This window comes from Colwellia sp. MB02u-14, from assembly GCF_014076915.1.
Taxonomy (GTDB): Bacteria; Pseudomonadota; Gammaproteobacteria; order Enterobacterales; family Alteromonadaceae; genus Colwellia_A.
In genome coordinates, this window is sequence record NZ_JACGUX010000080.1 from 173015 (window position 1) to 288357 (window position 115343).

At 37.9% G+C, this 115343-nt stretch carries 90 protein-coding genes and 2 pseudogenes (1 of these 92 cut by a window edge); 63 read left to right on the top strand and 29 right to left on the bottom strand.

What is annotated here, in order from left to right; all coding sequences use genetic code 11:
• Positions 1–22: 22 nt before the first annotated feature.
• On the bottom strand, positions 23–1108 hold the full coding sequence (locus tag H4J52_RS13690; protein WP_182224936.1) for a FecR family protein: 1086 nt from the start codon (positions 1106–1108) through the stop codon (positions 23–25).
• Positions 1101–1670 (bottom strand): RNA polymerase sigma factor, encoded by a 570-nt coding sequence (locus H4J52_RS13695; RefSeq protein WP_182224938.1) that lies wholly within the window; start codon positions 1668–1670, stop codon positions 1101–1103. Before H4J52_RS13695 ends, H4J52_RS13690 begins: the two co-directional genes overlap by 8 nt.
• A 465-nt stretch (positions 1671–2135) precedes the next feature.
• Here H4J52_RS13695 and H4J52_RS13700 point away from each other — a divergent pair, with 465 nt between their 5' ends.
• From H4J52_RS13700 to H4J52_RS13710, 3 genes are all read left to right on the top strand, one after another.
• Complete coding sequence (locus H4J52_RS13700) at positions 2136–5417, top strand: TonB-dependent receptor (RefSeq protein ID WP_404851857.1); 3282 nt, start codon at positions 2136–2138, stop codon at positions 5415–5417.
• Positions 5418–5546: 129 nt separating this feature from the next.
• A complete protein-coding gene (locus H4J52_RS13705) occupies positions 5547–7100 on the top strand; it encodes a tryptophan halogenase family protein (RefSeq protein ID WP_182224940.1) in 1554 nt (517 codons plus the stop codon).
• A gap of 27 nt (positions 7101–7127) precedes the next feature.
• Positions 7128–7844, top strand: coding sequence for a SapC family protein (locus H4J52_RS13710; protein ID WP_182181320.1), 717 nt, complete (start codon positions 7128–7130; stop codon positions 7842–7844).
• A 214-nt stretch (positions 7845–8058) separates the two neighbouring features.
• On the opposite strand, the gene H4J52_RS13715 is transcribed toward H4J52_RS13710, so the two are convergent.
• Entirely contained in the window at positions 8059–8601 is a 543-nt protein-coding gene (locus tag H4J52_RS13715; protein WP_259366730.1) for a gluconokinase, read from the bottom strand.
• A gap of 248 nt (positions 8602–8849) precedes the next feature.
• On the opposite strand from H4J52_RS13715, the gene H4J52_RS13720 reads away from it, so the two are divergent.
• The 3 genes from H4J52_RS13720 (at position 8850) to H4J52_RS13730 (ending at position 12645) form a co-directional block, all read left to right on the top strand.
• Positions 8850–10226, top strand: coding sequence for a GntP family permease (locus H4J52_RS13720; protein ID WP_182223774.1), 1377 nt, complete (start codon positions 8850–8852; stop codon positions 10224–10226).
• Between the two features lie 74 nt (positions 10227–10300).
• A complete protein-coding gene (locus H4J52_RS13725) occupies positions 10301–11356 on the top strand; it encodes a LacI family DNA-binding transcriptional regulator (RefSeq protein ID WP_182181318.1) in 1056 nt (351 codons plus the stop codon).
• 71 nt (positions 11357–11427) lie between these two features.
• Positions 11428–12645, top strand: coding sequence for an SMP-30/gluconolactonase/LRE family protein (locus H4J52_RS13730; RefSeq protein ID WP_182224941.1), 1218 nt, complete (start codon positions 11428–11430; stop codon positions 12643–12645).
• 16 nt (positions 12646–12661) lie between these two features.
• On the opposite strand, the gene H4J52_RS13735 is transcribed toward H4J52_RS13730, so the two are convergent.
• Positions 12662–13480, bottom strand: a complete 819-nt coding sequence (locus tag H4J52_RS13735) for an AraC family transcriptional regulator (RefSeq protein WP_182181316.1) — start codon at positions 13478–13480, stop codon at positions 12662–12664.
• A gap of 431 nt (positions 13481–13911) precedes the next feature.
• On the opposite strand from H4J52_RS13735, the gene H4J52_RS13740 reads away from it, so the two are divergent.
• The 11 genes from H4J52_RS13740 to H4J52_RS13790 all read left to right on the top strand — a co-directional run bounded on the left by H4J52_RS13740 (position 13912) and on the right by H4J52_RS13790 (position 29704).
• Positions 13912–17022 (top strand): TonB-dependent receptor, encoded by a 3111-nt coding sequence (locus H4J52_RS13740; protein WP_259366731.1) that lies wholly within the window; start codon positions 13912–13914, stop codon positions 17020–17022.
• Positions 17023–17229: 207 nt separating this feature from the next.
• A complete protein-coding gene (locus H4J52_RS13745) occupies positions 17230–17955 on the top strand; it encodes a SapC family protein (protein ID WP_182181443.1) in 726 nt (241 codons plus the stop codon).
• Between the two features lie 42 nt (positions 17956–17997).
• The gene (locus tag H4J52_RS13750; RefSeq protein ID WP_259366733.1) at positions 17998–19065 is read left to right on the top strand and encodes a cupin-like domain-containing protein; all 1068 of its coding nucleotides are present in this window, start codon (positions 17998–18000) and stop codon (positions 19063–19065) included.
• Between the two features lie 75 nt (positions 19066–19140).
• Positions 19141–20628, top strand: a complete 1488-nt coding sequence (locus tag H4J52_RS13755; protein ID WP_182224943.1) for a tryptophan halogenase family protein — start codon at positions 19141–19143, stop codon at positions 20626–20628.
• A 74-nt stretch (positions 20629–20702) separates the two neighbouring features.
• Positions 20703–22232, top strand: a complete 1530-nt coding sequence (locus tag H4J52_RS13760) for a tryptophan halogenase family protein (RefSeq protein ID WP_182181314.1) — start codon at positions 20703–20705, stop codon at positions 22230–22232.
• A 504-nt stretch (positions 22233–22736) separates the two neighbouring features.
• On the top strand, positions 22737–23963 hold the full coding sequence (locus tag H4J52_RS13765; RefSeq protein WP_259366734.1) for a Gfo/Idh/MocA family protein: 1227 nt from the start codon (positions 22737–22739) through the stop codon (positions 23961–23963).
• Positions 23964–23985: 22 nt separating this feature from the next.
• On the top strand, positions 23986–25074 hold the full coding sequence (locus tag H4J52_RS13770) for a sugar phosphate isomerase/epimerase (protein WP_182224979.1): 1089 nt from the start codon (positions 23986–23988) through the stop codon (positions 25072–25074).
• Positions 25064–26308 (top strand): sugar MFS transporter, encoded by a 1245-nt coding sequence (locus H4J52_RS13775; protein ID WP_220460654.1) that lies wholly within the window; start codon positions 25064–25066, stop codon positions 26306–26308. Before H4J52_RS13770 ends, H4J52_RS13775 begins: the two co-directional genes overlap by 11 nt.
• Before the next feature lie 37 nt (positions 26309–26345).
• Positions 26346–26993, top strand: coding sequence for a gluconate 2-dehydrogenase subunit 3 family protein (locus H4J52_RS13780; protein ID WP_182181313.1), 648 nt, complete (start codon positions 26346–26348; stop codon positions 26991–26993).
• 40 nt (positions 26994–27033) lie between these two features.
• Positions 27034–28758, top strand: a complete 1725-nt coding sequence (locus H4J52_RS13785) for a GMC oxidoreductase (RefSeq protein WP_182181312.1) — start codon at positions 27034–27036, stop codon at positions 28756–28758.
• 46 nt (positions 28759–28804) lie between these two features.
• Complete coding sequence (locus tag H4J52_RS13790) at positions 28805–29704, top strand: sugar phosphate isomerase/epimerase (protein WP_259366735.1); 900 nt, start codon at positions 28805–28807, stop codon at positions 29702–29704.
• 1058 nt (positions 29705–30762) lie between these two features.
• Here the strand turns inward: H4J52_RS13790 and H4J52_RS13795 are convergent.
• Together H4J52_RS13795 and H4J52_RS13800 are read right to left on the bottom strand one after the other, a co-directional pair.
• On the bottom strand, positions 30763–31554 hold the full coding sequence (locus H4J52_RS13795; protein WP_182181311.1) for a slipin family protein: 792 nt from the start codon (positions 31552–31554) through the stop codon (positions 30763–30765).
• Positions 31538–32935, bottom strand: coding sequence for a nodulation protein NfeD (locus tag H4J52_RS13800; RefSeq protein ID WP_182181310.1), 1398 nt, complete (start codon positions 32933–32935; stop codon positions 31538–31540). The genes H4J52_RS13795 and H4J52_RS13800 overlap by 17 nt, the downstream gene beginning before the upstream one ends.
• Before the next feature lie 327 nt (positions 32936–33262).
• Here H4J52_RS13800 and H4J52_RS13805 point away from each other — a divergent pair.
• From H4J52_RS13805 to ppsA, 8 genes and pseudogenes are all read left to right on the top strand, one after another.
• Positions 33263–33700 (top strand): annotated as a pseudogene (locus tag H4J52_RS13805) (Na/Pi symporter); the annotation flags it as partial.
• Positions 33701–33852: 152 nt separating this feature from the next.
• Positions 33853–34014, top strand: a complete 162-nt coding sequence (locus tag H4J52_RS13810; RefSeq protein ID WP_182181308.1) for a hypothetical protein — start codon at positions 33853–33855, stop codon at positions 34012–34014.
• A gap of 257 nt (positions 34015–34271) precedes the next feature.
• Entirely contained in the window at positions 34272–36017 is a 1746-nt protein-coding gene (gene acsA, locus H4J52_RS13815) for an acetate--CoA ligase (protein ID WP_182181307.1), read from the top strand.
• Entirely contained in the window at positions 36014–37027 is a 1014-nt protein-coding gene (gene pdhA / locus H4J52_RS13820) for a pyruvate dehydrogenase (acetyl-transferring) E1 component subunit alpha (protein WP_182224945.1), read from the top strand. Before acsA ends, pdhA begins: the two co-directional genes overlap by 4 nt.
• Complete coding sequence (locus tag H4J52_RS13825; protein WP_182181305.1) at positions 37024–38007, top strand: alpha-ketoacid dehydrogenase subunit beta; 984 nt, start codon at positions 37024–37026, stop codon at positions 38005–38007. The genes pdhA and H4J52_RS13825 overlap by 4 nt, the downstream gene beginning before the upstream one ends.
• Positions 38007–39275 carry a dihydrolipoamide acetyltransferase family protein gene (locus H4J52_RS13830; protein ID WP_259366736.1) on the top strand — a complete coding sequence of 423 codons (1269 nt, stop codon included), beginning with the start codon at positions 38007–38009 and terminating at the stop codon, positions 39273–39275. The genes H4J52_RS13825 and H4J52_RS13830 overlap by 1 nt, the downstream gene beginning before the upstream one ends.
• On the top strand, positions 39272–39544 hold the full coding sequence (locus H4J52_RS13835; RefSeq protein WP_182181304.1) for an acyl carrier protein: 273 nt from the start codon (positions 39272–39274) through the stop codon (positions 39542–39544). The genes H4J52_RS13830 and H4J52_RS13835 overlap by 4 nt, the downstream gene beginning before the upstream one ends.
• Positions 39545–39587: 43 nt before the next feature.
• Positions 39588–42038 carry a phosphoenolpyruvate synthase gene (gene ppsA, locus H4J52_RS13840; protein WP_182181303.1) on the top strand — a complete coding sequence of 817 codons (2451 nt, stop codon included), beginning with the start codon at positions 39588–39590 and terminating at the stop codon, positions 42036–42038.
• Here ppsA and H4J52_RS13845 read toward each other — a convergent pair.
• The 3 genes from H4J52_RS13845 to fdhF are packed head-to-tail and all read right to left on the bottom strand — an operon-like array spanning position 42021 to position 45964.
• A complete protein-coding gene (locus H4J52_RS13845; protein ID WP_182223770.1) occupies positions 42021–42860 on the bottom strand; it encodes an FAD-binding oxidoreductase in 840 nt (279 codons plus the stop codon). The genes ppsA and H4J52_RS13845 overlap by 18 nt on opposite strands.
• Positions 42853–43872, bottom strand: a complete 1020-nt coding sequence (locus H4J52_RS13850) for a 4Fe-4S dicluster domain-containing protein (protein WP_182224947.1) — start codon at positions 43870–43872, stop codon at positions 42853–42855. The genes H4J52_RS13845 and H4J52_RS13850 overlap by 8 nt, the downstream gene beginning before the upstream one ends.
• Before the next feature lies 1 nt (position 43873).
• The gene (gene fdhF, locus H4J52_RS13855; RefSeq protein ID WP_182224948.1) at positions 43874–45964 is read right to left on the bottom strand and encodes a formate dehydrogenase subunit alpha; all 2091 of its coding nucleotides are present in this window, start codon (positions 45962–45964) and stop codon (positions 43874–43876) included.
• Positions 45965–46138: 174 nt separating this feature from the next.
• Here fdhF and H4J52_RS13860 point away from each other — a divergent pair, with 174 nt between their 5' ends.
• Together H4J52_RS13860 and H4J52_RS13865 are read left to right on the top strand one after the other, a co-directional pair.
• On the top strand, positions 46139–46972 hold the full coding sequence (locus H4J52_RS13860; RefSeq protein WP_182181299.1) for a formate/nitrite transporter family protein: 834 nt from the start codon (positions 46139–46141) through the stop codon (positions 46970–46972).
• Positions 46973–47321: 349 nt separating this feature from the next.
• Entirely contained in the window at positions 47322–47669 is a 348-nt protein-coding gene (locus H4J52_RS13865; protein WP_182181298.1) for a hypothetical protein, read from the top strand.
• Positions 47670–47762: 93 nt separating this feature from the next.
• Here the strand turns inward: H4J52_RS13865 and H4J52_RS13870 are convergent, their stop codons facing one another.
• The 3 genes from H4J52_RS13870 to H4J52_RS19695 all read right to left on the bottom strand — a co-directional run bounded on the left by H4J52_RS13870 (position 47763) and on the right by H4J52_RS19695 (position 49099).
• Positions 47763–48098: a DUF5335 family protein gene (locus H4J52_RS13870; RefSeq protein ID WP_182181297.1), complete on the bottom strand. Its 336-nt coding sequence runs from the start codon at positions 48096–48098 to the stop codon at positions 47763–47765.
• 37 nt (positions 48099–48135) lie between these two features.
• Complete coding sequence (locus H4J52_RS20060; RefSeq protein ID WP_259367859.1) at positions 48136–48258, bottom strand: hypothetical protein; 123 nt, start codon at positions 48256–48258, stop codon at positions 48136–48138.
• Between the two features lie 289 nt (positions 48259–48547).
• Complete coding sequence (locus tag H4J52_RS19695) at positions 48548–49099, bottom strand: helix-hairpin-helix domain-containing protein (protein ID WP_259366738.1); 552 nt, start codon at positions 49097–49099, stop codon at positions 48548–48550.
• Positions 49100–49239: 140 nt separating this feature from the next.
• On the opposite strand from H4J52_RS19695, the gene H4J52_RS13880 reads away from it, so the two are divergent.
• The 5 genes from H4J52_RS13880 (at position 49240) to H4J52_RS13900 (ending at position 55472) form a co-directional block, all read left to right on the top strand.
• Positions 49240–49875 (top strand): HPP family protein, encoded by a 636-nt coding sequence (locus H4J52_RS13880; RefSeq protein ID WP_182224950.1) that lies wholly within the window; start codon positions 49240–49242, stop codon positions 49873–49875.
• Between the two features lie 102 nt (positions 49876–49977).
• Positions 49978–51219 carry a glutaredoxin domain-containing protein gene (locus tag H4J52_RS13885; RefSeq protein WP_182181295.1) on the top strand — a complete coding sequence of 414 codons (1242 nt, stop codon included), beginning with the start codon at positions 49978–49980 and terminating at the stop codon, positions 51217–51219.
• A gap of 206 nt (positions 51220–51425) precedes the next feature.
• Positions 51426–51881 (top strand): cytochrome C, encoded by a 456-nt coding sequence (locus tag H4J52_RS13890; protein WP_182181294.1) that lies wholly within the window; start codon positions 51426–51428, stop codon positions 51879–51881.
• Positions 51882–51924: 43 nt separating this feature from the next.
• Positions 51925–52362 carry a universal stress protein gene (locus H4J52_RS13895; protein ID WP_182181293.1) on the top strand — a complete coding sequence of 146 codons (438 nt, stop codon included), beginning with the start codon at positions 51925–51927 and terminating at the stop codon, positions 52360–52362.
• A gap of 395 nt (positions 52363–52757) precedes the next feature.
• Entirely contained in the window at positions 52758–55472 is a 2715-nt protein-coding gene (locus H4J52_RS13900; protein ID WP_182181292.1) for an HAD-IC family P-type ATPase, read from the top strand.
• Positions 55473–55533: 61 nt separating this feature from the next.
• On the opposite strand, the gene H4J52_RS13905 is transcribed toward H4J52_RS13900, so the two are convergent.
• The 3 genes from H4J52_RS13905 to H4J52_RS13915 all read right to left on the bottom strand — a co-directional run bounded on the left by H4J52_RS13905 (position 55534) and on the right by H4J52_RS13915 (position 56975).
• Complete coding sequence (locus tag H4J52_RS13905; RefSeq protein WP_220461096.1) at positions 55534–56106, bottom strand: DUF6363 domain-containing protein; 573 nt, start codon at positions 56104–56106, stop codon at positions 55534–55536.
• Positions 56107–56160: 54 nt separating this feature from the next.
• Entirely contained in the window at positions 56161–56415 is a 255-nt protein-coding gene (locus H4J52_RS13910) for a hypothetical protein (protein ID WP_182181290.1), read from the bottom strand.
• 239 nt (positions 56416–56654) lie between these two features.
• Entirely contained in the window at positions 56655–56975 is a 321-nt protein-coding gene (locus tag H4J52_RS13915) for a hypothetical protein (RefSeq protein WP_182181289.1), read from the bottom strand.
• Positions 56976–57155: 180 nt separating this feature from the next.
• On the opposite strand from H4J52_RS13915, the gene H4J52_RS13920 reads away from it, so the two are divergent.
• The 7 genes and pseudogenes from H4J52_RS13920 (at position 57156) to H4J52_RS13950 (ending at position 70243) form a co-directional block, all read left to right on the top strand.
• The gene (locus tag H4J52_RS13920) at positions 57156–57359 is read left to right on the top strand and encodes a hypothetical protein (protein ID WP_182224954.1); all 204 of its coding nucleotides are present in this window, start codon (positions 57156–57158) and stop codon (positions 57357–57359) included.
• 262 nt (positions 57360–57621) lie between these two features.
• Positions 57622–58359 (top strand): helix-turn-helix domain-containing protein, encoded by a 738-nt coding sequence (locus H4J52_RS13925; protein ID WP_182224956.1) that lies wholly within the window; start codon positions 57622–57624, stop codon positions 58357–58359.
• A gap of 254 nt (positions 58360–58613) precedes the next feature.
• Positions 58614–59870, top strand: coding sequence for a diguanylate cyclase (locus H4J52_RS13930; protein ID WP_182181286.1), 1257 nt, complete (start codon positions 58614–58616; stop codon positions 59868–59870).
• Positions 59871–60136: 266 nt separating this feature from the next.
• Positions 60137–61132: a universal stress protein gene (locus H4J52_RS13935; protein ID WP_182224958.1), complete on the top strand. Its 996-nt coding sequence runs from the start codon at positions 60137–60139 to the stop codon at positions 61130–61132.
• The gene (locus tag H4J52_RS13940; RefSeq protein WP_182224959.1) at positions 61129–69645 is read left to right on the top strand and encodes a GH36-type glycosyl hydrolase domain-containing protein; all 8517 of its coding nucleotides are present in this window, start codon (positions 61129–61131) and stop codon (positions 69643–69645) included. Before H4J52_RS13935 ends, H4J52_RS13940 begins: the two co-directional genes overlap by 4 nt.
• A gap of 227 nt (positions 69646–69872) precedes the next feature.
• A pseudogene (locus tag H4J52_RS13945) lies at positions 69873–70064 on the top strand (hypothetical protein); the annotation flags it as partial.
• Positions 70061–70243: a hypothetical protein gene (locus H4J52_RS13950; RefSeq protein ID WP_182181282.1), complete on the top strand. Its 183-nt coding sequence runs from the start codon at positions 70061–70063 to the stop codon at positions 70241–70243. The pseudogene H4J52_RS13945 and the gene H4J52_RS13950, both read left to right, overlap by 4 nt.
• A gap of 133 nt (positions 70244–70376) precedes the next feature.
• On the opposite strand, the gene H4J52_RS13955 is transcribed toward H4J52_RS13950, so the two are convergent.
• The 3 genes from H4J52_RS13955 to H4J52_RS13965 form a co-directional block, all read right to left on the bottom strand.
• Positions 70377–71297, bottom strand: coding sequence for a universal stress protein (locus H4J52_RS13955; RefSeq protein WP_182181281.1), 921 nt, complete (start codon positions 71295–71297; stop codon positions 70377–70379).
• Between the two features lie 224 nt (positions 71298–71521).
• Positions 71522–75100: a CheR family methyltransferase gene (locus H4J52_RS13960; RefSeq protein WP_182224960.1), complete on the bottom strand. Its 3579-nt coding sequence runs from the start codon at positions 75098–75100 to the stop codon at positions 71522–71524.
• 102 nt (positions 75101–75202) lie between these two features.
• On the bottom strand, positions 75203–75868 hold the full coding sequence (locus tag H4J52_RS13965; protein WP_182224961.1) for a response regulator transcription factor: 666 nt from the start codon (positions 75866–75868) through the stop codon (positions 75203–75205).
• A 380-nt stretch (positions 75869–76248) separates the two neighbouring features.
• Here H4J52_RS13965 and lon point away from each other — a divergent pair, with 380 nt between their 5' ends.
• Both lon and H4J52_RS13975 read left to right on the top strand, forming a co-directional pair.
• The gene (gene lon / locus H4J52_RS13970; RefSeq protein ID WP_182181278.1) at positions 76249–78705 is read left to right on the top strand and encodes an endopeptidase La; all 2457 of its coding nucleotides are present in this window, start codon (positions 76249–76251) and stop codon (positions 78703–78705) included.
• A gap of 30 nt (positions 78706–78735) precedes the next feature.
• Positions 78736–79647 carry a cation diffusion facilitator family transporter gene (locus H4J52_RS13975; RefSeq protein WP_182181277.1) on the top strand — a complete coding sequence of 304 codons (912 nt, stop codon included), beginning with the start codon at positions 78736–78738 and terminating at the stop codon, positions 79645–79647.
• Positions 79648–80030: 383 nt separating this feature from the next.
• On the opposite strand, the gene H4J52_RS13980 is transcribed toward H4J52_RS13975, so the two are convergent.
• Complete coding sequence (locus H4J52_RS13980) at positions 80031–80498, bottom strand: Hsp20/alpha crystallin family protein (RefSeq protein ID WP_182181276.1); 468 nt, start codon at positions 80496–80498, stop codon at positions 80031–80033.
• Positions 80499–81500: 1002 nt separating this feature from the next.
• Here H4J52_RS13980 and H4J52_RS13985 point away from each other — a divergent pair.
• The 8 genes from H4J52_RS13985 (at position 81501) to H4J52_RS14020 (ending at position 87176) form a co-directional block, all read left to right on the top strand.
• Positions 81501–82706 (top strand): efflux RND transporter periplasmic adaptor subunit, encoded by a 1206-nt coding sequence (locus H4J52_RS13985; RefSeq protein WP_182181275.1) that lies wholly within the window; start codon positions 81501–81503, stop codon positions 82704–82706.
• On the top strand, positions 82693–83934 hold the full coding sequence (locus H4J52_RS13990; protein WP_182181274.1) for an ABC transporter permease: 1242 nt from the start codon (positions 82693–82695) through the stop codon (positions 83932–83934). The genes H4J52_RS13985 and H4J52_RS13990 overlap by 14 nt, the downstream gene beginning before the upstream one ends.
• The gene (locus H4J52_RS13995) at positions 83927–84673 is read left to right on the top strand and encodes an ABC transporter ATP-binding protein (RefSeq protein WP_182181273.1); all 747 of its coding nucleotides are present in this window, start codon (positions 83927–83929) and stop codon (positions 84671–84673) included. The genes H4J52_RS13990 and H4J52_RS13995 overlap by 8 nt, the downstream gene beginning before the upstream one ends.
• A 66-nt stretch (positions 84674–84739) precedes the next feature.
• A complete protein-coding gene (locus tag H4J52_RS14000; protein WP_182181272.1) occupies positions 84740–84994 on the top strand; it encodes a hypothetical protein in 255 nt (84 codons plus the stop codon).
• Positions 84995–85173: 179 nt separating this feature from the next.
• Positions 85174–85344 (top strand): tetratricopeptide repeat protein, encoded by a 171-nt coding sequence (locus H4J52_RS14005; RefSeq protein ID WP_182181271.1) that lies wholly within the window; start codon positions 85174–85176, stop codon positions 85342–85344.
• 496 nt (positions 85345–85840) lie between these two features.
• Positions 85841–85963 (top strand): potassium channel family protein, encoded by a 123-nt coding sequence (locus tag H4J52_RS20540; protein ID WP_182181270.1) that lies wholly within the window; start codon positions 85841–85843, stop codon positions 85961–85963.
• A complete protein-coding gene (locus tag H4J52_RS14015; protein WP_182181269.1) occupies positions 85960–86103 on the top strand; it encodes a hypothetical protein in 144 nt (47 codons plus the stop codon). The genes H4J52_RS20540 and H4J52_RS14015 overlap by 4 nt, the downstream gene beginning before the upstream one ends.
• 59 nt (positions 86104–86162) lie before the next feature.
• Entirely contained in the window at positions 86163–87176 is a 1014-nt protein-coding gene (locus H4J52_RS14020) for a phospholipase A (RefSeq protein ID WP_259366652.1), read from the top strand.
• A 108-nt stretch (positions 87177–87284) separates the two neighbouring features.
• On the opposite strand, the gene H4J52_RS14025 is transcribed toward H4J52_RS14020, so the two are convergent.
• Entirely contained in the window at positions 87285–87713 is a 429-nt protein-coding gene (locus H4J52_RS14025) for an organic hydroperoxide resistance protein (RefSeq protein WP_182181435.1), read from the bottom strand.
• Between the two features lie 111 nt (positions 87714–87824).
• Here H4J52_RS14025 and H4J52_RS14030 point away from each other — a divergent pair, with 111 nt between their 5' ends.
• A complete protein-coding gene (locus H4J52_RS14030) occupies positions 87825–88265 on the top strand; it encodes a MarR family winged helix-turn-helix transcriptional regulator (protein ID WP_182181268.1) in 441 nt (146 codons plus the stop codon).
• Between the two features lie 240 nt (positions 88266–88505).
• Entirely contained in the window at positions 88506–90779 is a 2274-nt protein-coding gene (locus H4J52_RS14035) for an ABC transporter substrate-binding protein (protein WP_182224962.1), read from the top strand.
• Positions 90780–90849: 70 nt separating this feature from the next.
• On the opposite strand, the gene H4J52_RS14040 is transcribed toward H4J52_RS14035, so the two are convergent.
• On the bottom strand, positions 90850–91485 hold the full coding sequence (locus tag H4J52_RS14040) for an HPP family protein (protein ID WP_182181266.1): 636 nt from the start codon (positions 91483–91485) through the stop codon (positions 90850–90852).
• A gap of 133 nt (positions 91486–91618) precedes the next feature.
• A complete protein-coding gene (locus H4J52_RS14045) occupies positions 91619–92005 on the bottom strand; it encodes a hypothetical protein (protein WP_182181265.1) in 387 nt (128 codons plus the stop codon).
• Positions 92006–92185: 180 nt separating this feature from the next.
• Here H4J52_RS14045 and H4J52_RS14050 point away from each other — a divergent pair, with 180 nt between their 5' ends.
• Together H4J52_RS14050 and H4J52_RS14055 are read left to right on the top strand one after the other, a co-directional pair.
• Positions 92186–92323 carry a LysR family transcriptional regulator gene (locus tag H4J52_RS14050; RefSeq protein WP_182224963.1) on the top strand — a complete coding sequence of 46 codons (138 nt, stop codon included), beginning with the start codon at positions 92186–92188 and terminating at the stop codon, positions 92321–92323.
• A gap of 36 nt (positions 92324–92359) precedes the next feature.
• A complete protein-coding gene (locus tag H4J52_RS14055) occupies positions 92360–93073 on the top strand; it encodes a LysR substrate-binding domain-containing protein (RefSeq protein WP_220461097.1) in 714 nt (237 codons plus the stop codon).
• 55 nt (positions 93074–93128) lie between these two features.
• On the opposite strand, the gene H4J52_RS14060 is transcribed toward H4J52_RS14055, so the two are convergent.
• Positions 93129–94079 carry a LysR family transcriptional regulator gene (locus tag H4J52_RS14060; protein ID WP_182181262.1) on the bottom strand — a complete coding sequence of 317 codons (951 nt, stop codon included), beginning with the start codon at positions 94077–94079 and terminating at the stop codon, positions 93129–93131.
• A gap of 155 nt (positions 94080–94234) precedes the next feature.
• Between H4J52_RS14060 and purE the strand changes: the two genes are divergently transcribed.
• From purE to H4J52_RS14085, 5 genes are all read left to right on the top strand, one after another.
• A complete protein-coding gene (gene purE / locus H4J52_RS14065; RefSeq protein WP_182181261.1) occupies positions 94235–94714 on the top strand; it encodes a 5-(carboxyamino)imidazole ribonucleotide mutase in 480 nt (159 codons plus the stop codon).
• Positions 94714–95817 (top strand): 5-(carboxyamino)imidazole ribonucleotide synthase, encoded by a 1104-nt coding sequence (locus tag H4J52_RS14070; RefSeq protein ID WP_182181260.1) that lies wholly within the window; start codon positions 94714–94716, stop codon positions 95815–95817. Before purE ends, H4J52_RS14070 begins: the two co-directional genes overlap by 1 nt.
• Positions 95818–95912: 95 nt before the next feature.
• Positions 95913–97565: a SulP family inorganic anion transporter gene (locus tag H4J52_RS14075; RefSeq protein WP_220460093.1), complete on the top strand. Its 1653-nt coding sequence runs from the start codon at positions 95913–95915 to the stop codon at positions 97563–97565.
• A gap of 241 nt (positions 97566–97806) precedes the next feature.
• The gene (locus H4J52_RS14080) at positions 97807–98250 is read left to right on the top strand and encodes a SirB2 family protein (protein WP_182181259.1); all 444 of its coding nucleotides are present in this window, start codon (positions 97807–97809) and stop codon (positions 98248–98250) included.
• Positions 98251–98382: 132 nt separating this feature from the next.
• Positions 98383–98856: a phosphate-starvation-inducible PsiE family protein gene (locus H4J52_RS14085; RefSeq protein ID WP_310649666.1), complete on the top strand. Its 474-nt coding sequence runs from the start codon at positions 98383–98385 to the stop codon at positions 98854–98856.
• 179 nt (positions 98857–99035) lie between these two features.
• Here H4J52_RS14085 and yghU read toward each other — a convergent pair whose 3' ends face one another.
• Positions 99036–99911, bottom strand: coding sequence for a glutathione-dependent disulfide-bond oxidoreductase (gene yghU / locus H4J52_RS14090; protein WP_182223433.1), 876 nt, complete (start codon positions 99909–99911; stop codon positions 99036–99038).
• A 367-nt stretch (positions 99912–100278) separates the two neighbouring features.
• Between yghU and H4J52_RS14095 the strand changes: the two genes are divergently transcribed.
• Positions 100279–104646, top strand: coding sequence for a PAS domain S-box protein (locus H4J52_RS14095; protein ID WP_182224964.1), 4368 nt, complete (start codon positions 100279–100281; stop codon positions 104644–104646).
• 158 nt (positions 104647–104804) lie between these two features.
• On the opposite strand, the gene H4J52_RS14100 is transcribed toward H4J52_RS14095, so the two are convergent.
• Together H4J52_RS14100 and H4J52_RS14105 are read right to left on the bottom strand one after the other, a co-directional pair.
• Positions 104805–106025 (bottom strand): response regulator, encoded by a 1221-nt coding sequence (locus H4J52_RS14100; protein ID WP_182224965.1) that lies wholly within the window; start codon positions 106023–106025, stop codon positions 104805–104807.
• A gap of 503 nt (positions 106026–106528) precedes the next feature.
• Positions 106529–106699 carry a hypothetical protein gene (locus tag H4J52_RS14105; protein ID WP_182181236.1) on the bottom strand — a complete coding sequence of 57 codons (171 nt, stop codon included), beginning with the start codon at positions 106697–106699 and terminating at the stop codon, positions 106529–106531.
• 207 nt (positions 106700–106906) lie between these two features.
• On the opposite strand from H4J52_RS14105, the gene H4J52_RS14110 reads away from it, so the two are divergent.
• The 3 genes from H4J52_RS14110 (at position 106907) to H4J52_RS14120 (ending at position 109386) form a co-directional block, all read left to right on the top strand.
• A complete protein-coding gene (locus H4J52_RS14110; RefSeq protein WP_259366699.1) occupies positions 106907–108109 on the top strand; it encodes a GNAT family N-acetyltransferase in 1203 nt (400 codons plus the stop codon).
• Positions 108102–108704 carry a DUF938 domain-containing protein gene (locus H4J52_RS14115; protein ID WP_182181235.1) on the top strand — a complete coding sequence of 201 codons (603 nt, stop codon included), beginning with the start codon at positions 108102–108104 and terminating at the stop codon, positions 108702–108704. Before H4J52_RS14110 ends, H4J52_RS14115 begins: the two co-directional genes overlap by 8 nt.
• 70 nt (positions 108705–108774) lie before the next feature.
• Complete coding sequence (locus H4J52_RS14120) at positions 108775–109386, top strand: alpha-ketoglutarate-dependent dioxygenase AlkB (protein ID WP_182181234.1); 612 nt, start codon at positions 108775–108777, stop codon at positions 109384–109386.
• Positions 109387–109629: 243 nt separating this feature from the next.
• Here the strand turns inward: H4J52_RS14120 and H4J52_RS14125 are convergent, their stop codons facing one another.
• Positions 109630–111450, bottom strand: coding sequence for an alpha/beta hydrolase (locus H4J52_RS14125; protein WP_182224967.1), 1821 nt, complete (start codon positions 111448–111450; stop codon positions 109630–109632).
• Positions 111451–111584: 134 nt separating this feature from the next.
• On the opposite strand from H4J52_RS14125, the gene H4J52_RS14130 reads away from it, so the two are divergent.
• The gene (locus H4J52_RS14130) at positions 111585–113618 is read left to right on the top strand and encodes a winged helix-turn-helix domain-containing protein (RefSeq protein ID WP_182224969.1); all 2034 of its coding nucleotides are present in this window, start codon (positions 111585–111587) and stop codon (positions 113616–113618) included.
• Here the strand turns inward: H4J52_RS14130 and H4J52_RS14135 are convergent.
• Positions 113615–114172, bottom strand: a complete 558-nt coding sequence (locus tag H4J52_RS14135; RefSeq protein ID WP_182181231.1) for a class GN sortase — start codon at positions 114170–114172, stop codon at positions 113615–113617. The genes H4J52_RS14130 and H4J52_RS14135 overlap by 4 nt on opposite strands.
• Positions 114156–115343 carry the 3' portion of a marine proteobacterial sortase target protein gene (locus tag H4J52_RS14140; protein ID WP_182224971.1) on the bottom strand. 999 nt of this gene lie beyond the right edge of the window, so the window shows 1188 of its 2187 coding nt (coding positions 1000–2187); its start codon lies beyond the right edge, outside the window; the stop codon is at positions 114156–114158. The genes H4J52_RS14135 and H4J52_RS14140 overlap by 17 nt, the downstream gene beginning before the upstream one ends.

The window sequence follows — 115343 nt, forward strand, 5'->3', positions numbered from 1 at the left end:
TCTAAAATTAGTGATGAAAATATTAGCCCGCATATTTTAAAATAATTTTATTAGGTGCAACTTTTTGATAGCTGATATTAAAGTTTCTACTGAGCACATCAAGTAGGCCTGTGACATCACCGGTTTTAAACAGTCCAGCTACTTGTATCTTTTGAAGACTTTCATCGTCGGCCAATTCAAACTTTATATCGGTATAACGACTGATCTCTGCCATTGCTTGGGCAAGAGACTCACCACGGAATATCAAGTTACCCTGACGCCAACTTAAGCTAGCAGCGATTTCAATAGGACCTACTTTTGTTATTTTTTCTTGAATTTTTCCTGAAGTGTCTAAATCTACTTTTTCACCTTTAGAAATGGCCATAGAATTTTGTGGCAATCTTTTTGCCATTTGTTCTATTTCATCGCTAGCTTTGTTGTCTTTTTGAGCAACCAATACTTTACCGTCGGTTACAATAAGTTCGACTAAATCACTTCGTACTTCAACATTAAAAGCAGTACCAACTGCTTGAATTATTTTACCACCTGCAATGACGCTTAATGGACGCGATGTATCATGTGCCACTTTAATGTGAATTTCTCCGCGTTGTAACTCTATTATTCGAGAGTTTTGAGTGTATTTAACTTGAACAAAGCTATTGGTGTTAAGGACTATTTTAGTGTTGTCAGGTAAGTTAATGGTATTGCTTTCACCCACATTAGTTTGATAGCTGGCTTGCATTGCTATTATAGAAGATGTGCTTTGATCAAACGGAAGATAGTTGCTACCACTTTGATAGAGTATAAATGCGAGTGCAACGATAAATGACGCAGCAAGAGAGGTAACGGTAAGCCTTGTTTTATGTTGCTTAACATCTGTTTGAGGAAAAAGTTCAGATAAACGACCTAAATCATCCATTTTGTCCCACATTTGAGCCACTTCAAATAAAACTTCAACATTCAAAGTATCAATAGATAACCATGTCGAAAGTTGCTTTTTCTCTACATCTGTTAAGTTGCGGTCTAACTTCGCGATCCAATCACTTGCTTCATTTAAACGAAGTTCTTCTGTTAGCTCTGCTGATTTTTGTTCTGTCGATTTTTGATTGATTTGATGAATATTACTCATGAGTGCCTCCTGCAATATTAGGAGACAAGCTAGAAGAGGGAGAATTTACTTGTTTATTAATATTGCGCATAAAAAGCGTACTACGCTTCATGCCTGTTGATATATGTTTTTCCACGGTACTTTCACTAAGGTTTAATTGAGCAGCGATCTCGCGCTGCGAATATCCATAAACTTTCTTTAACACAAAAACTTTGCGGCATTGTGTCGGTAATTGTCTTACGGCTTCACAAAAATACGAAAATTCATTGCTCGTTAATGTATTTTCATACATTTCATCAGAATCACTTGATAATAAATACTCCAAAGTCTGAATATCATCAACACGGTCAACAAGTTTAACATTGGCTTGTTTTAGATAATCTAGTGCTAAGTTTCGTGCTGTTCTATACATAAAAGACTTAGGTGAAGTAATATGTTCTTTATTTTCAATTTGGCAGATACGGACATAAGTTTCTTGAACAATATCTTCAATTTCATCAGGGGGAACAATTCGAGATACCACACGAGAAATACTTTTTCTCGAGGCTAAATATATTTTATAAAATAAAGTATCGTTCGACATTGGGTTCACTTTTACTTATTGTTTTAATTTTTTTATCATCTTGTTATCTAAAAGCTCGATATATAGCGATTAAATTACCCGCGTTACAGTTAAGACGATTAACTTAAATAAATCCGCCATATAATTATTAATAATAATTATGGATAAATATCTTACGCTTAAATGACCTCTCAACAAAGTCATTATGGTAGATAATGTAGGACACAAGTATAATTAATTTTTTATGCATTATGCTTCATAATCTTTTATTGAATCTGCTTCATAGGTTGTAATTCATCGTAGAGTTGAATATGGTCGATCTGGCGGAAAAATAAAATATAAATAATAACTCAAAAGCTATCTGATGATTCCTTGTTGTATTCACTTTAATTTCATAAAGTTAACTTGAATTTATTTAGATTTATCCTTCGTTTTTTGCCAATAAAATTAACAATAAAAATTATAACAAGGCTTAATTTAAAAGTAATGATGAGTTTTTTTTTAAAAAAAATATTAAATCGTATTTATAAATTTTTATGGAAGAAAAAAAGTGATTTGTCATCTTTTTTTTATGTATGGCGAAAAGTTGTGCATCTCGAATCTAGAAATATTCAAATACACTTCTTCTGTATTATTATGCTTTTTAGTTTACCTAGCTGGGTTTATGCAAAAGATGAATTAGAAAAAATCGCTTTCAATATTCCTCGACAAAGAGCCGATTTATCGCTAATAAATTTTGCAGAACAGGCAGATATAACGTTACTTTTTCCATTAAATAAAATTGAAAATAAACAAACAAACCGAGTATCAGGTAATTACTCTGTGATGGATGCACTCAATAAATTACTCAAAGATACCGGTCTTACAACAGATATTAGCGAGAGTGGCCAGTTATCTATATTAATTGATCCTAGCTTTGAGAGAAAAACTTACCTATCACAAAATAACGAAAATAAAGTTACTAACAAGACATTAACTGCTTTAAGTCCTATTTCAACGACGCCCTTAATGGTCGAGATAGAAATAATAGAGGTGAGTGGTCTCCGGGATGCGTTAGGTCGTGCTATGGATGAAAAACATGAAGCATTAGGAGTGGTTGACTCCATTTCTGCCCAAAATATTGGTAAATTCCCTGATACCAATTTAGCTGAATCACTACAGCGTATTACAGGGGTATCAATTGACCGTTCAAGTGGTGAAGGGCAGTTAATTACGGTACGTGGTTTCGGTCCGCAATTTAATACTGTTTTGGTTAATGGTCGTCAAATGGCGTCAGAAACCCAAAGCCGTGCCTTTAGTTTTGATACGATAGCCTCTGATTTAGTCAAAAGTTTAGATGTATATAAAACCTCTACCGCTATTATGCAATCAGGTGGTATTGGCGCAACCGTTAATGTTAGCACTGCACGTCCATTTGCTATTAATGGCTTTAAAATGTCAGGAAGTGTTAAAGGTATTTACGACGAAAATAGTGAAAAAACCACACCAGAAATTTCAGGCTTGATCAGTAATACGTTTGATGATGATACTTATGGTGTTTTATTCGCTATATCATATCAAGAGCGTGAAACACGTTTAAACCAAGCTCAAATGGATGGTTGGCTCGAAAATGTGGGAGTGCCTAATCCACAAACTGAAAGTGGCACTGCGTATAGTGGTAATATTTTCTCTCCGCGTAACTATGATCATAAAGTTACCAGAGAAGAACGTACACGTACCAATGCTAATTTAGTCTTACAATATGCGCCTAAGGACAACTTAATTATTACGGCTGATGTATTGTATTCTGACTTTGATGTTAAAACGGATACTACCTCATATGGTCATTGGTTTACCTCACCAAATATTGAAGGTTTTGGCAGCGATACCACTGCAACAGTTGATGCTAATGGTACCGTAATCGATTTATACCAAGAAGTTGGTTTAGCTACCGATATGCACGCTAAGAAATTTGACCGTTTAACTGAGTCGAGCTCTTTGGGATTAAACTTTGATTGGGATGTTAGAGAAAATCTTAATATGAAATTTGACCTTAGTAATTCTCGTGCAGAACGCGACGCAAACAAGGGCCGTGGTAATCAATTATCACTTATTGGTTATGCCAACCGCGTACGCTTTCAAATTGATGACAATATTCTGCCATATGCTAGTGATTTTTCAAGTGCAAACGAAAATATTTATAGCGGTCAACAAGAGTTAGACGGTAAGGCCTATGATCCAAGCGTTACACCTGCGGGAGTATCTGACTACCTAGACTCTGCGAATAGCCGAGCTCATGTCATGTTACGTCGAGGTTGGGCGGTTGAAGACCGTATTGACCAAATTAGATGGAACAGTACATGGATTGATGATAGTGATACAGGCCTATCGGCGATTAAATTTGGTGCTATGTATTCATCTGAAACCAAGAGTCTTGACCGTTGGGATAATGAAGGTGCAGGTATTCACTGTGTTTTTTGTGGTTACTCCGACGCACCTGATATCGACGTATTTTCTCAATATGTATTTAATGCAGGCAGTGACTTTTTAAGTGATGTTAGCGGAAGTGGTCGTATGCCTACTTCATGGTTAGCACATGATGGCGAAGCTAATTTTTCTTACCTAGAGCAATATTCAGCGGTTAATGGAAACCAAATTAGTTTTGATGCCGAAAAACGAAATAAATCATTTGAAATTACGGAACAAACCCTTTCACTTTATGTTGAACTTGACTTTGAAGGAGAACTCGCCGAAATGCCTTTATCAGTTACCGCAGGCTTTAGGTATGAATCAACTAACGTTGATGTTGATGGTACTGATGAATCGGTTACTGAACTAGTTATACTTGATAAAACTGAAATGTTAGCGACATACGGTACTGCAGAATCAATTACAAAAAGCTCAGATTACGATGTCATATTACCAAACTTGAGCGTTAAGTTAGAAATTAACGATGATTTAGTCGCTCGTTTTGCCTCGTCTCAAACAATCACTCGTCCAACGTTAGAAAGTATGTCTCCTGTTACCGTTATTGGCACTACTCGCCAAGGGGGTAACTTAACATCGAGTTCAGGTAATCCAGAATTAGAGCCATTTACTTCTGATAATATCGACTTTTCTTTAGAATGGTATTACGCCGATACGAGTTATATATCAGCGGGTTATTTCAGAAAATATGTTACAAACTTTATTATTAACTCAACAGAAGACATCATATTTTCAACTGAAAATGGTAGCTTATTAACGGATCCTTCAACAGGTAGTAATGTTGATTATCCTGACACTGAAGATGAAACGGCAGTTTTCACAAATACGTTACTTAATAACAGTGAGTCAGCGACTGTTGATGGCTGGGAAGTTGCCCTACAACATACATTTGGTGATACGGGTTTTGGTTTTATAGCTAATACAACATTAGTTAATAGTGATGCTGAACTTCATCCTGCTGATATTACTGAAGTATTTGCATTAACAGGCTTAAGTGACTCATATAACCTTGTTGCATTTTACGAAAATAACCGTTTTCAGGCGCGTATTGCCTATAACTGGCGCGACACTTTTGTTCAATCATTAACTCAGTCAAATGGTGATGGGGTCACAATTGTTGAAGACTATGCGCAAGTTGACGCGAGTGGGAGTTATGATATTTCTGAAAACATTACCGTTTTCTTTGAAGGGATTAACTTAACTGAAGAATACGTTCATAAACGTGGTCGTTTCGCTAATCAATTATTATTGATTGAAGATAGTGGACGTCGATTTGCCTTTGGTGTACGTGGTAATTATTAACCCTGAATAGTGTAAAGTACAAAAGTATGCATATTTTTTCTCGAGGTAAAGCCGCTTATAACTTGTTTTTTATGAAAGTATATTATTTCACATCATCGATTCTAATTTCTTATTGTAGGCAAATTTAATATGAGTAACCCAATAAAAACCGTCGTTATTGTCGGTGGTGGTATTGCCGGGTGGTTAACTGCAGGTAGATTAGCAGCAAAGCATAAAGGACAATCTGTAAATGGTTTAAATGTGGTTTTGGTTGAATCTCCTCATATTCCTATAGTGGGTGTGGGTGAAGGTACTTGGCCGACGATGAGAAGTACGTTATTAGCATTGGGTATTAGTGAAACTGATTTTATTCGTGAATGTGATGCAAGTTTCAAACAAGGCGCTAAATTTGCCAAGTGGGTTGATGGCAAAGACGATGACTTTTATTATCATCCACTTGTGATACCCCAAGGCTTTGGTAAAGGTGATATAGCCGGACATTGGTTAGCTAAACAACACAATGCTGACACATCGTCTTTTTCCAATGATGTCTGTTATCAAGAAGCATTGTGCGAACAAGGCTTGGCCCCTAAAACCATTAGAACACCTGAATATGCTGATGTTGCCAATTATGCTTACCATTTAGACTCTGGAAAATTTGCGCTGTTTTTACAGAAACATTGCACCAACACTTTAGGGGTAAAGTATGTTTTAGATGATGTAACTTCTATTAATACACTGGAAAACGGTGATATAGCATCCGTTTTAACGTCAGAGCATGGTGAAGTAGCAGGTGATTTGTTTGTTGATTGTACTGGTTTTTCATCATTGTTATTAGGTAAGCATTACCAAGTTCCCTTTAAAAGTTGTAGTGACGTTTTGTTTATTGATACTGCACTAGCAGTTCATGTGCCTTATGAAAATGAGAATGATGAGATCGCTTCACATACCTTATCAACTGGGCAAGAAGCAGGGTGGATATGGGATATAGGACTGCAACATCGCCGAGGTGTTGGTTATGTTTATTCAAGTAAGCATTCTAGCGAAGAACAAGCGAAAGCAGTACTTGCTCGTTATGTAGGTGATACGTTTGATTCATTAACTGTGCGTAAAATTCCTATTGTTAGTGGTTATCGAGAAAAATTTTGGCAAAATAATTGTGTTGCTGTTGGTCTGTCAGCTGGATTTTTGGAGCCTTTAGAGGCGTCAGCTTTGGTCTTGGTCGAATTGTCAGCACAAATGATCAGTGAACAATTACCACAATCACGTGACATTATGGATATTGTCGCTAAACGTTTTAATGAAACGTTTCTTTATCGATGGGAAAAAATCATCGACTTTCTTAAGTTACATTACATTTTAAGTAAAAGAACGGACAATACTTTCTGGACGGATAATCGTGATCCTAAATCTATTCCTGAAAGTTTAAAAGAAGCGATGGCCCTTTGGCAATATAGAGCACCCGCTGATCACGACTTTACCAGCCGGAATGAAGTTTTTCCTGCGGCAAGTTATCAGTATATTTTATATGGCATGGGTTTTAAAAGCGACTATAGCCAACATGTTTATGCCCTCGATGATATTAGCTTTGCTCAGTACCATTTTGCGCAAAATAAAAAACTTATTGATAAAGCTGTTTCCTCATTACCGAAAAACCGTGAATTGATTAATAAAGTTATTGAATTTGGTTTTAACCGAATTTAATAAAATGAGTATAAAGAGAAATAATAAATGGCTAATTTAGTCGCAGTAGATAATAAAAATCATATAAACACTAAAGTTAATCTCAAAAAAGTTGAACAATACGGTGCTAATTTGCATCTTATTCCCGTTGTTTTATCAGAATTTATACATTTAGCAGTGCAATACCCCATTGTCATAACCAAAAATGGTAATACAGGGCAGTTTGTTTTTTCTACGATGTTAGGGTTTGAAAAAAATGAAAACTTGTTTTGGAAAAATGAACAGTGGCAAGGCCTATATGTTCCGCTACAAATAAGGAGACAACCTTTTTTTGTTGAAGCGAAGGGTGGGAATAAAAATAACGAACTCGCTGTTTGTTTGAATACGAATAGTCCTGCACTATTAGATAATATAGGGGAAGGGTTGTTTGATGAGAAAGGTAATGAATCGAAATACTTTCAAGAAGTAAAAGCAAGCCTAGCGCAATTACTGATGGGTGAAAAAGAAAATAAGATATTATTGGATCAGCTGACGTCAATGGCATTAATTCAGTCAATGTCATTAGAAATAAGCTTTGTTAATAAAGGTACTCTTCAATTAACGGGTTTATATACCATTGACCAAGAGAAATTAGCTTCACTGAATAATGAACAGGTATGCTCTCTACATAAGACTGGCTTATTGCCAGCGATATATACAATGATCACATCATTAGGGCAAATTCAGGCGCTAATTAATTTAAAAAACAAGCGTCTAACTAAATAACTACGGGAATATGAAATATCAATAATAACAAAATCAGAAAGCAATAATAAATAAGCCGATGGCAATGGTTAAAATACCTAGGGTATTTAACAAGCTAAGGACTTTGAAAGAAAATCTGTTACAGGCTCATCATGAATCATATTTATACTCTATTGAATGTCACAATAGTGTCTTACCATCCACTCATTTTAGCCTAAAATCAAGAATAGCAGTATCACAGAATAAAACGAATAGACTTTAATAGTAAGCTCTTAACTGGTTTTTCTGCATTTAATATCAGCACTGGCAAGTTTTCTTCAGTTTCAGCATTGATAGGCTCCATCGACGTGATTTGGCTACTTAGCAATTGTGACGACATAAAATGCTCTTTCCTACTCTCTAACCGTTGCTCAATTAAAGATTGATCTGCATTAAGTAAAATTGCTACACCATGAAGGTATGAGTCAAATATTGATTTTCTGTGCTGTTTTTTTAATCCTGAATAGGCCAACACACAACTTTTATTTTGAGATTCAAAAAGGTTTAGCTGTTTACCAATACGTTTTATCCAAGGCTCTCTTTGCTTATCAGTTAAGGGGATACCTTGCGACATTTGTTTAATGGCGTCTTCATTATGAAAAGAGTCAGCATCTAAGAAGGTAATATCAAAATGACTAGCTATTTCCTGGGCTAGGGTTGTTTTTCCGCATCCAGACACGCCCATAACGACTACCAAGATAGGTGTTTTTTTATTTTTTATCTCATTACTTGTTAACAATATTAGTCTCTTTATTTATCTAATTACAGCGTAACCATGCGTAATTTACTATTGAATAGTGAAAATCTCTAGGTTTAATCGTGTTGTTGATGGAAGTGGTAGTTGCAATAGAACACATTGTTACATAGGATGGTTGCGCTAACAATTATCATTGTTAATATTCGAAAACAATGATGACAGGTTCTTTATACAAATTATCAAGAGAAATTAGCAATCGAAATTTTTATAACAGTATCATAAGGGATCTTATGCAAGATATTATACAAAGCCCAAGTCCATTATTTTTACTATCTGTCGCCGCACTTTCAATCGCAGCGCTACTCTTACTGATCATAAAATTTCGAATTCATGCCTTCATATCACTGATTTTTATAAGTTTCTGTACCGCTGTCATTGCCGGTATTCCCAGTGAAGACGTTGTGCCAACATTAATGAGTGGCTTTGGCGGCACCCTTGCATCAGTTGCCTTATTGGTTGGGCTTGGTGCCATGATAGGGAAACTATTAGAAGTCTCAGGTGGTGCTCAGGTATTAGCAGATAAATTGATAGGGAGGTTTGGTGTAAAAAAAGCCCCGCTGGCTCTTGGTGTAGCCTCATTGATATTTGGATTCCCAATATTTTTCGATGCGGGTTTAATTGTAATGATGCCCATAATTTTCAGTGTAGCTAAACGATTTGGTGGTTCTTTACTTATCTATGCGCTGCCTGCAGCGGGCGCATTTGCTGTAATGCACGCTTTTGTACCACCTCACCCTGGACCTGTTGCCGCCGCTGCTTTTCTTGGCGCGGATATCGGTCTTTTGTTAGTGGTGGGATTACTGGTAGCGGTGCCAACATGGTATCTGGGTTCTTATTTGTTTGGTGTATACTCTGGCAAAAAATTTAATATTTCACTGTCGAATCTACTTCATTCCACAGAGTCGAACTTGCAACCGAATAAGCTTCCTAGATTTTCAACAGTAATGTCACTACTTATATTACCTATGCTGCTTATATTTCTCGATACCGGCCTTAACACTTTAACAGCTGCTGGTATCATAGATGGGGCTAACCCATTCACTAGGGTTTTGAGAATGATGGGGAAAACCCCCATTGCGTTACTTATAACGCTGTTAGTTTGCCTTTTTGTTTTTTCAAAAGACTACGGAATGAAAAAATTAGATAGCCTATGCAGTGAATCACTTGCACCCATATGTGGTGTTATTTTGATTACCGGTGCCGGAGGGATGTATGGAGGAGTATTACGTTCCAGTGGAATTGGCGATGCCCTTGCTGGATTGCTTACGGATACAGGTATGCCAGTTATTGTGGCTGCGTTTGTTATTGCTACTTGTCTTAGAGTTGCCCAAGGCTCAGCTACTGTAGCCCTGACTACTACCGCTGCAGTCATATCCCCTATGGTGGCCTCGACAGTAGGTCTGTCGTCTCTTGACCTTTGTTTCATTGTTATCGCTATCGCGGGAGGTGCAACTGTATTATCTCATTTCAACGATTCCGGGTTTTGGCTGGTGAGTCGCTTACTTGGAATGGATGAGAAAACCACGTTAAGAACATGGACTGTTATGGAAACACTATTGGGGAGTATTGCCTTTTTAATTGTCTTGGTTTTAAGTTTGGTTTTTTAGTATTAGACACCATAAAAGTCATAACAACTTATTAGCGCCAATGCGGTATTGAATAAAAAAATTTAAGGTTTTGTATGTCTATTTCTACAGATAAATCAAGAAGTTCTAAGAGAATAACGTTAAAAGACGTTGCTAAAAAAGCTGGGGTAAGCGCTATTACGGTTTCTAGAGTAGTAAATGACTATGTTGGAGTACGTGTAAATGTTCGTGAAAAAGTAGAAGCCGCAATTAACGCACTTGGCTACATTCCTAACCGTTCAGCCAGTATTTTAGCTTCATCACGTTCAAAATTAATTGGTGTTTTAATTCCTTCATTATCTAATGTGGTATTTAATGATGTATTACGTGGAATTTACGACATTACGGGCCCCGCAAATTATCAGGTGTTATTAGCAGACACCCATTATTCACCCATAGAAGAAGAAAGATCAATTCGTACTCTGCTTGGACAATCTCCTGAGGGCTTAATCGTCACAGGCGGTGAACAAACCGACGCCGCTAAAGCCATGTTAAAAGCCTCTGGTGTGCCAGTAGTTCAGATTATGGATAAGGTTAAATCGCCAATAGATATTAATGTTGGCTTTTCTCATTTTGAAGCAGGTGCAGCCGTTGCAAAAATGTTACTTGCAAAGTCATATCAAAAAATTGGTTTTATTGGTGCCAGAATGGATCCCAGAACCTGTGACCGTTTGGCGGGGTTTAAATCAGTACTTGCTGCGGCCGAATCTTTAGATTTAAAACGCGTGATAACTAATCCACAACCCTCTTCTGTTGCCATGGGAACGGTTTTATTTAGAGAATTGATGGCGGCCACTAATGGAGACTGTGATGCCGTTTTTTGTTGTAACGATGACTTAGCCTTGGGAGCATTGCATGAATGTAAAAAAATGCATATTAACGTACCCAGTAAATTTGGAGTGTGTGGGTTTAACGACATTGAAATGGCAACATATGCTGAACCTTCATTATCGAGCGTGAGTGTTAACCGATACAAAATGGGTAAGCAAGCCATGGAACTGATATTCGCGCGTTTAAATAACTCAGAAATTAGTGACAATGTACAGATAAACACACAGCAAAGTTATGTAAATACGGGGTTTGAATTGTTTATGCGTAATTCAACCCGATAGTGATGAATTACGCATAAATAATCTTTTAAAAAAAAGTAAATAAAACTAAGTAATTTAACCAAGGTATTCTTATGAGTTTTAAACGAACTAAACCCAAAAAAATCAAACTCGTTAGCGCTTTATTTATTAGTTTATTAGTTGTTTCTTGTGCTGATGACAATGGAATTGAGGTAGTTGTTCAAGCAACAAATAACAGCATATCAAACGCTGTTATCAACTCTGTTTCTGACGCTAACGCACGCTATTGCTCTGCAGGTTCTGATAATGTTCAGCTGGACTTAGCCAGTATAAAGCTAGTTCGTGAACAGAACATTCCATTGATGTATCAAGGTTATAACAATATAGAAGGTCCTGTTTGGTATAAAGGGGCATTGTATTATTCCAATATGGGTTCACATCAACCCGATGAAAATGACTTTATATTAAGCAATCAAACAACCATTTGGCGTTGGGTGCCGGGAAGTAAGCCACAAGTTTGGATGAAAGATAGTGAGGCGGGTACCAATGGCTTAGCATTAGACAGTAAAGGTAATTTAATCGTCACTCGTCAGCTTGATGGCTCACTTTCGTCTATTGATTGGCATAGCAAAAAAATTACTCCCATGGTAAGTACATACCAAAATAAACGCTTTAATTCTCCTAATGATTTAACTATTGGATACGACGATACCGTATATTTCACGGATCCAAATTGGAATACACCCTCAAATATTAATTTGGAAAGTGTCCAAGGGGGTGGTAAAGAAGGCTCAACTGCTCCTGGGCAAAGAATTTATCGAGTGACAACAAATAGTATTGAAAATGCTAGCGTTAAAGCAACTAATGTCACTACTTTGGTACCAGCTTTGAGTGATAAACCTAATGGAATTATATTAACCCTTGATCAGCAAAAATTAATCGTTGGTGGCTTGCAAGGTTTATGGGTGTTTGATTTACATTTGGGCGAGGTTGCTAATCCTAAAAAATTGCTAGATACCCCAATAGATGGATTAGGTAAAGACTGTAGCGGCAATATTTATGTGACTACCACGCGAAAAATTCCAGAAAGAAAAGATGGGCAAGTGGTCGTTATATTAGACAAAAAACAAAAGGAAGTGGGTATGTTAAAAGTACCCGGTATTCATATTGTTACTAATATTGCTTTTGGTGGGGATGACCGAAAAACACTCTTCGTGACAGGGCTAACCGCACCAATGGACGAGAATGAGCGCCGTCAATGTGGTGATAAGCCTTGTTTAAAAGCCGGTATTTATACCACTAAACTTAATGTACAAGGCTTTCCTTTTTAACTGTTTTAAAAGAACATTAAATATCAGTATGTTTATACCTTTGGGGATTGTCGTTCGACGTTAATTCAGCAGTCCCTGTTGTGTTGATACTTACCGTTTCATTCGAACAATGCTCTTGGCGAAATGCTGAAGGGCTTTGTTCGAATAACTTTTGAAACTGACGACTAAAATAACTGTGATCGCCAAAGCCCGTATTATTAGCAATAGTGGCAATAGCAATATTGGTTTCTATGAGTAAGCGTCGCGCATTTTCTAAGCGTACTTCATTAATGAATTGTTTAGGTGTTTTACCTAGAAATTTTTTGAAACGACGTTCTAATGCGCTAATAGATAAATGTGTTATATCAGCGAGTTCTTCCAAACAGATATGTTGCATATAGTTTTTTCGCACATAAGCAACAGGTGTCTTTAAGGCATCCATTCCAGCCAATGCAGATGACGTTTTTTCTAAATGTCGTGTAATTCCATAAGAACCAATGGGTTTGCCTTCCTCATTAAATAAAGGTCTTTTAGAAGTAGTGAACCAAGCAATGTCGCCTGATTTTGTATGATTCATTTCTAAACGGTTATTAACAACTTCGCCATTCATCACTTTTTGATCGTCAACATTATACTGTTTAGCCATGTGTGCTGGAGAAAAGTCAAAATCTCTTAACCCGATTATTTGAACAAGTGACGTGACGCCAATATGCTCCAAGAAGAATTTATTTGCATAAACAAAACAATTTTGTTCATCTTTTACCCAAAAAAGAACATCAGGCATTAGATCAAACATTTCAATGATTTGTTTAACACTAAATTTGTTAATAAAATTATCTACACAAGCTCTCGACATCGTCATCTTATTTATATTTCATACCTACATAATTATAGTGTATGGACAGAGTGAAAAAATTACAACGCCGATTTTGTTGTATAAAAAACTGATTTACTCTTAACACGTTCTTAAAAAAAATCTTTATAGCAAATAATCACCTTGTATGAATCTTTATACAATAAAGTTTATCGTGCAAAGTGTGCTGTTTTTAAGCGTAACCATATTTATTTGATTGGAAGTCAATTCTAAATTTTGAATTGACTAGCGGAAAAATAAATTTCATTCGTCTGTATAAATAGGAGAAGGATTTCTGGGGGGGGAAAGAAAACCAGGGGGAATAAGAAACAAAGTATCACAAGAAAACAGAAAGGTTTAGATCTAGACGAATTTAACAGCAGTTTCGTATGCACTATACCTTCATAATAAAAACTATAATAGGCAACATAAACATGATGAACAAAAATTATAAAACCTTTAATAAATCATTACTCGCCAAAACCATCAGTGTAATGCTTGGTACTTCAGTAATGGTGCCAGTGTTAGCAGAAGAAACTAAGAAAGAAGAAGAAAAAGTTGAAGTTATTCAAGTCACTGGTATGCGAGGCAGTTTATCTCAATCAATGAATGTTAAGCGTCAATCAACGGGTGTTGTTGATGCTATTTCTGCTGTAGATATGGGGCAATTTCCTGATACCAATCTTGCAGAATCTTTGCAACGTATTACGGGTGTATCAATTAACCGAGTTAACGGTGAAGGTTCAGAAGTTACCGTACGTGGCTTTGGTGGTAACTTTAATTTAGTGACCTTAAATGGCCGTCAAATGCCAGCAGCAAACGTAGGTACAATTACGGGTAACCCACAAGATAAAGGCGCAGCAGGTACGAGTCGCTCATTTGATTTTTCAAATCTTGCCTCTGAAGGCGTAAGTGGAATTGAAGTCTATAAAACAGGACGTGCTGCAGGTTCTTCTGGTGGCATTGGTGCAACAATCAACATTAATACTGTTAAACCACTTGAGCAAAGCGAAAATTCAGCTTCTATTGGCGTTAAAGGCGTTAAAGATGAAAGTGGCGATGGTATCACGCCTGAAATAAGTGGTGTAACAACTTGGGTAAATGATGACTCAACTTTTGGTGTTTCATTATTTGGCTCATTCCAAGAACGTGACTCGGGTAGTCGACACATGAGTACTGAAGTGTACGAATTACGTACATATAATGGTGCAGAAGATTTAAACTCTTTAACCATTCCTGGCGCTACCGTGGTAAATGAACCCACTATTGGTCAAATTCTAGCGATACCTAGTAATATTGGCTTAGGAACTAACCAAGATAATCGTGAACGTACTAATGCGATGCTAACATTGCAATATCAACCCATCGACGAACTTAGATTTACGTTTGATGCAACATATGCAAAAAATGAAAAAGAATCTACATCACTTATCGATGGTATTTGGTTTGCACGTCAATTCAGCTCTGTTGAATTTGATGGTAACCCAGTAGTGTCTACGCCTGTTAAATTTTCTGAAACGGGTGGCGCAAATAACCAAGTTATCGGTAAAGATTTTTTCTTTCAAAATTTAGCATTAGCGACAAAAGATGAATTAAAATCTTTTGGCTTTAATGCGGCTTATGAAGTAAATGATGACTTAACCTTAAATTTCGATGTCGCATCCTCAGAAGCAACAAGTGGTGGTGCTGGTCCTTTAGGGCTAAACTCTGTGCGCTTTAATATGGCAGGTGCAACCGCTGGTTTTCAAACAGTTGACTTTACTCAGCCAATTCCTGCAGCGAGTATCTTAGTTGAAGATTCGTTAAAAGGTGGCAACGGTAATGGGATTTTTGATAAAGCTGATATTGGCTCTCAAGTTACACAAACCGATATGTCTAATCAAGTTTCAAATGTTGACCAATTCCGTTTTGAAGGTCAATGGTCTGGTGACGAGGTTACTGTTGATTTTGGTGTTGGCTATATTTCAACAGAAATGAAACAAACCCGCCAAGCGTCAACTGACGCTTTAGGTGATTGGGGCGTAACAGCTCCGGGTGATATCCCAGAGGGTTTATTTGATCAAAGCTGTACCGCTTGTGCATTTGAAGACCATGATATTTCTGGTGTTGACGGTGCCGATGCACTTTCACCTGGTGGTACAACAATACCACTCGGTAGTGTTTCATTTAGTGGTGACCCAGTAGCACTTCTAAATGCAGTTGGTCCTGCTTACGGTGTATCTTTAGCGGGTCGCTCTATTAATACCGATGATGATAATACGGTTGAAGAAGACATTTTATCGGTATATGTTCAAGCGAATATGGATTATGACGTTGCTGACATGACATTAAACATTGTTGCAGGTTTACGTTATGAGCAAACAGATGTTACTTCATCGTCGAATCAATTTTTACCGACACAAATAATTTGGGAAGCGGATAACGATTTTCTACCGGTATTAGGTACAACAGTAGAAACTATCCGAGACGATAATGACTACTCTAACTTTTTACCGAGTATCGATTTTACGCTTAATGTAAATGATGACATTAAGGCACGTGCTTCATTTAGTAAAACATTGGCTCGACCTTCTTATGATCAACTGTTTCAGTCTACGTCAATATCACCTCAACCACGCATAACAGCATTGGGTGGTGTAGCAACAGGCAAATCAGGTAATGCACAATTAGATCCACTTGAATCAACAAACATTGATTTATCTTTAGAGTGGTATTACAGCGATTCAAGCCTAATTTCTGTCGGTTACTATAGAAAAGACGTTGAAAACTTTGTGGGTATCGCGCAAAGTCAAAAAACATTATTTGGTTTACTCGATGCGACTTCAGGTGCCGCTGGAACAACTTCCGGTGACGCGATAGCGGCATTGAACGCAGGTGGTTATGATGTTAACGAAGTTAACCTGTTTACCATGTCGGCTGTTTTGCAAAATCCTGCAGACTTTCCAAATGGCGCTGCAGATTTTCAAGACCCTGTTGCAAATCCAAACTTTGAGGGTGAAGTTTTTGCCGCTTATGATGTATTTGCACAAGCTGGTGATCCAGAATTACAATTCCAAGTAACAGGTCCTGTGAACGATAAAAGTGCCGTGATTGATGGTTTTGAATTTGCATGGCAGCATTTCTTTGGTGAAACTGGCTTTGGTTATCAATTAAACTACACGACTGTAAATGGTGATATTGGTTATGATAATGGTGGTTCTATCAATGTTGATCAATTTGCATTGGAAGGTTTAAGTGATACAGCTAACGCCGTATTAATTTACGAGATGGACGGCTTTTCAGCACGTATTGCCTATAACTGGCGAGATGAGTTTTTAAGTACGACTAACCGTGGTAAAGGTCCACGTAACCCGGTATACCTTGCTGAAGCTGAGCAAATTGATATTAACGTGAGTTATAGCCCACTTGAAGACTTAACGTTAAGTTTAGATGTGATTAACTTAACTGAAGAAGGTCTGCGTAAGTATGGTCGTAGTAAAAACAATATTTTCTTTGTTCAAGAAGCAGATAGACGTTTTGTGTTAAGTGCTAATTACAAATTTTAGACTTTGAATAAATTTTTCAGTTTAATCAATTAGCTGAAGATATTTATTTGATACCATTCCTCATATTGTACGATAGAAAATTATTTATGAGGATTGGTATTACCTAAGAGTGAAACATGATATTAATGTTTCATTCTTTTTTTAAGGTCATTGTTCCTGGTAATTTATGGGGATATGACGCAACTTTATAATAAAGCGAAGTATGCGATGAGCAATGCAATAGTCTTAAATAATGTCGATCATAAAGATATTAAGGTTGATACACGACCTGAATCTAACTTAAATGTAAATCGTTCGTTGATATACGCTACTGAAATAGGCGAATTACATAAAGAATTTCCCTTGGTTTTTCACAGGGATTCTGAAACAGGACTCACACAGTTACACGCGATATTGGGTTTGGAAAGAGATGAAAACTTGTTTGTGGGTGAAAGTGGTTGGACAACTCGATTTGTACCCGCATTACTCGCAAGAGGCCCATTTAGTTTAGGTTATAAAAAAGCGATTAAAGAAAATAACGGGCAACAAGATCCTGTTATTTGCATTGATATGGAAGATACTCGGGTAAATACCGAGCAGGGTGAGAATGTTTTTCTTCAATTTGGCGGCGAAGCACCTTATCTAAACTATGTAAAAAAAGCACTGCAAACTATTGATAGTGGAATGCAATTTGATAAAACACTTTATACGCTAGTTAAGTCAATGGACTTGTTAGAACCGGTATCTATTAACATTAAACTCAGTAATATAGAAGAAGTGAATTTCACTGATTATTATACGGTTAACCAAGATAAACTCGCAAAACTCGATGGCGCTAATCTCGCTGAGTTGAACCAATATGGCGTACTCAGTTTGTTGTATTTTGTATTGTCGTCGATGGGGAATTTCCAAACATTGATAGCGCTAAAGAATGCAAAATCTGCAATGTATTAATCCTTTGTTGAAACTGTATCTTCTAACTAACGAAGGACGTGCATGATGACAATTACCAATCAACGTAAAACTGATACTAAAATTGTTGTAAAGGTTCTCGAAGGGATCACACCTCAAACGATCCCATATGATGAACTCTTTTCGTATAACCAGCCTATTATTTTAAAAGGGTTAGTTAAAGACTGGCCGTTAGTGAAAGCTGGACAAGCATCTGCTGAACAATCCGTTAATACAGTAATGGCTCAACTTGAGCAGCATTACAACAAACGTCCATTACTTGTTTATAAAGCTCCCGCTGAAAATAAAGCCCGTTTTGGTTACAATAAAAGCTGTACTGGCTTTAACTTCTCTAGTAACCGAAGCACCATTACCGACGTTTTTGATGCTATACGAAGCCAACTGAATCAAGAAGAACATGATTATTTCTACATTAATTCACTCAGATTCGATGAAGGGTTCCCAGACCTTAATCAAACGAATAAATTAGACTTTGATCATGCCGAATTTAAAAATAATCAGCCGGTTTCAAAAATCTGGTTAGGCACAGAGTCTGTTGCCGCCGCACATTTTGATCAACCAAAAAATATTGCCTGTTGTGTCGCGGGTAAAAGGCGTTTCACTTTATTCCCACCTGATCAAGTCAATAATCTATACCCGGGACCGTTAAGTCCCACCCCAGGAGGTCAAGTCGTTACGTTAGCTGATCTCCGTAACCCAGATTTTAGCCGCTTTCCCCGCTTAAAAGAGGCGCTTGATAATGCCTATGTTGCAGATCTTGAACCGGGTGATGGTTTATATTACCCCAGTATGTGGTGGCATGAAGTAGAAGCTTTTGATCGTTTTAATGTCATGGTGAATTATTGGTGGATGGAAGCAGAACCTTATTTAGGCAGCCCAATGGACGCATTAATGCATGCCATGATGAGCGTTAGAGATCGCCCTACAAAAGATAAAAAAGCATGGAAAGCATTATTCGATTACTACATTTTTGGTGATAGCGAAAATGTACGCGCACATTTACCACCCGAAAGTTATGGCGCATTAGCCAAAATTGACGAAAATCAAGCGAGACAACTGGGTGCAATGTTGAGAAACAACCTCAACCGTTAATATAAAAAAAACATAATATTTACACAAAACTAAAATTACATTAGCGCTGATGCTTAAGCTAAGAGACAAAATATAATGACCGATTCAAAAACTAAAGTAGTTATCGCAGGTGGTGGAACCTCTGGTTGGCTTAGCGCATATAGCTTAGTATCTCGCCTTGGCAATGTATTAGATATTACCCTAGTAGAATCTGATCAAATTGGCACTATCGGTGTAGGTGAAGCGACAATCCCAACTATACAAGCTTATCATCACTTGATCGGTATCGATGAGCAAGAATTTATGTCGGCGACACAAGCAACGTTCAAATTAGGTATTCAGTTTGAAGATTGGGGCAAGAAAAAAGACAGTTACTTTCACTCTTTCGGTGAAATTGGTCAGCGCTCTTGGATGGCAGAATTTCATGAGTTTTGGATGGAAGCTAAAGCACAAGGTTTTGGTGGAAGCCTCGAAGATTATTGTCTTGAACTAAAAGCAGCCAAAGCGAATAAGTTTGCCAAACAAGTAGGCAAAAAAACTGTTAATTATGCTTATCATTTCAATGCTACCGCATATGCTACCTTCTTACGGAGCAAAAGTGAAACGGCAGGTGTTAAGCGCGAAGAAGGTTTTATAGAACAAGTAATAAAAGATGAAACAGGCAATATTACCTCATTAACTTTAGGTGATGGAAAAGAGATCACGGGGGATTTTTTCATTGATTGCACAGGGTTCAAAGCGCTACTCATTGGAGCAAGTCTTGACGTTGGTTATCAAGATTGGAGTCATTATTTAGCGGCAGATAGTGCGATTGCCGTGCAAACAAAAGCAGTAGAAGAGCCAAGACCTTATACTCAAGCTATGGCTCACTCCGCTGGCTGGCAATGGCGAATTCCCCTGCAAAATCGTGTCGGTAACGGTATTGTTTATAGCAGCAAGTTTTTATCTGATGACGAAGCCCGCAGTACATTGATGGGAAATCTAACCGGAGAACCTATTACCGAACCCAGACAATTGCGTTTTACTACGGGGCGACGCGAAAAAGCTTGGCATAAAAACTGTGTTGCTGTTGGTTTATCGAGCGGCTTTTTAGAACCCTTAGAGTCAACCAGTATTCACCTTGTTACGACCGCCTTACTCCGACTCATGAAAATGTTCCCCTTTGGCGGAAATACAGCGTTACTCGCGGAACAATATAATCGTGAGGTCAAATTAGAAGCTGAAACCATTCGTGATTTTATCATCCTTCATTATCATTTAACCGCTCGTGACGACAGCCCGTTTTGGGAGCATTATCGAACCATGGAAATTCCTGAATCGTTGGCGCATCGAATGGCACTCTTTAAAGAAAATGGTTATGCATGGCTTGATGATGTTGGCTTATTTAGGGTGGATTCTTGGGTGCAAGTAATGATGGGGCAAGGCATTATGCCTGAGCAGCATCATAAAGGCAGCTGTGTTCTGCCTACTGAAGGCTTAAAAGAGCAAATGACAGCACTACGAAATAGGGTTGCAAACGCGGTTGCACAATTACCACAACATTCAGATTTTATTAAAAAATACTGTCCCGCTAAAAGTAACTAATTGAGCAAAAGTAGATGTTACTTAGCGGTGCATAAATGATTAATAACTGAATTCAATGGATATTAGAAGATAAAATGAAAACGAAAATTGTGATTGTTGGTGGTGGTACAGCAGGTTGGTTAACGGCAGGTATTATTGCTGCTCGTCATTATATAAAAGATTCACCAATGCAAAATACCAAGGTTACCCTTGTGGAATCGCCAGATGTTAAAAATTTAGGCGTTGGTGAAGGCACTTGGCCAACCATGAGAGATACTCTTCGTCAAATTGGTATTTCCGAGCGGGAGTTTCTCTCTTGTTGTGACGCGAGTTTTAAACAAGCGTCTAAATTTGTTGGTTGGTCTCAGGGGAAAAGTGAGCATTATTATCATCCTTTTACGGCACCTTCAGGTTACGGCGGCGTTAGCATGGCGGATCATTGGTCAGCGTCATCTAAAGATATAGATTTTGAACGTTGGGTTTGTGCACAAGGGGCTATTTGTGACAAAAACCTTGCGCCTAAACTTCCACAAATGCCTGAATATGCTTTTAGTTTGAATTATGGTTATCACCTTAATGCGGGTAAGTTTGTTAAAATGCTTCACCAACATTGTATTGATAATCTAGGTGTTAACTATATACAAGGGCATGTTGAGCAGGTTGTTCCAGCAGAAAATGACGATATAGCTTCACTTATATTAACGAGTGGTGAACAAATATTGGGTGATTTGTTCATCGACTGCAGTGGCTTTGCTGCTATTTTAATTGGCAAACATTACCAAATCCCTTTTAAGTCACAGCAACATATTTTGTTTAATGACACGGCATTAGCGGTTCAAGTAGAGTATGTTGATAATCAAACGCCTATCGATTCATGTACCGTTGCAACCGCTCAAAACAGTGGTTGGATTTGGGATATTTCGCTACAAAATAGGCGAGGAATAGGGCATGTTTTTTCGAGCGATTTTACAACTTCAGAAAAAGCCGAAGAGGCGTTACAAAGCTATGTGAAAAACGATCCCTTGCTTAATTCACAAAATATCACACCTCGAAAAATTAAGTTTACGCCAGGTCATAGAGAAAAATTCTGGCATAATAACTGTGTAGCTATTGGTGTTTCAGCTGGTTTTGTCGAACCTTTAGAAGCTACTGCTTTGGTATTAATTGAAAAATCAGCAGAGTGGATCAGTCAGCAACTTCCACGAGATGGTAGTGCTATGCAAGTTTTGGCGAAAAGGTTTAATCATTTAACCTTGCAAAGATGGCAAGAAATCATCGATTTTCTTAAGTTACATTACCTACTTTCGAAACGAACAGATAGTGCATATTGGCAAGCACATCAACAAGTAGAGTCAATTCCCGAAAGTTTACAGGAATCATTGCAATTATGGCGTTCACAAGCGCCAGGGCTTTATGAAAGTAATCAACGGTTTGAACTTTTTTCGTCGGCCAGTAAACAATATGTCTTGTATGGTATGGGCTTTAATACAATGACGCAGACATTAGATCAGAAAGAAGTTTCGTTAATAAAACGTCTACGAAATGAAACGCGTAATACGACTGAGCAATTGTTCAATGCCTTACCAACGAACAGGGAGTTTCTAACTAAAATAGGGCAAAAATAAATAAAGTTATGTATGAATAGACGCTCGTTTATTCATATAATCACGGGCTAATATAGCTATATTAGCCCGTTTTCTCTGCAGACCTGAGCGATTTTACATGATTTTTTCTCAGTCTTTTAGCTTTTCAAAGATAATATAAAAACCGGTTCCCCCAAAAAACACCCCAAAGTACCGACGAAGAGAAAATAGATACTTTTAATTTGTGGATCTGATGGACGCGTAAACCTTTTATTGGGGTCTGATCAACTTTTGCATAAACACTAAAATTCTGAATATACCCCATCGAAAGAAAGTAATTGATTGTCTTATCTCTTTTCCAACAAATAATAATCACCATAAAAAAAACGCCGATTTTGTTGCATAAAAAACCGATTTATTCTTAACACAATATTGGGAAATGTAATTATAGTAAATCAACAGTTACAGCAGGCCCTTATGTTTTAGGGATGAGTAAAATAATGAAATTGCATTGCTATAACGTCTATTTAAAAAGAGTTAATTATCATGCGTAAAATTAGAATGGGTATGGTTGGCGGCGGAAAAGGCGCTTTTATTGGTGCTATTCATCGCATAGCCGCACAGTTAGATAATCAGATTGAGCTCGTCTGTGGCGCGTTTAGTTCTAATCCAACTAATGCTATTTCATCGGGTAAGTCGCTATATTTAGACGAAGATAGATGCTACCGCTCTTACCAAGAAATGTTTGAGAAAGAAGCAAAGCTTAGTGTTGATAAACGTATGGACATGGTGTCTATAGTTACCCCGAATCATCTTCATTTCCCTGTGGCTAAAATGGCGCTTGAATACGGTTTTCATGTGATGTCTGATAAACCGGCAACAGTTGACTTAGCCCAAACGTTGGCGTTGAAAAAAATTATTGAACAAACGGGTTTGTTGTACGGATTAACACATACCTACACGGGTTACCCGATGATAAAAGAAGCGAAAGCGCGAATTGAACATGGGCAACTAGGAAAAATTAAAAAGGTTGTTGTTGAATATCCACAAGGGTGGTTAGCACATAAAAAAGATGAAGGCAGTAAACAAGCTACATGGCGCTTAGATCCTACTAAATCAGGTATTAGTTGCTGCATGGGCGACATTGGCGTGCACGCCGCAAACCTTGCAGAATACGTGACAGGCCTTGCGATCACAGAAGTTTGTGCTGATTTATCGAGTAGTGTTACCGGACGAGTACTTGATGATGACGGCACTGTATTACTGCGTTTTAATTCAGGTGCACAAGGTGTTTTATTGGCGAGCCAAATTTCAGTGGGTGAAGAGAACAGCCTTAAATTACGTATATACGGTGAAACCGCCAGTATTGAATGGTCACAACTTGAACCCAACAGTGTTTGGATGAAGTTTACAGATAAACCGAGTCAGTTGATCCGTGCCGGCGTCGGAGAAATGGATACTATTACACAAGCAAACTTGAGAACGCCAGCAGGTCACCCAGAAGGTTATCTAGAAGCTTTCGCTAATATTTATACGCAGTTCTCATATCAAATACGCAGTAGGTTATTTCCTAGTAGTGATAATACAAATACTAACGACCTAGTCAGCATTAATGAGACAGCAATGAATGATGTACCAGGCATAGAGTCTGCCATAAGAGGTATGGCATTTATAGAAAATGTTGTGGCTGCGAGCCAATCTGACTTGAAATGGCACCCATTTTTAGTAGTACCACAAAACATCACTATTTCAAACAAACTCAAAAAGTTATAAGGAGAATTTCATGGTAAATGCAATGCAAAAAATTAAAGGCCCTGCGATTTTTCTAGCACAATTTATTGGCGATGAAGCTCCATTTAATGACTTGCCGTCATTATGTCAATGGGCTGCGAGTTTAGGATATAAAGGAATTCAATTACCCACAGACCCTAAACTTATCGACTTATCCAAAGCGGCAATAAGCCAAAGCTATTGTGATGAAATAACGGCGATAGTTGCTGCAGCCGGCTTAGTGATCACTGAGCTTTCAACACACCTTCAAGGTCAACTTGTCGCCGTTCATCCGGCTTATGATAAAATGTTCGATGGCTTTGCTCCTAAAGCGTTACGAAACAATCCTTTAGCGAGAACTGAATGGGCGATAGAACAACTAAAGTGTGCGGCTAAAGCGAGTGAAAGACTCGGTTTAAAAGCTCATGCTACTTTTTCAGGTGCATTGCTGTGGCATACTTTTTATCCATGGCCACAAAGACCTCCCGGTTTAGTTGAGTTAGGTTTTGAAGAATTAGCTCATCGTTGGTTGCCTATTCTTGAGGCATTTGATGAAGCGGGTGTAGATGTCTGTTATGAATTACATCCGGGAGAAGATTTACACGATGGCGCAAGCTTCGAACGTTTTCTTGAAGCGGTCAACCATCACCCAAGGGCTAATATATTATATGACCCGAGTCACTTTGTTTTACAACAATTAGATTACCTTGCTTTTATCGATATATATCATGAGCGCATAAAAGCTTTTCATGTCAAAGATGCTGAGTTTAATCCTTCAGGTCGCAGTGGTGTTTATGGTGGTTATCAATCGTGGCAAGACAGACCGGGGCGTTTTCGATCATTAGGTGATGGCCAAATTAACTTTAAAGCTATTTTTAGCAAGCTGACTCAATATGGTTTTAGTGGTTGGGCAGTGCTTGAATGGGAGTGTTGTATCAAACATCCTGAAGATGGTGCCAAAGAAGGGGCAGTATTTATAGCTGAACATATTATTAATCCTACCGAAAAAGCCTTTGATGATTTTGCAGCAGTAACCACAGACACTAAAGTTAATAAAAGCCTTTTAGGTCTTTTACCCGATGAATTTTGTAAGGATCAAAACAATGACCGTTAGTAAAACAATCACCGAAAAAGATTCATCACGGATATTTATCATCTGTTGTTTGGCTTTACTCGTTACTTCAATGACCTTTGCAATTCGAGCCGGTATTTTAAGTCAGCTTGGCACTGAGTTTGCGCTTAACGACGGACAGCTCGGCTGGGTAAACGCCATGGCATTTCTTGGTTTTCCTGTCGCTATGATGATAGGAGGCGCATTATACAATACCCTTGGTGCGAAAAGGCTATTATTGATTGCCTTCATATGTCACTTAGTCGGACTACTATTAACGATATCTGCTGAAGGTTTTTGGGGCTTACTCATTTCTACTTTCTTTATTGGTTTTGCTAATGGAGCAGTAGAAGCAGGGTGTAACCCACTCATCGCAGAAACTTACCCTAAAAACAAAACGACAATGTTGAATAAATTTCATGTTTGGTTCCCTGGTGGAATTGTCGTTGGTGCGCTAATTTCAAAAGCAATGACCGATGCAGGTTTAGGCTGGCAATTACAAATATCGGTCATGTTAATTCCAACAATTTTATATGGCGTGATGACCTTAAAACAACACTTCCCTGAGATTGAACGCATCAAAGGATCCACCCGTGACAATGTAAAAGCATTATTTTCTCCATTATTCATTTTTATGGCGATTTGTATGACGCTAACAACTACCGCGGAATTAGGCACACAACAATGGATCGAAAGAATTTTGGGCGCGTCTGGTGCATCGCCAATGCTAATCATGGCATTAATTACTGGATTAATGGCCGTTGGTCGCTATTTTGCTGGCCCCGTTATACATCGTCTTAACCCTGTCGGCGTACTTCTTTTTTCTGCGATTGTCGCCACATGTGGAATATATGCAATGAGTATTGCTACGGGTTCTTCAGTCTATATTGCCGCTATTTTATTTGCCATAGGCGTCATGTACTTTTGGCCAACCATGGTTGGGTTTGTTGCCGAAAACATACCAGAAAGTGGTGCTTTGGGTATGTCGATGATAGGTGCTGCAGGGATGTTTGCCTTAAGTTTATGGAATCCTGTTATTGGCCACTGGATAGACAGTGCACGTGAGAAAGCTAATGCTTCCGTTATTGCAGGCATTGACCCTGATCTTGCTGCAGGTCAGAGTGTACTTGCAAATCTAGCGGTATTTCCCGCAATACTCATTATCGCTTTTACACTTTTGTACTTTTATATGAATAAAAAAAAGTCACCGACTGAAGTGACTACTGAACGTAGTTAAAGACAAAATTAAAGCATCAATTAAGGGGGAGTTTGTTATGAAAAATGATAATGCATCGACAACTGCATCAGCGTCAATAAGAACGAATGAAAAATCTAGACGACATTTTCTGAAAGGTTTTACCACTATGTTGGGCGGTGTTGCCGTTGGTTCGCTGGTAACAGGAAATGCTATTTCTGTTGCGATGGCCTATGTGCCAAGCAATGACAATATGCTCACTGACGGTAAAATCTTTAATAAAAATCAATTGGTATTACTTAAGCAAATTTGTTCAATTGTTATTCCTAAAACCGATACATTAGGCGCAGCAGAAGTTGATACCCATGGTTTTATTGATAATCAACTTTATCATTGTCACACCAAAGAAGACCAAAATACGGTGCTAGCACTATTAACACTGATTGATAGTCGTGCTAAACAGCAGGGATCAAATTCATTTATCAAGCTGACTGCAAAGCAACAGTTTCAACTGTTGACTGAACTTGATTTAGGAGAGCACAGTTTTGATCAAATTCAGCGTGCAGATTTTAAGTTGTTGAAACAATATATTTGTTTTGGATATTACACCTCTGAAGTTGGAGCCACACAAGAGTTACGTTATGACCCCGTTCCGGGCGGATTTAAAGGTTCAATACCGTATAAAAAGTCTGATCCAACTTGGGCAACGCGTGGTTTATTTAATTAAGTAATCGACATAACAACTTCTTTGGTATGAGAAAATAAAAATGAAAGAACAAGTATATATAAATAAAAGCAGTGAAGTTTATGATGCGATTGTTATTGGCTCAGGAATTTCAGGTGGCTGGGCAGCAAAAGAGTTTTGTGAACGTGGTTATAAAACGCTGATGATAGAGCGTGGCGGTGTTGTTGAACATCGCAAAGACTATTCGGGGGAAAATACGCCATTGTGGAAACAAGAACATCGTGGGAAAGTGGAAAATATTTTAGTCGACCAGCAACATAATATCCAAAAGCAATGTTACGCTTTTGGTAATGCGACCAAGCAACTTTTCGGCAATGATCGAGACTTACCTTATACTACTAAACCTGGTACTGAATTCTCTTGGATACGCGGGAATATGCTCGGTGGAAAATCGTTATTATGGCACCGACAAACCTATCGTTTAGGTGAATATGATTTTAATGCTAACAAGCTCGATGGATATGGTAATGACTGGCCAATTCGCACTAAAGATATTGAAAAATGGTATTCACATGTTGAGATACATGCAGGTATAAGTGGATCTAAAGAAAACTTACCTAATTTACCCGACAGCGAATTTTTGCCACCTTTTGAAATGATGGCACCAGAGAAGGCAATAAAAGCAAAATTTGCTGAGTTATATCCCGAACGACCTTTAATTATGGGACGAACGGCTCATTTAACAAAACCTTCAAAATTACATATATCACAAGGGCGCGTTCAATGTCAGGCGCGTAATGAATGCCATGCAGGTTGTTCTTATGGTGCTTATTTCTCTACCCAAAGCTCAACATTACCTGCTGCAGCAAAAACAGGTAATTTACACATCGCGCCTAACAGCGTAGTACATAGTCTTATTTATGATGAAAAAACTAATCGTGTAAAAGGTGTACGCGTAATTGATAACAATGATTTAAGTGAACGCGAATATTTTGCTAAAGTCATTTTTGTTTGTGCATCTACTATTGGCTCAACACAAATCTTGATGAACTCTACCTCGAAAAAGTTTCCTAATGGTATTGCTAATAGCTCGGGTGTGCTTGGCCATTATTTAATGGATCACAATTATAATTCGGTCGCTTCTGGTGATATTGATGGTTTTGAAAACGAGTATTATTCAGGCCGAAGACCTTCAGGCCTTATGATGCCTAATTTCTATTATAAGCCAGATCCAAAACGTGGCTTCTTAAGAGGTTATGCGCTAGGAGCTAGTGCCTACCGAGAGGGATGGGATTCACAACAACATCAAGATGGTTTAGGTGTTGAATATAAAAATAAAATAAAACAAGCGGGTAAATGGCGTTTTGGTCTATATGCACAAGGTGAAATGTTACCAAGATTTGAAAATCAAATGCGTCTGCATCCAACATTAAAAGATAAATGGGGTATTCCTCAAATCGAGTTCGATGTTCGTTATACAGAAAACGAACAGTTAATGATGGAGGATGCAGCAGAACAATCTATTAAGATGTTAAAAGCTGCCGGATTGAAGAATGTATCTGGCAGGTCTACACACCGTCCTCCAGGTATCGCAATTCATGAGTTAGGTACCGCGCGAATGGGACGTGACCCAAAGACATCGATTTTGAATGGTTTTAATCAAAGTCATGATATACCTAATTTATTTGTGACTGATGGTGCGAGTTTTTGTTCTTCAGCCGTTCAAAACCCTAGTTTAACCTTTATGGCATTAACCGCGAGAGCGGTTGATTATGCCGTTAAAGAAGTAGCCGCTAAACGCATATAGCATTTATCACTGAATTTAAAAAGTATTCAAGCCAATAGGAAGAAGAATGAAACGATTAACATTAATAACATGGGTAACTATGGTGTGCATTTTCAGCATGTCGTGTACTTCTCACGTTAATAAAGATAACCCTACACAACAATATAAAAACAAGTTAATTCCTAAACTGAGTGTGCAGTTATGGTCAGTAAAAAATGAGCTTAAAAACGACTTTGAAGGTACGTTAACTAAATTAGCCGCAATGGGGTTTGACGGTGTTGAATTTGCGGGAGATTTTGGACCTTATAAAGATAATGCTAAAGGACTTAAAAGCTTTTTAGATAATTTAGGATTAGAAGTCAGTGCTGCACATGCTAATTTTAACGTCTATGAAGATAATGTTTTTGAACAAACCGTGGCTTATTATAAAGCTTTAGGCATTGATACGTTAATCATTCCCTGGGATGAGAGAGCGTGGAATTCAGATGAAGTGGATAACTTTATCACTGACGTAAACCTATTATATACTAAGCTGACAGCGGAAGGCTTTCGTTTTGGTTTTCATAATCACGACCAAGAATTTAATGCCTATAAAGGCTCAACATTCTGGGATCACATTGCCATATCAACCCCTAAAGATTTTGTGTTACAAATGGATGTTGGTTGGGTGACACTCGCTGAAAAAGACCCTGTAGAATATATCAATCGTTATCCTAATCGTACATTGACCACTCATATCAAAGCAAAATTACCAAAAGACATAGCTGCTAAAATGGCAATTAATGGCAAACGACAGATTGTTGGGGATGATGTCACTGATTGGGATAGCGTATTAAAAGCAGATATAATGGTTGGTGGTACAAAGTGGTTTGTTATAGAGCAAGAAGAATATCCAGATGGTTTAACACCACTACAAGCGGTTAAATTATCAAAGCAAGGCTTGGATAAAGCGATTAGGAACTTGTAATCAGTGAAACGAGGTCAGTATATAATCTGGTCACCTATTTAGGGGGGGTCATATGACCTAATTTAATTTCAGGCGATCTTCGTAACTCCTTCAAGCTTATATCTGGACTTAAAGGCATCATTTTGTTTGTAAGGATCAGAATGTATTTAAATTACAGTATCACATACCATATTTTGCCTTTAAATTATAAAAATAGATATTAAAGCTCTAGTTTGATTTTTATTTTTTTAAAGGAAATGCGCTATTATTTGTTTAAAATATTTATTTGGAGGATATATGAGCCAAGAGATCATAATAAAACTAAGGCACTGAGCAGAAGAAACGACCTCCACTTGAGAAATGTTTGTATTATTATGCCAAATGAAGAGAAAATAGACTTGCGCCAATTTATGATTTTGTATCTACAGCCCGATACTTAGATACATTCTTGGATAGCTATTTAGCACGGCCTTTACTGAAAACAGCAGAAAATAATAATGAGTTAGCGCTGGGTTTTAATACCCCATATGGTCAATATATTGGGTATGACTTCATTGAATTTGCACAATGATTGGGTTTAAACGTTAAGTTAGCTGTAAAATTTATCTCAGAAGCAGTTAAGAATAAAGCTATTGTAATTGAGACTATTAACAGTAGCTTTATGACTGAGGCTTACAAGAGAGAGATCATTCGTTGTTTTAATCAAAGACTGAGTTGTCTTCAAGTTCAATACTTTAACCCTATCTAGCAATATAGGCTTTTTTTATGTATTCATCTTAATTACGATTTTGGTTGCTAATTCAGATGTAAGCTATTGATCTCAAATGACTGGTACTGCAACTATTTTTAAAGCAACAGAGTAGTATTTTACTGGTACGTTGTTGTATATATATTATTTACACCGTTTAGGTGATAATTCTTGAGGGGCTGGTGACTTAGATCGTGGGGATTCAATTCCCCCTAACGCACCACTAAACTTGTACAAATAGACATTTAAAGGCTGATTCGTGATAAATCGGATTTTTTGTTTGGTTGCTAATTATTCCTAATCGTTTTGCGATCTTTCTAAGATTGATCTTTTAATAGTTTTCAGTGTTTTTACCTTTTATATTTTTTTCTAATAAGCCATTTATCAACTCCATTGGCAAAGGAAAAAGAATGGTGGAATTTTTTTCGCCTGCAATTTCGGTTAACGTTTGTAAATAGCGCAACATAATAGCATTTGGTTGTTCTGATAGTTTACTGGCTGCTTCTGTTAACTTTCCTGATGCTTCCAGTTCTCCTAAGGCATGAATCACTTTTGCACGACGTGTTCGTTCTGCTTCCGCTTGTTGGGCAATTGCTCGGATCATGCTTTCATTTAAATCAACGTGTTTAATTTCAACATTTGAAACTTTAATGCCCCAACCATCAGTTCTCTCATCTAGAATGGTTTGAATGTCGGTATTCAACATATCTCTATTAGCGAGCATTTCATCGAGTTCATGTTGCCCTAAAACAGATCTTAGCGTGGTTTGTGCTAGTTGTGAGGTTGCTTGCAAAAAGTCTTCAACATTAATAATAGCTTTTTGTGGATCTATCACTCGAAAATAAATAACGGCATTGACCTTTACCGAAACATTATCACGACTAATTACATCTTGGCTGGGAACATCCATAACTACGGTACGTAAGTCCACCTTCACCATTTGCTGAATTAAAGGAATAACAATAATGAAGCCAGGACCTTTTACTTTATAAAAGCGGCCAAGTAAAAAAATAACGCCGCGTTCATACTCTCTTAAAATTCGAAAGGCGCTTAGCAGTATGGCGATAAATAAAAATATTATCGACGTTGAAAATATCTCAATATTATTAAGTATGGGAGGCATTAGTTTGCTCCTTATCGGTAACTAATGTGGCAGTTGAGGCTAGATTTAGTTTTAACCCCTTGATAGATAGGACTTTAACTTTTTGACCTTTTTTTACTGGCTGTAAAGAATAAGCAGCCCAACGCTCACCATTGAATATAACGTAGCCGTTTTCAGTGAAGTCTTCATCAACAGCTACCCAAGCATTAATGAATTCTTCTTGGCCACTAACGACTTTATTTTTTCTTGCCCGCCAAATAAAACCTAAAGCGAAAACAATAAAAAATGTAGAGGTAAATGCAATTCCATATATTAGTGGCAATGACACTTTGAAATGGTCTAGATCGGTATTAAATAAAAAGATTGAACCTATAACAAAAGCAGCAACACCGCCTATGCCAAAAACACCAAAGCTGGGCACTAAAGACTCTGCGATCAATAATACTATGCCTAAAATAACTAAACCCGCGCCAACATAATTTACTGGTAGTAATTGAAAAGCATATAGAGCGACAAATAATGAAATGCCACCAATCACTCCAGCAACACCTATACCAGGGCTGTAAAACTCTAGCATTAAGCCGTAAATACCTATTAGCATTAGAATATAGGCAATATTAGGATCGGTAATGGTGGCAAGAAATTGGCTACGCCAATCGGGCCTTTTGGTGGTTAGGTTTACATTAGTGAGATCTAATTGAATAACTTGTTGGTTTATTGATACTTCCTTACCGTTTAGTTGCTCCATTAGCGCTTGTGGCGTTTCGGCGATTATATCAATAACCTTGGTTTTTAACGCTTCACTTGCCGTTAAAGTGGCGGCATCGCTTACCGATTTTTCTGCCCACTCGGCATTGCGATTACGTAATTGAGCTAAGGAACGAATATAGGCAATAGCATCATTAAGCACTTTTTTTTCCATAGAAGTAGTCTTATTTTTTTCAGATTTACCTTTGGGCTCTGACACTATGGGCGAAGCAATATTTACCGGAGTTGCTGCGCCAAGCGTAGTCGCCGAAGCCATTGCTGCAATGTGGCAAGCATAAAGGATATAAGTGCCAGCGCTTGCTGCGCGAGCTCCTTGCGGATATACCAAGCAAGCTATTGGCACGGTTGAACCGAGTATACTTTTATTAATGTCACGTAAACTGGCACTTAAACCGCCGGGAGTATCTAAAGTAATTAATATCAGTGGCGTATTAGTATTAGCGTTAGCTAGAGATATTTCCCTAACTAGATAATCACTTATCGCCGGTCCTATAGCACCTTTTATGTTAAGTAAGGGCACTTCGGTATAACTAGCTTGCTTTGCCATTTGTGTGGGGATACTTTGCATTGACTGTGCGTTTAGGGTCAAAAATGCACAACTCAGTAATAAAAGCATATCAGCCAATCTGTACATGACAAGTCCTCATATTTTTATTCCTATCGTTAGGACAATATGATCAGTGTAGTTAGATCATCTGAATCTACTAAATGTCTAATGTTGTAATTATCTTAAATTAAAGGAAAAATCGTTTTTACCTGACATAAGTCAGGGGCAAGGTTAAAGATAAACTTTTAAATGCAGTGAGAACGGTATTAATGAAGGGGCTTATATTAATCATTTAACCATCTTATTTCAGGTGCTTGGTGGGCTTGGTATTTTTTTATTAGGCATGATTGTGATGACTGGAACATTACACGAACTTGCAGGAGGCATTATTTGTAATTCACTAAAAAACTCACTAAAAGCCCATTTTCTGCTGCTTTGACAGGCGTTACTTGTACAGCGATATTGCAGTCATCAAGTGCGTTAACGGTAGCTGCTGTTGGTTTTGTTGGTGCTGGCTTAATGACGTTTTCACCGTCATTAGGTATTATTTTTGGTGCCAATGCAGGAACCACTATTACAGATTGGTTAGTGGTTCTATTAGGCTTTAAATTAAAGCTAGGTACCGTTATTTTACCGGTTGTTTTTATTGGCGCTATTCTTAAATTGTTCGTTAAAGAGCGCATTGCCTCCATCGGCTTTGCATTAGCAGGATTGGGTTTGATTTTTGTTGGCATAAGCATGATGCAAGAGCGAATGAGTGGCTTAGAGCACATTATTATCCCTGATCAATTCCCTGCTGATACATTGATTGGGCGATTGAAACTGATGCTTATGTCGATTTTATTCATTTAGACAAAGCAAATAATCCTCAGTGGCAACAGCTAGTAGCAGCTATTGATATTTTAGATCATTTACAGCGTTTGCATGAGTGCTTTGATGAGGAAGAGTATTGTGCTTTTGCCGTAAAAGATAATGACGATTTAGTGGTATATGTAAAGCAATTTATGACCATTGTTAGACATATTACTGACAATATAGATCAACAACATTGGCATCAAAATGCTCAACTAGCGAGTAAAGCTTACGAAAAATTATTGGCCCAATTAAACCCGCTGAGAAATAACGCAATGAGTAATATTACCACAGGCAATGTCACTGTGTCGTAAGCAAAAAAAGAGGTAGAAGCAATACGCTGGCTTAAGCGAGTCAGTTATCATGTTTGTCGAATAACCCATCACTTAAACCTATTTCATTGCGCTAATAAAGGTTAAGCGGTGAAGGTTTTAGAAGGCATTAATAACTAACTGATTTAGATCATTGAAAAGCATAGGAGGAATTTGTACAAATACTATACCTAAGTTTATATCTAACTTGTTTGAGAAGTATATGGGCTGTTCATTAAACAAAACTGCAAATATAAAGTATGCATAAAAAAATAATTAATAAATATACTAGTGATAATCAAGTAAGTAATTTACCTGATTATCAACAATGCTATCAACACTTTAATTGGCCTAGTATAACGCCGCAACTCAATATTGCGTATCAAGCTGTTGATAGCCATTTAAACACCCCAAATGAAAACAAAATAGCCTTGCGTTGGCTTGGTAAGCAAAATCAATGTGTTGATTTTACCTATCGCGATTTAGCTGAACAAACCAGCCGTTTTGCTAGTGTGTTAAATACACTTGGCCTTGAACCGTGCAGTCGCGTTTTCAGCTTAGCAGGTCGATTACCTTTATTATATATTGCAGCCTTAGGTACCTTAAAAGCCGGTTGTGTTTTCACTCCCTTATTTTCAGATTTTGGTCCTGAACCTATTCGTTCTCGCATGGAAATAGGTGAAGCCAATGTCCTCGTTACCACCATGAGTTTGTATCGAAAAAAAGTCGCTAAATGGTGGCAAGAATTGCCTCACTTAAAGGCTATTTTATTAATTGACGGAGTAGGTGTCCTTGATGATGGTTGCTATGCGGTAACTAAATTAATGGAAAATGCCAACGCGGGTTTACCTTGTGTAAAAACATCGCCAGATGATATGGCTTTATTGCACTTTACCAGCGGTACTACAGGGAAACCTAAAGGGGTTGTTCATGTTCATCATGCCGTCGTGGCACATAAATCTTCTGCTTATTATGCGCTTGATATACATGCAACCGACATTTATTGGTGTACGGCTGATCCGGGTTGGGTCACCGGTACTACTTACGGCATTATTGCGCCTTTATGTCTTGGTGCCACCATGATTGTTGATGAGGCTGAATTTGACGTAGAGCGTTGGTATCAAATACTTGAGCAACAGCAAGTCAATGTTTGGTATAGCGCGCCAACCGCTATTCGACTGTTAATGAAAGCAGGTTGTGAGATACGAGCGCAATATGATTTATCACACCTGCGTTTTATCGCTAGTGTCGGTGAGCCACTTAATCCTGAAGCTGTTGTGTGGAGTGAACGTGTTCTCGGTTTGCCTTTTCATGATAATTGGTGGCAAACAGAAACGGGAGCAATAATGATTGCCAACTATGCCAGCATGCCAATTAAACCCGGCGCTATGGGCTTGCCATTACCTGGTATTGAGGCAGGAATTGTTAAGCGAACTAATAAAGAAAGTGAGCAAGTGACTCTCGAAGTACTCAGTGAAGCAAATCAAATTGGCGAATTAGCATTAAAACAAGGCTGGCCATCAATGTTTCGTGGCTATCTACACCAAAATGAAAAATACCAACATTGTTTCACACAAGGCTGGTATCTCAGCGGTGATTTAGCTTATAGAGATGAACAAGGTTACTACTGGTTTGTAGGCCGCGCAGACGATTTAATTAAATCATCGGGTCACTTAATAGGTCCTTTTGAAGTAGAAAGTGCCTTGATGGAACATGAAGATGTGATTGAGGTAGGCGTTATTGGCATACCGGATGACATCGCTGGAGAGGTTGTTAAGGCTTACGTTACCTTAAAATCAGGCGTAATCCCAAGTGAGCAATTACAAAAGCAGCTTAAAGGCTTTGCCCGTAAAAAACTTGGCGCAGCGGTTGCCCCAAAAGAAATAGTATTTCGACAAAACTTACCCAAAACTCGCAGCGGCAAAATAATGCGTCGTTTACTTAAAGCACGAGAACTGGGCTTGCCACTAGGCGACATATCAACTTTAGAGAGTGATGAGCAATGAAGCATAAATTACACCTTGATCGAACGTATTTACTTGCGCAGCTCAAAAAAATGTTACGCATTCGACACTTTGAAGAAAAATGTGCCGAGCTTTATGCGCAAGAAAAAATCCGTGGTTTTTTGCATTTATACATTGGTGAAGAAGCCATTGCGGTTGGTGTAATGTCAACCCTTTGCGCTAAAGATAATATTGTTGCCACTTATCGAGAGCATGGTCATGCATTGGCGCGTGGCTTATCAATGAAGTCTATTTTAGCCGAAATGTATGGTCGTACTAATGGCTGTAGCCGAGGGCGCGGCGGCTCTATGCACCTATTTGATAAAAGCCAGCATTTTTACGGTGGTAATGCCATTGTTGGTGGTGGTTTACCTTTAGCAGTAGGCCTGGCTATGGCAAATAAAAAACAAGAGCAACAAGCGCTAACCGTGTGTTTTTTTGGTGAAGGTGCTGTTGCTGAAGGGGAGTTTCATGAGGCAATGAACCTAGCCGTGTTATGGCAATTACCTGTGCTATTCATTTGTGAAAATAATCGCTATGCCATGGGAACAGCGTTGGCACTGTCTGAATCTGAAACCAATATTGCTAAAAAAGCCAGTAGCTATGGAATGACCGCAGTGCAGGTTGATGGCATGAATGTTGTTGATGTTGAAGCGGCAAGTAGCAAAGCGGTTGATCAAATCAGAGAAACTAATAAGCCGTATTTTTTAGAGTGTCAAAGTTATCGATTTCGTGGACATTCAAGCTTTGATGGACAGTTATACCGAGATAAGGCTGAAGTGAAGTTATGGCAAGAACAAGGTCCGGTGATCCGTTTAATTACTTGGTTAAAAGATAATAACCGTCTAGAAGATAAAGAAATTAGCAGCATTGAAGCTGAAATAAAGGATGAAATACAAGCAGCGATTACGTTTGCAGAACAAGGCGAATGGGAGCCGATATCGGATCTAACTAAAGATGTTTATAGCCCAGCTGTATCATCGACTAATACAAGCCAAGGAGAGCAATCATGAGCGAGCAAGTGTTGACTTATCGCGAAGCTTTGCGAGCGGGTATTGAGCAGGCGCTTATTGATGATGACCGCGTATTTTTGATGGGTGAAGATGTCGGTTGTTATGGCGGCTGTTATGGTGTTAGTAAAGGATTACTTGAACGATATGGTGAGCATAAAATTATTGATACACCTTTATGTGAATCGGGTTTTGTTGGTGTAGGCGTAGGCGCTGCATTGGGTGGCATGCGCCCAATTATTGAAGTGATGACGGTTAATTTTAGCTTATTGGCGATGGATCAAATTGTTAATAGTGCAGCAACACTGCGCCATATGTCAGGAGGACAGGTAAATGTGCCATTGGTTATTCGCATGGCATGTGGCGCAGGTCTACAACTTGCCGCACAACACTCCCATAGTTGGGAAAATTTTTATGCGCATATTCCTGGTTTAAAAGTGTTAAGTCCGGCAACGCATACTGATGCAAAGCATATGTTAATTCAAGCATTAGCGGATCCCGATCCTGTGGTGATTTTTGAGCATGTCATGTTGTTAAATACGCGTGGAGACGTTTTAGAAAACAGTGAAGTAAGCATGGAAAAAGCGTTAGTTCGACAGCAAGGAACCGATGTTAGTTTGATCACCTATGGAGGCAGTTTACATAAAGCATTATCTGCAGCTAAACAACTTAAAAAATTAAATATTAGCGCTGAAGTGTTAGACCTACGCTGTTTACGGCCTCTTGATACAAAGGCTATTGTTGCCAGTGTCACCAAAACACATCGTGCGATTATCATTGATGAAGCTTGGCTTACGGGCAGTTTGGCAGGAGAGATTAGTGCAATTATTATGGAACAAGCTTTTTGGCATTTAGATGCACCAGTTAAACGGCTTTGTACGGTAGAAGTTCCTATTCCTTATCCTAGCCACCTTGAGCAAGCAGCATTACCTCAAGTTGAACAAATCGTGACAGCGGCTCAAAATATTATGGTAGCGCGATAATGACATCGACACCAAGTGATAAAGTTAAAAGCAGCGTGGCAGAGCTTGAAGATATAACAATGCCTTCACTGGGCGCTGATATGACCGAAGGTACGTTAACTCAGTGGTTAGTCAAAGAAGGCGATAAAGTTAATAGTGGTGACATTATTGCCGTACTAGAAACACAAAAGGGAGCTATCGACATGGAGGTGTATTCTAGCGGTACTATCACAGAAATATTAGTTGAACCTGTTATAGAAGTACCTGTTGGTACTATATTGGCACGCATTGCGTTAGCAGAACCATCGAATAAAATAGTTAAGTCAGTAGTACCTGCAGTGGACAAAGTAAATGAAACATCTGTTCCGGTTGTTGAAACGTCTCCCGTTAATAAGCAAGTTAACGTACTTGATGTCAAAATCAGTGATGTTAAAGCATCGCCTATTGCTCGACGTTTGGCAAAAGAGCAACAGATAAATTTAACTGGCATTATAGGAAACGGTCCGCAAGGGGCTATTTTGTTAAATGACCTAACGCCTTTATTAACAGATAAAAAACAGCTAAACAGTAAGAAACTTAAGTTTGCGGGTACTACAGAACAAAATATGCGCAATGCTATCGCAGTAGCAATGACTAAATCAAAACAGGAAATCCCACACTTTTATTTAAGCGTAGAAGTCGATATCACGAGTGCGCAACAATGGTTACAACAACAAAATCAAACAAGCCCACCAGAAGACCATGTGATCTTACTGGCATTATTATTAAAAGCGTTGGCGAACTCCTTGGTTAAATATCCCAAGCTCAACGGTTTCTACCAAAAGGACATATCTCAAAGTGATTTACCTCAAGGCGATCACTTTGAACAAGTCAGTGCCATTCATATAGGTAATGTCATTAGTTTACGCCAAGGTGGTTTAGTGGTGCCAGCGATACATGATGTTGATAAATTATCAATAACTGAGCTTATGCAAGGTCTGCGAGATATTACCGAACGTAGTCGAAGCGGACACTTACGCAGCTCAGAATTAATGGATGCCACCGTTACAGTGACGAATATGGGGGAGCGTGGAGCAGACAGTGTTTTTGGTATCATTTATCCACCACAAGTGGCTATTTTAGGCTTTGGTAAAGTGAGAGACATAGTCAAAGTTGTTAATGATGATATGGTGATAGCACAAGTATTAACGTTAAGTTTGAGCGCTGATCATCGAGTAATTGATGGCATGTTAGCCGCTAAGTTTCTTAACTATTTGGCTAAAAAATTACAAAAACCGGAATGCTTATGAGCAGCACATATACTCAACAAAATATTCAACAAATTATTATTGAAGCTATTCAAGAGGCAGCGCCTGAAATTGAACAAGAGGATATTAATATGGATGAAGATATTCGTGAAGAATGTGATTTAGATTCCATGGATTTTATCAATTATTTAATCGCTTTAAAAAAATCTACGGGTGTCAGTATTGCTGAGGGTGATTACTCCCAAGTGAATACCTTTAACAAAATGCTTAACTATTTATCTGCACAGCTTTCCAAAAATCCTCAAGCCTAACCGTTAAGATAAAAGCATAAATCAAAAAATAAGGAAGAGCATCATGATCAATAACGCTAATATTTCTACTCATATTAATAGTCCTTACCTCTATTGGTTTGATGAGTTAACCATTGCCGATGTCGCTAAAGTAGGCGGTAAAAATGCGAGCCTAGGGGAAATGATCACGGCTATGTCGAAAAGTGGCATTGCGGTGCCTACAGGTTTTGCCACTAGCGCCCAATTATTTCGTGACTTTTTAAGTCAAAACAACCTTGATGAACTTATTAAGCAACACTTACAATCATATATTGCCGGTGCTAAAAGTTTAGCATTAACGGGGAAAGCTATTAGGGCATTGATCAGCCAAGGAGATTTCACAGCAACGCAACAAGAAGAAATTTGTAGCGCCTATAAAGAGCTTTCAAAGCGGATTTCTAAAGAAAATTCTCAAGAAAAAGAACAAGACAATATCAGTGTCGCGGTTAGAAGCTCAGCCACCGCTGAAGATTTGCCTGAAGCGAGTTTTGCCGGTCAGCAAGAAAGCTATTTAAATGTTACTGGTGAAGACAATTTGCTTGAAGCTTGTCGTCAATGCTTTGCTTCACTTTATACTGATAGAGCAATCGTTTACCGCCAAGAGCAAGGCTTTGACCATCAACAATTGGCGCTTTGTGTTGGTGTTCAACAAATGCTTAACGCTCATTGTGCCGGAGTGATGTTTAGTCTTGACACTGAAACAGGTTTTCCTGATGTTGTCGTGATAAATGGCGCCTGGGGGTTGGGTGAAACCATTGTTAAGGGCACAGTAACACCCGATAGTTTTATGGTTTATAAGCCTTTACTTAACCAAGAACACTTGCGACCTATTATTGAAAAAAACTGTGGTAACAAACGTCAAAAAATGCTGTTTTCCTCATCACTAGAACAGCCAACTATTACCCTTGATACGAGTGAGGATGAGAGAGCGACACTCGTTCTTAAGGACCATGAAATTCTAATTCTTGCTCGCTGGGCAGTCAAAATAGAGCAACACTATGGCTGTGCTATGGATATGGAATGGGCGAAAGACTCTGTTAGCCAGCAACTTTATATCGTTCAGGCGAGGCCTGAAACAGTAGAGTCGCAAAAGGTGGGCTCAGTCTTAGTAAATTATCAGCTAAAAGAAGAGTCAACAGTGCTTGTTCAAGGGGCAAGTGTCGGCAGCGCTATTGCTACAGGGAACGTATTTAAAATAGATAGCCCTAAAGATATCGATAAATTTCCAGATGGGGCGGTTCTAGTGACGCAAAAAACGGATCCTGATTGGGTGCCAATTATGCGTAGAGCGGCAGGAATTATAACGGATAGTGGCGGTCCAACCAGTCATGCGGCCATTGTAAGTCGCGAGTTAAAAGTAGCCGCTATTGTCGGTTGTGAAAATGCCACACAGTTATTGCAAAATGAGCAAGAGGTGACGTTAAGTTGTGCACAGGGTTCAATAGGAAAAGTGTATCAAGGCAAATTAGCTTTTGAAGAACATGCGGTTAATTTAGCTGATATACCAACAACTAAAACAGATATTATGATCAATGCGGCCATGCCTGATGGTATTTTTCAGTGGTGGTCATTACCCGTTGCGGGCATTGGTTTAACGCGTATTGAATTCATTATTTCTAGCCAAATTTGTTTACATCCCATGGCGTTGATACAGCCTGAAAAAATAAGCGATAACAAGGTGCGCGCTAAAATAGACCAATTAACCCAAGGGTATCAAAATCCTCCTGATTATTTTATTGATAAACTTGCTTTAGGTGTTGGTAAAATCGCAGCGTCGCAATATCCTAAACCTGTGATTGTGCGTATGTCAGATTTTAAATCAAATGAATACCGAGGTTTATTAGCGGGTGAATTTTTTGAAATTGAAGAAGAAAACCCTATGTTAGGGCTACGTGGTGCCTCTCGTTATTATCATCCGCTTTATCGAGATGCTTTCAAACTAGAGTGCAAAGCCATTATCAAAGCTCGTCAAGAGATGGGCTTTGATAATATTATTGTTATGATCCCCTTTTGTCGAACGCCCAGTGAAGCTGACCAAGTATTAGCGGTAATGGCAGAGGCAGGACTCACTCGTGGTCTTAATGGTTTGCAGGTTTACGTTATGTGTGAAATCCCATCAAATATTATTTTAGCTGAGCAGTTTGCCCAACGTTTTGATGGATTTTCTATTGGCAGTAATGATTTGACGCAATTAGTGTTGGGTATAGACAGAGACTCCATCGAATTAAAACCCTTATTTGATGCGAGAAATGAGGCGGTAAAAATCATGATTGCGCAAATGATCCAAGTGGCTCATCAGCACCATTGTAAAGTAGGGATCTGTGGGCAAGCGCCATCTGATCATCCTGAATTTGCCGAATTTTTGGTGGAAGCTGGTATCGATTCAATTTCCTTAAACCCAGACTCTGTTGTTAAAGCAAGTATTCATATCGCTAAGGCTGAACAAAAGCAATTATCCCTAAACGAGGGATTGTAATTCTTGCCAACTAAACGTAGGACCCTTTTTGCAAACATAGTGTTCATGTAAATAGCAATGACCACATAGCCCAACGGCGCAATGCATACGTCTTTCAATGGCGAGAAAAATAGCATCGTTGGTCATTCCCTTATTAACTAACTGTTTTGCAGCGCGGTACATCATTATTTCGGGGCCGCAAAGGAGTGCTGTTGCTGGTGGCTTGGTAAAGGCAGACATTGCTGTATCTATTATATCCAGTGGTGTCCCTTGGCTTTCATTTTCGGCTAAGGTGTATTGATCTTTTATTTCATTTAAGGTGTTATAAATTTTAATATGCGCTTGCCAACGTTCACGTTCAGGAGACAATAATTGCGCTCGCTTGCTTTGTGCCCCATAAACTAAGACGACTCGTTGATCATCTGCTAGATTATCAATCAAACCATTAATTAAATTGACTAAAGGTGCTAAGCCGCAACCACCAGCAATAATAATAATATTTTTGCCAATAATTTCCTCTAACGGCCACCCATGTCCAAAAGGACCACGAGCACCAAGAATTTCACCTTTGGGCAGGGTAAATAAAGTATGGGTAAGTTTACCCATTTGACGAATTAAAGCACGAAACTCTCCTTGTTCATTAGGAGGCTCAGTAAAAGTAAAAGCGGCTTCACCAATACTGGGGACATTGAGCATAAAAAACTGTCCAGGTTGGGCACTTTGCCAGTCGTACGTTGTTGCCTGGCTAGTTATGTTGCGCAAGCGAAATTGATAATGACGAGCCTTTTCACCATCATCAATATAATCCACTAATTCAATTGCATCTGGAGTATGATTAAGCATCGCTATTAATCCTTTTCATTACGCTATGTATGCCAATAACACCAGGGCAAGTTTGCTCGCAGCGGCCACATCCTACACAGCCATGGCGGTTAAATTCAGTGAAAAACTCATTGCCAAATTTATGGTGCCAAAATCGTTGAACTCTTTTACCAGCATCGCTTGAAGGGTTGTGAAAACTGGCTTCTCGTTGAAAACCTTCATAAAGGCAAGAGTCCCAAAAGCGTTGCTGTTTTATCACTTTTTTCTGCTCCGATTCAACAGTAATACTGCGAGTGCTATAACAAGAACAAGTAGGACATAAGGTGGTACACCCCGAACAGCCAAGGCATTGCACCGCCAGTTGCTGCCAAAATGAATCCTTAATTTCGCCGCTATTAAGCTTGTCTATCGCTTGAGTAATATAAGTGTTGTCGGGAAAGTCTTGTTCACATTGATGTAAGACAAGATCGCGTTGAGTTAATAAATGCCAGTGTGCGACGCTAAGTGCTAAGCCTTTAACTGCTTCACTACCTTTATCACTCGTCGTGATCACTAACCATTGTTGGTTTTCTAAAGGATGTAAAATCATGTCAGCACTGTGCTCTCTAACCCCTGGGCCCGCATCTACCGTTGGACAAAATCCTTGCTGACATGGCCTTACGCAATCAAGTCCTACGAGTAAACAGTGTTGACGCCTTGCTTGATAATAAGGGTCGTCTTTAAAGAATTTATCTTGGTAACTGATGGCAGTAAGGTCACAGCTTAGTGCACCAAACAATACAAAAGGGGCAGGTTTTGGTAGCGTTTCTTGAAAATATTCACCATTAAAAATCAGTAAGTTTTCATGTTCAGCAAAGAAAAAATCTTTAGCTGAGCTTTGGGGCAGCTTGGCAATAAGGGGGGCATTACCTTCTTTAGTTTGCTGTTGCCAAGAACACTGCCCATTGTCATCTTCGATGACTTGATAAAGTTGATGTTGAATGAGTAAATGTTGCTGAAGCAAGTCCAAATTATCTAGCAGATAAATTTCCATATTATTGCTCGCCTTGTAGTTGTTGTATTGTTTTAGGGGGTTGTCCTTTGGCTAATGGGGTTACCGCAACGGCACAAGCTTTAAGCTCAGGCATTTTGGTGACAGGGTCTTGTGCAGTATTCGTCAGCTGATTAGAGGGTGCTTCTTTAAAATGATAAGGCATAGCAACTAAACCAACAGGTACATCGTCACTGAGCATAGCGCGAGTTTCAACATAGCCGCGACGAGACTTAATACTCACTGGCGCTTGATGGGTAATATCGAGTGCCTGAGCATCAATAGGATTAATAAAGAGAAGGCCAGGCGGTGTTTCTCTTTCTAATAAAGGAGATTTACGCGTCATTGAGCCACAACCATAGTGAAAATGTAAACGGTTAGTGGTTAATAATAGTGGAAAGAGGTCATCGATTGGCTCATCGATATGAACGTGATTAACGCAAATAAATCGTGCTCTACCAATAGGAAAACTTTGTTGATGTAAAATAGACGTGCCCTCTGGAGCATCAAAGGTGCATGGCCATTGTAAGCCTGAGTTATCACTAATTTTTTGGTAAGTCATCGCTTGATAATCAGGAGTTAACGAGGCCATCTCATTAAATACTTCTTCGCTGTTTTGCCAGTTTAGTAACTGACTACCCATTTGCTTGGCGAGCGCTTGTAACCATTGCCAATCACCTTTAGCTTCACCCCGTGGTGCTAAGGCTTGATTTACTTTTTGTACGCGTCGCTCGCAATTGGTAAAGGTACCGTCTTTTTCGGCAAAAGAAGCTGCAGGTAAAATAATATCGGCCAATTTTGCCGTTTCTGTCATGGTGAGTTCGGCGACCACCAATAAATCAAGATTCTTTAAAGACGATTTTACATGATTTTGATCGGGATCGGTTACCACAGGATCCTCCCCAAAAAGTAGTAAGGCGTGAAAATCGCCTGATTGAGCCGCTTTAGTCATGCCAAGCGACGTTAACCCCGGCTGCTGAGCGATTTTTGCTCCCCATGCGTTGCTAAATTTTTCTTGGCTTTCTAATTCAGCTACCCCTTGATAACCGGGGAAAACATTTGGTAAACAGCCCATGTCACATGCTCCTTGCACGTTGTTTTGTCCTCGCAGTGGGTTAACGCCAGTACCTACTTTACCTATATGACCACAGCTTAATGCTAAATTAGCCAGCGAGATAACATTGTTAGTGCCGCTTACATATTGGGTTATGCCCATGCCGTAGAAAATCATCGCGCGTTTTGCTTGGCTATAAGCTCTTGCTGTGGTGCGAATTAACTCAGCGCTAACGCCTGTAATACTCTCAACTGATTCTGGGGTTATATCTTTTACATGCAGTGCTAGTTGCTCAAACCCCTGAGTACGTGACGAAATAAAGTTTTTATCGAACCATTGCTCTTTTATGATGACATGCAATAACGCGTTGATTAACGCAATATTACTGCCGAGTTTTAGTTGTAAATGCATGGAGGTTAGCTTGGCAAGGCGAGTTACTCTGGGATCAACAACAATCAGTTCAGTACCTTGAGCGTGCGCTTGCATGATATGCCCACCCAAAATGCTATGGTTTTCGGTAGGATCAGCGCCAAAAACTAATATTAAATCAGTGTCAAAAATGTCTTTGGCGCTATTGGTCATAGCACCAGAGCCTAAAGATTGTTTTAGACCTGCAACCGTTGGGCTGTGACAAATTCTGGCGCAATGGTCAATATTATTGGTTTTTAATACCGCACGGGCAAATTTTTGCGCGGCATAATTATCCTCATTACTGGCTCTAGCGCTACTAATAATCCCTACAGTTTGACTACCTGACTCATCAATTATCGAGGTTAACTCACAAGCTATGGTGGTTAATGCTTCTTGCCAGCTAATCGGATAAAATTTTTTGTTGATACGCTTTAATGGTTGAGTTATCCGTTCATTGGTATTAATAGCGTAAGGAGTGCTCCAACCTTTTTCACAGAGTTTCCCCTGACTTATAGGATGGTTTTGTTGTGGCTCTACACTCAGTAGTTGACCTTGCTCATTTATTTTTAAACACATGCCACAACCAACGCCGCAAAAAGGGCAGATTGTTTTAACGAGATCGGCACACATAACAACACCTTCTTATAATCCATTTATCTCACCAGTGTAGCAGTAAGTATTGGACGTTTTTTAGACTAACTATTACTTGCCTGATTTAAATCAGGCGATGCTTACTTTAGTTAGGTTGCTCACCTTTATAAAGCTAAAGTAAAATCACCAAGGTATGTTATTAAGGAAATAACTATGTCTGAAATATTCGGCTCTGATGCATTTTCACCTAAAGAAATTGCTCAACGGGTAAATGATGTCGGTGTTGTAAAAGTGCATTTACCTTTTCTATCTTTGTTCATGTTAGGTGTACTTGCAGGTGCATTTATAGGTTTGGGAGCGCTTTATTTTGTCTTAATTAAATCTGATGCTTCCCTTGGCTTCGCTACTAGCCAAGTGGTTGGCGGTTTGGCATTTTCTTTAGGGCTAATCTTGGTGATTGTTGCTGGCGCAGAATTATTTACGGGTAATAATTTGTTAGTCATGGCGTGGGCAGGGGGGAAAATAACGAGTGTAGAGCTCCTGAGAAACTGGATTATAGTTTGCTTTGCTAACTTTGTTGGTGCTGCAGGCTTGGCGGTATTAGTGTTTCTTTCGGGTCATACCGAAATGAATAATGGCGCAATTGCTGATCAGTATATAAAGATAGCGATGGTAAAAACCGCGATGCCATTTTGGAGTGCTTTTTTTAAAGGAGTGTTATGTAATGTATTGGTGTGCATGGCAGTATGGATGGCTTTTGCAGGACGTACTGTTATCGATAAAGCGATAGCCATTGTTTTTCCTATTTCTGCTTTTGTTGCGGCAGGTTTTGAACACTGTATTGCTAATATGTATATTATTCCGTTAGCCATGTTAGAAAAAGTTTTTAATACCACAAGCTTAGCGGCAGAAACGGTTACTTGGGCTGGTTTTTTTAATAACTTATTACCGGTTATATTGGGAAACTTAGTGGGTGGCAGTCTGTTAGTGGGCATTGTTTACCACATTATTTATCGTAGAAACAATACGCCACCAAACGAAAAATAAGTTTTTTGGCCTACACCACATTAAAAAATTTAGGGATGATAAAAGGCTTCTATTTACCCAAAGAACTTAACATAGCAACAGGCCTTTGAGTAACATGGCTGAATGTTTCATCTGAAACCAGCTCAGCCCGCTTGCTGTTGATTTTTACTCGTCAGTTTAGATATTATTTTACTTATGTATTAGCTATTTTGATATGAACTGTGCACTTACTGACATTAATCAGTTCATGATCAAAAGTGTTTTGGTAAGTTTTGCGTGTGTCTCATCAATTGTTGATGTTACTTCATTTTAATCGGTTAAAAAATAAGACGTTTATTTATTTTAATTTTAACAAAGCTATGGAGCACTTATGAAATTTCGTATATTGAGAAACTTACCCTCTAACTTGGTTAAAGAAAGAGTACCCACTAAATATAAAGATCTTGCTGTTACCTGCGAATCGCAACTGCTAGATACCTGTTCTTTGATTATCTTCCCGCATGACAAACGAAATGTAGTGAAAAGTGGCCTGGTAGAAAAATCATTAAAGAGTCTTGGGGAATCGTCTGATCCTCAATTGGTTGTTGTAGGAAGTTGTTTTTCTGTTGAAGCGACAAACTTGCTTAATAGAAAAAAGGCGGTTTTCATCTCTTTGTTTGAGGATCATAGAAAAGACTCCTATCAAAATAAGCTTCATTTAGAACATGTGCGATATTAGTATACTATGTTGATCAACAGACAAAGTTGATCAATATATAAAATTTGCTTTGCGTAAGGTGAAAGTAAATAAATCAACCTAATTATTGATGTATTACGGGCGCGGGACTAAAAACGGGTCTTTAAATTTAACAACATTCTTTTTAACATGATCATCAAGAATTTCGATTGCATTCATAACACCTTGGTCTTGTTGAAAAGAAATAGTTAATGGTGACTTTATCAAGTGAACCAGGTGGTCACACACAATTTTAACTGTATCTTTTTTATTGTCATAAATCAGCTCTATTAAGGTCATGTCTCGGGCTTTAAATAGATCTCCGATACTTTCTCCTATTATTTCCACGTGAATTGTTTTGTTCTCTAATTCTATTGAAAGCTGATTTAGCAAATATTGCCAATTGAAAGGTTCTATCTCATATTTTGTCATTTACTTATTTCCTTAATGATAGTTTGCCGGTATTAAACTAAATGATGTAATTGATCACTTGAGCAAGATCAGTCGAACGTTTATTTTTGGATAAAGTGCCAAAAATATTAATGGTTTTGTTTATACAGCCTGCTTTGATGTTTCGTAAAATATTCGACATTCATACTCTCTACCCCTGACTACGCGTTTCCCTATGTTATTACCATGGGTCTTAGTTACAACGGTATGATGGCCTTATTGATGGTGATTATCATAGAAAAAAAATAACCACCCAATCAAAAACTTTGTCTAATTTATGCGCACGTTCGGTATTTGAATAAATAGCAGTAAAATGCCACTTTTCCTGTGTTACATGCAAAATAGGCAGCCATGCTTTATTTTCTAAATTAAATCGTTTAGGCGCAATAAGAGGTCATTTTTTTGCTTGAGCTTTAGTGCGGTATTGGGCATCAATTTTTAGTAACAGAGAAACACTCGGGCCAATTTTTTTTTTCATCGAATCTACTGGTATAGCCGCTGAGATTTTTATTTCGCTCATTAAAAATATTAGAAAGCCAGTCAGTTATTGCTTGTTGGCGTTTTTTTCCTAAATCTTCAACCTGGTTTAGTTGGCCTGTGTGAACGGCACTTTCCAGTTCTTCTAGTGTATTAACATGAAGTTTGTCATGAATTCTTTGAGCCAATTCTCTGCCAACTGTTGGGATCACCTGATATAAAGAGACAGGATCTGATGATCCTTGCAAGTTTTCTAGTTTTGACATTCGACCCGTGCTTATATGCTCGTAAATCAAATGAGCGATACCGGTACCGATAGTGGGAAGATGAATAAGTCCTTGGATACCTTGTTCTTCGAATAATACTCTAAGGTCTCGTGGTAAATTTTCTATTGTTTGAGCGGCATGCAAATAGGCTTGACAGCGAAAATAATTAGCGTCTTGTTCTTTGAGCAACGCCGCTATCTTACGAAGGTTTTGAGCAACTTTTTTATTAAAGGCTGTCATCAAAATCTCTCCATATTAATATAAATGACATTTACTATATAAGAAAATAATAACCGTGCACTGATTTAGATCAGTGTAAATTAGCGAAGATCACAACATCATCAACGCTCACTATTTGAAATACTCATCGAAGCGTGATTATGACTTATTGGATTTATAGCATGGGGTTACCGGTTCCTGTCAGAGATGACCGTTTAAGGATCAAAAAAGAAGTAGAACCATTATCAGCGTTTGCTAGAATGAAAAAACTTTCGGATGAGAAAAAGAATATTTATCAAGAATTAACGGATAATTCTGCTCCGTCCGATAAACATGTAAACGTTATTAATTTAACGTATCAAGACAATACCAAGGACAAGCGCAGATTAGTCCTTTTTGCTGAAGAAATAATGTCGCACCCAGTGGCGTCTTTATCAGAAAAAACGCTTTATGATGAGGCATGGAATAAGTTTCAGTTGCATAAATTTCATCATTTTCCGATATTAAGTGAATATAAATGGTTGATTGGCATTGTTTCCGACCGTGATATGTTAGCTCACGCTGTTCTTCATAAAACAGGAAATCAAGCCAAAAACCCAATTAAAGCGTTGATGAATAACTGGATTGTTACCGCTTCACCAAAAACGAATATTCGAGAAATTTGCCAAGTCATGCTTAGTCAATATTTAGGTGCAATGCCGATAACAAACGATTTAGGCGATTTGCTGGGGATCATAACGCGCAGTGACATTTTGAAAACGATAGTAAAAAACGAACCCATTGAGTTTTGGGTTTAGTCCTTTAACGTTGGTAAATTTCACTTGTTTATCATTATAAAAAGGAATGAACAACCTATTTGACTGGGGTGTTATCAATGATATCTATAAGGTTTATTAACGTTGAAAAAAGCACGTAATGTCCAATTTTTTAAGAAAGATACTAGCTCGCTAGATACGAGAAAAACTGGCTATTCAACTCTATTATTAGTGGTTTTATTTATTAAATGTTACTTATTATTTGCCTTTTTATTTTTTACTATACCCACAGCCTATGCGATAGAAAATCAAACAAATGTTGTTGAAAAGCCTTTTCTTGAAGTGTTCGTTCGCGAGGGCTGCCCGCATTGTGCAGAGGCAAAAAAATTCTTACCTATTTTAGTAAACCATTATCCGCATTTACGTATAGTGATCCATTCAATTGACAATAATAGCGTTGCAAGGGAAGCGCTTATCTCACGTTCAAAAAAAGCGGGCGTATGGCCACCTGGCGTGCCAACATTTATTTTTGGCGATAAAATTCATGTTGGTTTTCATAGCGCTGAAGATACGGGTCCAGAATTAGTGGCACTCTTGAGTCGGGAAGGATCATCACAAATAAAAACAGTCATACAGCAACCACAACAGAGTATTGATTCTCAAGTGCTAGGGAATATAAGTGTTGATCGTTTTGGCTTACCCGTATTTACCTTCGTTATTGGCTTGCTTGATGGTTTTAATCCCTGCGCTATGTGGGTTTTACTATTTTTACTCTCGCTCTTAGTTCATTTACGCGACCGAAAGAAAATGGCCATTATCGCGGGTACTTTTGTGGTCGTTAGTGGTCTGGTTTACTATGCGTTTATAGCGGCTTGGCTAAACCTTTTTATGTATATTGGTCTATCAACAACAGTGGTGAGAATGTTGGGAGGGCTGGCGTTATTGATGGCTAGTTTAAATATCAGAGATTTTTTCAGTCAAAGAATAAAATTTTCACTCTCTATTCCCCAAACCGCAAAGCCGGGCCTATATTCGCAAATGAGAAAAATCATCAATGCTCATGCTTTATGGCTTTCGTTATTGGGAGTCATTGTTTTAGCGATTGTTGTCAATTTCATTGAATTATTGTGTACGGCAGGATTTCCGGCGTTGTATACGGCAATTTTGACTCAACAAGAGTTATCGATGCCGATGTATTACGGCTATATTGGTCTCTATATTTTGGGTTATATATTGGACGATACCCTAGCTGTTTCCATTGCGGTTATTGCGTTAAGTAGCCAAAAACTATCTATTGAGGCAGGCCAACGCTTAAAATTAATAAGTGGTAGCGTCATGTTCATCTTAGGACTTGTTATGTTGTTTCGTCCATCGTGGTTGAGTTGACCTTTATTTCCAAATACAACGTGTTCATTCGATAAAAGAACTTTATATTAAAAACTGATCTATATCAGTGTCACTCAAGTTTTTTGGCGTAGTCTACAACGAATGCTTTGTATTCCATTATTTCATGTTAAACGTAATGAGGTTAGTGTTCAGCCGCTATATGGACGGTAAATTCATCTAGCCCAAGCAATTATAATGAGGTATTTATGAAAACGTTAATTATCGGCATTTTTGTTTTATTTATTTTCACCATAGTCAGTTGTGATAATGGCCCTGATTCTCCTAGAGGATTTAGTTTACCGCAAGGAGACGTTGCCAAAGGTAAAGCGGTATTGTTGAAATATGAATGTTTGTCATGCCATGTTTTAGAAGGCGTGCAGCAACCTGATATTAAGAATACCGACAATATATCAGTTAAAATTGGAAGAAAAACGACTAAGGTAAAAACTTATGCGGAGCTTGTGACGGCTATTATTAACCCTTCTCATCGTTTTTCTAGGGGATATGCGTTTACGTTAATTCAAAAGGATGGTCAGTCCTTAATGAAAAATTTCAATGACGTCATGACGGTTGCAGAGTTGGTTGACTTAGTCGTTTTTTTACAACCTCATTATGAATTAGTACCTTACTCTTCGACTAGGTATGAATATTACGGTTATTAAACTTAAATTTTCAGATAACATCAATAATATGACAGGTAAAAAAATGACTAAACATCTATACATAGTAGGGATCGATGGCAGTGAATACTCTGAAAGAGCAGTGGAACGTGCAATTAATCTTGCTGATAAATCGGGTGACCGTGTCAAATTAATTTATGTTCTAAATTGGATAGGGCTACAGCCAATGATGTATGAAGGCATTGGGCCACCGATGATAACGAGAGAGGAAGAAGAAGCTCGAATTGAAGAGAACATCATTAAACCTTTGTTAAAAAAATATAACCACCTAAACGTTCAACTTGATAGTGAGCTTTCTTGGGGTGAACCCGCCGAAATATTGATCAACAAAGTTAAGCATGAGCATGCCAATATGTTATTTGTGGGACGAAGAGGTCGCTCACCCTTTATCGATGCTTTATTGGGCAGTGTTGCAAATAAACTTGCCCATCGTGTTGGTATACCCATTGTACTTGTTCCATGATACCTATTTACAAGGCATTGAGTCAGAAAGCGACAGACATATATATTGCTTTAGCTCCCGGGTAAACGCTAGCCAAAAGTTAGCATAAAGCGATATTACCGCTCGAACCAGAAACTTACCAGCGTATTGCCTGACAAAACTCAAGGCATGAATTTACGGTTGTGCTAACTTATAACATGAATGTTATTGCTATTTTCAGAGCCGTTATAGATGCCTATTCATCATTCATAACGCGTGTATTAACTCTCTGATTTAGTCATGTAGATGAATCGCTAGCGATGAGAGACTGCACGTTTAGCCATGACAAACATTGATGTTATCTATCCCAGCACCCTCATCTATAACACAAACTAAAAATCAATTTCACTTCAATTTTGCCTAGGGTTTTATTAATCATGCAACAAAAAACGGTTAAGGAGCTATTAGTGAATGCCCACAATATTCCTTTAGATGAGCTACTAGAAAAGCTTAGCGCCCGAGAGAACGGTTTAACTAGTGGTGATGTTAATCAACGTCGTGCGCAATTCGGCGCTAATATTTTGGTGGTAAAAAAATCAAAATCTGAAATGATTAAGTTTCTATTACAGTTTAAAAATTATTTTGCAGTGCTATTACTTATTGGTAGTTTACTTGCTTTTCTAGCTGAAAATATTGACCCCGCTCAAGGGAATATTTACATTGCTTATGCCCTGCTAAGCGTAGTTTTTCTCAATGCCACTTTTACTTATCTTCAAGAACGCCACAATGAACATATTATGGAAAGCTTCCAAGATATGTTGCCTCAAATGGTTAATGTCTTACGCGACAATAAAACGGTGAATATCAAAGCCGTTGATGTTGTTGTTGGAGATATTTTGTTGTTGGATGAAGGCGATAGAGTGTGTGCTGATGCACGTTTACTTGAACATAGTCAACTTAAGGTTGATATGAGTAGCTTAACTGGTGAGAGTGAACCACAACTGCGAGACCTTCAACCGTCTGATCAAAGCCTGCTTAAAAGTCGTAATATGGTGTTATCAGGAACACTCGTTCAAAGTGGTAATGGTAAAGCCGTTATTTGTGCAACGGGGATGAATACTCAATTTGGACAAGTGATTAAGCTAACCAAGGAAACAGAGCAAACTGAAACACCCATCCGTAAAGAACTGCGTCATTTTATTCGTATTATAGGATTGATCGCCATTGTACTGGGGATAAGTTTCTTTTTAATCAGCGTTGCTATGGGCAAAGGGCAAATTACCAGTTTAATTTTTGCTATCGGTATTATTGTCGCCAATGTGCCTGAAGGCTTGTTACCCACCGTAACATTATCACTGAGTATGGCGAGTCAACGCATGGCGAAGAAAAATGCGTTAATTAAAAGCCTTGAGAGTGTCGAAACGCTAGGCAGCACTACCGTAATTTGTACTGATAAAACGGGTACCCTTACTCAAAATAAGATCAGTGTTAGTAGTGTTGTACTTAATAATCAGATATTTTCATCACAAGATCGGAACATCTTAACGCAAGCTGGATATCATCAACTCTTTGAAATAATGACCCTGTGTAATAACGCCCACATGGTTAACATTGGTTACAGTGGCGACCCCACAGAAGTGGCCTTATTAAGTTATATTGAAGGCTTGTTTGGTAGAGAAACAGACCGAAGAGATAACAGGATTAGTGAGCTACCTTTTGACAGTGTGACTAAGCGAATGATCACCATCAATAAAATTGATCAGCAATCAAATTACCATGTACTTTTAAAAGGCGCGCCGGAAACCGTTTTAGCAAAATGCAGTTTATATTTTGACAGTGGCGAGTCTAAGCCACTGACCGATAGTTCACGCCTTACCATTTTGAATAACTTTAAAAAGTTAGCGTTACGTGGAGAGCGGGTATTAGCATTCGCGTCTAAAACGATATCGACACCTGAGCTAAACAATGAGACTGAGTTTGTTTTTATTGGTCTTGTTGGCATGATAGACCCCGCTCGTCCTGAAGTCCCCGATGCAATAAAACGCTGTCACGATGCGGGTATAAAACTTATTATGATCACGGGCGATTATGGTATTACCGCTGATGCTATTGCCCGTGAAATTGGTTTAATTAAGGGGGAAGGTTGCATTATTATTGGCGATGCATTAAGCCAAATGTCTGCCAACGAACTATCAACATTACTGAGTAAACCAGAAATTATTTTTGCGCGCACCAGTCCCGAACAAAAGCTACAGATAGTCAATGCGCTACAACAACAAGGAGAAGTCGTTTGCGTCACGGGAGATGGCGTTAATGATGCTCCTGCCTTAAAAAATGCCGATATAGGTGTCGCCATGGGTATAACAGGAACAGATGTTGCCAAAGAAGCCAGTAATATGGTGTTAATGGATGATAATTTTGCAACCATTGTCAGTGCGGTAGAAGAAGGTAGGACTATTTTTGAAAATATTAAGAAGTTTATTGCTTACATTCTTACCAGTAATGTCCCCGAAATTCTGCCCTTTATTGCTTATGTGGTGCTGGACTTCCCACTTGCCTTAACAATTGTGCTTATTTTGGCGATTGATTTGGGCACCGATGTTATACCTGCACTCGGCTTAGGTACAGAGCGCTCAGAGAGTGATGTGATGAAGAGGCGACCACGCCCTAGAGCCGAAAGATTACTCAGTCGAAATATGTTGATTATGAGCTATGGCATTGTTGGAATGTTACAAGCATTTGCTGGGTTTTTTAGTTTCTTTGTGGTGTTGCTCAATGGTGGTTGGCAGTGGGGAGAAGCGTTAGCAAATAACGATATTTTATATCGCACCGCAGTTACTGCCTTTTTTGCCTCAATTATTATTTGCCAAATTGCAGATGTGATTATATGCAGGACACGTCGGCAAAGTTTGTTTACCGTTGGTTTTCTGAGTAATCGCCTGGTATTACTTGGTATTGCAAGCGAAGTAAGCTTGCTAGCACTGATTAGTTATCACCCTGTTGCTAATGAGTTTTTTGCGACACAACCATTGCAGGTATGGCAACTTTTATTAAGTGTCCCATTCGCTATATTGATCATATTGGGTGATGAACTTAGGCGTTATTTTGTCCGTCGAGAAAACAGCTTTGTACTTAAGTGGTTAACTTGGTGAATAGTAGATTGTCCGTATCTTGCAGGCTTTTTACTAAAGAAAGCAGCCTTTAAACAGGGCGTTAATTATTAACAATAGCTAATAAGAGCATGTTAACGTCGTTTTGCGAATCCATAATAAATTTTTTGCCAAGTTCCTTACCTAGTAGATAATCATGTTCAAGTGTTTTTGTATTTGTGGTCGCCATGTTTGATTTTAGTGGTTGCTGTGGCGCAATTTGAAACGTTGTGACACCTAGCGGCGGCTTATCAATAAATGCGATACCCTCATTATAAGTGTCGGCTAAATTTAAAATGGATCGGTGAATGTTGGGGGGGTGTCGATAGAGGAAACAACCAAGCTTCTTTTCTAGGCTACCTTTAGTTTCGCGGTAGCTTCCTATTCTTGAACGAATGATGACAATATCGGTTGCTCCTTCTAAGTAAGCCTTTTTTACGGGCATAGGATCACCAATTCCACCATCGATTACACGTATACCAGCAAGATATACCGGATTACGATACAAAAGCGGAACACAACAGGAACCCGTTAAAACATTAGTCGCATTCGGATAAAAATAATCAGGCTGACCCGTTTCAGTATTAGTGCAGACCACGATGAATTTTTTATCATTATCTGCAAGCTTTTTCATCATATCTACGGTGTTTAATGGGTGCTTTTAAGGCATTTTGTTGTCAGCCAGTCTAAGTTAATGGCCACCACGTAAATAATTCCAGCTACTAATAAAAGCACCTGAAGTTGCACAATGCATGAGAACACAATAGTTCCTGAGGTATTGTCCTGCTAAATGAGAAGCCAAACTCATAGAACCTGCAGACACGCCTAAATATAAGGTAAAAGGGTCGAAATTATTTTCATTGAAGCTGTAGAGCACTCCTGCTGCAAATATGTTAAGCATGCCAACACCTTCAACGACTAAAGCAACTTTTTTTGTTACTAGCATGATAACTGACGTTGCTCATTTGTCGCTTTGAAAAGGTTAATTGGCTCATTAGGTTACCTGTAATATCTTTCATCCTTTAACCATTGAATTCTCTTTTAAAAGGGGTAATTGAATCGGGTTAAAAGGAAGGTTTAGCCTGAAATTCTACTTGTACCCTTCATTTTGAAGTGGTTTTAGGGTAGAGCACTAGTGATTGATTTTTATAAAAAATAAATGATTTGAATGAATATGCGTATGTATCATCCTTGAATTACCTTATGTATTTTACCCAGCTTTAATTTTACTGTGTCTACCAATACTGTGTTTGTTTTTGATGCCAGGTATCTTTTTTTACTTAACGCTTTGTCTATATTGCACATTATTTGTGCCCTATGGCCCATTATTCCATAAAGTTTCATTGCTTTGGCTTGTTTATAATCGATGAATGCCTCCAACCTCATGTCAAGTAATTGGTTGGTGGTTTTGTTTTTTAGTGAAGTTTTAGCTATTGAACGCTGATAACCCACAATAAATAAAGTAATAATGATAAATAATAAAAACATAATTGATGTAAATGTCATTTTTGTACTCCAATCACAAACTACGTTAAAATCGATTTTAAAATGTCGCGTTTAATTCAAAGTAGCGACTCGATAAAATTATTTTTTTCATCATGAGTTGGTCTTTCAAAATTCAGTTGATTAATTCTCATCACTGCACACTCAGTTTTTAGCACGTTCTTAATTTTAAGTTATTTGTGTATGAAGTTAACTGACATTAATCAGTTAATTATATTTGATGCTTTATTTTATTGTGGGGTATCGGCCATATACACGCAGGCTCAACTTACTAGAAGATTAATATATGGTTCAATACCAGAAAAACTCATGCTAACCATAGGTAAACTTACCCAAGATAAAAAGCCAATGTTGTCATATGACGAACGCGGTGAAGAATTAGGTTAAATGGTACAAAACATCACTGATTAATTGAACTTCACATATTGTGACATTTTATTTTTACCAACACTGACATTTATTCTCAGCGAATAACAAGCTTAGTTATTATCAGTTATGTATTAATAAAGCACACCCGCGTGTTGAAAAATAGTCAGGTATCAGGTTTTACCCTATAAGCATATTTGAAATTATAGTTTAGGCTTGCTTTGTACTTGTTGAAAATTGATTTAATGTTATTTTAAAAAGATGTTCAGCATGAATCTTTAAGGTGAATTTTTCTAATAACAAGAGGGAAATTATGATTAATAATATAGGCAATACTGAGGTATTAAAGGATATTTGTAGTACGTGCATTAGGCATCATGGCTGTGTAGCACATAAAATAAAAAACACACTGTCTAATTTTCCAACGCCAAAGCATCAATTATTTAGAGCGAGTGACTACATATTTCATGTTGGTGATAAATTAGAAAACTTATATATTGTTAAATCAGGTTCTATTAAAACATTTATAATCAATCAGGTAGGTGAAGAGCAAATTTTAAATTTTCATGGCCCGGGTGACCTTTTGGGCATTGATGCACTGCCTTTTCATAAAAATATATGTACGGCTGTTTCGTTAGAAACTTCCTCAGTCTGTTCTATACCCATTGTTAAATTAGAAGAGGCATTGAAGCAATTAATACCGCCTTGGTTGTTTGAATTTGCTATTGATAAATTTAAACAAGAGAACAGTAATACTTATATGTTGGGCAAAAAAAATGCAAATAATCGAGTTGCCACCTTTTTACTTAAAGCTTCTGAAAATCATAGGGTTCTTGGCTGTTCAAATACTGAATTTGATTTAAGCATGTCACGTGATGATATTGGCAATTATTTAGGTTTGGCTTCAGAAACTGTCAGTCGTACATTAACAAATATGAAAAAAGATGGCTGTGTAAAACTAGATAGACGACATATAACAATCGTTGATACGCAACACTTGCAGATGTTAGCGGGGAGTTAAAGATTAAAAGTAAGCGGTATAATTACTTTATCACATAAATACTAAAACAATGACTGACAAAAGTCAGGTGGATAAAGTCATCGTAGTGTTATGTTGATATGAGTATTAGATCACTTTTATTCAGTTAGTGTTGTACGTTATTTCATAGATAAAATGTAAAAATTTTTGTTTTTTGAAAATATTTAGTCAAAAGTATAATATTTCAATTTTTTCAATTTTTTCAATTTTTTGAATAAATTGAGGAGTAGTAATTTATGCAAGATAAACACGTTCAAGGTTTACCAAATGATAATTGGTTCAATGAATTTGATTTTAACAAAATGGATGAAGATAGCCTTTTTTATACACTTAAACAAAATGTCGTTAATTGTATCGAACAATCAACCTGTGGCCTTAAATTGTTGAGTGAGCTTAATGATATAGTAGAAAAATATCGCCATGTCGCATGCCAAGTCATCTTTCAAGAAATGGCTGATTTACTTTTAAATCGTGATGAAGCTATGACCTGTTGGCAAGAAGTCAAACTACATGCCTTATGGTTAAACGAGCAAGTTGGCCGTCCATTACCTTTGGTTGCCATTATCTGTGACTATTTATCTACGCATATGAGCCAATTAATCCGCAATCCAAAACTTACCAGCCATCAACACTTTGATAGTCTAGTCAATCACTCTACCATTGATAGTCTCACTGGCTTGTTTAATCGAAACTGCTTTAATGACATCCTCATACATTTGCTTGCGTTAACGCAAAGGGAAGATACTGAGTTGTCTTTGGTATTTTTCGATTTGGATGACTTTAAATTTATCAATGACACTTACGGACATCAAGTGGGCGATTTGGTCTTGCATAAGTTTGGAAAATTATTATCGAATTCAATACGACAAAGCGACATTGCACTGCGCTATGGCGGCGAAGAATTTGTTATTCTTATGCCAAACACTGGTTATAAAGATGCGTTGATACTGAGTAATCGGATTCGTTCGAAAGTTAAGGAAAAGGTCTTTCTAGAAAATGGTTCCAAACTTCACGTTTCTATCAGTGGAGGATTAGCCGTTTATCCCACACATGCAAAAACGTCTGACGAACTTATTTTTTCTGCGGATAGTGCTTTATATCGAGCTAAAGGTGCGGGTAAAAATAATATTAAAGTGTTTAAAAATGAAAATCGCCATTATTTACGGGTACCATTGGTGAAAAAAATAAAGGTGAAAGAAATAAACTTTGATGGCGCTACCATTCAAGAGGCAACGTCTCAGAATATTTCTTTTGGTGGCGTGTCATTTGAAACGTCACAACATTATTGTGTGAATAATTCGATTCAAATAGCGATTAAATTTAATGGCAGAAATCCTACCTTAATGTTTGGTACGGTGGTGAGGGTTGATAAAACATCTGATAAGAGTTTTACCATTGCTGTATCGTTTTCATTTGGCGATATAGAAAAAATGGCTAAAAGAAAAATTGCTAAAATAATAGCACAACACGAAGAGAGTAATCGTTCGAGATAACACCCATAGCACTGTAAATACCCCCTCCATAACGACACAAATAACGGAAGCAACTTCGGCTATGTTGCTTTTGGTTAATCGTTACAAATTCCATTCCAATTAATAACATAAATTAACCATTTCAACCTTGTCTGATCATTATCAGTTCGGATATTTATCTCGTCAAATATACTGATAATTCATGCGAGTGTCAGGTGAAGTTAGCTTATTTATTATGCTTACACAAAACTTATTGACTCGTAAGCTTTTAGCGTTAAGGAGTTATTATGCAACATATTTTAGTTTGCCTTGATTTTTCTGAATTATCTAAACAGGTAATACCATTCGCGGTGACTTTAGCACGCGGTTTTGGTGCTAGAATTACCATTTTGCATGTGCTTGAAAAATCTGATTTAGACTTCAATGCGCCAATGGATTGCTTTGAGTGGGAAATGCAAAAGCATGAAGCTACACGTTACCTTAATACCATTCAATCTGAGATCAGAAATTGCGATGTTTTAGTCTCTGCAGAGATAATAGAAGGCCAACCTGCAGAACAGATTCACCATTGGATAAATACACACGATATTGACCTTACGGTACTTTGCAGTCATGGAACTAACGGACAAACACAGTGGCCGTTAGCAAGTACCGCTCAAAAATTAATTTCAGGAACCTCCAGCGCCATATTGCTCATACCTGCCAAATCACTGGCGACACACAAAAGGCATGACAATAATTCGACGCTTTTTTTTCGTAGATTATTAGTGCCTTTAGATGGTTCGAGTTGGGCTGAGAGTGCACTCGCCTATGCTGTTAATATCGCTAATTATCAGCACTGTGAAATGGTCCTTGCGCACGTGATTCCAGAATCAGGCATTACACAAATGGAGCCGCTAAATTCAGAGGGCTTAGCTCTTGCTGAAAATATAAGAGAGTACAACTGGAACATTGCCTCGCACTATCTCGATAAAATAGAATCACGTTTAAAATCAACGACAGACATTCCAGTTAAAACATCATTGATTAATAATCATGGTGTTGCAGATGAATTAATTAACATTGTTGATGCTCAAGCAATTGATATGGTGATTATGTCAGCCCATGGAAGTTCTAACCACCAAGGCCAATATTGTGGCAAAACTGCCCTCGATTTTCTAGAAAATTGCCACGTGCCCGTTATGCTTTTACGTGGAAATATATCGGAGAGAAAATCAGTTGATAAACTCGATTATTCGCTACTAGAATCGTCGTCTCGCTTGCCCTTACAGGCGGCTTTATGACTTATGAGTTTGGAGCGTTAGATACGGGTTTTGTTGAAATAAAAGCACAAGAGTTGGCATTAGGTCACGTACTGTCTTCGAAAAAACCGAAGCCAATTCCATTGCTTATTGCCTTGCCTAAAATACCTAACTGGATAGAAAATGCTAAAAAGTCGTTTAATACTGCTGATATAAATACGGCAAAAGTAGCGGAATGGATATTTGATAATAGTTATGTGTTAGAGCGATCCCTCCAAAAAATAAAAATTGATATGCCTGAGGATTACTACAAGCTTTTACCGAGCACACAAAGTAGTAAAGGTCATGACCGTTTACCGAGGGCTTATCATATAGCCAGTGGTTTACTCGCCGCTGGCGGTATACAAATAGCTATGCCGATATTGGTTGATTTTATTCAGGCATATCAAAAAGAATCACCTCTTGATATCGCTGAATTATGGGCATTACCTACGCTATTGCGCTTAGCGTGTATTGAGCTGGTTATGGCCAGTGTAGTGCGTATTGTCCCCGAACTTAACTTACCTTATAAACCCAGCAAGGCAGGGCAATCAGCAGCCACTGCTATTGATGATATTGATTGTTTAGGGCGCGCATTACATTGTTTATCAGTAATTGAAACGATTCCATGGCGTACTTTTTTTGAACAAGTGAGTGTCGTCGAAAAGAAGTTGCGTAATGATCCCGCTGGTGTTTATGCTCAATTAGATTTTGAAAGTCGAGATAGATATTGTAAAAAAATTGAAAAATTAGCGCGTGCTACGTCTTACAGTGAAGAAGATATAGCGCGTTGTACACTCGAACTGGCAGACGAAACTGAATCAAATAATGAAAGAGAGAGCCATGTAGGTTTCTGGTTGGTAGATGATGGACAAGTTGTTTTAGAAGAAAAAGTGAATTATTACCTTTCATGGAAGCAACGCGGTAAACGGTTACTACAAAAACACGCTATTACTGTGTACTTATCGCTATTAGTCTCGTTTATCGGCGTAACTGAATTTTTTGCCTGTTATTATTTGTACATTAACCACGCCAATATAGCGCAGTTAGTGCTTGGCTCGTTGTTGGCACTTATTCCTGCTTCTATGTTGGCAGTGTCTACATTGCATTGGACTTTAACCAGTTTACTACCACCACGCATTCTTAATAAACTCGATTTTGATAAAAAAATCAATCCAGATTTTCCTACGGCGATTGTCATACCGACCTTGCTCGGCAGTATTGAGGAAATTGACTCACTGCTTATACGCATTGAGCGACATTATTTATCAAATACCGATCCCGCGCTACATTTTGTGTTACTTACCGATTATTTGGATGCCTGCCAAGAAACTGAACCAACTGACAACCAATTTTTAGGGCATGTTCGTGAAGGTATCATAGGGCTTAATGACAAGTACCGTGCTAATGGAAAAGCTCCTTTTTACCTGTTACACAGAGATAGAAAATACAACGCGAGTGAACGTTGTTGGATGGGGTGGGAGCGCAAACGGGGAAAACTTGATGAACTTAATCACTTCTTACGCGATGAAAAATGTTCCGCGTTCAGTCTTAGTGAAGGTGATATTTCAGCCCTGCGCGCCATTCGCTTTGTTATTACCCTTGATAGCGATACGCAGTTAAGCCGAGGAATGGCGGCGCGTTTAATTGGTACGCTAGCTCACCCGTTAAATCGTGCTGTTTTTGATGATAAAACCGACAAGATAATCGCGGGATATAGCATCATTCAGCCGCGTATTGAAATAGCACCGTCGCGTGCAGAGAGTACATGGTTTTCACGATTAGCATCGGGTGACCGTGTTATAGATATATACAGCCAAGCGGTGTCTAATGTTTATCAAGACCTCTTTGGCTGTGGTATTTTTGTTGGCAAAGGTATTTATGATGTATCCGCATTTAGACGGTGTTTAGGGGGCTGTGTGCCAGAAAATACGGTGTTAAGTCATGACTTATTTGAAGGCATTAAAAGTCGTGTGGCGCTAGCCTCAGACATTGTACTTTATGAGGATTTTCCTAATCACTATTTAGCCTTTACACGTCGCTTACATCGATGGATACGCGGAGACTGGCAACTCCTTCCTTGGTTGAAACGTCAGGTTAGGCTAAGTGATAATAGCTATTGCCGAAATGACATTGATTTAATTGAGCGCTGGAAAATTTTTGATAATTTACGACGAAGTGTATTAGCCCCAGCTTTGCTTTTATGGCTAATGGTAGGTTGGATTTGGTTACCGGGTAACCCTTTAGTGTGGACGGCGTTAGCGCTTATTGCGCCGGTGGGTCACCAAATAGGTCATTTCATTATTGGCATTACTCGACATTTTCATTGGAATGACTTTGAAAATTTAGGCCCAAAAATATTATCCAATACAGGTCGTTGGCTTATGTTGATTGTTTTTCTGCCACACGAAGCCATTGTTGCCCTTGATGCGGTAATTAGAACACTCTTTAGAATAACAATCTCTCAACAAAATTTACTGCAATGGGTAAGTGCAGCGCATACAGATAAACATTTAAAAAATAAAGATTCTTCATGGTATTACTGGCGAGAAATGGCGCCAGGAATTTTATTAACTTGCTTGTTCGCGATTATTATTTTTTACACAAAGGTAGCCGCATTACCTATTGCGGCTCCTTTTTTAATACTTTGGTTGCTATCACCAGAAATTGCCCGGTTAATCAGCCAGCCAATACCTAAAACAGTCGAGCAATTAGATGAGCATGATGTTGTTTTTCTAAGGCGTCTATCTCGACGTACTTGGTTATTCTTTGAAACATTTGTTGGGCCTGCAGACCATTGGTTACCGCCTGATAACTACCAAGAAGACCCTCATGGTATTATTTCTCACCGAACGTCACCCACCAACATTGGCATGATGTTTCTATCAAATCTCACAGCTTGGGACTTTGGTTATATTGGGCCAACTGAACTTGTTTCACGCGTACTTGCGAGTCTCGATTCACTCTTAAAACTGGAGCACTACCGAGGGCATATTTTTAACTGGTACGATACCCAGACCCTAGAAGTACTGTTACCACGTTATGTATCAACGGTTGATAGTGGCAATTTGGCGGCGGCATTATTAACGCTTAATGAGGGATGTAAAACTATACAAAACAGCCCAGTATTTTCTCCTACACGTTGGGATGGTTTAATGGACACCATCGCACTTATTGAAGAGGCAGTAGCTAAACTCGATTGTGATAACAAAGAAGAATTTACAACACTGTGTGAGCATGCGGCCCAGATTCGTAATAAAGCGGCAACTGCGCGCGATAATACCGAGATTTGGTGGTTAACCATACAAGAGTTCTGTGAGTATGACTTTATTGAATTTGATCGCCATTTGGTAAATATCTTGGCGAAAAAATCATCTGCCCATGGGGTCACTTTTTTACGAAATATTCGTGTATGGGTAGGACGAGCACATGCACATTTACGTGATATGCAACGAGATCTGGACAGGTTATTTCCATGGTTAACCATGCTAACTTGTCCGAGCACCTCAGAGCATGAAGCCGATGCGCTGAAGTATCATGATGGCTTAATTATGTTACGCCGTATATTACGGCCAACACTGCCACTGGCCGAAATATCACCCGCGTGTGTCATGGCTAAAAAAATCATCCTAAATTTACGTGAAGAAAAACCGCATTTATGGAACGAAAATCCAGACAATGCCATTTCTGTATGGTTGACGACCCTCGATAATTCTCTCAATACGTCCATGCAAAATGCCTTAAAACTGGAAAAAAATCTGCGCACTATATCAAAAAAATGTCTTGCTGAAGTTGCCAGAATGGATTTTCGTTTGTTGTATGATGAATATACACAACTCTTTCATATTGGTTTCAATGACAGTGCTGGCGTGATGGATCCCCATCACTATGATTTATTGGCGTCAGAAGCTAGGCTAGCCAGTATTGTTGCTATGGGTAAGGGCGATATACCCACCAAACATTGGTTCGCATTGGGTCGTTCGATTACCAAAGTATCGGGTCAAAATGTATTGATATCTTGGGGGGGGACGATGTTTGAGTACCTAATGCCTCGCTTATTAATATGCAGTGCAGAAGGAACCTTACTTGCCCAAAGTGAACAGGTTGCCGTAGATGAACAAATTAGAAGTGGTGAAAAACGTTCAACACCTTGGGGAATATCTGAATCAGGTTATTCGACGGTAGATATTCAACATAATTATCAATATCGTGCGTTTGGTGTCCCGAGTTTAGGGTTCAAGCGTGGCCTAGAACTCGATACCGTTATTGCGCCTTATGCTACTGCGTTAGCACTGGCTATTTATCCTCAACGAGCCACTGATAACCTAAAACGACTCAGTGAACTGGGCATGTTAAACCTTTATGGTATGTATGAGGCAATAGATTATACCCCAAGCCGTTTACCTCTAAATCGTGATTTTACTATTGTTCGCTCACATATGGCGCATCACCAAGGCATGATATTTGTTGCGTTAGCTAATGTATTGTTTAAAGAGCCCCATGTAACGCGTTTTCAACGCAGTACTATTGTGCAAACGGTTGATCTGTTGTTGCATGAACAACTGGCGTTAGATAGTTCACTTGAATTTCCAACCGATGCTATCACCAAAGCGGAAGAAGCAATTGATTTTGAGGTACATAATCTACCTCATCTACCCACGTGGAAACCGGCATTGTGTGGTGCTTTTCCCGAAGTTCACGTATTGGGTAATGGTCGCCTCAATACGTTGATCACCGACTCTGGCGCGGGTGGACTTAACTGGCGACATAATGCGTTAACCCGTTGGTCGCCAGACACTACCCTTGAAAGCCAGGGCGTTTGGATATATCTGCGTGATGAAGACAGTGGTGAAATGTGGTCTGTTGGTCGGCTACCGATGAATAAAACCAATAAAAAGTACGATGTGGTTTTTCACTCACATATGGTTGAATTTCATCGACAAGATCATGGTATATCATTACGTATGGACTTAACCGTGTCGGCGAATGATGATGTTGAAATTCGCCGTATAACGTTAATTAATGATACCCAACAGGTACGTCGTCTTACCATAACAACGTATGCTGAAGTTGTGCTTACAGCACCCAGCGCTGATCAACGCCATCCGGCGTTTAGTAAGTTGTTTATTCATAGTGAACTCGCTAAAAGCATGAATGCGCTTGTATTTGAACGTCGTTCACGCGAGCCGAATGAAAAGCCTCCTGCGCTTATGCATCGCTTTTTGTGTGATAGCGATGCCGTAAAATTAACCAGTTTTGAAACAGACCGTGCGCACTTTATGGGTCGTAACGGCAGTTCACAAAATCCTCAAGGACTTCGTGATGGCTTGTCAGAATCTCTGGGTTGGACCTTAGACCCGATTATGTCTTTGCAAGCAACTGTAGAGCTGTCTGCATTTGCCACAGAAAAACTCGCTTTTGTTACTATTGCGAGTAGCTCGCGTCGGTCTTTGTTTGAGATAGCCCACTGTTATGAAGTGTTATCCTCTATTGATTTAGTGTTTCACGATGCGCTGTTCAAAGCCAGTTTAGGCATGAAAAACTGTGAATATGCAGTACCTTACTTACCCCAACTGCAAAACCTTTTATCCGTACTCATGCAATCACATGCAGCGCTTCGGGTAGAAGAAAGTGTCATTAAAAAAAATAAATTGAATCAGTCTGCACTTTGGGCTTTCGGCATTTCAGGTGATTTTCCCATTTTACTGTTCCGTTTACATGATGAAACTAACGTTGCTTTGCTTCGTGTGCTCATGTGTGCTCATCAGCAATGGCATATAAAAGGCCTAGAAATTGATTTTGTTATTATTCATGAGGGAAGTAGCGGCTATATTGACGAAATTAGTGACAAAGTTCAGGGGCTGTTACAGGACATTGGCGCAGAAACTCTACTTGGGCAACGCAGCGGGGTACATTTACTTCACCTAGGTCAAATGTCCCTTGAACAAGGAGATTTACTTAGAGCGAGCGCTCATGCGATTTTAAGTGACTATGATTCATTAGATAAACCAATAATATCACAAGATAGCAAAGAAAATTGCTTGCCAACGTTTGTCGCCACAGCAGCACAAATAGGCCCAACAGTAAGTCCGCCAGTTGAACGTCGTACTGATCTCGTTTGCTTTAATGGTACCGGCGGCTTTAGCCCTAAAGGTGATGAATATGTTATTTATTTAGCGCCAGATCAAACCACGCCAGCACCATGGTCTAACGTACTCGCCAATGAAAATTTTGGTTGTTTAGTGTCTGAAGCTGGTGGTGGTTACACTTGGGCTATTAATAGCGGTGAAAATAGACTCACCCATTGGGCAAACGACCCTGTTAAAGACTGCCCGAGCGAAGTGGTGTATATACGTGATGAAGAAACAGGCCAAGTTTGGACAGTTACGCCTGACCCCATTGGTACGGGTAACCTTTGTGAAATAACACACGGTGCAGGTTATAGTCAATGGCGCAGCAATTCACACCACTTAGAACAAGCGCTAACCGTAATGGTTGCCCATGAGGACCCTGTTAAAGTAACGCGCTTAGCATTGAAAAATACCCAAGGTAAAGCGCGACGTTTAACAGTTACCTATTATGCAGAACTAGTATTAGGTGCAGCACGCTCGAGCAGTGCGCCTCATATTGTGACGGAATTTGATCCCAAGACAAATGCACTACTCGCGAGAAATGTATGGAATGCGGCTTTCTCTGAACGAATGACTTTTTTGTGTTCAGATAGACAGGTTCATGGTTTCACCGGTGACAGATCTGAATTTTTGGGGAGAAAAGGTAGGTTTAGCACACCCGAAGCGTTAGAGCGTTGGGGGCTTAGCGGCTCCGTGGGCGCTAAATTTGATCCCTGTGCCGCGTTACAAATACATGTTGATGTGCCTGCTAATGGGGCTGCAGAGGTATTGTTTTTATTTGGTCAAGGTGATGACCCAAAACACGCACAAGCGCTCATCGAAAAATGGCAGCAACCACAAACTCTCCCAGAAAATTGGAAAAAAGTGCGCGCACGCTGGTCACGTTTATTCAACTCACTGCAGGTTAAAACCCCAGAGCCTTCATTTGATTTAATGATGAATCAATGGCTACTCTATCAAACGTTAGTTTGTCGAATTTTTGCTCGCTGTGGATTGTATCAATCAAGTGGTGCTTATGGTTTTCGAGATCAACTACAAGATGTTATGGCATTGGTCTATGCAGAGCCAGCAATAGCACGTAAACATATCATAGAAAGTGCCGCGCACCAGTTTGATTTAGGCGACGTGCTGCATTGGTGGCATCCGCCAATGGGCAGAGGTGTGCGAACCCATTTTTCAGATGATTTGCTATGGCTGCCTTATGTCACCGCTTACTATGTCGACGTTACTGGGGATAAAACTATTTTTGATGAACAAATACCTTTTTTAACGGGTGAGCCTTTGGGCCACAGAGAAGAAAATCGATACACCCTATATGAGCGAACGTCAAAGGGCTATAGCTTATTTGAGCATTGTAAGCGTGCATTAAATCGCGGTATTAACTCGTCAGGTAAACATGGTTTGTTGTTGATGGGCGCTGGTGATTGGAATGACGGCATGGACCGTATTGGCGCGCGTGGACGAGGTGAGAGCATATGGTTATCTTGGTTTGCCATTGCGGTGATTGAATCCTTTACTGATATACATGAAATGTGGCCTGAAAAGCTGTCGGTAAATGTGTGGCGTGATCGCGCAAAAGAATTAGCGCAGGCCATTGAAAAATCAGGCTGGGATGGTAAATGGTATCGACGCGCTTATGACGATGAAGGTCAGCCGTGGGGCTCAGCAGGCTGTCAAGAATGCCGTATTGATTCCATCGCACAATCATGGGCTACCTTAAGTGGAGCAGGGGATCCTGAACGTGCTGCCCAAGCATTACAATCAGCACAAGATGAACTCGTCGACGAAGAGAATAAGGTTGTGCTCTTATTAACACCTCCCTTTGATGCGACCATGCGAGATCCGGGTTATATCAAAGCTTATCCTCCAGGCATAAGAGAAAATGGCGGACAATACACGCATGCTGCTATTTGGCTAGCGTGGGCGCTAACGCGTCAAGGTGACGGTGACGGTGCTATGCGTATTTTTCGGATGCTTAATCCGATTGAACATTCGTTAAATCAAGAGGACATGAACACCTATAAAATAGAGCCTTACGTCATCGCAGCTGACATTGGCAGTGTATCGCCACATGTCGGACGGGGTGGTTGGAGTTGGTATACGGGTTCATCGTCTTGGGCATATCGCTTAGGCGTCGAAGCCATTCTCGGTATTAACTTTAAAGCAAAACACCTTGCTATGAATCCCTGTATTCCCAAATCATGGCTTGGCTATAACGCAACGTTAACGCGTGATCATGGTGTAATAGAATTATGTGTTGAAGATAATCAAGGGGTAGGGCACGGCGTGGCTGAAATCACCGTGAATGGTGAAACAATTACTGGCAATAAAATACCATTACCGGTTAATGATGAAGTGCTTAATGTTGTCGTTAGATTAGGCTAGATTTGGTGAGATAAAATAAATGACTTATAGCAAAAAATGAATATTACAATATCTATTAGACAGGCTAAATCAGCATAGCAGTGAAAAACGTTGATGATTAATGTTGTGCTTGATTTTTCTCAGGAACCCAAAGCGCCATACGCATTCAAAGTGTTACAACAACAAGTTGTGCTTTAAGTGCCTGTATTACTTGGGGAAATTATTAATTTAGTTCAGCCAGAGAACTTGTCTTTGGTGATATTATTAGATTACGCATGGGTGATGTGATGCCCGCGGGTGTGCAATTATTTAATGATGACTTTATCTCAATTGATAAGTCATTACTTACAGCAGAGTCACTATCTGTTACCAAAAAAGAGAGCGTAGTCGACTACATGAATACCATAATCAAACAGGGGGAATGCAAGTGTTGGTTATGAATACGGGACAACATACTGGTTTTAATGCCGTTATTGCCAAAGTATCACAAAAAGAACGGAGTCATTTTCATAAAATGGTTATACGCATTGGTAATTTTCTTATTGCGCTCATTCTGGGCTTGGTCACACTTATTCTGATTGATGTTTATAAAATGTTAACTAACAAAACTACGTTATGATGTAAGGCTAAATGCTTAAAATTCCCCTACGTAATACTAGTCGCTACTAAAAATGCGGTGCTTCATAGTATTGTTAGATTACTTTAGGGAAAAATAGCTACCTATAATTTAAACCTAAATTAAATATGTGGCTTTAATAACTCGGTTTTATCGCCAAAATATCACAATTTACTTGGTCTAATATATTTTCCGCCGTTGTGCCGACAAAACCCGAATGTAGTCGTACACCCATAATCAAGAGATCAATATCTTTGTCTTTGGAAATATCAATAAGATGAGCAGAAGCTATTCCATGGACTAAATAGGTGTTTTTCTCATCTAAGCCATAATGCTCTATTAAATGGGCAAATTCACTTTCGTGATATTCCTGTTGCTGATCTTGATATAGTTGATAATCTTCTGTAGAAAGATGAAAACCGAAAAGACCACTTCCCATTGATGGTCCTATTTCTTGACCAATCGGATCATAAGCATGGGTAACGTGAGCAACCGCGTTAAAAAATTCTGACATCATCGCGTTAGTATCAAGAATATCCTTATCTAAATTTGTGCGTTCGTCTTCAACTTTCTTCAAATCTACAGCAGCCATTACATTGTTATAGGCAGTAGTTGAGGGGGATTTTGCTAGCAACAAAGGTACGGGACAAGCTTTTAATAATTGCCAGTCGTTTGGTGTAAAAAGTAATCGCTCAAGCAAAGGATGTGGATGAGTCGATTTAATGACTATATCAGCATGGCATTGTGTCACTTTTTTTAGAATTTCAGCATAAAGCGGTTTATGCCATCTAACTTCGGAGCTTACTGATATATTTTCTTGGGTAACTTGGGAAAGATAAGTATTAAGCCAGCGTTGTTTTGTTTTCAAATAATGATGAATAATTTCTTCTCGCGGATGCTCTTTATTAAACCATTTAGGGGTAAGGCCACTCTGATGTACCACCAAAAATAACTCTATGCTTGCATCAAATTTTTTTGCAAATTGAATCGCTCTAACCAAGGCAGGTTGTTCGTCAATGGTAGGATCCATAATGACAAGAATATGTTGTATTTTCATCGTAACGCCTCTTTCATTAATTAACTTCCCCCATTGTCGTTCATTGAGACCAATGTTCGTTTGGGTGCTCTTGCTTTGTTTATTAATAATAACATCGAGGGTAATTAAATCATTTAATATTGGGCTAAGACTACTGTGTATTAGGGGTTTTTCTGACTTATGTCAGTTGTTGAAAAGTTTATTACGGTACTTCAGAGCATACGCTTGCATACTTAGTTGCTTCATTAAAATATACAACGAATCGTTGTACCTTTATTTGGCGATGACTCAATGAATAAACTGGCATTGATACTGGACGCACGATACTGCATGATATTTAAGCCAATACCTAAATCCGTTTTATTTTCATCTAGGTCAATACCAATACCATTATCATAAATCACCAGCATCATTTGCTTTAAATGTGTTTTCAATTTTAACGTGATCTCTGACGCTTTTGAGTGTTTTATTGCATTATTAATCGCTTCTTGTGCTATGCGGTAAACTTGAGTGGCAGTGGTGTTATCTGAAACTTTTAATATTGTTGAGAACTCAACTTGGCTTTTCATGTTGGCTTTATCAACCATTTTCATTAATTGAATTAATGCTTCCTGCAGTTTTTGAGGCGGGAATAAAACGGGAGATAAACCATGGCTTACATGACGAGTTTCCCCTATGGCTAAGCTTATTTGCTCTATTATCTGCTCTAATGTTTTACTACTTTTATCATCGGTATTTTTTATATTTCGCTTTAAGTCACTGGCCAATAAGTTAATGCCTGTTAAGCGTTGCCCCAAGTTGTCGTGCACGTCATGGCCTATTTTTTCTTGTTCTAGGGTACTGATATCAACGATGGCTTTCTTTAACAAGGTTAATTCGCTTAAATCATTAATAATACTAATAAAAACCTTATCATTGGCCGTTGCCGTGGTTGTTAATCGAATAGGAAATTGACTACCATTTTTTCTAATCGCCTTTAATTTTTTTGGGGCTAGTGTTACTATTTTACGGCCAATATTAAGATCAGTATTTCGTCTCTCTTTTGTATTTTCAATAAATACAATGGGCACTAATTTCTCAATGTTTTTTCCTAAAATTTCAACTGCGCGATAACCAAACATATATTCTGCTGCTTGATTAAAATCGGTTATTACGTTCTTATCATCCATAACAACAATGGCTTCTGAGGCATATTTCATTATGCTAGTCAGTCGTATCTCACGGTCATTAAGTGCTTTTGTGCGTTCTTGCACGCATTGCTCTAAGTGCTTTTTTTTGTGGTAACTTTCTGTGACTTCAACAAAGGTGATGACAATGCCATTGATATGGTCATCAACCGTGCGATAGGGCACTATTCGTCTTAAATAACAACGATTTTTCTTACTATCACCTAAAGTCCAAACGTCTTTTTCAATCGGGGTCAGTTTATCGAGTACTTGGCGGGCGTCGGTCAGTAGATCGTTATTAGTCACCTTCGCGGAAAAATCACTAATCGAGCGGCCTATGTCACTTTCTCGTAAGTTCAGTAATTCACCTATTGCGGGGTTAAATAACCTGATTTGTAATTTTCTATCAAGAAAAATCGTTGCAATATCAGTGCTAGACAGTAAGTTTTGGGTATCATCACAACTTTTTTCTAACTCCTCGACTTTAAATTGTAATTCACTATTGACGGTGTTGAGCTCTTCGTTCATTGATTGCAATTCTTCTTTTGAGGTTTCAAGTTCCTCATTGGCTGATTGCAATTCTTCATTCATCGACATGACTTCTTCGTTTGATGCTTTGAGCTCTTCGTTAGAACTTTCAAGCTCTTCAACTGTACTTTGTAAATCTTCTCGTGTTGCGTTTAGCTCATATTCTAGTTGTTCAATAATGCTTGAGTCATTGCTCGATAAACTAAATGTTGTTGAAGGTATGACTTTATTACTGGCAGAGCCTTGCTTTTCTTCAAAAGTAATTAGCAGTAAATCACTCGGAAATTTAGGATCAAATACCGGCCGCACCGTTATTGTACAAGGTACATAGTGGCCATTACGTTTAACTTTAGCGTCAAGGTCGACAATGGGTTGATTTTCTTTAAGTACATAATCGACAGCGGTTCGAATGCGAGCGCGCAAACCTTCACGCAGTAATGTTATTATATCGTGAGTTGGCGTGCCTTTAGGAAACTCTAAAAAATTAACAGTCGGCCCTTGAAAATGTAATATTTCATAAACGCGATTAATGAGTACCGCTGCGGGCGCATATTCTTCTAAAAGATCTCTGTTAACAAGTTCGGCAAATCGAGCTGGTGGCGTGGCATGATAATTCATTGTTTTATAATTATGTTTCGTTGTGAAGTTTTGATGTGTATTACGCTCAATAGGAAAATTAATCGACATTTTATTTGTCGCTTTAATTGACTTAAATAACCGCCATTTTTTAGAGAGTGTTTCAAATTTATTTTTATTATTACCTAATGATTCTGAAGGGCCAAGCATTAAAACCCCGCCGGGTTTTAGCGCAAAGTGAAAGGTATTGAGCACATTGCTTTGTAATTCAGGTTGAAAATAAATGAAGAGGTTGCGACAACTAATGAAATCAAGACGTGAGAAAGGTGTATCACTGATCAGGTTTTGTGTCGCAAAAATAATCGTTTCACGTACAACTTTTTTAACTTGATATTCGTCTTTAGCCGTTAATTCAAAAAAACGGGCTAAACGATCAGAGCCAATATCTCCAACAATACTTTTAGCGTAGCGGCCTTCACGGGCAACTTTTAATGATTGCTCATCAATATCACTGGCAAAAATTTGAGCAGAGACTGGTTTGTGAGCTTGCTCAAACGCTTCAAAAACCAACATAGTGATGGTGTATACCTCTTCACCAGTAGCGCAAGCAGGTACCCAGATACGCAAAGGGTTTTCTTCTGAGCATTGTAAAATGAGTTGAGGTAAAACCTCATCAGCGATAACTTGAAATGCTTCGTTGTCTCGAAAAAAAGCGGTTACTCCAATTAATAAATCTCTATTTAATGCGGTAGCTTCTTCAGGGTTAGCCTTTAAAAAAGCGTAATATTCTTCGAGAGTATTTGACTGATTAACGCACATACGTCGCTGAATACGTCGTAGTAGCATATTTTTTCGGTAACCACTAAAATCATACTTAATGCGCGTACGCAAATAAGCCAATATGCGGAACATACTTTTCAGTATATCTTCTGTAATGGTATTAGTTGTTGTTTCTAAATAAGGATGCGATGCATATTCAATCAGCATCGCTGGCATATCCTTAGGTGAGGCAATCATATCAACTAAACCAGTATCAATTGCATTTTGCGGCATTTGAGCGTAATGAGTGGTCAATGGATCTTGCACCAGAATGAGACCACCGGCAACTTTAATATCTCGAAAGCTTAACGTACCGTGACAACCGGTGCCTGATAATATTATCGCAACACTACGTTCACTTTGGTCCTTAGCTAGGCTGGTTAAAAAATGTTCGATAACATTCCAGCATTGGCGAGGGGAGGAGATATTATTGAGTTGTAAATGTTGGTTCGAAATAGAGACTTCTTTACCTGGGGGTAAAATATAAACGTGATCTGCTTTGACCAGCATATTGTCTTCAATTTCGAGTACTGGCATGTTGATTTTTGTCGCCAGTAGGGGAGCCATTAAACTTTGATTATTGGGATCTAAGTGAGGGAGCAGTACAAAGGCTATACCAGTATTTTTAGGCATCTTGGAAAAAAAAGCTCTAAAGGCATCAAGACCACCTGCAGACGCGCCCATACCTATAATAAGGCTAGGTTTATTTTTATTATTTATACTGTTTATTGACATTTGATACTCAATAGCTCTTTCTAAAACACCTTCGGTAGTAGGGTAAGTATAACGAGTTATGAATTTTATTAATATAACAAGATATTGTTGTATAAGTGTTATTTAATCTTTTTCTAGCGCCCACATTATTGCGGCCCTAATCAATTGTGTACCTGAGGTTAATGATAGTTTGTCTTTTATATGGCGCCGATGTGTTTCAATTGTTTTAACACTCAGTTTTAAGTTATTCGCAATGTCTTTAGTCTTTATTCCTTTACTTATTAAATCAAAGACTTGTAATTCTCGGTCGGTAAGTTTTGTCAGGATATTATTTTTGTCATAGAGTAGATAATTTGACTGAAATTGCTGGTTTAACAAATTTTCAGCAATTTCTGGTTTAACAAATATTTGGCTTTTTACGACCTCTCTGATGCCGAGTAATAATTTTTGTGCTGAGTCTTGTTTGTTAATATAGCCTGAAGCGCCATTATTTATAGCACGTTCTGCATAAAGCTCGTCATCATGCATTGATAAAGCAATTATCTGCATTTGTGGTTTCCAATAATGAAATTGTTTTATTAAATCAAGGCCATTACCGTCGGGTAATGAAATATCAACAATGGCGACATCGGGGTTTAAAAAGGGTCGCATTTTAAGTGCTTCATCAACGCTGCTTGCTTCGCCGCATAATGTTAGGTCAACCTCACCATCAATTAGTTGTCGTAAGCCTTGGCGAACCAATTCATGGTCATCAACAATAAATACTTTGGTGATACTAGGTTTACTCATCAGCTATCTCCTTAAGCTTAATGAAAATATTAATAAAGGTCATTACCAAAATCACCCAATGGTATTGTAACATGCTTTATCACTATCCGTAATTGGACATATTACCAAAATAATAAAGTGGATAAACTGATAAATGTCAGTGAGTCTTTTAATGCTCCCGCCTAAAATAAATGATACGCCTACCCGTAAATAATTAAATGGGACATTAGTCGTAAGGTGATATTTTAAATTCAACATTTTCAAATTTAAATTCAAGATGTTATGACGATATTGTTCAAATTAATTACATATTAAGAAGTCATTTAAAAGGCAAAGGGTCATCGAGAGATAAAAGTGACCTAGTCACCTTTCATGCTTTGCACAAAAAAAAAGGAGTCACTATGTCAGACATAAAAGTTGATAACCATAACGGCAATGAACCTATCAATGTTACTCAACCCGATAAAAACTGGTTGTTTATTCCCAGTGAATTACCTGTATTGCCGATACGTAATACCGTACTTTTTCCTTATAATGTCATTTCTATTTCGGTTGGACAAGCGAGATCAATTAAACTTTTAGAAGATGTTTTTTCAAGTAACAAGTTATTAGCTATTGTTACTTATAAGGATCCTAATACTGAAGAACCTGGCCCTGATGAACTTTATTCTATCGGGTGTATTGCTCAAGTTATTAGAACCACGCAAGGCGAAAACGGTCATATTAATGTTTTATTGCAAGGCTTAGAAAAGTGCTCTGTTGATCATTGGTCAAAAGACCAGCTCTATTTAAAAGCTGAAATAAATAAGCTGGAAGACATTGAACCGGAAGATGGCGATTTTGAGGCAGAGGCCGTACGCATTAATTTACTGAAATCATTTACTCAGTTGATAACTATTCTTTCATACTTACCCGACACGTTAGTTCATACACTGACACAAACTTCAAATTACCGCCAGCTAACCTATTTGATTAGTTCGAGTATGCGATTAAAAGTAAAAGATGCGCAAGAAATTCTCGAAGAGTCTGATGTGTTAGCCAATATGTTAAAATTGATTGATTTGGTTCAGCATGAAATGAACATTCTGGAGTTAGGTCAAAAAATACAAACAGAAGCCCATGGTGAGATGGACAAAGCACAAAGAGACTATGTATTACGACATCAAATCAAAGCGATTCAACGAGAATTAGGCGAAGAAAATGGCCAAAATATAAAAATAGAAGAATATAGAAAAAAAATTGAAGAGAGCGGCATGTCAACTGAAGCGAATAGACAAGCGTTACAAGAGTTGTCTCGTTTAGAGCGTATTCCCGAAACGTCTTCAGAGTCAGGAATAACAATGACCTATCTTGATTGGTTGACCGCTTTACCGTGGAATAAAATAACTGAAGATGTATTGGATATAGAAAAGGCCCAAAAAACACTTGATGAAGATCATTATGGGTTAGATAAAATAAAAATTAGGATTTTGGAATATTTGGCTGTGCGTCAACTTCGTCATCAGCGAAGATCCAAACAAGACGACAACTATGATGGTAGTGATGATAAGTCAGTAAAAATACGACAAGACCGAGAAGGTGTAATATTGTGTTTCGTTGGGCCTCCCGGCATTGGCAAAACATCATTAGGTCATTCAATTGCTCATGCTTTGGGACGTAAATTGATCACCATAAGTTTGGGTGGCATACGTGATGAGGCCGAAATTCGCGGTCACCGGCGAACTTACATTGGCGCTATGCCAGGTAGATTCATCAAGGCATTGCGTGATGTAGGTACTAAAAATCCTGTTATTTTATTAGATGAAGTAGACAAAGTTGGTGGGGATTCACGCGGAGATCCGTCAGCGGCATTATTAGAAGTATTGGATCCGGAGCAAAACAAGGCATTTCGTGATCACTATTTAGAAGTGCCCTTTGATTTTAGTCAACTGATGTTCATTGCTACGGCAAATCAACTTGATTCAATTCCTGGGCCTTTGCGTGACCGCTTGGAAGTGATCACTTTATCGGGTTATACCGATGATGAAAAATTTAATATTGCTCAACGTTATTTACTACCAAGACAATTACGAGAAAACAGTTTGCGACCCGAAGAGTTAAAGATAAGTAAAAATGCTATGTTGCGAATTATTCGTGAATATACGCGAGAAGCAGGGGTACGAAGCCTTGATCGTCGCTTAGGATCAATTTGCCGTAAGCTAGTGATAAAATTAGCAAAAAATGAGAATGAATCACTACATGTTAATTGTACTATGCTAGAAAATTTAATTGGTAAGCCTGCTTTCTCTTATGATATTGCGCAACGTACAGAACGTTATGGTGTGGCAACGGGGCTTGCGGTAACGTCGGTGGGCGGAGAAATTTTGTTCATTGAAGCGAGTGCAATGCCAGGTAAAAAAGGCTTGAGCATCACCGGACAGCTTGGTGATGTAATGCGTGAATCAGCCGAAGCCGCATTAAGTTATGTACGTTCACATGCCACGGCATTAGGTATAGAAAATAAGGTATTCGAAACAACCGATATCCATGTACACATTCCTGCGGGTGCTATTCCAAAAGATGGTCCTTCTGCGGGCGTTGCTTTAGTGACGGTGCTCGTTTCATTGTTAACGAAACGTCCGGTATGCAATGACGTAGGGATGACCGGAGAAATTACCTTACGTGGTTTAGTTTTACCTGTTGGCGGTATTAAAGACAAAATATTAGCAGCACACCGAGCAGGCTTAACCACGGTGATTTTACCTAAATATAATGAAAAAGATTTAAGTGATTTACCGCAGTCAATACAGAATAAAATGACTTTTATTTTAGCTGAACATGTCGATACTGTGTTGAAAAATGCATTTGTAAGCCATTAATAATTTTGAATGTGTGACTAGGTTCAATGTATGAGGTTGGCATTAGTTACCCGAGTTATAGAGTTATATATTTTGAATAATAACGCTCAAAGAGATGAAAACGTTCAGCGAGTTATATTGATTGAAGGCTCTGTTAACTTTGTAGTTCTGGTAGCAAAGTTACTCGTAGGTTTGTCTACAGGGTCACTTGCGATTGTTGGCGATTCCATTCACTCTTTAACCGATGTCATCAATAATGTGGTCGCGTGGGTTATTTGTAGAGTATCAAGCTCACCTCCAGATCGTGAACATCCATACGGGCACCGTAAGTTTGAAACTTTAGCTGTTTTCTGCCTTGCTTCTTTATTAGTTGTACTTTCATTTGAGCTTGGTATTCACGCGATTAATAAAGATGAAACAGAAATAGAAAATTCAACGTGGGGTTTAGGGATTATGTTTGCCGTGTTAACCGCAAACATAATATTGGCAACTTGGCAGCATAAATGTGCTAGAAAATTAAAATCGGATATATTACTTGCAGATGCAACACATACTTTTTCCGATGTATTAACAACGATTGTCGTTATCGCTGGATGGCAATTTTCTGCAATGGGTTATCTTTGGTTAGATAGCGTTTGCGCGCTAGGCGTTTCATTTTTAGTACTTTATCTCGCCTTTGGTCTATTTAGAAGGGTTTTGCCAACGCTCGTGGATCAGTTTGCTTTAGATCCTGAATTATTATCCAACTCCATTAAAGAGGTTCAGGGTGTGTGCGAAGTTAATCGAGTACGTTCTCGCTGGATTGGAAGAGAAAAGTCAGTTGATTTAGTCATTTCAGTTAATCCAGAGTTATCAACAATAGACTCGCACAATATAGCAACAAATGTGGAAACGCATATTGAGAAAAAATACGGTGTATATGATATTTCAATTCATGTTGAGCCAATGCTTAAAAACACATAATAAAGGCAGAAAAAGCATGTCAAAAAAAATTGGTTTACTCACTACACTGTTGTCATTTAAAGTAGTTAATGTAGGTGTAAAGACTGTTTTTATCTAACGTGCATCGACCATAAAAACTGTGATGCCAAAATTTCCTGCATAGCCCTAGATAAATTATTGATGGAAATAGAAATGAAAAATTGCTCTTGTTACAAGCGCTATTAGCGTGGTTTTGTAAATAAACGTGCCGATGACTTTTTAGTGAGAGCCTCTAAAAATGTTAACGTATAATATTGAGTTATCGTATATTGGCGAGTTAGATACACTGCAGCCAAAAAGATATCCGCTAAAGGGAGCGTTACTTTAGCGAATACTTTAGTCGATCTAAAAATTATCTTGTTTGCTTAATCGACTTTTATTTCTATTTTCTTTTGAGCTGCTGCACCAATCTTAGGCACAATAACTTCCAATACTCCCTTATTGCAATGAGCTTCGATTTTTTTAGACTCACTAGAGGCATCAGGTAGGTTTATACAACGATAAAAACTACCAAAACTACGTTCAACACGACGATAATTTTGTTTGTTTTCTTCTATTTTTGATTCCCGTTTACCTTCAATGATCAAGTTTCCATTTTCCATGGTTACTTTGATATCTTTTGGATCAACACCTGGAATGTCAGCTTTAACGATATATCGGTTGTCTCGTTGTTCTATATCAGTGGCAGGGTGCCAATCTGTTGAAAGAAGATCTGACTGTCGACTAAATATAGGCAAGTCACGGCCAAAAAATTGATTCATCTCATCTGATAACTGAGAGAACATAGGAAGTTGTGGCATGGTGGATAATGGTTGATGTTTAAATAATGACATAATAATCTCCAAATTAATGTTAATTAGGCAGTTATGGCTTGCATCAATAACTACGTATAAAATAAATAACATAGAACCAATTACTTGGTTTAAATAGTAGTTTTTACCCTATGTTAAGCGCTGTTCAACGAAAATGTAAACACCGCTACTATCGAAATTGAGATTATCATTTAGGTTTATAATTTCCCTGATAAATGTCACTTGTTTGTTTTAAAAGAACGCCATTGCCGCGGAAGCGGTTTAGTTCAATGGTGGTGCAGATGCCCTTGAACAAGGATAATATTGCATTGATATTGGTGTCTATTGTCGAATTAAATTATCAGTAATTTGGAATGGCCAAACGTTCGCTATACCACAGAGATAGACGCGCTTAAATCTAGTCAACACAACATGTTAGATTAGTATTATTAAGAGGCTGGTTACTTAGAATGTGGGGGGGGGCAAGTCTCTTCCCAACCGCACGACTAAATTATACATTCAGATACCGAAAGGCTGATTCGTGATGAATCAGCTTTTTTTGTTGTTACTCATTGGTCTCTATTGTTTACTCGTTATTCCTGAGCAGGTTAGCTATTTAGGAATATGTTTTATAAGATTGAGCGATATCTTTATCTGGGTCATTGAATAAATACTATAAGTTTATAAAATGTCACAGCAAACATCACTAAATGATAAACTTATATAGAGCAAAATGAAGGCTACTTAATTTTGTTTACGATTGCTATACCCATACTACATTATGCTTATATTAACTAAATAGAATAAGTTATTGCTTCTGAACTTGTTTAAGGTCAATTCATCATCTAATAAATAAGAAAGCTGAGATGAAATTGCCTACAATGCTTATCTGTTTGGTGGTGAAATCAAAATTATACCCTTTATTACAGATGTTTTTAGTCTGAAGCATGATCAGTTTAATCGCTATGGGCCGTCTGTATAAAAATTATATTCGTTTCATCTCGTTTAATCGAGCTGATTTAGTAGATTTATAACGAGGCTTAAATGCGCATAATCTATAGTGTTATCATTGTCGTGGTTTTCGCGGCTTTATTGGTCGGTATCCCAAAATGGCTCGGGCCAGTTCTGCCTGCATTAACAATTAAACTGATGCCACTTGAGTTGCGCATTGTCGCCAGTGGAGAGGTGCGGTATCAATCATTAGCACGCATTGGTAGCGAACTTACAGGTACGGTAAAGAATCGCTATGTACGAGAAGGTGATCAGGTTAATAAAGGTGATTTGCTCATTGAACTTAATCATGAAGGGTTACCATCGCGCTTAGCCCAACAGCAAACATTACTGCAACAATTATACATAATTAGTAGGCCACAAGCACAAGCTGCTTTAGTTGAGGCGAATCATAATTTACGTCAATCCAGTCGTGAAGCAAGGCGTCGCGAAGCTCTAGCCCAGAAAAACCTGTTGTCTATCGAACAGGTTGAGCAAGCACAGCGCACGGAACTCAATGCAAAAACATCATTAACTTATGCACAGCTAACAGCTGATTCCTTAGCAGCGAACAGCACTGAAGAGCAGTTACTCCAGCAACGTGTTAATAGTGCAAAAGCTGATCTTGCTAAAACCCTTATTTATGCACCTTTTGCCGGACGTATACAAACTCGTAATGTTGAGCCAGGTGATCTCGTACAACCGGGCAAGGTCTTGTTAGAAATTGCTCGTAGTGATGGTCAAAATCGTGAAGGTATTGCGAACGATGGTCTCGAGGTTGTTATTGCATTGGATGAGAAAAATTTTGCTCCCCTGCGATTAGGCCAATCGGTTCAGTTGATTGCTGATGCTTGGCCAGAGGTTTCAGTGGCAGGTATTGTCAGCTTTATCGCTCCAGCAGTTGATAGTGGACGTGGTACTATTGATGTACACATTAAAGTACTAGCTGCCCCCTCTGATAAGCAACATACTTTTCTTCAAGGCATGACCATTTCTGCCAATATTATCGCGGCAGAAAGAGAGCAAACTTTAGTGTTACCTAATGATTACCTCTATAGTTCAAGTGGCAAGACACATGTTTTTCGCTGGACAAACGGCGCTGTTAACAAAACTGAGGTGGTGCTGGGCTTACGTAATTCAACTCACAGTGAAATCGTTTCAGGCTTGGCAGAAGGTGATGTTGTCGTTCAAGCAGACAATCTGATTAATGGTCAGCGCGCTCGTGTAGATTTTGAACAGGTAAAACATGTCATTCGTTAACCGAATTTCCAGTCTAGGTGATTCACTTTGGATTGAATGGCGCATTGCATTACGTTTTCTTGCTGATAACCCGCTTCAAACATTATTAATTAGTGTCGCAATTTCGGTAGGTGCAGCTGTTATCGTATTTATCACAGCATTGATTATGGGGCTGCAAAGTAACATCATCGAAAAAACTTTAGGGACACAAGCGCATATTCGTATTGAAGCCACACAGCAACACAATAATTTATCAGTAATCCCTGAGGGAAAGTATATATGGGTTTTAGAAAACCCTCGGGCACAGCGTTTACAAACCATTAATAACTGGCAAGAAGTGCGCGATACACTCGATAAGTATGCAGCGTTTACTACTGTCTCACCACTCATCTCAGGGCCAGCATTTGCGCAAAAAGGAACAGCGCGTGCCTCTGTAGGCCTAATGGGCATAGATCCTGAGCGCTATACCGGTATTATAAAACTCAAAGACTATCTTATCGAAGGGGACTTTAGTGTTGCAGCCAGTGATGTATTGATTGGTAGCCAATTGGCAGATGATTTAGGTCTGCGAACGGGTGATAAATTACGGTTAGATGCTGGTGATAATCGCGAGTCAGTAATGGAGGTAGCTGGTGTTTTTGAATTGGGTGTGCGTGAACTCGACAGCCGATATGTTTATACCAGCTTAAAGCAAGCGCAAACTTTACTTAATTTACCCGGTGGTATTACGATTTTAGAGTTAAAAATTTCTGATGTATTCAGCGCTGAATATTGGGCGCTGCGCACTAAAAGGTTAACAGGCTTAAATGTTCAAAGCTGGATGGAAAGTAATGCACAGTTGCTTAATGCGCTGAAATCTCAAAGCATGACCACGCAGATGATCCGTGTCTTTGTTGCTTTATCAGTGATCTTTGGCATTGCCAGTGTGCTTGCCGTGAGTGTAGCGCAGCGTACACGTGAAATTGGTATTTTACGTGCTATGGGGAGTTCGCAGAAACAAATACTGAGGATCTTTCTCTGGCAGGGCGGGGTTCTTGGTTTAGCGGGATCATTATTAGGAGTATTGGTTGGCTATACCTTGGTGCAAGTATTTAACTCTATTGACGATCGCTTATTTTTAATTCGTTTGGAGCCTTCAATGTCATTATCAGCAATTATTATTGCGACTGCTGCAGGTGTCATTGCTGCTATGGTACCGGCTAGGCGCGCTGCGAAATATGATCCTGCGGTGGCGATTCGCTATGTCTAAGTTGAACTCGCTTAAAAGCATAGTAGACCAAAAAATCGTGTTGCAGTTACGCAACCTAAATAAAATTTTTAATACTAATACACCGTTAGAAAATCATGTTTTACATGATATTTCGTTGCAGATCAGTCCTGGTGAACTAGTCGCTTTAGTGGGTACTTCTGGTTCTGGTAAAAGTACGCTACTCAATATAATGGGATTGCTCGATATATCTTCATCGGGCGAACTCTGTATTCAAGGGAATTCAATTCAAGGTATGAGTGAACAAAAGCGCACACAGTTACGCAGTGAATCGATTGGTTTTGTGTTTCAGTTTCACCATTTGATCAGTGCCTTCAGTGTGCTAGATAATGTACTGATGCCTTTGATGTTACGTTATGGCAAGCCTTCTGTAGAACAGACTTCCTATGCAGAGTATTTATTAAACGAGGTTGGGTTAGCTAACTTTAAGCATCAGAAAACTAACCGTTTATCGGGCGGACAACAGCAGCGTGTCGCTATTGCACGTGCTTTGGTCACTCGTCCTGCGTTGATTTTGGCTGATGAACCAACGGGTAACCTAGATACTCAAACAGCGGATGAAGTTTTTAGCCTCTTTGAACGTTTTAATGTCGAGCATCAATGTGCGATTATCATTGTTACCCATGATCCACGTTTAAGCTCTCGATGTCTGCGGACGGTTTGTTTAACTGATGGACGTATTGTTTATGATGGTGCTTCAGTAGATTTTAAAATACCTTAACTCATTCCAACGATTGATCTTCATTACAGAACATCGATTACAGGGTGCTTACGGGATAATCAGTTTATGCTTGAGCAGCTAGCCGCGTTTTATCAAAGCTCTGCGGTAGATAAACATCGATTGTTTGTTGCTACCACAAACAGAGTTACAAAGGTTTACCCTAAAGATAACTATGTAAAAACATTCATTGAAACATTAAATAAAAAGCCAAAACAGGGGCTTGATTTTGATTTAGTGACTTTTGGTGCAGATGAAAATCACCATACAATGCCAATTTTAAGTTTTATAAGGGCTTACGTTCTATTTTTGATGGTTATATGATTGACGATCAGACAAGGTTTCGGCCTGCACCTGAGGTTAAATTGCATGTTGAGAAAATATCGAAGAAGTTAGGGGCTAATTTTTTACTTTATGAGAGCATTATTGATTGGTTTGGTTACGACCGACTTTATAATAGTTAATTTGGTATTGATGTTGATAGAGCTATCGAGTTTTTTCTATTGAATACGCAATATTATCCATTATCAGCCAAAGCATGGGATAGCCTAGGAGAGGCATATTTAGTCAAGGGTGAAAAAGAGCGGGCATTGAGTTTATATAAAAAATCATTTGAGTTAAATCCAAACAATAACAATGCTAACGAAAAAATTAAATTATTAAACAGTGACTAATAAGAACAATAAATAGTGGGCTAGCAGTTGTTGCAAGTACTTTAGCTCATTATTCGCAGCTTTTTAGTGATTAATTATGTTTGAAAAACGTACATTTAATGACTTTGGTTTTCATTTATTGGATATAAGCTATCAAGGGATTTCTTTGAAGTCCTAAATATTAGTCGTACGGTTACGTTGTATTACTCATATTAATAGATATGGCTTACAATGTTGTAGGCTTTCTAAAATGGCCCTGCGCCAACGGCATTTATTATATTGCCTTTGGTTGGCGCTTTTTTTGTAGATATTTCGAATGTATTTATCATCAAGATAGCATTAAGTTTTTAAGTAGCATTGGCGTTAAGCGAGGGAACTGAAAGCGGCATGTGGTCTCAGCTTTCGCCATTACAAAGGTATGAATATGGAATTTACGTTAATTTTTATTATGTTATTTATGTTGTCACTTTATTTAGTTGGCTCTTTATTGATTTTTTTGGCTTTATAGATAATTATTTTGGAAAAAATTGTAACGAGAATAGAAAAGTGGAATAAATTTAATGGTCTATACTGGTCTCTAATCACTGCTACCACAGTCGGTTATGGTGACATAAATCCAACAAAAAATTATCTAAAGTGATTTCAATTATAATTGCCTTTATTGGTTTGGTCTTAACGGGGATCATTATTGCTGTCGCGCTTAAAGTGGCTTTATTATCGCTGGAACGTCATGCTGATCAACAAGTTATTGAGCGAATTAAAGCGGTATCTAACCGTTAAATTATAATGTCACTGTTGAAAATTTCTCTATTGTTAGCCTTATTTAAAGGAAGACCAGAATGCAAAGATCGATACTATTGGCATTAATGTTGCTTCTTGCAACAGCCTCCTTAATCGCTAAAGCAGATAAAGCATTGTGTGTCATGAACTTTTTTGCAACAGGCAACGCGGGTATGACACTGGCCGAGATCAGAGCCGCTTGTGTAGGTGATGTTGTTAAGCAACAAAAAGATATTGAACAAACTGAGTTACAGACGAGAACAGGCAGTATTACTGATAGAATAAAACGTGAGAAAACAACTGAGTTTGAGCCATATGTGCTTACCCCTCATAAAATGAATTATGTGCTGCCAGCCATTACAACCAACCGAGTAAATAAAGACGCCTATAGAATATTTGAAGGCTATGAAGAAAATTTGGAAAATGTTGAATCTAAATTTCAGCTTAGTCTAAAAGTGCCTTTAAATCATGAACGTATTTTTATAGAAGGTGATGGACTTTACGCCGCTTTTACCCTTAAGGCTTGGTGGCAAATTTATGCAAGTGGAATATCTAAACCCTTTAGAGAAACCAATTACCAACCTGAAATTTTTTATCTTGCGCCGCTCAATTGGCATCCTTTTGGTGGCAACACCGGTTTCATCGTTGGCGTCGAGCACCAATCAAATGGTCGTGCTCAAGGTCTATCACGTAGCTGGAATCGTGCTTATACTCATTTTCTTTTTGAAAAAGAAAATTTTGCATTATCATTAAAACCTTGGATAAGATTATCTGAAGAGAAAAAAGGCTTTGACGGTGATCCTGATGGAGATGATAATCCTGACATTGCAGACTATATGGGTAATGTTGAGTTAGGGATGGTTTATAAATGGAATGATCTAGAATTCAACTTTAAAGGGCGGCAAAATTTCAGTACGCATTATGGCGCTGCTGAATTTGGTTTTACTTTCCCTTTATGGGGTAAATTAAGAGGGTATGCCACTGTATTCAATGGTTATGGTGAAAGTCTTATCGATTATAACTATAGTCAAACAAGGGTTGGTATTGGGATTTCATTGAGCGATATCTTGTAACGAGCTGTCTTTAACGTATTTAAGATAACCTTTATTCTCTTTGTATAGAAATAAAAAAACACGCGTTTGCTAAGAGTAAAGCGTGTTTTTAATGATTGATGTGGACTCTTAAATAACAGAAAGTTCGACAACAATATTGCCGCGCGTTGCATTTGAGTACGGACATACTTTATGCGCTTTATCTACCATTGTTTGTGCCTGTGCTTTATCCATATCACCTAATGATATCGCTAACTTAACCGCGATACCAAAACCGCCTTCAATAGCACCAATAGATACTTCTGAATTAATATAAGTTTCGCTAGGTAAACTGCGTTTTTCTTCACCAGCAACAAATTTAAGTGCGCCAATGAAGCAAGCCGCATAGCCTGCCGCAAATAGTTGCTCAGGATTTGTGCCTTGACCGTCATCACCCCCTAAACCTTTAGGGGTCGAGAGTGTAAGGTCTAAACGGCCATCGTCAGATTTTGCTTTACCTTCACGACCACCGGTTGCAGTTGCTTTTGCTGTGTAAGCAATGTTTTGTAATTCGTTCATCATTAACTCCAAGTAATCATCATTTGGTTTGTGTGCAAAATAATAGACTAAACAAATACTGATTGCAAATGCTTTGTATGCAAATTAATATATAACATTAAGGAGTAACTTATGCCATTTGAACAATTAAAACTCAAAAACCAGCTGTGTCATCGTTTATATATGGCATCCAATAGTCTTATTCGTGCCTATCGTGAGCCACTAAAGGCGCTAAATATTACTTATCCACAATATGTCGTTATGATGGCATTGTGGGAAGAAGATAAAATAACGATTTCTGCGCTTTTAGAGAGAACAATGATTGACGGCGGGGCAATGACACAAATTTTAAAGAAAATGACGGATAAATGCTTACTAAACATTATTAAAGATGACGACGATAAACGAAAGCGCCTGGTTGAGTTAACAACACAAGGGCAAGTATTAAAAGCAAAGGCGGCAAATATTCCTCATCGCATTCGCTGCGAGTTTAATAGTATCGATAGCATACAAGCCAATCAGCTTATGCAATTACTCGATTTAGTTGTCGATGATCTAACCGATAAAACATAAAGCCTTAGGGATAATTACGGTAGTGTGTGGTAGGTAGAATTGGCTCTTCGTCTTAAAAAATAAAGACTTTTTTGTGCTTAAGTTTATTTTCTTTTCTTGGTGCTGAATGACACTTTTAAATCATTAAAATTATTAGTTAATTTAAAAACTCAACTATAATTTATTTTCATAAGTTGTCATTAGAATTTCGCTATATAACTATAAAAGGTCTTTAAGATGCCATTTTGTCGAAGTGAGCTAATGAAATATAGTAGCCTATGCCTTTTTTTATTAATTTCACCACCATTATTCGCCCTTGAAAAAGTTTCATTACAGCTAAAATGGATGCATCAATTTCAATTTGCAGGTTACTACATTGCGAAAGAAAAAGGTTTTTATGCGGATGAAGGATTTGATGTTGAAATAAGAGAGCGAGACCTTAAATCATCACCCTTTGACGATGTTGACAGTGGTAAAGCTGATTATGGTATTGCTGACTCTAGTGTTGTTTTATATAGGCTTAAAGGTAAACCTGTTGTTATTGCGTCAACCGTTTTTCAAGAAAGCCCATTAGTTTTTATGTCGTTAAAAAGTAAGAATATTACCAGTATTTATGATTTAGCCGACAAACGTATTATGTTTAGACGAAGTCTTGATGATGCTGGCTTAATGGCAATGATGACACTTATTGGAATCGACAGTGATGACTATATTCATATTCCTCACAATTTTGACGATATGGCGCTGATTAAAGATGATGTTGATGTAATGTCAGCTTATAAAACAGATCAAGTCTTAAATTATAAAGATATGGGGATTGCGACTAATATTCTTGATCCGAGTAGTTATGGTATAGATTTTTATGGTGATTTAATTTTTACCCATGAATCAACGGTTAGAAATAAACCAGAAAGAGTCAAAGCTTTTGTAAGGGCAAGTTTAAAAGGGTGGGAGTATGCATTAGACCACCCCGAGGAGTCTGTTGATTTAATTATTGAAAAATATAATAAAAAAGCAGTTAGGAAACACCTTTTACTCGAAGCAGAAGCGACCAAAAACGTTATTAAATTGAATTACGTCCCCTTAGGCACTATGCACGAGCAACGGTTTAAACGCATTGCTGATATTTACAAGAACTTAGCGTTAGTGGCAAATTCAAGCTCACTCGATGGCTTAACATTAAACAGTTATGAAAATTCAGGCCGCCGTTTCACGACTCAAACGATTTTTGTTATGTTGGGCAGCGTAATACTATTAATATTCATTCTTATTGTCGTGATCGTTTTTAATTATAAGCTCAATAAATTAGTCAAAGATAAAACCAAAAAACTTTTATTAAATAATATTGAATTGGCCAATAATATCGAGCAAATTAATGAAAAAAATAGCCAATTAGAAGTCGCTAAATTAGACGCTGATAACGCTAATAAAGTGAAGTCATTATTTTTAGCCAACATGAGCCATGAAATTAGAACTCCAATGAATGGTATATATGGCAGCTTACAACTCTTAAATAAAAAAACAGAAGTGAAAGAGGATAAAGTGCTTATTGACCAAGCGCTATTTTCTACAAAATGCCTACTGACTATTATTAACGATATTCTTGATATTTCTAAAATGGAAGAAGGAAAATTAGAATTTGATGTTATTTCATTTGATTTAATTGAGATAACTAAGTGTGTTATTACTGATTTGTCACAAAACAGTGAACTACAAGCAACAAAAATTAGTTTGAAAACGGGTAATACCTCTCAAAATTGGTTTGGTGATCCTACACGTATACGACAGATTTTACTGAATATTTTGTCTAATTCTGTAAAGTTTACTAAAAATGGCACCATAGATGTGTTTATTGAAAGCAGGGAAGATAATTTGCTCTCTATTGAGGTTAAAGACTCTGGTATCGGTATGAATGAATCACAGCTTAGTCAATTATTTCAACGTTTTGAACAAGCAGATAAATCAATCACCCGTAAATATGGTGGCACCGGTTTAGGTATGGCTATAACTCATGCACTCATCGACTTGATGAAAGGTACGATTAATGTGTCAAGTGTTGAAGGAGAGGGAACCTGTTTTAGGTTTTTTTTACCGCTAGTTAAGGCTTATAGCAAAGATTTTACTGAGATTAATGAGACAACGTCACGGCAATTAACCCCCGACCTTGCTGACTATACGATAATGATTGTTGAAGATAATAAAATCAATCAAATGGTCCTAAAAAAAATGCTGAGTGACACTAACGCTAATCTGCTGGTCGTTGAAAATGGTTTGATGGCGGTTAATGCCTCTAAAGAAACGAAAATAGATTTAATTTTAATGGATGTTCAAATGCCGGTGATGGATGGAGTAACGGCTTGTAAAATAATTAAACAGCTTGCTAAGTGCCCACCTATTATAGCGTTAACGGCGAATGTTATGGCACAAGACATCACCTATTATTTACACTCTGGGTTTGATGCTCATTTAGGAAAGCCATTAGAGTTAGCTCATTTATATCAAATGTTAAGCCAGCAATTGCTAACCGAATCGTAGTATTGGTCGGGGTTGGGATGATTGTCACAAGATTACTTTATTCATCGATAACGAATGACATCTATATTAACTAACACCATAATGATAAAGGAGGATCCATCGTGATCGCCTTTATAATATCAGTACGTGAAATAATACCGACTACTTTGCCGTTCGGCTCTAAGATCGGAGTTGTATGCAAACGATTATTTATTTGCAGTAACGCAATACGCCTGATCTCGGTTACAGGTTCCGCCGTATAAATTTTTGATTGCTCATTTAAAAATAAATTAGCGACACTTTTTGTTTTAAGATTTTTGCCTATAGTTGACCCATGCTTTAAAAGATATTCATAAAGCTGTTGCCTAGACAAACTGCCAACCAGTTGCTGTTGAGTATTAACAATTGGAAATTCTTGATACGCTAACCGTGTAAACTTATTGATCACCTCTGTTAATAAATCATTGGCTGATATGACTTCAACAGGTGAAGTCATAATTTGATAAGCATGACAAATTAATGCTTTTTCATCAGGTTTACCAATGGTGTCATTATAAGCATCAATCGCTTTAGGTGAGGGAGAATATCCTTTTTTATGTAAGGGCGAAAATTCATCAAGTTGTTGAAAAATATTTGTTTGTTCTGAACTTTTCGACTTTTGAACATGATAAAGCTCTTCAAGAGGACCAGAAAAGCTTCTGCCATTAGGTGTGTATATTGCAAACATTATTATCTCCCTTTTACTTATAAATAAAGTTAAATATAAACGCCGATAGATATTATTGACTGATTTTCATGATAAAAGATGAATATGATGGTTGAAAATAAAATTTAACAGCGTTTGTTGATTGAAGGTAATATCAATTCACTATTAATTCTATTCGCTCTAATTCAATACGGGTAGACAATTCAATGTCATTTTTTGGTGACCAAGTTGGATAATTTTTTTGTTGACGCTTAACTTTTTTCAAAAAGCTCAACCTTGCTCTTGATAAGGCGATATTGACCGCCGACATAACGGAGTTTTGATTATCGCTAACAACAATATCAGGCATACCTTTACTATAAATAACAACTCGGCAGTTTTTATCTTTTCCACCTTTTGGCCCGTTAATATCATCAAGGGTCACTTTTATTACTTGTACTCGGTTATAAAATTTATTGAACATACGACGTGCTTTTTGTCTTATCTGTAACAAATTTTCTGTTGAAAGCTTAATTTTTAGATCTGTAATTGTTAATTCCATATTTACCTCGTTTAATGAAGAATAATAATTTGTATTAATATTGATGACCTTCTTAAGTTATAACTAACTATCTAACCCAATAAAAGTCGATTGTAATTGCTTTTTTATCAATTTAAAGTTGATAAGTATTTTGAGGTGCGTATAAATCGTACGACTGATAATAAAAATTTAAGAGGCATTATGGCTAAACTCAATTATCATCATTTGCAATATTTTTATGCAATAGCTACACATGGCAGCATCGCTAAGGCAGCAATAGTTATGGATATAACCCCACAAACGCTTAGTGCGCAGTTAACTTTATTAGAAACACAATGAGGTTATAACTTATTTGATCGCAAGGGTAAGCGTTTAGTGCTCAATGACATGGGACTTATGACGTTTAGCTACGCACAAGAAATATTTAGTTTAGGAGACGAATTAGTACATTCTTTGAAAAATCATTCCACTGACTTTTCTTTTCGTTTTTCAATTGGCGTTACTGATGTTATTCCAAAGGTGTTTTCATTTCACTTATTAAAAACAGTCTACGCGATGAACAATTCGATAAAATTAGTTTGTAAAGAAACAAGTTTAGACGTTTTGTTAGGTGAACTTGCGGTAAATAAATTAGATGCGGTTTTAAGTGATACTTCATTACCCACTGGTTCGTCATTAAAAGCCTACAGCCACCTAGTGGGTAAATGTGGCATGAGTTTTTTTGCGCATCAAGACTTGGCTCAAGTCTTAGCTATTAATTTTCCTCAATCACTTAATGGTCAGCCTTTCTTTACGGCCGGTGAAGGCTCTAATCAACACCTTAGTGTGCTTTTTTGGTTTAATGAACTCAATATATTACCTAAAATAATAGGTGAGTTTGATGATTCGGTGTTAACTAAATATTTTGGTCAAGCGGGTTATGGTGTTTTTTGCGCGCCTACGATGATTGAAAATCATGTGATAGCGCAGTTTGATGTTGAAATCATTGGCAGAACCACTGAAATTACTGAACATTATTATTTAATATCACCTAGTAAGACATCCCGCGGTTCAACATTTGCTTTCACAAGGGAAAAAGCTGTTTACTAAGTCAATAGCTTAGCCTTTGATGCATAACTCAACATCAAAACCAAAGTGGTTTAATTTAGCTGTATAAAATATCGTTTTTGATCATTTCTTTTTGCAGCAATGAACGGCCATTGGTTTCAATGTGATTAAGAAACTCCGTGGCAATTAATGTCTGGCGTTTTGATTTAGACCAAACAAAAAACCAATGGGCATTAATGGGTAATTCTTTTATTGGTAAACGCACCAAGCCACTTTGGCCGCCATACATTAAGGTATGTGCTGATAATATTGATATACCTAGCTTTGACATAACTAAATGTTTAATCGCTTCATTACTTTCAATGGTCATTTTAACGTTGAGTTTTACGTTCTGTTGTTTTAAAAAGGCTTCAATGGCATAACGCGTACCAGAGCCTTGTTCTCGCATTAAAAAAGGTTCCTTGCATAAATCCTCTAAGGTTAAGTTTTTCTTGTTAGCAATAGGATGATCTTCATGTGCTATTGCCACTAGCGGGTTTACCAGAAATTCAATAGATTGTGTTTCGATATCTGATGGTGGATGACTAAACACATAGAAGTCGTCAACACCTTGCTTTAACCGTTCAATCGTTTGCGCTCTATTGCCAATATTTAGCTGTATATCAATATCAGGGTATCGTTCTAAAAAAGGACCTAATAAATGCGGAATAAAATATTTAGAGGTGGTAACAACAGCTAACCGTAATGTGCCTGATTTGAAATCTTTAATATTTCCTATCGCCATATCAAGGCGCGCAAAACTATCAAGCACTTCTACCGCTGTTTTAATTAACTCTAATCCAATATCGGTAAATAATACTTTTCTGTTTGAATAATTATAAAGCGGTGAACCCATCGCTTGTGCTAGCTTTTTCATTTGTATTGATACGGTGGGTTGCGTTAAAAAAAGTGCTTTCGCCGCTTCTTTAATACTGCCTTTATCGTGTACAGCCAATAATATTTCAAGTTGTCTGATGGTGCCAATATGTGCATGAAGTCTGGATTTCATCTTTTTACCATTAAAATAGATGTTTATCTATTTATGATATAGGTAAAATCAATTTTTATCTATCTATGTTTTTTGTCATAATAAGTAAAAAATTAAGAGCTGTTTACAGTTAATTTAATACTGTACTCACACAATAAATAATAAGGTAATTTACAATGAATAAGATGAAAGTCGCGATTATTATGGGTTCTCAGTCTGATTGGCCAGTCATGAAAAATGCGGTTACTGTGCTTGAAGCCTTAGGTATTGAATATAAAGCGATGGTTGTTTCAGCACATCGTACACCAGAGCGTTTGTATGAATTTGCTGAAAATGCAGAAAAAGACTACAGCGTTATTATTGCTGGTGCCGGTGGCGCAGCGCATTTGCCGGGTATGGCGGCAGCGTTAACTTGGTTACCTGTTATTGGTGTGCCGGTAATGAGCAAAGCGCTTAAAGGCATGGATAGTTTATTATCTATTGTACAAATGCCTAAAGGGGTTGCGGTTGCTACACAGGGCATTGGAGAAGCAGGTGCTTTTAATGCGGGGTTAATGGCCTCACAAATCCTTGCAACGAGTAATGTTGAGCTGCAAGGCAAGTTAAAAGCATGGCGAGCAAAACAAAGTGAAAGCGTTTCGTGGGAGGTTGAATAATGCGCATAGCCATTGTTGGTTGTGGTCAACTTTCTCGTATGTTAGCACTCGCTGGCCTTCCTTTAGGTATAAAGTTCAGCTTTATTAATGATACTAGTGAGCAAATTACTGACTGTGTTGACGGTTTAGGTCGCGTTGTTTTCTTACCTGATAATTGGCAGAAAGAGCAAAATATTCATAAGCTCTATAATCTTTTGGGAAAGCCTGATTGTATTACGGTTGAAAAAGAGCAAGTTGATGTAAAGCTATTAGAAGCCTTACAAGCATATTGTGATATTTTACCTAACCCAAAAGCGATTATTGCCTGCCAGCATAGATATCGTGAAAAACAACTGTTAGAAAAATTAGCTATTCCTACTGCTGCTTTTGTATATTCGGTTTCCGCTAAAGTAGCATTGGATACCTTACAACTGCCTGTGGTGGTTAAATCTTGCAGTGATGGTTACGATGGTAAAAATCAGTGGGTTATAAAAACCTTAGCCGACGTTGAACACTTTGATCGTTTACACATTCAAGACTATATTATTGAAGCATGGATGACGTTTGAACGAGAAGTTTCATTGGTCTCAGTTCGGGCTAAAAATGGCGATATTGAACATTATTCTTTAACCGACAATATTAATGAAAACGGCATTTTAAAACAATCAATCGCGCCAGCTACAGACCCAGACAATACCTTAACAGTCAAAGCGCAAGGCTATATGGAAAGCTTACTCAACGAAGTTGACTATGTTGGTGTGATGGCGATGGAATGTTTTGTTATTAACGGCGACTTAGTGATCAATGAATTAGCTCCTCGAGTTCACAACAGTGGACATTGGACTCAAGCAGGAAGTGTAACTTGTCAGTTTGAAAATCATGTTAGAGCAATTGCCGGCCTAGCACTAGGTAGTACAGAGTTGCTGGGCACTTCGGGTATGATTAACCTTATTGGTAATAAACAACCGCCATTTGAAGGACTTTCAGCGTTCTCAACATTACACTGGTACAATAAATCTGTTAAACCCGAACGCAAACTCGGCCATGTTAACTTTTTTGATAGAGACCGAGCAAGTCTCGTTACAAAAATGGATGATTTCAAGCAAGCAGTGAATGATCAGTAATGTAATGGACCGGTCGTAGCAATATAAGGGCTTTCTGGGTTTGTTCGAGATATGAAACATTCATTAGCGTGCACTATTTTGTAGGAAGAATTTTAATGTTGTTTGGACATCGTTTTAAAGATATGAACCTCAAAGGCGATCTGTTTGGTGGGGTAACCACCGCAGTTATTTCCTTACCCTTAGCGCTTGCTTTTGGTGTGGCATCAGGCGCTGGTGCAGAAGCGGGGCTGTGGGGCGCAATAATGGTTGGCTTTTTTGCCGCTTTATTTGGCGGTTCTTCTAGCCTTATCTCAGAGCCTACCGGTCCGATGACCGTTATTATGACGGCCGTATTAACAACCATGATGGCTAAGTATCCAGAAACAGGCTTGGCTATTTCATTTACTATCGTAATGATGGCTGGCGCTTTTCAAATATTGCTGGGTACACTTAAGTTAGGTAAATACATTACGTTAATGCCCTACAGTGTTATTTCTGGTTTTATGTCGGGTATTGGTGTGATTTTAATTATCATGCAGTTGTCTCCGCTGCTTGGACAAGCGAGTCCTGTGGGTGGAGTAACGGGCACTTTATTGTCATTACCTACTCTTTTATCTAACATTAAATTTAGTGAGCTATTTTTAGCTTTACTCACCTTAGGCATTTTGTTTTTCTTACCAAAAAGATACCGAAAATATGTGCCAGCGCAACTTGTTGCATTAGTGTCGGTAACCCTTATCTCTATGTTGTTATTTAACAACGAAGATATTCGCCGAATTGGTGAAATACCGGCAGGTTTACCGTCTTTAGTTATTCCACACTTTAATACTGAAATTTTTACGACCATGGTGATTGATGCCTTGGTGCTCGGCACACTCGGCTGTATTGATACTTTACTGACTGCAGTGATTGGTGATTCATTAACACGTAAAGAGCACGACCCCGACAAAGAACTGCGTGGTCAAGGTATCGCTAATATGATTTCTGGTTTGTTTGGCGCTTTACCGGGGGCTGGCGCAACGATGGGAACGGTGACTAACATTCAAGTAGGAGCGCGTTCACCCTTGTCGGGCATTATTCGTGCTTTAGTGCTTGCACTTGTCGTATTAGTGGCCGCTGGCTTAACAGAACCCATCCCCATGGCTGTTCTGGCTGGTATCGCCGTGTATGTAGGTTTTAATATTCTTGATTGGAGTTTTATTCAACGCGCACATAAAGTCAGTATTCAAGGCATGGCGATAATGTATGGAGTTATGTTACTCACTGTTTTTGTTGATTTAATTGTTGCTGTTGGTTTAGGTGTCTTTATCTCTAACATTATTGTTATTGAACGATTGAGTCGAGAGCAAGCACGCCAAGTTAAAGCGATAAGTGATAGTGATGGCGACGACGTGCCTCTGAACAGTCGTGAACGAAAACTCCTTGAAAAAGCCAATGGCAAAGTGTTGTTTTTCTACCTGTCTGGACCGATGATCTTTAGTGTATCCAAAGCAATATCTCGCCAGCATACGCGGGTTGCTGAATACGATGTCATGATCCTTGATTTAACTGATGTGCCAATGATTGATGAAACGGTTGGTCTTGCACTTGAAAACGCGGTAAAAGATGCGCTTGACGCACAATGTGAAGTGTTTTTATTGTGCCCTAATGAGCAAACGCGTCAACAGCTCGAAAAATGTAATGTTTTAGATTTAGTGCCTAATAAGAATATTTACTCCTTTCGTGACGAAGCATTGCAAGCGGCGTTAACTCGCGTAGAAAGTCATTAATCTCAATAACTGATATTCACCGCTAATATGGCCATGCGTATTTAGAGTACGTTGACCGCACTTGAAGTCATTACACAAAATGTAAAAACTTTAGGTAACAGGTACAATTAATGCGTGAATAAGGTGGGGGGGTGAGATAAATTTAACAAAATAATGCAGGAGATAGCGTTTCCTGGATAAAATAAATATATACTGACCGCCTCGGTCATAAATAAACAATAAATTTTTAGGGATCAACAACATGTACATGATAGTTAAGCACGCCCATCTCACCATAATTATGCTTACGTTTATCTTTTTTATTATTAACTTTGTGTTGATGATGAGAGGGTCTGAGAAGGTTAATAATAAACTGCTAAAGATTGGACCACATATTTTATATACGCTATTTGTTGTCACTTTTATTTATATGATTAGTGTTAATCCACTTAATTTATATCCATTTGTTAATGGTTGGGCATCGTCTAAATTAGCAGGCTTTGTTATCTATATACTCTCTATTACTTTGGCGCTTAAGTGGGCAAAATCAACATTATGGCGTATTGTTGGCTTAGTTAGTGCCGTATTTTGGCTCACGATGAGCGCAAGACTTGGTTTTGCTGATCACCTGAAATCAAAAGGCGCTAGCGAAGACATTAATGCTTATATTGATTTTGGGCAGTCTATGTTGACCACCCTCTGCTAATTTTGTCCATGTCGATTGTAGACGTTTAATTTGATAGACCAACATTGGTATTAAAAGCTAAGTGTTGGTTTTATTGATGTAATGAACTTACCTTGCTTGCGCTGTACAACAATAAAATTAATAACAGGAAAAATAATGAAACACGAGGAACTACCAGAAAATCACGCAGACCCGCTGCTAAAGTTATTGCATCGTTCTATTCGATTTGCAATAAGAATACTGGCCTTATTGATGGTATTAGTGATCTATTGGAGTATTGCTGATGTTGTTTATGTTTTATATTTAAAATTGTCTACACCGCCATACTTTCTCTTAAATATTGAAGACATTCTTCAAACGTTTGGCGCTTTTATGGTGGTATTGATCGCGGTTGAAATTTTTATCAATATTCGGTTATATCTTGGTTCTAATGTTATCCCCGTTGAGTTAGTGGTTGCCACGGCACTGATGGCAGTTGCTCGTAAAATTATTGTATTAGATCTCAAGTTTGTCTCTGCTGAGCAGATAGTAGGTCTTGCGTTGGTTACTATTGCTCTTGGAGTAACATATTGGTTAATAAAGAAGAACAATAAAGATCCTGAAGAAATAATTAAAATAGAAAGATAAAATCAGCTCTTTTTATCGGACTCATTAAACCAACACGTTTTGAACGTGTTGGTTTTTTTTATTCGTAAAATACGAATTAAATGCCATAAATATTCGAGTTTAATAATAATAAAAATCGAATACTACGTTGACACATAGATAAATAAAATTTAAATCACGCGACTCAAATATCAACCGGTTTATTCTTTTATATCGGCCACTTTGTCTTGAGTTTTGAATTCAAAATCACTTGCATCATGGCGTTCATGTAACTGCTGATCTAACTCTCCCCAAGTACGATTAACCATTAAGCCACGTTTAACGGCTGCTCGTTCGCCAATTTCTTCTGTCCACCTTACTAAGTTTACATAAGATTGAGTTTGTAAAAACTCAGCAGCTTCATAGACTTTATTTTGAACTAATGCGCCGTACCATGGCCATATAGCGATATCAGCAATGGTATATTGATCACCACAAATATATTTATTATTGGCTAAATGGCGGTCTAATACGTCGAGTTGTCGTTTGACTTCCAGTGTAAATCGTTCTATCGGATATTCAAATTTTTCTGGTGCGTATGCGTAAAAATGTCCAAAGCCACCGCCCAAATAAGGGCCACTTCCTACCTGCCAAAATAGCCAGGATAAACATTGTGATTTGAGGAAAGGTTCTTTAGGTAAAAAAGCATCAAATTTCTCTGCTAAATAGAGCAGTATCGCGCCAGACTCGAAAATAGGGAGTTTATTATTGCCACTATTGTCAACTAAAGCAGGTATCTTAGAGTTTGGATTTATTGCGACAAATCCTGAACTAAATTGATCTCCTTCCATAATGTCAATTAAATGGGCGTCATATTCAGCTTCTTTGATCTGTAATGCTAATAACTCTTCCAATAAAATGGTTATTTTAACGCCATTCGGAGTGGCCAAAGAATATAATTGTAAAGGGTGTTTACCGACAGGTAACTTTGCTTGATGAGTTTCCCCTGCGATAGGGCGATTAATACTGGCGAACTTACCACCACTGTCTTTATTCCATTCCCATATTTTTGGCGGCACATAGCTATATTTAGACATTTTTATCTCCGTAATTATTATGTAGGCTTTAAGGTTATCATTAATTGATATTGATATTTTTATCGATATTAGCAATAAATATAATAATAATATGCTTACCAAATATTAAAGATATATCATTATCATTAATAATCATGATTTCAATTTCTATCAGGTGTTTATCTTAAAATATTCTATAGTTATATACTTTAGTGTGGATATTGCTTACAAAAAAGTGAACAAGCATGGACGTGTCATTAACTTATCAACAGAATGAACTTCATCTATTTATTTTTATATATAGAATTGGTTAAATTAAGCCATTGGCAACATTATATATAAATTAAAAGTGTCCTTATCTCTAAAAATAATAATGGATTATATAATCATGTCACGATACGTAAATTTATATAAATTTCCTCTATATATTATCTCTGTTATTGTATTGCTATTTTTAATCGGCTCAACAATCATTGGTTGGGATAGCCATAATAAAGTTGAAAAAGCGCTAAAATCTCAAGCAATAGCTACGTTAAAAGTAAGTGTACAAAAGAGTCATTACTTATTAAAAAACATCTGGATAAAGTCTAACTTTTCTTCAATAAAGTCTTGGTCAACTTCCGCTACTATTACTAAGCAAATAAAACAGGTAGTTATTGAACAATCGACAGGAAGTTTAACTTCGTTAGATAAAGCCACTCGGCGATTAACGGCGCTTATAGACCCTTATCTTTTTGTTAAAGGTAACGAGGGCTATTATATAATTTCACCTGAGTATAAAAATATTACCGCTAAATTAGATCATTTAGTTGGACAGCGAAATATTATTGCTGATGAATATTTACCGGAACTTGCCAAAGCTTTTAATGGTCAAATTATTTTTATTCCTTCTATTTTATCCGCAATACCTTTACCCAATTCTGCTGGGGAATTACAGGAACAATATCCAACCACTTTTATTGTGGCTCCGATATTTGATCAAAAAAAACAGGTTGTTGCTGTTATTGCAATTCGTATAGATCCATTGGGCAGTTTTTCTAATATTGTTCAGCAATATCAACAGTGGCAGTCAGGAAAAACCTATTTTTTTGATGCTAAAGCTCGTTTATTAACGGCAAATCATTTTGAGTCAGAACTTAAGTCTACGGGTTCACTTATGAAAGGACAAGCTAGCGCATTGGCTAGATCTTTAACTCAGTCAGTTAAGTCAAAGAATAACCCAAGCTCTCAAACAGCATCATATATCCAACAGGGACAATCAGTATTGCAAGAAGAAGATGCTTATAGTCTGCATACGTATCTAGATTATCAGGGAGAGTCTGTCGTTGGTGTTTGGCTATGGGATAGTGAGTTAGGCTTAGGGGTAGGGGCAGAGGTCGATGAGGTAGACGTACTTCAATCGCAACAAGAAATAGTTTCTGGCTTTTTCTGGCAGTTATTAGAAACAGCTTTAATGAGTATCTTTATATTAGTCATTGGTTTTTATTGGCAAAAGCGCCGTGCGGCCGTTACCTTCGATCCAGAACATTATCTTTACCCAATGCTGAACAATTCCCCTGATGCAATAATATCTTTTAACTCAAAGGGGGAAATTATACGATTTAATAAAGTGGCGAGTTTGTTGTTTTCTGTTAATAAAAAATGGGCTGAAGCGATGTTTTTTGACGATTTTTTTATGTTACATGAAAAGAAATATCTACAAAAATGGATCCAACAAATAGCAAGTGATAGCAATACCTGTGACAGTTTTAGAATTATGCAAGCTAGAGCTAAAGATGCGAGAGAGTTTCCAGCCCGCGTTGCGATAAGTAGCTATAAAAACCAGCAAGAGAATATTTTTACTGCCATTGTTTCTGATTTAAGTACGATAAAACAATTGGAAGGTCGATTGTTGGTACTTGAAAGTGCGGTTGAGCAAAGTCGCTCTGCTATTTTGATAACTGACTTTTTGGGGAAGATTGTTTACGTTAACAAAGCCTTTACTGAAACAACGGGTTATTCAAAAACTGAAGTTTTAGGAAAAAATGCAAAAATTTTAGATTCAGGACATAAAATCGCCGAAAAATATCAGCAACTTTGGCAAAAAATTATCGATGGTAATCATTGGAGTGGTCAGTTATACAACAAGAAAAAAGACGGAAGTTGCTACTGGGGTACTACGGATATTTCACCCATACGAGACCGGAATGGAAAAACAGACCACTTCTTAACGATAAACCAAGATATTAGTGTACAAAAAAGTAATGAAGATAAGCTGTTGAAGCAACAATTATTTCTAAAAGAAGCCGAACGTATTGCTCATTTAGGTTGTTGGGAAAAAGTGCTAAAGAACAATACCATTCAGTGGTCTGATGGTATGTTTATATTGATGGGTATTGATCGAACAACGCCACTGACATCAGAACTTATTGTCAGTTTAGTTCATCCAGATGACCGTTATCAATTTAGAATACATCAACTTAAAGCGTTAAATAAATTAGAGGTATATAGCTTTGAATGTCGAGTGATATTAGAAAACAAGCAATTAAGATACATCAAGACATCTACCGAAGTTAGGCGTGATGTCAATGGTGAAGCCATTAGCTTGTTGGGTATAGTCAAAGATATAACCAGTATCAAGCAAAATGAAATAGAACGCGAAATACTCGATGCAGAAAAAGAACAGTCTCGCCAAGCGACTTTAAATGTATTGCTTGATGTTAAATATCAGCGCAACAGAACAGAAAAAACATTAGCTGACTTAAAAGAGTCTCAACATGAATTAGAACAAGCACGTTTAACCGCTGAAGCGGCAAGTGATTCTAAGTCACAGTTTTTAGCGACAATGAGTCATGAAATTAGAACACCCATGAATGGTGTAGTAGGGATGTTAGAGCTCCTTGAACAATCTGAACTTGATGAAGATCAATACCATTTAGCGAACGTTGCTAAAGATTCTGCATGGGCATTATTACAAATTATTAATGATGTCTTAGATTTTTCAAAAATAGAAGCGGGAAAAATGACCTTAGAGTCAATACCGTTTACTTGGACAGAAATTATTGAAGGTGCATCAGAGCTCCTTTCATCACAATTACAGAACAAAAAATTATTGCTAGTTTGCTCATCTAATCAACACATGACCGATTCTATGTTGGGTGATCCCGTTAGGTTACGGCAAATTGTGCTTAATTTGTTAGGTAATGCGATTAAATTTACGCCTAGCAATAATGAACGTCAAAGCCTTATTGAGGTAAAACTTGATTACTTAGATAACAGTCAAAATAAGAAAATTTTTCGTTTAACGGTCAAAGACAACGGCATCGGTATTAGTGAGGACCAAAAAAAGCAATTATTTGATGCTTTTACTCAAGCTGATAACAGCATTCATCGTGAATTTGGTGGTACGGGGTTAGGCTTATCTATTTGTTCAAAACTAGCTATTTTGATGGGAGGAGAAATTAGCTGCCAGAGCACTATTGGTCATGGAACAGAGTTTCATGTTGACTTACCTTTAATGCCGGCTCAAAAAAACCAGGCATCAACGTTAAGCGTTGAACTCTATAATTTGAATATATTACTCGTTGCTCATGATGAATTAACCGATGTTATTTTACAAAAAGGGCTAACAGCACTTGGCGCGCACTGTTATTTAGCCGCGAGCTCTTCAACAAAAATACCACAACTCATTGCCGATGGAAATTATGATCTTATTATTATTTCTGCAGAGCAAGTGATTAGCCTTTGGCCAGCAGTTAAAGAGCAGTTACTGCCCACCAGTGGCGACGCTATCAACGTGCTAGTCCTTGAACGTTGGCATAATTTTGATCTGCTACTTCCTCATGAAAATATCACCATAATTGCGAGTAATCCGTTCTTACCACAAAAAATTTATTGGTCTATTGCCCGTATTATGGGCAATAAAAACCCACTTATAAATGATCGAAAACTTGAGGTCAAAAACTTAACTATTCCAATTATTACAGAGGCACAAACCGATAATAAACTGATTTTAATTGTTGAAGATAACCTTTACAACCAACAGGTCTTAGAACGCCAACTAAATTTATTTGGTTATGCGGTTATTATTGCTAATCATGGACAAGAAGCGCTTGATCAAATGAAAGAATATTCTTTTTCACTGATCATGACTGACTGTCAAATGCCGATAATGGATGGCTTTGAGTTTGCTAGAAGAGTACGAGAAAGTGAGCCAGAGGGGGGAGCTCAGATCCCAATCATTGCAATTACCGCCAACGCTATGCGAGATGAAGCCGAGCACTGTATAAAACTGGGTATGAATGATTACGTAACTAAGCCGTTGAAATTAAATGATTTAAATTCATTACTTAATAAATGGTTAACCAAGAAGGGACTAGATGATGAATTTGAAATAGATGCCCCTGCTGAAATAACCGATGATGAAGCGAGTGAACTGTCAAATCAACCGGCTATTAATATAGCGGCATTAACCGCATGTTTTGGCGACGATAAATCAGCACAGCAAAGTTTTTTAAAATTTTATCAAGAGCATAGTAAACCATTAATAGCTGAATTAGCAGAAAATATAGCGAATGAAGATTGGAAAAGTGTTGCTGACCTTGCGCACAAACTTAAGTCTTCTACTCGCGGTGCTGGAGCGATATTATTAGCCCATTATTGTGAAAAATTAGAGCTACTCGTTATAGAAGGAAATACACAAGAAATCTTAAAGATAAGTGATAAATTATATTTTGAATTTAATCGTGTATTTGACGATATAGAATTAAATTTTTAACTGACTAATGACTAATGACTAATGACTAATACTATCGTCAATTACTTGCTTAAAGAGAAAGTGGTCAAAGTTATTTATGATTTATTATTTATAGTTATAAATAATAAATAAGTAAGTAAGGGGGCGGTTGATTTTTGAGCGTACTATTCACAAAAACCTTACGGCTTAATTGTATTTTCAATTAAAGGAATATTATTTTCCTTAAACAGCTTAGATATAATGTTTTGGGTTAAAGGTTTAATTAAATAGCCTTTAGCGCCTAATTCAATCGCTTTTTTAACTATTTGTTTATTCTTATTGCCTGTTAACATGATCAACGGTGTATCAAGATTTTTTCCATTGGTTTGTTTCATTTGGCCCAAAAGATATAACCCGTTAGTATCTGGTAGGCTAACATCGAGCAAAACAATATCGAAATGTATATTGTTAAGAGCAAGCAATGCTGTTCTTCCGGTACTAGCGGTTTTGACATCTAGCTTATATTTATTCAGTAAAGTATTTGTTAAATGTATGCTAATGGGATCATCTTCTACTAATAACAATTTAATAATACGCGAATTGTTATTATTTTGTATCTTCTCTAGTTCTTTCTCAGCATTCTCACTACTTGCATTGTAAAGTTTGTTAAAAGACGTTGGCGGGTTAATATCATTATTATTTTGAGCGTTATTTTCCAGCGCATTAATTAATCCACTTAACAAATCTAATGCTTTATTTTGTAATTCTACCAATCTGGGGCGAATTTCGTCAGAGCGTATTGACGCTAAAATATTTTTAACAACACCAAGGTTAATGTCAACATTGTGATGACATTTAATTTGTTCTGTGGCTTTGTTAATAGAATTTTCAACGTCGGTAATACTTTCTTCAAAAGACAGTCTAAGCTTTTCCTTTAGCTCTAGGCCATGCAGTACAGTTTCTCTAATTTCTTTTGCGTAAGACACTTTTTGATAAATATATTCTAATGCCACACTTTTTTTCAGACCTACTCCGAGTTTAGCCAGTAAATTTGAACACACAACAACCGCACGTTTTTTCTCATAAAGTGGATTTGTAATTATATAATCATCAATAATATCATTCTCGTAAGCTTCATATGCTTCATTTTCTTCCCCTGCAGAAATAACAGAGATAATAAAGTGCTCACAAGTTGGCTTTACTAATACAGATTTAAGCGAACTATAATAGATCATTAAAGATCGTTGAAAAGTGGTTGTATCGATAAGAATTATTTTAGGTGTTTCATCTTGAAGCTGATTTTCAAGTGCAGATAAAGCGGTAACGACCAGTACTTTATCAAAGTGATCAATTAAGACTTTAATTAATAACTCGCTATCGCCACGCTCAGCGGTATATAAAATAATGTTGTGATGTTGCAATTGCTCTACTCCTTAAGCCAAAAATCTACTCTTAACTTCACTAAGTTCGACATTTTATTATTAATTTTAAGGTACTTACATTTATCGAATATAAGTTAGCATTTATACCTTCCTTGCTAATATGAGTATAACCTAACATTGTTATCAATACTTTGGATATCTTTCATATCATGAAGTCGTTCAATATATGAAGATTAAATGTTAAATTATGAGGGAGAAGGCTACAACGAGAATTTTTTTCAGGGTTAATGACAGCGGTTGACGTCATTAATGACGTTTTAGGATATCGCGTATTAGGCTTTGAACATATAATGAAATACGTACACTGTGATGGATTTTTGGGGCAGTAATACTGACACCATCCGTTATCGCCAACACCATGGTATCAATTAGCTATTGGCAATCGTCGCTCAGTATACGTTTAACTTCAGTCGTTCTTTTCCATAAAACGGCATTGCCTCATTGAGCGATGGAATAGGGTTACTTTTAGTTTGATGTATTTATTAATCTTTTGTTGTAATCGTCACTTCAATATTTTTACTGTCGCCAGCAAACCACTTTTGCACGTAAATAGATCCTAAAATAGGCGGCATGCCATTTTCTGGTACTTCTTTATATCGAACACTGTTTTTATTATGTTTCTCAAATTCGAATTTAATGACTTTTTCTGACACCGCTAGCTCAACCTTTATTTAATATTTTCCGGTATTGTATAAGCGTCAGTCAATAAATCCTAGTATTGTACGTTGCTTTTATTGCGGTTACTTTTTATAAATACTTTGTTTTGTAGTGCACCAAGCTTATTATAGGAGTGCTAGCTATATTTGAGTAGATTGATGAAATAAACCTTACCTTTTAAAATTTCTTTAATAAGACTCGACTTGGCGGTAACCTTACAGGCATTAAATTATAAACAGCCATCGTTGGTGAGAAAAATACACTTGAATACTGAGCTAAAAATTGATTTTATTAATGACATTGAGAAGATAAATGCGGGTGATTGGCAGCATTTAAAGGATTCATCTTGTCCCTTTCTTTCTTATGAGTTTTTTAAGGCGCTTGAAAAAAGCCAATCGGTAAGTACTGAACAAGGTTGGCAAGCCCATCATTTGGTCGTAACCACTGAAAATGAAGTAACGGCGATCATGCCGATGTACTTGAAAAGCCATTCGTGGGGGGAATATGTTTTTGACTGGGACTGGGCAGATGCTTATAAACGAAATAATATTCATTATTACCCTAAATTAGTGGCTACCATTCCTTTTACACCAGTGAGTAGCGATAAATTACTCTCTTCACAGGTTGAAATAAAGGCATTATTTCAGTCATTAATGGAGCATTGTCAGCGAAAAAATATTAATAGCTGGCATATTTTGTATTGTAAAGAAATAAAGGCCCCCCTGCCTAAAGATGTTTACCAGCGTAATACCGTGCAATTTCATTGGTCTAATTACGGTTATAAAACATTTGATGATTTTCTGCATACTTTTACTTCGCGTAAAAGAAAGAATACTCGTAAAGAAAGGTTATCAATTCTCGATCAAGGTATTGAAATACGTCAGCTGAAAAAAAATGAAATAACAGAAAAAGATCTCGACTTTTTTTATTTAACGTACCAACTAACCTATTTAAAAAGAGGCCATCAACCTCACTTGAACTCTGCGTTTTTTAAGCAAATATTGCTTAACATGACGGATAATATTTTATTGATTATTGCCAGTCATGACCAAGAAGATATCGCTTGCGCGCTATTTTTTTATGATGATACGCATTTATATGGGCGTTATTGGGGCTGCACTCGACACTATAATAATTTACATTTTGAGCTTTGTTATTATCGAGGTATCGAATTCTGCATTCAGCATAACTTGAAGGTTTTTAATCCCGGCACACAAGGTGAACACAAAATTCAAAGAGGTTTTGAACCCATTTTAACGTACTCTTACCACTGGATAAAACATCCTGCTTTTAAAGAGGCAATTAAAGCGTTTTGTCAACAAGAGCAAAAGCATATGCTAATGTATCAACAACAATGTCAGCAATTATTACCTTTTAAACAGGTGTTAAAAAAACATAATGAATAAGCCCTTTTCTCAAGCATGTGACAATAATAAATCACCCATTTTAAATGTTTTGAAAAAAGTGTTTTCAAGCAATAAGCATGTGCTAGAAATTGGTTCAGGCACTGGGCAACATGCTGTTTATTTTGGTCAGTATTTACCCCATTTAATATGGCAAACCAGTGATCTATTAATAAACCATCAAGGTATTAATACGTGGTTAGATGAAACACCAGCGACTAATGTACAAAGGCCTATTGTTGTTGACTTAAATCACGACTGGCCTGTGCCTAATAAAAATATGCGGTTTGATAGCGTATATACCGCTAACACATTGCATATAATCAGTTGGCCCTTGGTGATTAAATTTTTTGAGGGCCTTGCACAAAACTTAACGGCTAAAGCAAATGTCTGTATCTATGGGCCCTTTAACTATCAAGGCAGATTTTCTAGCGAAAGCAATGCTAATTTTGATCTTTGGCTTAAGGAAAGAGATATAAATAGTGGTATTCGCGATATAGAAGCCATTTTATTATTAGCAACTTCAGCGGGCCTTCATTTAGTTGATGATCATGTAATGCCAGCGAATAATCGTTTATTAGTTTTATCAAAAAAATAAGATACGCGTCAAAAACTGATGTTGTCATATAAACAGCTAAACTTTGCATACGAGGTATAATAGTAGAGCCATGAACTTATTCCCCACCTTATTAGAACAACCGATTAATCTTTTACCTTACGATGGCGAGGTCCATTATTTTGGCGAAGTTATGTCATTACTCGACTGTGATTATTATTTCAGCTGCTTGCTTAATCATAGCGATTGGCAGTGCGACAAAGCGATAGTCTTTGGTAAACTTATCGAAACTAAAAGAAAGGTTGCTTGGTATGCTGAAAAAAGTTTTCGTTATACCTACTCAAACATCATGAGAACCGCTTTACCTTTTTCACCCGTGTTACTTTCCTTGAAAGCTCTTGTTGAACAACATACCGGTGAAACCTATAATTCTTGCCTGCTTAACCTTTATCACAACGGGGAAGAGGGTATGGCATGGCATAGTGATGGGGAAAAGAATTTACAAGAGTTAGGTGCTATTGCTTCGTTGAGTTTTGGTGTCGAAAGAAAATTCGCTTTTAAGCATAAACAATCAAAAAAAGTGATTGCATTACCCTTGAAAACAGGCAGTTTATTAGTGATGAAAGGGGTTACCCAACAGCATTGGTTGCATCGTTTACCACCGAGTAAGTTGATAAAAGACGCAAGAATAAATCTAACGTTCAGAACTATTGTTGATGATTAATGTCGTGTTTACACTGCAATTTTCGATAATAAGCTAAGTTATAGCAATATAGAGTAAGGTTGTTGATACGGCGATAAAGTAGATTTGACGCTCCGTTTAATACAACTGATTATACAGCCTTAATGCAAGTTAATATTATGTCAGTGCTATGTTGATGTTAAGTGCTCTGAACGTTAATTCCCCTCACACCTTGCACTATGGATGTGAGGGTAAATTTATGTACTTGTTGTTATGTTAGCGATGTTAGTTATTTTCCAAGTGTAATATCGTTTTTATAATTTCATCAGGATGCTGAAATACCGCCATATGATCACTATTTATTAGTGGAACATATTGACCTCCCGATGCTTTGCTGATGAATTGACTCCACTGTGATCCTTCTTGCTGCCATAACAATAAAGTATCAAGATACTCTGGTTCTGCATTTTTTATATCATGAGATTCAAAGTCAGTGTCAATTACCGTGATTGGAATTGATGTTGACATTTTACTGCCTAATACGGCGGCTAAGTCGTCATGATAGTTGATGATTTCTTTCGCTCGAATAAGTTGTTTATCAATATCTGCTCTGCCTTGGCTGATTAAATCAAAATATGACCAATCCATCATATCCTTGTAGTCTAAAGGGATGAGTTCGTTGATTGTTGAACGCTCATCGTTGAGTTTATCTAACGTTTTTTGTGTCCAATTACCTTGTTGAATATGTTCGATTAACGTATCCCCAGCTTTTCGATACCAAGAGACAGGCCAGTCTTGGTAAAGGGCGATAGAATGTGGTAATAAAATGTCGGGGTCAATCCAAACCATGCCTTTAAGATGGTCTGTGACTTGTAAGGTTTGAGAGTTCTGCCATACATGAGCTAATATATTTGCGCTGGCGAAACTAACCATAATGAACTCGTCTTCATTAAGTATGGCAAGTGTTTTATCTAATGCCGGTGCAAACGATGCATAAGAAGGTTGTTCAACTAAACTACTAAAGCCATTACCGTAACGTTCTATAACATGCACACGATTGGTTCTGGCAATTAAAGGTTGTAATAGCGAATACCATGCACTGTCACTATGATAATTTTTATTAAATCCTGACAGGAGAATAATAGCGGGTCCGGAATGTTCAAGCCCCATGCTTCGCACATTTACATCTTTGCTATGCTCTTTTTCTATCCGGTATAAACTAGTGTGTTTATCGAACTTTTTTTTACTCACTGAATCAAAAAAGTTAATCACTTGTTTGGTCGTATCAAAATGAGTAAATGCCCAACTATGGCCACCATCTTCAATAGCGACTAGTTGATTAATATGGGACTCATTTTTAAAGGTATACGTTGAAATATCGTTACTTTTTTCAAATTCTACATCAGCATCAATGTTGTTTTCTTTGGCGATTAAATGAATGGCCGATTCACTTGAAATCAGTCCAAAATTTGAATGTATTAATCCTTCAAATGGCAACGTGGTATCCTTTTTACCATGGACCATCAAGTAATTAGTGCTATGTTCAATTTGACATTGCAGAGAAAGATTATCTGACATAGGTGAAGCAACAGAGGCTATCGAATTAAAATTTAGTTTACTGTTACACCTCAAATTTTGGGTGAAAAGCCCGCCTTGAGAGAAACCTACTGCGTAAAGTTCATCGTCAATAATATTGAACTTCGTTTTTACATCAGCCACTACATCTTCAACAAAACGAAGGTCGTCAATGCCTAAACGGTGCGGTTTATTACAATGACAACCTTCATTCCACTCTTCTACTTTTGACTGCGGGTAAACGACAATATAATTGTCTGAAGCAAATTCAAATTTAGTCAAACTTCGCATGCTTTTTGCGCCCTGCATAGAGCCGTGAAACGCAAGTAACAGTTTATAAGATTTTTGAGGATCAAAGTTTGTATTGGGTGTGGCGATATAATAACTTCTATCGCTTAATGTTATTTTTGTTTTATCATTTAATTGCGAAGTTGTAATACTCGCGGTCGAATTTTTTTCGTTACTATTACAGCCTAAAAGTAGCCACATAATGACGACTGTTTTTAATGAAATGTATACATATAAACGCATTGTCTTTACTCTTTTTAGATAGGGGCTCTAGCAAATCATCTATTTATTTCAGCATAAACAGATCGAGCTTATGTTTTTAATATGTTTATGTTATCTTTTAAAATATAAAGTTATTTCAATATCATAGAGATTTTATGGCTGTTCATATCGCCAATGTTATATTCGATGTAAAGCAGAGAATACTAAAAAATGGTACTCAAAGTCGAAATCTTGAACCCAAAGTTTTCAACTTATTAACAACGTTGTTAGCTGCTGACGGTCAAATTGTCACGCGTGATCAACTGATAGTAAAAGTATGGAACAATCGTATTGTTGGTGACGGAGCTATTAATAGAACGGTGTCTCTATTACGTGGACACTTTTCGGCATTAACCGATGAAGCTGTTGTTGAAACAGTGCAAACTCAAGGTTATCGATTAATAGCCAAAGTGCTTGAAACTGAGCAAGAAACAACTGAAGTTGAAACAAAATCAGCCAAAAATGCCCCGGTAATAAAAGCAATGTTTAGCTTGAAATCGATCAGTTTTATGGTAATTGCCTTACTGGTGATAATTGCCTTACTGGTGAACATGGTATTTTTGAACGATTCATTTAAGCTGAACAGTTTTACTCATCAAAGTAACCTTTCGTTAGTCAGTGGGCCATTAATTGGTTTGAAAGGATGGGAGTATCAGCTTTCAACAACCGAATCTGGTGATAAAATATTATTTCATCATTTAGATGAAAACAACAAACAATCGGTGTATTTATACGACTCTAAAACACATACTAAACAGCTTGTGTTAATGAATGCCTTTGCGGCAATTAATGGCAATGGAAAAAATATTGTTTTTTCAACAACCATTGATAATCAGTGTTCAATGGCGGTTTATGATGTATTAACAAAGGAAAAGCACACATTATTTACCTGCGATGAGCCACCAACCTCATTAGTTTGGGGACAAAATGATACCTTTTATTTTAATAAGCGTTTCAGTAAATCTCATCCATACCAAGTATTTAGTTATAATATAAAGACTAGCCGATTAAGACAAATAACAAATCCAAGCAGTAAAGATAATACCAAGGGTGATTTTCACTTCTCTTATAATAGTCAAAATAATCACTTAGCTATTATTCGTTATATTAATGAAAATAAATCCAAAATCATTATTAACGAAGCAGAATTTCAAGTGGCAGAATATACGGTAGATCTGCGGGTGAGTAACCTTGTTTGGCATCCAAATAAAAGTGCATTAATTATTGCAGATAATAATAATCTTTATGTTTTAAACGCTGACAGCCGATACCAGCCATTAAAACAACTAGCATTCAAAATTAACTCATTAGCGGTTATTCCATGTATGAAAGCGCCTTCATTATTAGTGAGTAGTTCCAGTATTGTTAGTGAAATTGTGAAATATGACATTCACAATAATCGTGATGTCGTTTGGCAACAAAGTGCACGAGCAGAGCTACTGCCGCGCATGCAAGCTAATACAAAATTAGTGTTGTCAACGCGTTACAAGAGTCATCATTGGTGGAAAATAGAAGGCAGCGAAGCAACATTAATTGATGTGAAATTACCCTTTGATTTGCAGTTCGTTCGCTATGAACTGTCTGACGACGGGAAACGTGTATTATTTACTAAACATGGTGTCGTTTTTGAGTTAGATCTCGAAAAAGGTGTTTCTGAAGCGGTATTTTCTGAGCCAAAAAGTAGTTATGTTGCCAACTATGATAAGCGTAATAAAGAAGACATTATCTATAGTAGCAACCATTCTGGACATTGGCAGTTATGGTTATACCAACGCGCTACGAATAAGCATAGTCAACTGACTTATTCTGGTGGATACAGTGGCAGAATTATTGGGCAGTATCTTTATTATTCTAAGTTTACTGTAGACGGTTTGTGGCGTAAAAAACTAGCAGAGCCAACAGAATGGCTTGTAATTGAAGATTTTAATCGCATCAATTGGCTTAATTGGCAGGTTATTAATAACCAACTGTATTTTTACCGAAAAGCTACGGGGATTTGGCAGCATGACATTGAAACGGGTGAAGAACAATTATTGATGACAAAACCTCATGATTTTGTTCACCAATATGTAGTGTCGCCTGACCAATTAAATATTTTCTGGGTACGGCTAAAACCGATTGAAGGGGATATTTATCAATATGAATTTTAGATTTTTAGTGCGGTTATCACATACCTTTCATTGCTGTTGATCGATGTATTTGTAAAAGGGTAGCAAGTGATTAAAATTAACTGCGAGTCATTGGCTGAAATTGGTAGATAGCCTGCTGAAGCGTCAATAATATCAATCGTTTCAACGTGATAACGCTGGTTTTGACCATTTTCGTCAGTCAATGAAATTATATCGTTGATAAATACCTCGTCGAGAAATGAAAAGTGACTATCTCGATGTCCGGCAACCACAAGTGGTTGCTTACTCATGGTTTGATTAAAAGGGGCAATGGCACCGACTGAAAAAGCCAATGTGGTGGCATCTCCGCCGTTAAGCACGACAACACGTTTGTTTAAACGTTGAAATAAAAGTTCTGCAATTGGGTAAGTGTCAGCCCAAGGCCAAGGTTTAATTTTTTGCTTTAAATCAATGCTTTGATGCCAACTGTAACTCATTAATTGTTGAGATAGCCATCCTTTGGTGGGTAACCAACTGGCATGGAGACAAAGTAAGCTACCGATAACAAGCAGTGAGGTTTTAATGATGCTTTGCACGGCGAAACCTCCATTTGAAGCGTTTACTTGCGAGCCAGGTAAAGTCATAGAGGATGACCAATAATAATATCGAGAGGCCGAGCATAAATTGCAACTGCCAACCTATAGCTGTTTGCGGCATAGCAACCCGCAAACTCTCGTGGGCTTGGATCACACTGTATTTAGCTTTTTCAATAGCTGATAAGCTTTTTTTAGCGAGTAACAACGTAGTTTGGGGTTGTTTTTCTACGGCGATAAAACTGGTGTACGGAGAAATTATTTGATGATCTAGCGATGTACTAATAACGGCTGATTTTACCTGTTGGCTATTAGCTCCACTGACTAGACTATCGAGCAAACTCTCTATTTTTCTTCGAGCCCAAAGTGTTGAAGTACCTTTGAATGATTGCTGGCTATTAATAATTAATTGTTGGTACCAAGGCGCCGATGCTGTATTTCCCGATAATTGGATACTCGTCATAGGAAACTGGGATTTAAGTGCAACTTGCAATGGCTCACCGAAATACAAGTCAGGGATCTTTTTAGGATAAACTTCAACGTATTGATGAACTTGATTATCGAGTATTAATTCAATGTTCGTGATTGCTGGTCGACTTATTTTTTTCATGAACGCGCTCATTTTTACTTCAATTTCTTTGTTATTTTGTATAAATACATAACTCCCTCTACCAAACTGAGCCGCTTTCTTCATAAAATAGCCATTAGGTGCGCCACCAATGCCTACGGTATATAAACGAAAATTTCCTTGAGCGTTGCTCAGTAGCTGCATAAGCTCAAATTCGTTAGCGACAGCACCATCAGTCATAAAGACTATCTGGCGAATAGCTTTTGCTGATTGCATTGCACTTTTTTTCATTATTAAGGCGTTACTCAGTGGTCGATACATTTCAGTGCCGCCATCGGCCGTCAATTCGCTAATAAATTGCTGTGCGGTTGTAATATTTTTTTCTGTAGCCATGGTAGTGAAGGGAAACAATAATTGAGTTTCGTCATCGAAAGCGATGATATTAAAGCTGTCTTTTTCGTTAAGTTGTAATATCGCTAGCTTTAAACTTGCTTTCGCTTGTTCAATCGAGGGACCTTGCATTGAACCTGAAGTATCAATGATAAAAATAATATCTCGTGCAATGACTTGTGCTTGGTCTAATTTTGGCGGAAAGAATGTGAGTAA

What these genes read in the sequence shown, in the direction of transcription:
- H4J52_RS20060 (WP_259367859.1), bottom strand. Translation starts at nt 48,258, where the DNA reads ATGTCGAATATTTTACGAAACATCAAAGCAGGCTGTATAAACAAAACC.
- H4J52_RS13850 (WP_182224947.1), bottom strand. Translation starts at nt 43,872, where the DNA reads ATGGAAATTTATCTGCTAGATAATTTGGACTTGCTTCAGCAACATTTA.
- fdhF (WP_182224948.1), bottom strand. Translation starts at nt 45,964, where the DNA reads ATGTGTGCCGATCTCGTTAAAACAATCTGCCCTTTTTGCGGCGTTGGT.
- H4J52_RS14115 (WP_182181235.1), top strand. Translation starts at nt 108,102, where the DNA reads ATGAATAAGCCCTTTTCTCAAGCATGTGACAATAATAAATCACCCATT.
- H4J52_RS14035 (WP_182224962.1), top strand. Translation starts at nt 88,506, where the DNA reads ATGAAATATAGTAGCCTATGCCTTTTTTTATTAATTTCACCACCATTA.
- H4J52_RS14000 (WP_182181272.1), top strand. Translation starts at nt 84,740, where the DNA reads ATGCTTGAGCAGCTAGCCGCGTTTTATCAAAGCTCTGCGGTAGATAAA.
- H4J52_RS13990 (WP_182181274.1), top strand. Translation starts at nt 82,693, where the DNA reads ATGTCATTCGTTAACCGAATTTCCAGTCTAGGTGATTCACTTTGGATT.
- H4J52_RS13770 (WP_182224979.1), top strand. Translation starts at nt 23,986, where the DNA reads ATGCAAAAAATTAAAGGCCCTGCGATTTTTCTAGCACAATTTATTGGC.
- H4J52_RS13745 (WP_182181443.1), top strand. Translation starts at nt 17,230, where the DNA reads ATGAGCAATGCAATAGTCTTAAATAATGTCGATCATAAAGATATTAAG.
- H4J52_RS13910 (WP_182181290.1), bottom strand. Translation starts at nt 56,415, where the DNA reads ATGCTAGTAACAAAAAAAGTTGCTTTAGTCGTTGAAGGTGTTGGCATG.
- H4J52_RS13800 (WP_182181310.1), bottom strand. Translation starts at nt 32,935, where the DNA reads ATGTACAGATTGGCTGATATGCTTTTATTACTGAGTTGTGCATTTTTG.
- H4J52_RS13865 (WP_182181298.1), top strand. Translation starts at nt 47,322, where the DNA reads ATGAAATTTCGTATATTGAGAAACTTACCCTCTAACTTGGTTAAAGAA.
- H4J52_RS14030 (WP_182181268.1), top strand. Translation starts at nt 87,825, where the DNA reads ATGCCATTTGAACAATTAAAACTCAAAAACCAGCTGTGTCATCGTTTA.
- purE (WP_182181261.1), top strand. Translation starts at nt 94,235, where the DNA reads ATGAATAAGATGAAAGTCGCGATTATTATGGGTTCTCAGTCTGATTGG.
- H4J52_RS13780 (WP_182181313.1), top strand. Translation starts at nt 26,346, where the DNA reads ATGAAAAATGATAATGCATCGACAACTGCATCAGCGTCAATAAGAACG.
- H4J52_RS14095 (WP_182224964.1), top strand. Translation starts at nt 100,279, where the DNA reads ATGTCACGATACGTAAATTTATATAAATTTCCTCTATATATTATCTCT.
- H4J52_RS14060 (WP_182181262.1), bottom strand. Translation starts at nt 94,079, where the DNA reads ATGAAATCCAGACTTCATGCACATATTGGCACCATCAGACAACTTGAA.
- H4J52_RS13975 (WP_182181277.1), top strand. Translation starts at nt 78,736, where the DNA reads ATGAGGTTGGCATTAGTTACCCGAGTTATAGAGTTATATATTTTGAAT.
- yghU (WP_182223433.1), bottom strand. Translation starts at nt 99,911, where the DNA reads ATGTCTAAATATAGCTATGTGCCGCCAAAAATATGGGAATGGAATAAA.
- H4J52_RS13830 (WP_259366736.1), top strand. Translation starts at nt 38,007, where the DNA reads ATGACATCGACACCAAGTGATAAAGTTAAAAGCAGCGTGGCAGAGCTT.
- H4J52_RS13960 (WP_182224960.1), bottom strand. Translation starts at nt 75,100, where the DNA reads ATGTCAATAAACAGTATAAATAATAAAAATAAACCTAGCCTTATTATA.
- H4J52_RS13725 (WP_182181318.1), top strand. Translation starts at nt 10,301, where the DNA reads ATGTCTATTTCTACAGATAAATCAAGAAGTTCTAAGAGAATAACGTTA.
- ppsA (WP_182181303.1), top strand. Translation starts at nt 39,588, where the DNA reads ATGATCAATAACGCTAATATTTCTACTCATATTAATAGTCCTTACCTC.
- H4J52_RS13860 (WP_182181299.1), top strand. Translation starts at nt 46,139, where the DNA reads ATGTCTGAAATATTCGGCTCTGATGCATTTTCACCTAAAGAAATTGCT.
- H4J52_RS13890 (WP_182181294.1), top strand. Translation starts at nt 51,426, where the DNA reads ATGAAAACGTTAATTATCGGCATTTTTGTTTTATTTATTTTCACCATA.
- pdhA (WP_182224945.1), top strand. Translation starts at nt 36,014, where the DNA reads ATGAAGCATAAATTACACCTTGATCGAACGTATTTACTTGCGCAGCTC.
- acsA (WP_182181307.1), top strand. Translation starts at nt 34,272, where the DNA reads ATGCATAAAAAAATAATTAATAAATATACTAGTGATAATCAAGTAAGT.
- H4J52_RS13930 (WP_182181286.1), top strand. Translation starts at nt 58,614, where the DNA reads ATGCAAGATAAACACGTTCAAGGTTTACCAAATGATAATTGGTTCAAT.
- H4J52_RS14125 (WP_182224967.1), bottom strand. Translation starts at nt 111,450, where the DNA reads ATGCGTTTATATGTATACATTTCATTAAAAACAGTCGTCATTATGTGG.
- H4J52_RS13995 (WP_182181273.1), top strand. Translation starts at nt 83,927, where the DNA reads ATGTCTAAGTTGAACTCGCTTAAAAGCATAGTAGACCAAAAAATCGTG.
- H4J52_RS14070 (WP_182181260.1), top strand. Translation starts at nt 94,714, where the DNA reads ATGCGCATAGCCATTGTTGGTTGTGGTCAACTTTCTCGTATGTTAGCA.
- H4J52_RS14050 (WP_182224963.1), top strand. Translation starts at nt 92,186, where the DNA reads ATGGCTAAACTCAATTATCATCATTTGCAATATTTTTATGCAATAGCT.
- H4J52_RS13735 (WP_182181316.1), bottom strand. Translation starts at nt 13,480, where the DNA reads ATGTCGAGAGCTTGTGTAGATAATTTTATTAACAAATTTAGTGTTAAA.
- H4J52_RS14045 (WP_182181265.1), bottom strand. Translation starts at nt 92,005, where the DNA reads ATGGAATTAACAATTACAGATCTAAAAATTAAGCTTTCAACAGAAAAT.
- H4J52_RS14020 (WP_259366652.1), top strand. Translation starts at nt 86,163, where the DNA reads ATGCAAAGATCGATACTATTGGCATTAATGTTGCTTCTTGCAACAGCC.
- H4J52_RS13760 (WP_182181314.1), top strand. Translation starts at nt 20,703, where the DNA reads ATGAAAACGAAAATTGTGATTGTTGGTGGTGGTACAGCAGGTTGGTTA.
- H4J52_RS13845 (WP_182223770.1), bottom strand. Translation starts at nt 42,860, where the DNA reads ATGCTTAATCATACTCCAGATGCAATTGAATTAGTGGATTATATTGAT.
- H4J52_RS13695 (WP_182224938.1), bottom strand. Translation starts at nt 1,670, where the DNA reads ATGTCGAACGATACTTTATTTTATAAAATATATTTAGCCTCGAGAAAA.
- H4J52_RS13870 (WP_182181297.1), bottom strand. Translation starts at nt 48,098, where the DNA reads ATGACAAAATATGAGATAGAACCTTTCAATTGGCAATATTTGCTAAAT.
- H4J52_RS13790 (WP_259366735.1), top strand. Translation starts at nt 28,805, where the DNA reads ATGAAACGATTAACATTAATAACATGGGTAACTATGGTGTGCATTTTC.
- H4J52_RS13755 (WP_182224943.1), top strand. Translation starts at nt 19,141, where the DNA reads ATGACCGATTCAAAAACTAAAGTAGTTATCGCAGGTGGTGGAACCTCT.
- H4J52_RS13795 (WP_182181311.1), bottom strand. Translation starts at nt 31,554, where the DNA reads ATGCCTCCCATACTTAATAATATTGAGATATTTTCAACGTCGATAATA.
- H4J52_RS13900 (WP_182181292.1), top strand. Translation starts at nt 52,758, where the DNA reads ATGCAACAAAAAACGGTTAAGGAGCTATTAGTGAATGCCCACAATATT.
- H4J52_RS14120 (WP_182181234.1), top strand. Translation starts at nt 108,775, where the DNA reads ATGAACTTATTCCCCACCTTATTAGAACAACCGATTAATCTTTTACCT.
- H4J52_RS13940 (WP_182224959.1), top strand. Translation starts at nt 61,129, where the DNA reads ATGACTTATGAGTTTGGAGCGTTAGATACGGGTTTTGTTGAAATAAAA.
- H4J52_RS13920 (WP_182224954.1), top strand. Translation starts at nt 57,156, where the DNA reads ATGAAGTTAACTGACATTAATCAGTTAATTATATTTGATGCTTTATTT.
- H4J52_RS13950 (WP_182181282.1), top strand. Translation starts at nt 70,061, where the DNA reads ATGAATACGGGACAACATACTGGTTTTAATGCCGTTATTGCCAAAGTA.
- H4J52_RS13700 (WP_404851857.1), top strand. Translation starts at nt 2,136, where the DNA reads ATGATGAGTTTTTTTTTAAAAAAAATATTAAATCGTATTTATAAATTT.
- H4J52_RS13935 (WP_182224958.1), top strand. Translation starts at nt 60,137, where the DNA reads ATGCAACATATTTTAGTTTGCCTTGATTTTTCTGAATTATCTAAACAG.
- H4J52_RS19695 (WP_259366738.1), bottom strand. Translation starts at nt 49,099, where the DNA reads ATGACAGCCTTTAATAAAAAAGTTGCTCAAAACCTTCGTAAGATAGCG.
- H4J52_RS13955 (WP_182181281.1), bottom strand. Translation starts at nt 71,297, where the DNA reads ATGAAAATACAACATATTCTTGTCATTATGGATCCTACCATTGACGAA.
- lon (WP_182181278.1), top strand. Translation starts at nt 76,249, where the DNA reads ATGTCAGACATAAAAGTTGATAACCATAACGGCAATGAACCTATCAAT.
- H4J52_RS13710 (WP_182181320.1), top strand. Translation starts at nt 7,128, where the DNA reads ATGGCTAATTTAGTCGCAGTAGATAATAAAAATCATATAAACACTAAA.
- H4J52_RS13810 (WP_182181308.1), top strand. Translation starts at nt 33,853, where the DNA reads ATGACCATTGTTAGACATATTACTGACAATATAGATCAACAACATTGG.
- H4J52_RS13965 (WP_182224961.1), bottom strand. Translation starts at nt 75,868, where the DNA reads ATGAGTAAACCTAGTATCACCAAAGTATTTATTGTTGATGACCATGAA.
- H4J52_RS13980 (WP_182181276.1), bottom strand. Translation starts at nt 80,498, where the DNA reads ATGTCATTATTTAAACATCAACCATTATCCACCATGCCACAACTTCCT.
- H4J52_RS14040 (WP_182181266.1), bottom strand. Translation starts at nt 91,485, where the DNA reads ATGTTTGCAATATACACACCTAATGGCAGAAGCTTTTCTGGTCCTCTT.
- H4J52_RS14080 (WP_182181259.1), top strand. Translation starts at nt 97,807, where the DNA reads ATGTACATGATAGTTAAGCACGCCCATCTCACCATAATTATGCTTACG.
- H4J52_RS13775 (WP_220460654.1), top strand. Translation starts at nt 25,064, where the DNA reads ATGACCGTTAGTAAAACAATCACCGAAAAAGATTCATCACGGATATTT.
- H4J52_RS13785 (WP_182181312.1), top strand. Translation starts at nt 27,034, where the DNA reads ATGAAAGAACAAGTATATATAAATAAAAGCAGTGAAGTTTATGATGCG.
- H4J52_RS13905 (WP_220461096.1), bottom strand. Translation starts at nt 56,106, where the DNA reads ATGATGAAAAAGCTTGCAGATAATGATAAAAAATTCATCGTGGTCTGC.
- H4J52_RS14075 (WP_220460093.1), top strand. Translation starts at nt 95,913, where the DNA reads ATGTTGTTTGGACATCGTTTTAAAGATATGAACCTCAAAGGCGATCTG.
- H4J52_RS14130 (WP_182224969.1), top strand. Translation starts at nt 111,585, where the DNA reads ATGGCTGTTCATATCGCCAATGTTATATTCGATGTAAAGCAGAGAATA.
- H4J52_RS13730 (WP_182224941.1), top strand. Translation starts at nt 11,428, where the DNA reads ATGAGTTTTAAACGAACTAAACCCAAAAAAATCAAACTCGTTAGCGCT.
- H4J52_RS13705 (WP_182224940.1), top strand. Translation starts at nt 5,547, where the DNA reads ATGAGTAACCCAATAAAAACCGTCGTTATTGTCGGTGGTGGTATTGCC.
- H4J52_RS13825 (WP_182181305.1), top strand. Translation starts at nt 37,024, where the DNA reads ATGAGCGAGCAAGTGTTGACTTATCGCGAAGCTTTGCGAGCGGGTATT.
- H4J52_RS13835 (WP_182181304.1), top strand. Translation starts at nt 39,272, where the DNA reads ATGAGCAGCACATATACTCAACAAAATATTCAACAAATTATTATTGAA.
- H4J52_RS13750 (WP_259366733.1), top strand. Translation starts at nt 17,998, where the DNA reads ATGATGACAATTACCAATCAACGTAAAACTGATACTAAAATTGTTGTA.
- H4J52_RS13915 (WP_182181289.1), bottom strand. Translation starts at nt 56,975, where the DNA reads ATGACATTTACATCAATTATGTTTTTATTATTTATCATTATTACTTTA.
- H4J52_RS13765 (WP_259366734.1), top strand. Translation starts at nt 22,737, where the DNA reads ATGCGTAAAATTAGAATGGGTATGGTTGGCGGCGGAAAAGGCGCTTTT.
- H4J52_RS13880 (WP_182224950.1), top strand. Translation starts at nt 49,240, where the DNA reads ATGACTTATTGGATTTATAGCATGGGGTTACCGGTTCCTGTCAGAGAT.
- H4J52_RS13895 (WP_182181293.1), top strand. Translation starts at nt 51,925, where the DNA reads ATGACTAAACATCTATACATAGTAGGGATCGATGGCAGTGAATACTCT.
- H4J52_RS13720 (WP_182223774.1), top strand. Translation starts at nt 8,850, where the DNA reads ATGCAAGATATTATACAAAGCCCAAGTCCATTATTTTTACTATCTGTC.
- H4J52_RS13985 (WP_182181275.1), top strand. Translation starts at nt 81,501, where the DNA reads ATGCGCATAATCTATAGTGTTATCATTGTCGTGGTTTTCGCGGCTTTA.
- H4J52_RS13740 (WP_259366731.1), top strand. Translation starts at nt 13,912, where the DNA reads ATGATGAACAAAAATTATAAAACCTTTAATAAATCATTACTCGCCAAA.
- H4J52_RS14025 (WP_182181435.1), bottom strand. Translation starts at nt 87,713, where the DNA reads ATGAACGAATTACAAAACATTGCTTACACAGCAAAAGCAACTGCAACC.
- H4J52_RS13690 (WP_182224936.1), bottom strand. Translation starts at nt 1,108, where the DNA reads ATGAGTAATATTCATCAAATCAATCAAAAATCGACAGAACAAAAATCA.